Source organism: Salinivibrio sp. IB868, assembly GCF_001995655.1.
GTDB lineage: Bacteria > Pseudomonadota > Gammaproteobacteria > Enterobacterales > Vibrionaceae > Salinivibrio > Salinivibrio siamensis.
In genome coordinates this window covers 115,121-206,501 of the sequence record NZ_MUEW01000006.1, presented here as the reverse complement: position 1 = coordinate 206,501, position 91,381 = coordinate 115,121, and the positions used below count along the sequence as shown (strand labels likewise).

Sequence of the window (91,381 nt, the reverse complement as noted above, 5' to 3'; positions counted from 1 at the left end):
ATATTATTCATCAAAAAAACCACAATAAATACTTTTACATCAGTCATTTACAATAAAGACATGCTTCTATTGCTATGCATAAAGGATGCATATAAAAATTTGACCTTTGCAAGGTTTACCGTTAATTTGGAAGGTCGCTGAATAGCGCTTTGCCTGTGTATTCTCTGTCAATCCATCGATAAAACAGTGAGTTAGAGTGTAAATCACCGACTTTTCTCGTTAAAAAATCACAACATAACGAGCGCACAGTCACAAAGCGAATCTGTTCAGAGTGGTCAGGAGGATCACGACAATAAATGCAATCACTGCGCGTAACGCAGTAGCAAGGGAGAATTGCAATGTCGCTGTACAACCCAATGCTGGAAAAAGATAACTGTGGTTTTGGCCTTATCGCCCATCAAGAGGGGGAGCCCAGCCACAAACTGGTTCGTACTGCTATCGCTGCACTTGACCGCATGACCCACCGAGGTGGCATCAACTCTGACGGCAAGACAGGCGATGGTTGTGGGCTACTACTGCAAAAGCCCGACCGCTTTTTCCGCCTTATTGCTGAGCAAAACCAATGGAAGCTGAGCCGTCTATATGCGGTCGGCATGATTTTTCTCAGTGCCGATCCGGCAAAAGCCCAACAAGCCAAACAACGCTTCGAGCAAGAAATCAACGCTGAAACGCTATCAGTGGTGGGATGGCGGACCGTACCGACCAACCCAGATGTACTCGGGGATATCGCCAAACAGTCTCAACCGGTCATTGAACAAGTGTTTATCAATGGTCCAGCAGGCTGGCGCGCACGCGATTTAGAGCGACGCCTGTATATTGCGCGTCGCCGTGCAGAAAAAGCCTTGGCAGACGATGCTGACTTTTATGTCACCAGCCTATCCACACAAACCATTGTTTACAAAGGGTTGTGTATGCCAGCGGATCTGCCTCGTTTTTACACCGATCTCGCGGATCTGCGCCTAGAGTCATCTATCTGCTTGTTCCACCAGCGTTTCAGTACCAATACTCAACCACGCTGGCCGCTCGCACAGCCCTTTAGATACCTTGCCCACAACGGCGAAATCAACACCATTGAGGGGAACCGTCAGTGGGCACGCACACGTGCATACAAATTTAACTCCCCTTTGTTGCCTGACTTACATCAAGCCGCCCCGTTTGTGAATGAATCAGGGTCTGATTCCTCAAGCCTCGACAACATGATGGAAGTTTTTCTCGCCGGTGGGATGGACTTATTCCGGGCTATGCGCTTACTGGTGCCGCCCGCATGGCAAAATCACCCAGATATGGATGATGAACTGCGCGCATTTTATGACTTTAACTCCATGCATATGGAGCCATGGGACGGGCCAGCGGGCATCGTGATGTCAGACGGCCGCTATGCCGCCTGTAATCTTGACCGCAACGGCCTGCGTCCGGCGCGCTATGTGGTTACCAAAGATAAGTTTATTACCCTCGCCTCCGAGATTGGGATCTGGGATTACGCACCTGACGAAGTGTCAGAAAAAGGCCGCGTGGGCCCGGGTGAGCTTTTAGTGATCGATACCCGCGAAGGGAAGATTTGGCACTCAGGTGAAATCGATGATGAGCTAAAAAGCCGTCATCCGTATCGTGAGTGGCTGGACCAACATGTCCGTCGTCTCACACCGTTTGAAGACTTAGATCCTGACACCAGTGAAGGCAGCCGTAACCTTAAAGACGCCCAGCTTAAGACCTATCAAAAGCTGTTTGGGATGTCGAATGAGGAAGTGGATCAGGTCGTCAAAGTGCTGGGCGATATTGGCCAAGAAGCCACTGGCTCCATGGGTGATGATACGCCAATGGCCGTATTATCGTCGCGTCCACGCTGTGTGAGCGATTACTTCCGGCAAAAATTTGCCCAGGTGACTAACCCACCGATTGATCCGCTGCGCGAGAACCACGTGATGTCTCTGGCCACCTGTATTGGCCGTGAAATGAATGTGTTCTGTGAAACCGATGGGCACGCCGAGCGGGTCGCGTTTAAGTCTCCGGTTCTTTTGTTCTCGGATCTGGTGCAACTGCTTGAGCTGGACGATACCTATTATCGCAACAGCATTTTAGATATTAATTACGATCCGAACGAAAAAGATCTTCATCAAGCCATCCTCGATTTATGCGATCAGGCCGAGCGTTGTGTCCGTGATGGCACCGTTCTTGTGGTGCTCTCTGACCGCAGTATCAATAAAGATACGCTTCCGATTCCTGCGGCAATGGCGGTCGGTGCGGTGCAAAAACGCTTGGTTAACCAAAACCTACGCTGTGATGCCAACATCATTATCGAAACCGGCAGTGCTCGCGACCCCCATCAATTTGCGGTGTTACTCGGGTTTGGTGCCACGGCGGTTTATCCTTACTTAGCCTATGAAACACTGGCGAACTTGGTCGATATTGGCGCCGTCGATAAGCCGTATCGCGATGTGATGGTCAACTTCCGTAATGGCATTAATAAAGGCCTTTACAAGATCATGTCAAAAATGGGGATTTCGACCATTGCCTCTTACCGTTGCTCGCAGTTGTTCGAGGCGGTTGGCTTGCACCAAGATGTGATTGAGCTTTGCTTTAAAGGCGTGGCTAGCCGCATTCAAGGGGCCAATTTTGATGATTTCCAACAAGATTTGATCAACCTATCTCGCCGAGCATGGATCAAGCGTAAACCGCTTGAACATGGCGGTCTGCTTAAGTATGTCCACGATGGCGAGTACCACGCGTATAACCCAGATGTGGTGACCAACTTGCAAAGCGCGGTGCGATCTGGCGAGGCCATGGATTACAAAACCTACGCTAAAACCGTGAATGAGCGTCCTGTGGCAACCTTGCGCGATTTAATGCAACTGAAAAAAGCGGCCTCACCGGTTGCGCTCGAGCGTGTAGAGCCGGCAACGGAGCTGTTCAAACGGTTTGACTCGGCGGCGATGTCTATCGGTGCCTTGAGCCCGGAAGCGCACGAAGCGCTGGCTATTGCCATGAACCGTCTAGGTGGCCACTCAAACTCCGGCGAAGGAGGCGAAGACCCACGTCGTTTCAATAGCGAACGCAATTCACGCATCAAACAGATTGCATCTGGCCGTTTTGGCGTCACCCCGCACTATCTGACCAATGCGGATGTGCTGCAAATCAAGGTTGCCCAAGGCGCGAAGCCCGGAGAAGGTGGACAACTGCCTGGCCATAAGGTGACGGCAGAAATTGCTAAACTGCGTTTCTCCGTCCCCGGCGTGACCTTGATTTCGCCACCGCCGCATCATGATATTTACTCGATTGAGGATTTAGCCCAGCTGATCTTCGATCTCAAACAAGTTAATCCGCAGGCACTCGTGTCGGTTAAGCTGGTTTCAGAGCCGGGCGTAGGCACCATTGCCACCGGGGTGGCCAAAGCGTACGCCGACCTAATAACCATCTCAGGGTACGACGGTGGGACAGGTGCAAGCCCGCTCACCTCGGTAAAATATGCAGGTAGCCCGTGGGAATTGGGGCTCGCTGAAACTCAGCAAGCACTGGTTGAAAACGGCTTGCGCCATAAGATCCGTTTACAAGTCGACGGGGGCCTAAAAACCGGTTTAGACATTGTCAAAGCCGCTATCTTAGGCGCAGAAAGCTTTGGCTTTGGTACCGCCCCTATGGTCGCACTTGGCTGTAAATACCTTCGTATTTGCCACCTCAATAACTGTGCAACTGGCGTTGCTACTCAGGATGAAACCTTGCGTAGTGAGTACTTTAAAGGCCTGCCCGAGCAAGTGATGAACTTCTTCAAAGGCCTAGGGGAAGAAGTGCGCGAGCTGCTGGCCGAACTAGGGGTGGAAAAGCTTACCGATCTGATTGGTCGAACCGACCTCCTTGAGGCGGTTGATGGCTTTACCGCCAAGCAACTGAAGCTCGACCTAAGCCATATTCTCGATGCACCAACGCCGTGGCCAGGTAAGACCTTGTATTGCAGTGAGCCTAACACGCCATTTGACAAGGCTGAACTTAACCAAGCCCTGCTTAGTGAGCTGGGTGAAGCTATTGCGGCCAACCACAGTGCCAGTGTCTACAAGTCTGTTCGTAATACCGACCGTTCAGTCGGTGCCAGCTTGTCTGGTGCGATTGCCAAGCGTTACGGCAATACCGGAATGGCAGCTAACCCGCTGGATGTCCAGCTGCAAGGTACCGCTGGCCAATCGCTCGGGGTATGGAATGCCGCGGGAGTGAACATCACCCTTATTGGGGATGCTAACGACTACGTCGGAAAAGGCATGAGCGGCGGACAGATTGTGATCCGGCCCCCTATCGGCTCAGCATTTGCCAGCCATGAGTCCACCATCATGGGTAACACCTGCCTATACGGTGCCACTGGGGGCAAATTGTTTGCGGCCGGTAAAGCCGGTGAGCGTTTTGCCGTGCGTAACTCAGGCGTCCATGCCATTGTGGAAGGCGCGGGCGACAATGCGTGTGAATACATGACGGGAGGCATTGTGGCCATTCTCGGTCGCACCGGGGTCAACTTTGGCGCTGGGATGACCGGTGGCTTCGCATACGTGCTGGATGAAGAGGGTGATTTTAACGGTCGTATCAACCCTGAGTTGGTTGAAGCCCTGTCTTTGGAGGCTTTGGCTATCCATCAAGAGCACTTACGTGGCCTGATAGCCCAACACTTCGAGCTGACCGGCTCGGATCGTGCACAACAGCTGCTCGATGACTTTGACACTTGGGTACACCGTTTCTACCTCGTCAAACCGAAAGCCGCTGATGTGAATACCTTATTAGGCCACCAAAGTCGCAGCGCTGCTGAGCTGCGCGTTCAGGCGCAGTAAAAGGAGGGACCCATGAGCCAGAACATCTATCAGTTTATTGATGTGCAGCGCATTGACCCGCGCAAAAAAGCGATTGAAACGCGCAAAATTGAGTTCGTTGAAATCTATGAACCCTTCACTGAAAAAGAGGTGTCAGCACAAGCGGATCGTTGTCTTGACTGTGGCAACCCCTACTGTGAATGGAAGTGCCCAGTGCACAACTATATTCCGCAGTGGCTCAAGCTCGCCAACGAGGGTCGGATTATAGAAGCGGTTGAGCTGTCGCACCAAACCAATAGCCTGCCCGAGGTATGTGGTCGCGTGTGCCCACAAGACCGTCTCTGCGAGGGTGACTGCACCCTCAACGACGACTTTGGCGCCGTCACCATCGGCAATGTCGAAAAGTACATCACGGACAAAGCCTTTGAGATGGGCTGGAAGCCTGACATGTCACACGTTGAGTGGACAGATAAAAAAGTCGCCGTGATTGGTGCCGGCCCAGCAGGACTCGCCTGCGCCGATGTACTGGTCCGCAACGGGGTAAAACCCGTGGTCTTTGACCGCTACCCAGAAATTGGGGGCTTGCTCACCTTTGGCATTCCATCTTTTAAGCTGGAAAAAGATGTGATGCGGCATCGTCAGCGTGTCTTTACCGAGATGGGGGTTGAGTTTCGCCTCAACACCGAAGTAGGTAAAGATATCGACATGCAAACCTTGGTCGATGACTACGATGCGGTTTTCTTAGGGGTTGGCACCTACAAGTATATGCGTGCAGGCCTCGCCAATGAAGATGCGCCCGGCGTCTTTGATGCGCTGCCCTTCTTAGTCTCCAACACCTATAAGGTGATGGCACTGGACAATGCTCCACCGTTCATCGATATGGCGGGGAAACGTGTCGTGGTGCTTGGAGGGGGAGATACCGCGATGGACTGTGTCCGTACCTCGATTCGTCAACAAGCCGCCAGTGTCACTTGTGCCTATCGTCGTGATGAGGAAAACATGCCTGGCTCGCGCCGTGAGGTCAAAAATGCCCGCGAAGAAGGGGTGAACTTTATGTTCAACCTGCAACCGTTAGGGATTGAAGTCGACGGTAATGGCAATGTTAGCGGCGTCACTGTGGTGAAAACCCAGCTCGGAGAGCCTGATGCTGCGGGTCGCCGCCGCCCAAAGCCAATTGAGGGCAGTGAGCATGTGCTGGAAGCGGACGCGGTGATCATGGCCTTTGGTTTTCAGCCACACGCGATGGAGTGGCTAGAACCTTACGATGTCGCCCTTGATGAGCGCGGACGAATCCAAGCGCCCGCAAAAGGTGATATCTTGTACCAAACTACGAACCCCAAAATTTTTGCCGGGGGCGATGCGGTGCGCGGCTCCGATTTGGTGGTGACAGCCATTGATGAAGGTCGCAAAGCAGCAGAAGGCATCATGGACTACCTAGAAGTATAGCGCGGGCGACGCTCCAGCGGTATCGTCCGACATCGTTCACGTAGACATCGATGCTATCTATCCAGAAGTGCCTCAAAGGAGGCACTTTTTTATTGCCTCATGTACACTAACGGCATTTACACGAACAGGATTATCAGCATGAAAATCGGCATAATTGGCGCCATGGAGCAAGAAGTCACTCTACTGCGCGACAAGCTGGAAAACAGCGCCACTCACCAAGAAGGCGGCTGCACCTTTTATACTGGCACTTTGCAAGGCCATGATATCGTGTTACTTCAGTCTGGCATCGGTAAGGTTGCTGCTGCCGTTGGTACCAGCTTGCTGCTATCACAATTCAAGCCTGACTGGGTGATCAACACAGGGTCGGCTGGTGCGTTTGAGCCCTCACTCAATCTGGGTGATGTGGTAGTGTCTTCCAAAGTCTGCTATCACGATGCGGATGCCACTGCATTCGGCTATCAAATGGGACAAGTGCCGCAGCAACCGGCGGTCTTCGAGTCCGATGAAGCATTAATGCAACTCGCAGAAAAAGCAGTGGACAGCCAAACACATGTGGTGCGTGGCTTGATCTGTACCGCCGATACCTTTGTGCACACCGATGCCCACCGCCAACATATCTATACCCACTTCCCAGATGCGGTGGCCGCCGAAATGGAAGCGGCAGCGATCGCGCAAGTGTGTGCCCAGTTTGCCACGCCTTTTGTGGTAGTGCGCGCCATCTCCGATGTCGTGGCAGAAAAAGAGTCACCCATGACCTTTGAAGAGTTTCTGCCGTTAGCGGCCAAAAGCTCATCGGCCATGGTGGAAAACATGATCGCAATGATCGACGCCTGATCACTCGACCCCATGGATGATTTGCTCAATCCGCAACAATGGATGATCTACGCCGCCGACCAAGGCCGCTTATGGGCGCTGTGGTTGGCGGTATTAGTGCACTGGCTACTCCCATTGCCCAGTCAATACTCTCCGTTTCAATACTGGCGACAGTATGCCGACTTGCTCGCGAGCCAAGTCAACAAAGATACAGACCCTAAGCGCCAGCGTAAGCTTGCCGGTGCGCTCGCCTTAATGTTGATGGGTGGCACCCTCGCCATTTTTTTAATCGCCACCCGAGAGCTCGTTTGGTCGCGTCCCCTGTTCGATGCCATATTGCTCTGGCTCGCACTTGATTGGCGGCCAATCGATAAGTTTGGCCACACCATCGCCCATGCGATAGACCAACATGACAAGGGCGCAGCGCGCGCGTTGCTCGCCACACGCGTCAATCGTGAAACCGAGTCTCTGTCATTGATCGGAATAGGAAAAGCGGGCGCGGAAACACTGCTTCTTGGCACAGCGCGGCACTGTGTTTGCGTGATATTTTATTATCTGCTCGCAGGCGGTGTGGGTGCCTTGCTATACACCAGCTTGGTACACCTTCACCGCGTTTGGACCCCAAGCCGCTTAAGCTATTACCCGTTTGGACTCGCCAGCGCCCGCTTATTGAACCTGTTGGATATAGTGCCAATGGGGCTGTTTGCTGTGATCGTGGCAATGAGCCGTCAACCTTGGTCACACCTAAAAACCGGCTGGCAGCAGGGCAGACGCTGGCGAACGCCTGGTTCAGGTTGGCTACTCGCGTGTGCAGGTAGTCGCTTCCAGCTCTCTCTAGGCGGCCCGGCTGTTTATCAAGGTACTAAGACCTTGAGAACCAAAATTGGCTATGGGGTCACCCCTGCTTGTTATCACCTTTTATTGCTGCGCTTGAAGTTAACCCACAGTGTTTTAATCTGGCTCGGGTTATGCTCCTTGGTTTTAATCGTTTAAGGACACTGATTGATGCCACGTTTTCGTGCCCTTTGTACCCTTTTTCGCTTGCAAGCCTGTTGGCTTGTCTTGGCCTTAACATGGATGCCTTTTGCTCACGCCACTCCGTTGCGAGTGATTAGTCTCGCCCCCCACGCCACAGAGCTGGCTTATGCCGCTGGGCTTGGCCCCAATATGGTCGCTGCAAGTGCCTACAGTGATTATCCGCAGCCGGCTCAGTCGCTCGAACGCGTGGCCAACTATCGGGGAGTCAAACTCGAACGCATTATCGCCCTGCAACCGGATCTTATTTTAGCTTGGCGCGGCGGGAATCCGCCCAAACCTCTGGAAGCCTTGGCGGAATTAGGCTTTACCATCCGTTACCTCAACCCAGACACGCTCAGTGATATTGGTCAGTTTATTCGCGAGCTAGGTCATTATAGCGAGAGCCCAGACATCGCCACACGCAATGCTAACGCCTTTGATCAAAAGCTGGCGCAATTAAACGCCCAGTACCGCAGTGCAGAGCCCGTTCCCTACTTTTACTTACTCAGTGACACGCCACTGATGACCGCCAGTAACCGAGCCTGGCCGAGTCAGTTATTTCGTTTATGTGGAGGGAAAAATATCTTCGCCGACAGCCCCGCCGCCTATCCACAAGTCAATATGGAACAAGTCATCACACGTGCCCCCAAAGTGCTTTTCCACACAGGTGAGCAGCTACCAGACAGTTGGCATTCAATGGCTGAGTTGCTGCCTAAGGCGACGCGCCAGTTTACTTGGTCACTTAACCCGGATTGGCTCACTCGCGCGACCCCTCGTGCATTAAACGCCGCCGAGCAAATTTGTACCGCCCTCGATGAAGTCCGTCAGGCACAATAGGATTTAGCATGACTCAGACCATGATTTTGTATTTATTCGACTTATTCGGTACGGCCGTGTTCGCAATTTCCGGGGTGCTGGTGGCGGGCCGTCTGCGTATGGATCCCTTTGGCGTGGTCGTTCTCGCCTGTGCAACCGCCATTGGCGGCGGGACAGTGCGAGATATGGCGATGGGCGCCACACCTGCGTTTTGGATCACCGACACCACCTATATCTGGGTGATTTTAGCCACCTGTGTGGCCACTATGCTACTTATCCGTCACCCTCGCCGTCTCCCCTGGTACGTGCTGCCTTGTGCCGATGCCATTGGGTTGGCGGTCTTTGTGGGTATCGGTGTCGATAAAGCCCTGAGTTATGGCGCATCTCCCTTGGTAGCGGTGATCATGGGCGTGATCACCGCGTGTGGCGGCGGCATTATTCGTGATGTGCTCGCGCGCGAAGTACCTATGGTGCTGAGAACAGAAGTGTATGCCACTGCCTGTATTGCTGGCGGCATCGTTCATACCCTCGCCGTTCAAGTCAGCCCGGGCTCTGTGACTGCCTCTATTGTGGGTATGGTCACCACACTATTGATTCGCTTAGCGGCGATCCGCTGGCATTTGTCCTTGCCACCGTTCGCGCTAGACAGGTCTTAAAAGCCATTATTGGGACAGTATGCCGAGCCTGAATAGACAGTGGTTGAAATTTAGACAACACACCCTAAGGTCTGACGTACAGTCTCAGTAAAGGAGCCACTATGATCAGCATTGCCATTATTTATCATTCTGTCGACGATCATACTCATGCGCTAGCCACCACGATTGCGGAAGGCATTCATGCCGGCGATGCCGAACCTGTGGTTTACCGCATTGAGCCAGACATGATTGAAAACGGACGCTTTGTCGATGACAAGGTGTTTGAAAAGCTTAAAGACGTTGATGCGATTATCTTCGGTGCGCCAACCTACATGGGTGGACCGAGCGCCCAATTTAAGGCGTTTGCCGATGCCTCTAGCCCCACCTGGGAGCGCCAAGACTGGCGAGGAAAGTACGCGGCTGGCTTTACGGTGGGCACCTACCCAGGAGGTGACCAGCCACAGACACTGCAGTATTTCCAAACCTTAGCCAGCCAGCATGACATGCTGTGGTTAAGTCTAGGTCGCGCCAACATAGGGGTGGAAAAGATTAATCCAAGTGGTACAAGCCTTGGGGTGACTGCACACACGCCAGAAGATGATCAACCTAACGAAGCCTGCCTACAAACGGCGTTTTATCTTGGTCAACACATGGTACGTGCACTAAAAGGCGTTTGGCACACCTAGTGGCTAAGCGCCAGTCCCACTATCGGTGTTGAGTATTTGATATAAAAAACCCTCGCGTCATGCGAGGGTTTTGCACTCTCAGTGGCTGCTGAATACGCCAGCTAGGGTGCGGTTTAGCTGAGCGTCACCCGAGCAAACTTGCGTTTTCCCACTTGGTAAACGGCTTCACCCGCGGCAGGCACTAACTTGGTATCTTCGACTTTTTCGCCATCAATTTTCACCGCGCCTTGGCGAACCATACGCAGCGCATCGGAGGTGGAGTTAACCAACCCCGCCTCTTTTAATAGGTTAGCAATCGCCATACCTTGCTCGAAGGTGAAGCTTGGCATTTCATCCGGCATCGCGCCTTTTTGGAAGCGATTGACGAACGTTTGCTCAGCGGCATCGGCGTCGGCTTCGGAGTGGAAACGCGCGATGATTTCTTTGGCTAGCAGAATCTTAATATCACGTGGGTTTTTACCCGCTTGTACGTCCTGCTTAAATTGGACGATTTCCTCGAGGGGACGGAAAGACAGCAGCTCATAGTAATCCCACATCAGATCGTCAGAAATCGACATGATTTTACCGAACATATCATCCGGGCGTTCGCTCACACCAATGTAGTTGTGTGCTGACTTCGACATCTTTTTAACGCCATCTAACCCAACCAGCAGTGGCATGGTCATCACCACTTGCGGCTTCTGTCCTGCTTGCTTTTGTAGCTCACGCCCCATCAGCAAATTGAACTTTTGGTCAGTGCCGCCCAGCTCAACGTCAGCTTCCAGTGCCACCGAATCGTGCCCTTGAAGCAGTGGGTAGATAAACTCATGGATAGCAATGGCTTGGTTGCTGGTATAACGCTTTTTAAAGTCATCACGCTCAAGCATGCGAGCCACGGTCGAGCTTGCCGCCAAACGGATCATGCCATCTGTGCCCAGCTCCCCTAGCCATTTCGAGTTGAATTCGATACGCGTTTTCGCCGGATCCAGAATTTTGAACACCTGCTCTTTATAGGTCTCTGCATTTTGCAGCACCTGTTCACGTGTCAATGGTGGACGGGTAGTATTTTTACCACTTGGATCACCCACCATACCGGTATAATCACCAATCAAGAAGATCACTTCGTGGCCAAGCGCTTGAAAAGCTCGCAGCTTATTAAGGATCACTGTATGACCCAGGTGGATATCGGGTGCGGTGGGGTCCGCGCCAAGTTTGATGCGAAGAGGACGATCCTCTTTCAGCTTTGCCACCAGCTCGTCTTCCGGGATTACTTCATCTACGCCACGTTTTAGTTCTGCTAGCGCAGCTTCCAGGCTCGCCATAGTCTCTTGCTCCTACCCAATAGGCAAAAATGTGATAAACCGACATACTACTCGAATAGCGACAGTTTTTGAAACCAGTTAAACTGATAGAGTGTGTACAGGGTGCGCGCAGCGGCTGCCGTCAAAAGATGTTTGTGGTCTTTGTGTCAGCCGTGTCAAATCTACTTCAGGGCATCATCCCCAATAAAACCGATTGGGTGTCTGACTGTCATAACTTTATTCGTAGTGATTCAACATAGTCTTCATGCCGTTAAATAAACTCGCAGCCTTACCTAAGTTACATAAACTCGTTATCGGTGCATTGAGCGCATTCATTGTCTTATTAATCTTGGTACCAGACGGCGCCGATACGCCGCGCCCTAAACCTAATTTCGAACCGGGTAAACATTACCCGTTACCAGTTAAAGCTGTCTCATTACTGCCTCCCAAAGAAGAGATGCCCGCGCAGTTTAAGCGCAATATCAACTGGCAAACCTATGAAGTGCAGCCTGGCGAGAGCATGGCGCTACTGTTCAGCCGTGCGGGGTTAAGCCCAACGACCCTTTATCGCCTTGTGAATGCCGACGAAAGAACGCAAACCCTCGCTTACTTAAATCCAGGCGATGAAGTACGCCTAGGGGTAGACGATGACGGCGAACTGGTGCAGCTCATTCAGCCTCGAGGCAGTAATGAAACGCTGATCGTCAACAAAATTGATGATAGCTATCAATCACGTATTGAAACCAAGCACGTGGATACGCAGCTAAACTTTGCGCGCGCGACCATCAAGTCAAACTTCTGGCAAGCAGCCTCGGATGCTGGATTAAACCCAAATCAGATCATGCAATTGGCGGGGATCTTTGGTTGGGATGTGGATTTTGCCCTTGATATTCGCAATGGTGATAGCTTCTCCGTGTTGTATGAAGAAGAGTTTGTGGAAGGGGAGCATATTGGCAGTGGTAATATCCTCGCCGCGACCTTCACTAACCGAGGAGATACCTTTACGGCAGTACGCGCAAAAAATGGTAAGTACTACACGCCGAGTGGTAAAGCGATGAAAAAAGCGTTTTTACGCTCACCGGTTAACTTCCGCTATGTTAGCTCAAACTTCAACCCACGTCGTTTGCACCCGGTCACTGGTCGTGTAAAGCCTCACCGTGGTACCGACTATGTTGCGCCAGTGGGTACCCCCATTAAAGCAGCTGGGGACGGCGTGGTGATGAAAGCCTCGTATAACCGCTTCAACGGCAACTATGTGTTTATCCGCCACAGCTCGACCTATATCACCAAATATTTGCACCTGACCAAGCGTAAAGTGAAAACCGGCCAGCGAGTCAAACAAGGGGATATCATTGGTACGCTAGGCTCAACAGGGCGCGTGACGGGCGCACACTTGCACTATGAGTTTCTCGTCCATGGGGTACACAAAAACCCGCGGACGGTAAAGCTGCCTGAGGCGAAGTCGTTGCAAGGCGAACAGAAAAAGGCGTTTGTGCGACTGGCCGAATCGCGTATGGCTCAGCTAAGTAAGTTTAATCAGTTACTGGCCACCGTGGGCAGCTTGAATCATTACAACCGAGGTGGCTAATCGCCTTGGCGCATAAAAAACGGCGCTCAAAGGCGCCGTTTTTTTATCTCAAAAAGCTGAACGTCGCCATAAAAAGGTTAGACGCTAAACGATGCACCACAGCCACAGGTGGTCGTGGCATTGGGGTTATCAATGAAAAAGCGCGATCCTTCAAGGCCCTCGGTGTAGTCGACCTTACCGCCCATCAGGTACTGTAAGCTCATAGGATCAACCACCAGCATCACGCCGCTTTTTTCGATCTCCATATCCCCTTCATTGACGTTTTCATCGAAGGTAAAACCATATTGGAAGCCGCTACAGCCACCACCGGTGATATAGACGCGCAACTTCAGGTTGGGGTTTTCTTCTTCCTGAATCAGCGTCTTTACCTTGGTTGCCGCGGCCTCAGAAAACTCTAACGGCAAAGGTGCTTCGCTCATTGTTACCTCACATGCTCTTTGTGCTAAGTATGGGATTATCTAATACCTGAGTAAAGTGTTCAAGTATTGCGCGTTTGATCGCAACTGTGATCAGTACGTATTAATTGCCAATCTTGTCTTAACGAAATCATACTCTACCTCGCCAGTGTTCCGTATCTTTGGTTAAAATACGCCAACGCAATTTAGGCCAAGCCTTACCAAACAGGATATGTCATGACCAAATCAGCACAACTTTTTCAACAAGCTAGACGCACCATTCCCGGTGGCGTGAATTCTCCCGTGCGTGCTTTTGCCGGTGTCGGCGGCGACCCTGTCTTCATGGAGCGTGCCGACGGCGCTTACATTTTTGATGCCGACGGCAAAGCCTATATCGATTTTGTCGGCTCATGGGGCCCGATGATCTTAGGCCATAATCACAGTGCTATCCGCGAAGCCGTGGTGGATGCCGCACAGCGTGGCCTCAGCTTTGGTGCGCCAACCGAGAGTGAAACAACCTTGTCGGAGCTGGTTGCAGAACTAGTGCCTTCGATGGAAATGGTACGCATGGTGAACTCAGGCACTGAGGCGACCATGAGCGCTATTCGTCTTGCGCGCGGATTTACCAAACGCGATAAGTTCATTAAATTTGAGGGCAACTATCACGGCCATGGCGATTGCTTGCTGGTCAAAGCGGGCTCTGGTGCCCTCACCCTCGGTGAGCCCAACTCGCCAGGAGTGCCGGCCGACTTTGCCAAGCACACACTGACCTGCACCTATAACGATCTTGAGTCGGTACGCCACACATTCGAAACTTACCCTGAAGATGTTGCCTGTATCATTGTTGAGCCGGTATCGGGCAACATGAACTGTGTGCCGCCGCAACCGGGTTTCTTACAAGGCCTGCGCGAGCTGTGCGATGAGTTCGGTGCCTTACTGATTTTTGATGAAGTCATGACTGGCTTCCGCGTGGCATTAGGTGGCGCACAAGCTTACTACGACGTAAAACCTGACTTAACCACACTGGGTAAAATTGTCGGTGGTGGTATGCCGGTGGGTGCCTTTGGCGGACGTCGCGAAGTGATGGAATACTTGGCACCGACAGGTCCGGTATACCAAGCGGGAACACTGGCGGGGAACCCCGTCGCCATGGCGGCCGGGCACGCCTGTTTGTCTGAGCTACGTCAGCCAGGTAACCACGATTACTTGACCCATGTTACCCATCAGCTCGCAGAAGGGTTTAAGTCCTTGGCAGACAAACACGGTATTGCGCTGACCACCAACCAAGCAGGCGCGATGTTTGGCTTCTTCTTCACCGAGCAAGAGACCGTCACCTGCTTTAAAGATGTGCAACAGTGTGACACCGAGCGCTTCAAGCGTTTCTTCCACTTAATGCTCGAGCAAGGGGTCTACTTGGCACCTTCCGCGTTTGAGGCCTGCTTTACCTGCTTAGCTCACGGTCAAAAAGAAGTGGACGCTACGCTCGCCGCGGCCGATCACGCTTTCGCGACATTGGCGGCTGACGCGTAACCCCATTACGGCATCAGCGCGTATTTGCCCAGTAAAAAGGCCCCGCAGCGTGCTGCGAGGCCTTTATAGGTTAAAGCGGCGTGAATATTGCCCTTATGATCGGCACAACAATCGAGACACATTAGAATATCGAGCGACCAATTCTCGCCGACAATAGCTCCAACGCGGCCGTCCCTGCCAGTGAATTACCAGAAGGGTCTAGCTCCGGCGACCAGACGGCAATCGACATCTCGCCAGGTACAATGGCAATAATGCCACCGCCGACCCCAGATTTACCTGGCATACCCACTCGATATGCAAACTCGCCCGCACCATCATACAAGCCACAGGTCGCCAACAGCGCATTCATCTGTTTACTTTGTGTAGGACTTAAAATCGCGGTGCTGTCAGACAGCGGTGTCCCTTTATTGGCCAGATAAAAGAACGCCTTCGCTAAATCGACACAGCTCATCTCTAACGCGCAGTAATGAAAGTAGTTGGTTAATACCGGTACCACATCGTTATCAAAGTTACCAAACGCGCGCATCAGGTACGCAATCGCCGCGTTTCTGTCACTGTGCAGCATTTCTGAATCCGCCACCCCTTTGTCATAACACAGATGCGGGTTGTCAGCGAGATGGCGAACAAACTCTAGCATACGTTGGCGCGGCGCAGATTGGCGCGTGTGTAGCATATCGCTGACCACCAAGGCACCGGCGTTAATAAAGGGATTACGTGGGATCCCTTGCTCCATCTCAAGCTGAATTAACGAGTTAAACGCTTGTCCCGAGGGCTCTTTGCCCACACGCGTCCAGATCTCCTCGGCTTGATAGTTTTGCATCGCCAGTGTCAGGCTCAACACCTTGGAGATCGATTGAATAGAGAATGCCTCATCCGCATCACCGGCACGGATCACATCGCCATCGTTATAACACACAGCGATACCGAGCTTGTGATTAGCCACATCCGCTAATGCCGGAATATAGTCAGCCACCTTGCCTTGTCCAATTAATGGCCGAACATCAGCAAGAATTTGCTCGAGTAATTGCGCACTGGGTTTCACCGGCAGGATCCTTCTACAACATAGGACAAAAAAGCCAACGCTAGGTTGGCTTTAAGCGTGTCTGTGACACCGAATCACACGCGCGTTTTTATGCGGTGCGCGTATATTTGATATCCCAAACACCGTGGCCAAGACGCTGCCCACGCTGCTCAAATTTAGTGAGAGGACGATCGTCAGGGCGTGGTACATAAAGCCCCTCTTGCGCCACGTTCTGATAGTGAGGCGCGGCTTCCATCACGTCAATCATATGTTCGGCATAGTTTTCCCAGTCGGTCGCCATATGAAAAACGCCGCCCACTTTCAATTTGTCGCGTACCATTTCTGCAAATGGCAATTGGACAATGCGGCGCTTATGGTGACGTTTTTTATGCCAAGGGTCAGGGAAAAACAGCTGAACCGTGTCGAGGCTGTCTTTCGGCAACATTTGCTCAAACACCTCCACCGCATCATGACACATCACACGTAGATTGCTAACGCCCGCTTCGCGCGCGGCCATCAAACAAGCACCCACGCCTGGGGTGTGGACTTCAATACCCACAAAGTTTTTCTCAGGCGCATTTTTAGCCATCTCCACCAAGGATGCGCCCATACCAAAACCGATTTCCAGCACCACTGGGTTATCGTTGCCAAACACCTGCTGCCAATCCAGTTCGGTTGCCTCGAAGTCAATGCCCATGGTCGGCCAGGACTCGTTGAGCGCTTGCTCTTGGCCTTTGGTTAAACGGCCTTCGCGACGCACAAAGCTGCGTACTTTACGAATAACTTTGCCATCCTCGGTCAGTTCGGTTTTAGTGACTTCAGTCATGATTGAGTGCCTGTGATGCAGTGTTAGTGATGGTGGTGAAAAAGACCATCGATTGTTGGAAATCTAAACGGACTGCGCATTATGCAAAGTTTTCGCCATTGCGCAAGTTGGCAGCACGGATCCTATTAGTGCGCCCTCGGGTTAGTGTACCCTGTGACCTGCCTTTGTGCACGTGTGAGCAAAACAATAAGAGAGAGCACAGTGAGTCAATCTTTTTCCGACGCCATTTTAAACTGGTACGAGCAATATGGCCGTAAAACCCTGCCTTGGCAGCAAAACAAAACCCCGTATAAGGTCTGGCTCAGCGAGATCATGCTGCAGCAAACCCAAGTGAGCACGGTGATCCCATACTTTGAGCGCTTTATGACGCGCTTTCCAACAGTCACCGATTTAGCGAATGCCGAACAAGACGAAGTGTTGCACCTATGGACAGGACTTGGCTATTACGCCCGCGCGCGCAACCTACACAAAGCGGCACAAGTGATCGCACGCGAACACAACGGCGTGTTTCCTACCACGCTTGAGCAAGTCATGGCGCTACCTGGTGTCGGGCGCTCAACTGCCGGCGCGGTACTATCATTATCGCTTAATCAGCCCCACCCTATTTTGGATGGCAACGTCAAACGCACCTTGGCACGTTGCTATGCCATCGAGGGGTGGCCGGGAAAAAAGCCGGTAGAAAACAAGCTTTGGGACATCGCTGAGGCACTCACGCCCGCCACGGATACCGATAAATACAACCAAGCGATGATGGATATGGGTGCCATGGTCTGTACCCGCAGCAAGCCTAAGTGCGAACTTTGCCCAGTCGCAGAGCGCTGTGAAGCGCGCGCACAAGGTCGTCAGCTTGATTTTCCCGGTAAAAAGCCCAAAAAGACTCTGCCCGTAAAGCAAGTCAGCTTTTTACTCATTCAATACCAAGACGATATCTGGTTAGAGCAGCGTCCGCCCAGTGGGCTATGGGGCGGGCTATGGTGCTTACCGGAAGCATCAGAGCATACACTTGATATCGATATTGCCGACAAGCTGCAGGGGATCAAACCGACTCACACTGAGGTGCTCACCGCGTTTAGACACACGTTTAGCCACTTTCACCTCGATATTGTCCCCGTCAAGGTGCGTGTTAATGAACGGCCGCAAATCATCATGGAAGCGAACCAAGGGCTTTGGTATAACTTGTCGCAACCAGCAAAAGTTGGGTTAGCGGCACCAGTGAAAAAGCTGTTAACCTTAGTAGAACACGAGCGCCAACAACATCTCACAGGCGATGACAAGGAGCCTAGATTATGAGCCGTACCGTATTTTGCCAACGTCTACAAAAAGAAGCCGACGGGCTAGATTTCCAGCTTTATCCCGGCGAGCTCGGCAAACGCATTTATGACAACATTTCCAAAGAAGCCTGGGCTGAGTGGCAGAAAAAGCAGACCATGCTCATTAACGAGAAAAAACTCAACATGATGGATCCTGAGCACCGTAAGGTGATCGAAGAAGAAATGGTGAAGTTTCTATTCGAAGGCCAAGATGTGCATATCGACGGTTATGTGCCACCCGAGGCCTAATTAACGCGGCCCCGTCCACACTCGGGCATCGCCGAGGCTACAAAGCACCCGCATTGTGTTAATCTCAGTGCGGGTGTTTTTTATACTAATGCAATAACGATGACGCGAATACTTTGCTTGTTGGTGTGCTGTTTTAGCACCTTGCTGTCCGGTTGTAGCCGCGAAAGCGTAGAAAAATACGTAGGCGTGGATTATCAAACCACCAATCGGTTTGCTAAAAATCTAGCGCCTATCCCCGGCCAGTTCGAAAAAGACATCGACGCCCTGAATCAACTGATTAGCCAGTTCACCGGCAACATTGAGGTGCGCTGGGGCGAAAACCAAGTGTTCGTGTCAGGCAAACGGGATTACGTCAAATACACGGACAATTACAAAAGTCGGGCGCGCATTGATTTTGAACGCGGTGTTATCCGCGTGGAAACCGTCGCCACTGATGCACCGAAGTCTCACCTCAAACAAGCCATCGTCACCACCTTACTCACGCCCCGAGATCCGGCTTCCGTCGATCTGTATTCTGCAGCGAAAGTGCCACTCAATGGGCGCCCATTTCTCGAAGGACAAGTGGTGGATCATGAAGGAAAAACAATTACTTGGGAGTGGCGCGCCAATCGCTTTGCTAACTACCTAATTGACAAGCGGTTAAAAAAGAAAAAAGTGCGTTTTCAAAACATGTATTACGTCACCATTCCCATGGTGAACGATCATGTTGCCAAGCGCAGTTATCAATATGCCGATATCGTCCGCCGTGCATCCAAGCGTTACGGCATCTCTGAAAAACTGATTTATGCGATCATCAAAACCGAAAGCAGTTTTAATCCTTATGCAGTGAGTTGGGCCAATGCATATGGATTAATGCAGGTGGTTCCCAAAACGGCTGGCCGCGATGTATTCAAGCTGGTAAAGAAGCGTAGTGGTCAACCTACGCCTAAGTACCTTTTTGATCCTGAGCGAAATATTGATACAGGCACTGCCTATTTTTACATTCTTAAAAACCGCTATCTTAAAGCCGTGCGCGATCCACTGTCTCTGCACTACAGCATGATCTCCGCTTATAACGGCGGAACAGGGAATGTCCTGCGCACGTTTGACAGCAATAGACGCCGAGCCATGCAGGATTTAAACAAGCTGCGCCCGAATCAAGTCTATTGGGCATTGACTCACCGCCACCCCTCTTCGGAGTCTCGGCGCTACTTGCAAAAGGTCACACGCTATCAAAAAGCGTTTTCTAAACTCCCCCAATAAAGGGTGATGAGCGCCGATTTTTGCTTGTTTTTATCGCACTTCGCTGGGTTTTTATCCAAACAATGCGATATCAGCACTTTTTTCAAAAAAACAGTTGACGGTGACACGGAAAATCCGTTTAATAGCGCCCCGTTAGCCCGGATAGCTCAGTCGGTAGAGCAGGGGATTGAAAATCCCCGTGTCGGTGGTTCGATTCCGCCTCCGGGCACCATATAATGAAATAATGGTGTGACACACAGTATTTCGCGATTTGTGTGCCGGCTTAGCTCAGTTGGTAGAGCAACTGACTTGTAATCAGTAGGTCGCCAGTTCGACTCCGGCAGCCGGCACCATTGCCTCGATAGCTCAGTTGGTAGAGCAGGGGATTGAAAATCCCCGTGTCGGTGGTTCGATTCCGCCTCGAGGCACCATTATTCCCCCATAGTTCAGTTGGTAGAACGGCGGACTGTTAATCCGTATGTCACTGGTTCGAGTCCAGTTGGGGGAGCCACCTTTAAAGAAGCGCTAGCCGAAAGGTTAGCGTTTTTTTGTTTGGCTATCGCCAACTATGTCACTCATTCATCTGTAATTTGAATACCACATCGACTTGACGCCCTTCATCACTGTAAATGACCTCCTCACAGATTGATTGCACCAGAGTAATCCCTCGACCGGAAAGGCTATCTGCATCATGATTTTTATCATGTAAGTGCCACTGATAGTCGAACCCGTCTCCCGTGTGTGACAAACGCATGTTTAAGAAGCCTTCTACAGGCTGATAAACCAAATCAAGTTTAATGGCGTAATCCCCGCTCAACGCGTTAAGCTTGGCTTGCCGCTCGCTAAAGTAATGCAGTAGGCCATCCACATCGTCTTTACTCACCGACTGCATGCCTAAAATGCCATAGTCCAGCGCATTGGTGATAAGCTCTGACGCCACGGTACAAATCAAATCTAAGTCAGTACTCTCGCCGACCATCCCTTTTACACGGCCGCGCAAGTCCCTAACAATATCCGCTTCTTTTAGCAAAGCCGTATCAAACACGATGTGAGTTGTTGAAGGGACGACCGAATAAGTCGCGTCCTTTTCGGAAAGCGGCTCACGAGGAGGGGCTATCAGCGGGAAGGTCAGCTCGAGCATGGACACATCATCCGTGACACCATTATCACCGGCAAAGGCAGTTAAGGTACGCTTGGTTTGTGCTATCAAACTGCCTTGACAGCCACTTAAGGTCCGAATCAGCCCTACTTCGCCCAACTGCTTACCTGCGCTATTACGTGCTTCTGTTACGCCATCGGTAGCAAAAAACAAGCGTTGGCCCGGCTGAAGTGCTAATCGAGTGATAGTGGCATCAAACTGCCCTTTTGCTTGTGCGCCTAATGCCATATGCCGACCTTGGTATGAGGCGAGTACTTGCCCGTGTTTATCCAGACAATACGCATCGGGTAGCCCGCCACTCCAAACGTTAACCGTCAGACCATCTGGCATCACCTCCACCAACGCGCCGGCAAGTAAGGTGCCAACAGGCATAAAAGTACAGATATGCTCATTTATTTCAATGGCCATATCACCCACAGGCAACCCTCGTCTTGCCGTGGCGATAAAGGTTTTAACCGCAGGAATAGTACTGATAGCGGCGGGTAAGCCATGCCCAGTGGCATCCGCAATCATAATATAGAGTCCACCAAATGGTCGGCGGAGAACCATGGTCACATCACCATTAAAAAGGCTAAATGCGCCTGAGAACGTCTCGACACCCGGCACGCCATCAACATTGAACGACATCAAGCGTTCAAATATCTGGCTAGCCATGGCATGTTCGTAAACGGTGGTTTCTTGGAATTGCTTGAGTTGGTCGCGTTGGTGACTAACTTCTCGGAATAAGCGAACATGGCGCAAATGCGTGCGCACCTTGGCGATCAGCACGGCGGTGTCAACGGGTTTGCTGACAAAGTCATCCCCTGCTTTTAAGCAGTTAGCAAAGATATCAGGATCACTCACCCCGGTAAGGAACACAATCGGCAGCAATTTTTGCGGATAGCGATTCCTTATCTCTTGCGCCATGTCAAAGCCATTGAGCTTGGGCATATTCACATCTGAAATGATGAGATCAGGAAACATTCCAGGATCAATATTCTCGAGGAGCGATAACGCTTCTTGGCCATTCATCGCCATACTGATATTGTCTGTTTCGCTCTTTAATGCCGCGGCAATATAATGTACTAATGCCGGTTCATCATCCACTACCAAGACGTTCATAGGCGCTTACTCACTCAATGTGGAATTTCTTTTCAAACTTGGCAATCAATAGCACCCGTTTTATCGCATCAGAGCAATTGACCAGCTTGATCGCACCATTAGGCTTATCGAGATAATCTTGCATATTGAGCAATATCCCCAGTCCCGCACTGTCCATATAAGTCGCTTCCCGTAAATCGACGATCACGTCCTTCCCTTTAAGATCCACATAGGCGTTACGCACTTCCTGAACCAAAGCGAAGTTAAACTCGCCCTTTACATGCAAAACGGCTTGTTTTTCATCACTCGATATGTCGCGTTTGATATTCATGAAGCATCCTTAAAATAATTCAATGTCACCCTCGTCTAACGAGGCTTGTTTCGCTGGCGCTCGCGCCGCAGACCCCGCTTTTTCCTCTATCTCATTGACCTGTTGGTTGAGTTGCGGCCAGTCGATGGTATCGTCCGCCATGGTGTTAACAATGAGCTCGTTCAATTCTTCTAAGATGTGCAAGTTATCGAGTATGTGCCCACCTTGTTGCGATACAATGTCGGCAAACTGGAGGTTTTTGATACATGTGTTCACTTCACTTTGCACTTGCTCGCCCAGAGAGGAAACGCGTTCTATCTCTTTACCCACTTCATCATTGACCTCTTTAACCCCTTCAAGGAGCGAATCAATATAGTCTTTCGAGCGAATTGATTCGGTCATATCGAGCGAGGCGATCTCTCCCACTGTCGACTTTGTTTTATCGACGCTGTCTTGGGCCAAATCGATGTGCTTGTGTATCTCGGTATTAAGATCGGTCGCTTTAATCGCGAGAGAGCGAACTTCTTGCGCCACCACCGCAAAACTGCGCCCATTCTCCCCCGCACGCGCCGCCTCAATCGCTGCGTTAAGCGCCAATAAGTTGGTCTGCTCTGACATGGCCTGCACATCATCCAACAGCTGGAACACTTCATTGAGCTTGCCGGACATCTCTTCGATGATATAAATCGATGCCACGCTTTTATCACTGACCTTCACCATGATGTCGATATAGCCATCAATGGCTTTCTCAGTGGCTGGCAACACCTTGGTGAGACTGTATTCACTTTCATCATTATAGAGCAGCTCATTAGCCATTTTGGTGGCAGTGTTGACCTGTTCACGACAGGCACTTTGCATCGTGAAAAAGCTGTTGTTAAGGCTTTCTACCGAGTTATCAATCACCTCACGTTGGCGTGAGAGTTGCTCACGGATAGGGACGAGTTCAATAGACAGAATATGGTGGATACGACGCAAAATTTGCTGAGGCTCATCGCCCGTCTCAGTGCTGTCAGAGGCGCCATGCTGAGTGATAGATTGCGCTGTGTGGCGTAATGTCCACAGGTGCCAGCTCATGCTGGCGAGCACAAGCCCAGCAAGCGCCATGGTCTGCCAAGACATTGACCAAAGCGCTAACGCAACCACACTGACCATTGTCAGCGCAGGTGGCCAAATAAATGTGTAGCGATTAGCGTCCATACACGGCCTCCACTAAAAAATTTGCCACTTCGGTTAAACACAGCGTCTTTACCACGCCACCAAGTTCGATCGCGACTCTTGGCATTCCCCATACCACAGAACTCGCTTGGTCTTGCGCAGCAGTAAGTGCACCGGTTTGATACATTTGCAGCAAACCATTTGCGCCGTCTCTGCCCATCCCGGTTAATATCACACCAATAGATTTCCCTCCCACCGACTCTGCGATGGATGAGAACATCACATCAACCGATGGACGATGTCGCTCAACCGGGTCACTATTAGAGAGCTGACAATACAAATGCCCTTGTCGATTAACGACGGTAAGGTGTTGGTTTCCCGGCGCCACATAGACATGCCCTTGTACCAAAGGCACCCTTTCCGAAGTCACTTCTTCAACCTGCAAACGACACGCACGGTCTAACCGCTTGGCGAAAGGGCCACAAAACGCCGCTTTGATATGTTGCGTCACCACAATCGGTGGCATGTGGGCAGGCAGACGTTCGAGGACGCCACGCAGTGCCTCTGTTCCTCCCGTCGATGCCCCCAAACCAATGACTTGATAGCCCCGGCGGTTGTAATGCTGACGATCGATGGTGACATTCGGCTGTTTATGCCAACTCTTTGTTTGTCCGACATTGGCCTGGGCAGCCATTTTCACTTTGCTGACCAGCTCATCACGCTCGCGAGTGATCGCGGTCGCGCTGTCCGCTGAGGGCTTAGGCACATAATCCACCGCGCCGATTTCCAGTGCCGCCAAGGTGACATCTGCACCATGCTGAGTCAGGGTCGAGACCATGATCACGGGCATCGGCCGCAAACGCATCAGGTTTTTAAGAAACTGGATGCCATCCATTTTGGGCATTTCAACATCGAGCGTGATCACGTCGGGATTAAGCTTTTTAATCTTCTCGCGCGCCTCGTAGGGGTCTGCCGCTGCGCCAACCACTTCTAACTCAGCGTCACTTTCTAGGCATTCTCTTATCAAGGTGCGATAAAGCGGCGAGTCATCGACAACTAACACTTTGTAGCGATATTGGCTCATCAGAATAACTCCACATCTTGCTCGTCGGCGCCATCATTGTAAGACTCCTGCAGCAAGCGCTGGTTGTATTGCGTTTCTTCCGCCACCAGCTCTTTTTGGCTCAACGATTGAATCTTCTTTACCCACGCTTTACCCGTGCGCGGCTCGAAAAGTACCCGGCGTGGAAATGCCAACCCAAGGTCTTCAGATATCAAGGGGAGTTGCTCATTGATGACATATTGGCGAACAAAATCGATATTCTTACGGCCAATCGCGATGTTTTGCCCCATGATATTGCCACCACCAAACAGCTTTACCCGCAGCCGGTTTTTCACCGCACCTTGTTGCAACAAAGAGTTGATCAGAATTTCCATCGCGTAGTTGCCATAGCGCGCGGCACGCGACAAATGCTGTTCGGGGGTCCAGGTGGACTCCGCCTCTTCACGCTTGAGTGGCAACATAAAATGGTTCATGCCTCCGACTTGAGCCAAAGGGTCCCAAATACACGCGGCAATACATGAGCCCAAGCCTGTGGCAATCAGCTCATCATCAGAGCTAACATAAACATCGCCAGGCTGGAGCTTCACCATGTGCTTATCATGCTCAGGACTAAAAAAACGTTTTAGTGTTTTCTCATGCGCATGATGATGTAATTCCAACGCTTGGTGCATATCACTCCCGTTTGCGATACATGGTGTGGCCTAAGTTATCGAACCTCTCTGCCATCTTTCCGATCCCTTCCGAGTGGCCGATAAAAAGCACACCGCCGGGAACAAGCTGCTGCCAAAACCGCTCAATGAGTCGCTGCTGTGTATCGCGTTCAAAATAGATCATCACGTTGCGACAAAAGATCGCGTCCATTGCGTATTTGTGAGGCCACTCCCCTTTTAAATTCAGTTGTTTAAAACTGATCGCATCACGAAGCTGACGCTTGGCCTTAAACAAGTCTTGTTTGATGCCTTTTCCTTTTAAAAAGCCGTTTTGCAAATACGCTTTGGGGATGGTGTGCGCCACTTCCAAGCTGTAAGTGCCATTACTGGCGGTATTGAGCACCTGGGTATCTAAGTCAGTGGCAAGAATTTGTACATCTAATTGCCCCTCTAACATCCCATGACCCGCCAATACCGACGCGATGGTGTAAGGCTCTTCACCGGTCGAACAGCCCGCTGACCAAATCCGGATACGCTTTTGCTTCGCCGCTTGCCACTGCGGAATAAGCTGATGCGCTAAAAACTCAAAATGATGACGTTCACGAAAGAACTGGGTTTTATTGGTGGTTAGCGCGTTAATGAAGGCCACACGTTCATCTTTGCTCTGCTCCACCAGCGCAAAATAATCATCAAAAGTCGCCATCCCTGTTCTGCGTAAGCAGCGTGCCAGCCGGCCATACACCATGCTTTTCTTTTTATCCGCAAGAAAAATACCCGTTTCGCTTTCCATAAACGTCTGTACATAGTGGAAATGCCGTTGGCTAAAATCATAGGCGCCAGCCGACGAAGCATTCACTGGCGCTGACATGATTAAAACTCCTCCCACTCATCACTGACTTCATTGCTCGACGACTTTTGACTGTTCACTGCCTTGAGACGCGCTTTGGCGGCCTCACCATTGCGGTAACTGTCACTGCTCGCTCTAGGCGCTGTCTTAGTCGTGTGACTCGGGGTAACCTTGGGTTTCGAGCTCGGGGTTTGAATATCTACGAGCTTGTCGGCATCAATATCCACTTGGAAGAAGCCAATCAAGTTAATTAACTCCGCGCCCTCTTCTCTCATCGACTGACTAGACGCGGCCGCTTCTTCAACGAGCGCAGCATTTTGCTGTGTCATTTGGTCCATTCGTGCCACAGAGCGTGTGATCTCATCAATGCCCGTGGCTTGCTCTTGGCTCGCCGCATTAATTTTGTCAATCAACTGGGAGACTTCCGACACCGACGCGACAATTTCTTCTAGCATTTCGCCAGACTCGTCCACGAGCTTCGACCCTTGCGTGACTTTTTCCACACTGTCTTTGATCAAGTCCTTGATCTCTTTCGCCGCGCCGGCACTGCGTTGCGCCAAGTTACGAACCTCGCCAGCGACAACGGCAAAACCACGTCCTTGCTCACCCGCACGCGCAGCCTCTACCGCCGCATTCAAAGCCAGCAAATTGGTCTGGAATGCGATTTCATCAATCACCCCAATGATGTCAGCAATTTTCTTGCTGGCATCGTTAATTTCCGCCATCGCATCCACGGTCTCTTTGACCACTTCACCGCCTTTGCGCGCTTTTTCACTGGCTTTAGTGGAGAGAGTATTGGCCGATGACGCACTTTCCGCATTCTGCTTCACGGTCGCTGTCATCTGCTCCATACTGGCAGCCGTTTCCTGCAGGTTAGCCGCCTGCTCTTCAGTGCGCTCGCTCAGGTCGTTATTTCCCTCAGCAATTTCGGCTGACGCAGACGCCACCCGTGCCGACGAATGCGTGATCTTTTCGACCATGTTACGAACGTTATTAATCGATGCATTGACCGCTTGGCTGAGATCTTCAAACTCGCCTTTGTAGTCTTCCGGCATAGTCGTTTTGAGATCCCCTTTCGAGACCCCTCGCATCACGCGAATACACTCGTTAAGCGGATCGACAACACTATCCAGTAACTGGTTGATCCCCTCACCGAGTTTTGCCATCGCGCCACTATATTTACTGGTATTCATCCGATCGCTCAGATTACCATCCGCTGCTTTTGCGATAAGACGCTCAACTTGGCGCTGACTATCCATTTGCTCGGTAATGTCCTCCCATTGCAGCGCAGGGCCAATGTACTCATCGTCATCGTCGTAGAGGGCAATACAATTAAGCGCAAATTCGAGTTCCCCGACCGTAATCTCAGCTTTAAATGGCATACGGTCGGGGTTGGCAATCACAGACTGTTGGTGCGCTGGGTTTTTGTGGAATTGGTCAATACTAGTGCCTACGAGTTTATCCGTTGAGAAGCCGGGGAAAATCTCGCGCATTTCATCTTCACGGCTCTTGAACAGCTCCGTCACTGCCGGGTTAAGATAGCGAATGGTACCGTCTTTATCTGCTAGCATTACATTGGTGGTCATTCCCTCGACCACGGCCGCCAATAATGAACGTTCTGACTCTTTCTTACGCCTTTCAGTGACATCACGCCACTCAATCGTGGTGCCTACATGCTTACCGTGACGGTCGTAACTGGCAGTGGCATGAAACTCAAAGCGCGCATCTTTAAAGCGAATATCCCGATTGATAGGCATCTTATCGGGGGTATGAAAGGTTTCGCGCTGCAGCTGAGGAAAAAGATAATCAATATGTTTGCCAAGAATATCGTCACGGCTGGCAACAAAGGCACTGTTTTTCGCCCGAAAGGTTTTCTCATGCTGTTTACACAGTTTTACCGCTTGCTCATTCACATGGGTGATTTCGCCCTGTCTTCCCAATAAAACGAACGCACTGTGAGTGTTATCCAATGCGCCTTTAAGACGTTGGTGCTCCTCCGTTTGGTGGGCGCGTGCCGTCACATCACACAGCTCAACACTGTAGCCTTGCCCATCGGCGACTTTACTGGCAGACACACGCAACTTGCCCGCGCCTAACTCGACAGTTTGGACCGATGGTTTGTCGTCAATAAGCTGCTGCCACTGTTGGTAGTCCACCAAATCCGCCGCAAGTATGCTGCTCATCGGTTTACCAAACAGCACTTCACTTTGCGCGGTGAAATCGACATTGCCGTGCTCGCGAATCGCTGCCTGATAACATTGCAACAGTTGCAGCGCACGTCGATTAATCAAGGTGACTTGCTGCTGACTGTCGAGCATCACAAGTGCAGCAGGCGCGACATTAAGTGCCGCTAACAGCTGCACATTCTGTTTTGTCTGTTGGTTGTCTTGCTGTACTTCCCTTTTAAACCACGCCATATTCTAGTCCTCGTTTGCGCTTTCCGGTTGTGCGCTTTGTTGTAACTGATCAAAGTCGAACAACTGTTCCAAGTTAATCAACACCAGGTGCCTGTCATTCACTGACGCAATGCCTTCCATGTACCACTCATCGTGTTGATGCAGTCCAGGAGGGGCTTTAATTTGCTCTTTTTCCAAGTTGTGCACTTCAGCCACCGCATCCACGACGATACCGAGCGACACCCCTTGTTGGTTGCGAACAATAATGATGACGCTCATGGCGGTGAGCGTCGCTGGCGTCATACCAAAGCACTGGCGAATGTCCATAATGGGAATGTACTCCCCCCGTAACTCCAGCACCCCCAACATGTGAGGCAGGGTGTTAGGAATACGACGGACTTCCGACCACCCTCTCACCTCTTTCACATCGAGAATATGGACGCCGTATTCTTCATCCTCGAGTAAGAAACTTAAGTATTCTCGCGATTGCGCCATATCCCCACCTATATCCATCGCTCGATACGCAACAACTCATCCACATTCACCAACGACATCACCCGCTCGCCGACATTGAGTAAGCCACTGACATAAGCAATCACCTGAGAATCACCAAACGGAGGCATAATCTGCCCCTCCCCTTGGTCAACCACATCGGAAACGGCATCGACCACCACGCCCATCACCTTGTTATTGGCGACCTCACTGGCGCGCAAAATCAGCACCACGGTTTCTCGGTGATAATCGACCTGTTTAGCCTGAAAGCGAATACGTAAATCCATCACGGGCACTATCATTCCGCGTAGGTTGATCACGCCCAAAATAAAAGTGGGCGAGCGCGGGATCAGTGTCGGTGACTCCCACACCCGAATCTCCTCTACCGTTTGGATATCGACGCCATACAGTTCGCCATCTAGTTCGAAGCTCAGATAGTCACTGCCTTGCAGTTGCTCAACACGATCATCGATATCGAGCACATTGTCTGATTCCGTTACCGTCTGCATCGCCTCTCCTTATGCCGCCGCGATATGACCGCTGGCATCGCTGACACGTGCTAAAAACTGAGTGATTAAGCCTTGGATATCTAAAATGAGTGAGACAGAGCCATCTCCTAGAATGGTCGCGCCTGAAATACCAGGCACGCGGGCATAATTTGACTCCAAGCTTTTGATCACCACTTGCTGCTGCCCGAGCAGCTCATCAAGTAGCAGGCCGACCTTTTTATCCCCGGCTTCGACCAAACAAAGCAGCTGTTTATCAAGATCGTCGCCACTGCTGCCGAGCTCAAACTCTTCTTTTAAACGAAGAATGGGAATGTTTTCTTCTCGCAACCGATAAAGCTGAACACCAGATGCGGTTTTAATTTGGCGGCTATCAATCTGAAGCGACTCAATGATAGAGATCAGCGGCACCACATATACTTGGCCTTCTACTTTCACCAGTTGACCGTCTAAGATAGCCAATGTCAGTGGCAGGCTGATTTTAAAGGTACTGCCTTGCTCTGGTGCTGAGTGCACATCAATGTTGCCGCCCAGTTGCTCAATGTTGCGGCGCACCACATCCATGCCCACGCCACGCCCTGACACATCAGACACTTGCTCCGCCGTTGAAAAACCCGGCGCAAACAAAAGATTAAAAACATGCGCGTCGGTCAGTTCACTGAGCGGGAGGTCGTCTGAAATCAGCCCTTTATCCAGCGCTTTGCGCCAGATCCTTTCTTTGTGTAATCCAGCGCCATCGTCACTGACTTCAATCACAATCGAGCCGCCCTGATGGTAAGCATTCAGATGCACTTTCCCTGTTTCAGGCTTGCCTTTTTCCGCGCGGACTTCTGGGGTTTCTAAGCCATGATCCACCGCGTTGCGAACCAAATGCACCAGCGGATCGGCAATTCGTTCGAGCACGGTTTTATCTAGCTCGGTGCTCTCGCCTTCAATAACTAACTCTACCCGCTTTCCCAACTGGGAGGAGAGATCACGAATCAAACGAGGGAAACGGTTAAAGGCAAAACTGATCGGCAACATGCGGATATCGAGCACGCTTTCTTGCAACTCTTTGGTATTGAGCATCAGTTGCTCAAGGCCAGATTGCAATTGCTCAAGCCGCTCAGGGGAGAAGTCACTACTTAACTCTGCCAGCATCGACTGTGTAATCACTAGCTCGCCCACGAGGTTGATTAGGTTATCGACTTTGTCTATCTCCACCCGGATAGAAGACACACTGGCTTCGCTTTTCGCCGCAGGTTTGTTGGCTTTATTGGCAGCGGATTTGGGCTGAGAAGATGAGACGGGCTTTTCCGGTGATTGTGGCACAGTGGCAGACGGTTCCACCTCAACCGGTTCGGTATCCACATCACTGGCCACGCCACAATGGATAGGCGTAATCGTAAGATCGCACTCGTCTTCAACCCATTCAAAAATCGCTTCGATTTCATCACGTGGGACATGTCCATCAACCCGAATATCCCAACGTAAATACAGCTTTTCAGGGTCTAACTGCGCAAAACGTGGCAGTTGGGTCGGATCACAGCTAATTTCCGCCCCACCCGGCAATGCATGTACCTCACGCAAAATCCGGACAGGGTCATTGCCTGAAAACAACATATCCGGGTGAGGCACAAAGGTGATTAACCACTCTTCGATGTCTGCGGCCGCCGCCCCCTTCGCGTCAAGGTCACTCGATACCGGCTGCGTGGATAAAGCGCTTGAAGAGGAATCAGCCGCACCGTCACTGTCCATAATCGCATTGAGGGCGGCAGTCACCGCATCTCGCTCGCTTTCGTCGTACTCAGCCTCATTTTCATATGCTTCAAGCATCGCGAGGATACAATCGCCACCACGCAGTAATACATCGATCGTGTGGCTGTCGAGCTGTCGCTTTCCCTCCCGAGCCTCGTCAAGCAAGGTTTCCATCACATGAGTGAAGTGACTAATATCGTCAAGATTAAAGGTGGCAGCCCCCCCTTTAATCGAGTGCGCAGCACGGAAAATGGTATTAATGGATTCAAGATCTGTCGCCCCCGGGTCAAGCGCCAAGAGCTCTCTTTCCAGCACTTCGAGGTTCTCACGACATTCTTCATAAAAGATGCGTCGTAACTGGTCCATATCCATGGCCATATCACCCTCCGTTGATGCGCCTTACAGCACGCGCTTTAGTGTTTTCAGTAAGGTATCTGGGTTGAATGGTTTAACAATCCATCCTGTCGCGCCCGCCGCTTTACCCGCCGATTTTTTCTCAGCGGACGCTTCGGTAGTGAGCATCAATATCGGCGTGAATTTGTACTGCTGCACGCCTCGCACTTGTTTAACAAACTCAAAACCATCCATCACCGGCATGTTGACGTCGGAAATGATGAGATCAAACTTTTTAGACTTTGCTTTTCGCAGTGCATCTGCACCATCATTCGCTGTTTCAACCTGATAACCCGCCTCTTTTAGCGTGTGGCTCACCATTTGCCGAATCGACACCGAATCATCCGCTGCTAGTATATTGGCCATCCTTTTACTCCTACTCCGTGTATCAAGTATTTAGCTTTAATAAAGTCGTCATGCCGGCATGTTGTGCCGAAGTATGTAAGCAATCCGGTACGTTTTGCCACTGAAGATCATCACACGAAAGTACCAACCCCAGCAGTAATTGCAGGCCTGCACCATCCACTCTGCCCAGTTGGCTGGCGTCGATGACGTGTGTCTGATTGTCCGTCTTTTTCGCCTCCCATTCCGCTTTTACCTGCTGTACTTGAGAAATATCGAGAGACTCTCCGAGTGCTATTACCATGGCCGAATCGCCCTAAGCTGTTGTCAAAAAAAGGCATCTCATTTGCTTGTTGAATAAGTGTAGCAACAATCAATTGAACAGCTTATTTTAGTCCCTACTTTTAAAGATGGATTATCGACAGCAGGGTTATTTCTAAAAAAAGAAAACCTAAAATTATGATTAAAAAACAATACAATATGTGATGCACTGTTTATTAAATGTAAGAAAATCAACACCTTTGCATTTATTTCTGTTCATTCAAAAGAATGAATGAGATCACAAAAAGCAACGGTTAAAAAGGTGGGAATAATACTTATTTCAATGGAATGACGCCGTTAAATATGCTTTGACAAGAGACGGTTAATACTATTTAATGGTGCGCCTTAGCCCGGATAGCTCAGTCGGTAGAGCAGGGGATTGAAAATCCCCGTGTCGGTGGTTCGATTCCGCCTCCGGGCACCATACTTAAAAAAATCCCTGCTCACATGAGTGGGGATTTTTTTATGCCGACACCGTGTCGGTGACCTTGCAGGCCGCACCTTGCAGGCCGCACCGCTATAAACACGGTACGCAACGCTTTGCCACGACAGCAAATGCATCCCCCCTCTGGCACTTTTTGCTACTCTTTAAGTCGACTTCCGTTCAGTGCGATAGCGATTAGGCTTTTTACTCAACATCACCAATTTATGGTAATCTGTTGGGGGTTTATTCTTGTCTTTTACCTCATGGATCGAGTGTCATTAACGCATGTCAGCCAATAGCATCAAGCTCTCAACAGAGCGACTTCAAGCCGGTCTTTACATCAAACTGCCGCTAAAATGGCGCGATCATCCGTTTATGCTCAATCGTTTTCAAATAGAAAGTGAGGCACAAGCGAAGGTGATACGCTCGCTCCCGATAAGCTTTGTCTACTATTACCCGGATAAAAGTACGGCGGTGCCCTTACCCGCACTGACAGAAAAAAAAGAAAACCCGGATGAAGTCGACCCACATGCGGTCAGCCGAGAAAAAGAGGCAATGGAGCAGGAGAAACAACAGCGCATAGAGGAACAACGCCGCTTTCGTGCTCGCATTCAAAAAGTGCAGAAGCATTATCAACGTTCGATGGCACAGCTACGGGCCATCAATATGAAGGCAGCCAACCGTCCACAAGCGGCTAACGAGGATGTCCGCATGCTCGTCGATAGCATGATGGTCTTTGGTAGCGAGTCGAATGTCACCCTGCATCTAATGGACGATCCGAGCCTGGCAGAAGACATGTATGCGCACTCACTGAATGTGGCCGTCCTCGCGCTGATGTTGGCACGTAGTAACGGGTACGACAATGATCAGCTTCGCGCATTGATCACCGGCGCGGTGCTGCATGATATCGGTACAAAGAAGGTGCCGTCGGCCATCGTGCGAAAAAAGGAGCGACTGACGGAGCCGGAAATGAATTACTACCGTCAACATGTTAATTATGGGGCGGAACTGGTATCAGAAATGAAAGAGTGTACCCCTGAGGTAGAAACCATCATTGCCCAGCACCACGAGTTTGCTAACGGCAGTGGTTTCCCCAAAGGCCTATTAGGCGATGACATTGACGAAGCGGCGCAAATTGTCAGTATGGTGAACTTTTTTGACCGCTTATGTCGCCCTCAGTTTGGCGCACCAGCAAGGATGCCTTTTGCTGCCTTGTCTCATCTTTTTAAAGACAACAAAGCCAAGTTCAACCCACGTTTGTTGGCATTATTTGTCAAGATGATGGGCGTCTATCCACCGGGGACGGTGGTGAAATTGTCGAATGACGATGTCGGCATTATTATTTCGGTGAACAGCTCTGCCCTGCTTAAACCCAATGTGATGATTTATGATCCGGATATTCCTTCCGATCAAGCCACCATCATTGACATGCGCGACAGTGAGCTAGAGATAGACACGGCCGTGCCTATCTCCAAATTGCCAGAAGTGGTGAAAGAGTACCTGAAGCCACGCACTCGAATTGCCTATTTTATGGACGCTGACGGCTAAGCAACGACGCATTAGTCGCCACTGGGATCAGCTTTGTCCGCTTTATCGACGGCTCGATGCAATTCCACTGTTAGGTTATCAATAAGGCGTGTATTACCAAGATAAGCGGCGACCAAAATCACGGCTTGTCGGCTGTCTTCGTTCACGTACGCAAGAGAGGTGGCGTCACGAATATAAAATTCGTCAGGCTGTAATCCCGCTGCACGCAGTTGATCATGAGCATCTTCAATCAGATCGTCGAGATCACGACGCCCATTGCGCATTTGTGCACTCATCCAGCGCATGGTTTTTGCCAATACTGGTGCACGTTGGCGCTCATCGACGGTTAGGTTGTTATTACGAGAGCTCATCGCCAACCCATCGCTTTCACGCACGGTGGGTACACCAATAATCTCAATCGGCATGGCCATATCTGCCACCAATTTGCGGATCACCGCCAATTGCTGAAAGTCTTTTTCGCCAAAACAGGCCACCGCTGGCTGCACCAAATTAAAGAGTTTGCTCACCACGGTGGCAACACCACGAAAATGACCGGGGCGCGATGCCCCTTCTAACATGGTTGAGAGCCTTGGCACCTCGACCGTGGTGTGTGCATCGAGTCCGTGTGGATATAGCGTGTCGGCCGTTGGTGTAAACACCAGATCCACGCCCTCCTCACGCAACTTGGCCAGGTCATCATCCAATGTACGCGGGTAGTTGGCTAAATCGTCCGCGCGATCAAACTGCATCGGGTTAACAAAAATGCTAACCACGACAGCATCGCCTCGCTCGCGAGCTTTGCGCACCAAGGTTAAATGCCCTTGGTGGAGATTCCCCATGGTCGGCACAAAGGCGATGCGCTTATCCGCTTTTTGCCACTGGCTGATTTGATCGCGCAGTGGCGCCACCTCAGAAATTACCTGCATACTCGGTCTCTCTATTTAAACGTGTGGGCGGAACCGGGAAATTCGCCACTCGCCACTTCCTGCACATACTGAGCCACCGCCGCGCGCGCATCACCGGCCTCTGCCAAGTAGTTTTTCGAGAACTTGGGCATGTAGTTTGCCGATACGCCGAGCATATCATGCATGACCAAAATTTGACCATCAGTGTCACCGCCAGCACCAATGCCAATCACCGGCACCGACACCGTCTCGGTAATACGTTTAGCCAGTGACGCGGGAACGCATTCAAGTACGATAATCTGCGCACCGGCCTTCTCTAGCGCGACCGCATCGGCCACCATTTGTTCGGCTTTCTCTTCCTCACGGCCTTGTACTTTAAAGCCACCAAAGATATTCACCGATTGCGGGGTGAGGCCCAAATGCACACAAACCGGCACGGCGCGCTCAGTTAGCATTTTCACCGCGTCAACCAGCCATGATCCACCCTCGATTTTGACCATGTTGGCGCCTGCTTTGATCAACGCTGCGGCATTGGTACAGGCTTGCTCAGGGGTGGCACAGCTCATAAATGGCATATCGGCCATCAGCAAGCTGTTGGGACTGCCCGCTCGCACGCAACGGGTGTGATACGCTAGCTCGTCAACCGAGACTGACAAGGTATCGCTTTTTCCTTGCAACACCATGCCTAACGAATCGCCAACTAATAAAACAGGCACATCCTGCTGCTCAAATAATTGAGCAAAGCTCGCATCATAGGCAGTCAAGGACGCAAACTTCTGCCCTTGCTGCTTCCAAGTGATCAGATCGGTAATTGTGATTTTTTTCATTGTGTCTCCCAAAGCCTGAAACTGGGGCCCACCGATTAAGCGTGATCGCTAATACGGGTTAAACCATTGCGATCAACGCGCGTCAGGCACGCGGCGAGGGTGCTGCCATCAGGCAGGCACAAGTCGGGGGCGATGTCGGCAAGTGGATAAAGCACGAACTCACGCACTTTCATGCCGTAATGTGGCACCGTCAGTCGCGGCTCGTCGATGACGCGATTGCCATAGAGTAGAATATCGAGGTCCAACGTTCTCGGTCCCCAACGCTCTGCTTTGCGTTCCCTGCCATAATCAAGCTCAATGGCTTGTGTTGCATCCAATAGTGTCAGAGGGTCAAGCTGAGTGTCCAGCGCCGCGACGGCATTAACATAATCGGGCTGATCGGTCGGCCCCATGGGTTTGCTGGTATAAAGGGCTGATACTGCCACAAAACGACTCTGCGGCAGTGTCTTTAACGCAGCAATCGCCTGTTTGGCTTTTTCTACAGGCTCACCGAGATTGCTGCCAATGGCGATATATACCCGATTCATGCGTCTGAATTTGACTGCGGTTTACGCCGACGTGGCGGTCCCTTACGCCGACGAGACTTGGGTTTACGCGTATTATGAACTTTATTGATCGCACGCACCATTTTTTGGCGGCCACTTTGATCTGCACGCTGAAAGTCTCGCCACCACGCACACAGCGCTTCGGTCTCTTCACCTTCGACCGCACCGCGCATCTCGAGCAAATCAAATGCCGCGCGGAATTTTTTCTCGTCCAGTGTTTTAAACGCACGCGCACCAGTGCGACGAGTCATACGCATTTGCAATTGCCACACTTCACGTATCATGGCGGTGAAGCGCCGCGGAATGGCGATGGTCTTAACTTGCTCATCCACAATATCACTGGCGGCCACCATGAAGGCATCGTAGTAGCTCAAACCACTCTCAAATGCCATTTCTTCCGCCCGTGTCACCAAGGGGTACCACAGCATGGCAGCAAATAAGAAAGCCGGATTAATGCGCTGTTCGTTAACCACCCGCTTATCAGTTGAGCGTAATACCTGCTCTAACATCTGTTCCGTTTGGCTAGATTGCGCTTCGGTAAAGTGCGCGGCCACGGCAGGGAAAAGCTGCTGAAATAAATTATACTCGCGCAACATTTGATACGTCGCGAACCCTTGACCGGACTGTAACAGCTTCAAGCTTTCTTCAAACATTCGCGCGGCCGGGATGTCTTGCAATAACGGCGCAAGCTCGACAATCGGCGCCGCTGTCGCGCTATTAATCGTCATATCAAGCTTAACCGCAAAGCGCACGGCGCGTAGCATCCGTACCGGATCTTCACGGTAACGCGTTTCAGGATCACCGATCAGGCGGATAACGCGGTTATTGAGATCATCGAGCCCCCCCGCATAATCCCGAATAGAAAAGTCGGCGATATTGTAATACAGCCCGTTCACCGTAAAGTCACGGCGCTGCGCGTCTTCATCGATGGTGCCATATACATTGTCACGCAATAGCATCCCATCTTCCGAGCGAGCGGTTTGCTTATCTTTTTCGCCTTTACCGTGGTGGCCTCGGAACGTGGCGACCTCAATCACATCGCGGCCAAATAAGATATGGGCAAGACGAAAACGCCGCCCAATGAGCCGGCAGTTACGAAACAGCTTTTTGACCTCATCTGGCGTTGCGTCGGTCGCAATATCGAAGTCTTTGGGTTCACGCCCCAACAGTAAATCTCGCACACCGCCACCAACGAGGTACGCTTCAAAGCCCGCTTTGTGCAGGCGATAAAGCACTTTCAGCGCATTTTCGCTGATACCTTTGCGCGAAATGCCATGTGCTTTGCGGGGGATAACTTCCAACTTAAGATCCTCAATTGCGCGTGTTTTACTATCACGATTCAGAACCTTACGGCAAAAGCTGGTCACTCGATTAAAGATAGCTCACCTCGTATTTAATTGTTCGGGCCATGAAACAGCGGCATATAATATATCAGGGTGGGCCATTTTAGAATGCTGTCGTCACTTCCGTTTTTCTCGGTATCTGTGTCAACGACCAACGCTTAACCGCCAGGTCCAATAATTGGGTGGGACTTGCCACCTCTTGCTCAGCCACTGCATGCAAACCAAGAAACGTCATCGCTGCGCGTAAAGCTGGCAGCGGCGCTTGATTATCAATGGCAGGAGCCCGGTTTTGCTTAGAAAGCTTGTGTCCCTCTGCATTGACAGCCAGAGGAAGGTGTAAATAACGCGGCACGGGTTGGCCGAGTTGTTGGTACAACGCGATATGGCGTCCTGTCGGCATAATTAAATCCGCCCCACGCACGATATCGGTCACGCCTTGGTCGATATCATCCAATACCACCGCAAGGTTATACGCATACAAGCCATCGCGTCGTTTGATGATAAAGTCTTCATTGGCAAGATGCGCATCAAGACCAAGCGTACCATGCAACCTGTCCTGAAAAGTGAGCACCTCAACGGGACTTTTTAGTCTCACCGCCGCCGCTTGCGCCCCTTTACCTTTATCACGACACCAACCTGGGTAGACGCCGCCCGCCTCTTTAATCTGCCGACGCGTACAGGTGCAATAATACGCCTGTCCCGATGCAAGCCAAGCCTCTATTTGTGCTTGATAATCAGAAAGGTGCTGGCTTTGGTAACGCACCTCTCCGTCCCACTCAAAACCAAACGCCTCTAGCGTACGCAAAATGTCACTCGCGGCGCCCGGCTGCTCCCGAGGCGGATCGATATCTTCAATCCGAACCAGCCATTGCCCATGGTGTGCACGCGCATCTAAATACGAGCCAAGTGCCGCCACCAATGAGCCAAAGTGTAGCGGGCCCGACGGGGAAGGGGCAAAACGGCCAATATAAGCGGTCTGCAAAGTCATGATAAGCGCATAGACAGTAGGTGCAACGCCTGCAGCGAGTGTGGATAGCGCAAATTGTACGGGGATCTTGCGCTAACACAAGCACCCTAAAACACAAAAAGGGAGCCGAGGCTCCCTTTTATCTGTCTGATTTTCTCTCCGCTAACCACGGCTAGGCATCGATGTGTGCAAATATAACGCGCCAGCGTTAGCCAGCCATTTGCTTTTCTTTTAGCTCAGCCAGTGTTTTACAATCAATACACAGCTCTGCTGTTGGGCGAGCTTCTAAGCGGCGCACCCCAATTTCGATACCACACGAGTCGCAAAAGCCGAAGTCATCATCTTCGATACGCTGCAATGTCTTATCGATCTTCTTAATCAGCTTGCGCTCGCGATCGCGATTACGCAGCTCTAGGTTGAATTCCTCTTCCTGTGCTGCACGATCGACAGGATCGGGGAAATTGGCCGCCTCATCTTTCATATGATTCATGGTGCGGTCGACTTCTTCCCTGAGCTGATTACGCCACGCATTGAGGATTTTACGGAAATGCTCAAGCTGAGCCTCTCCCATATACTCCTCTCCAGGTTTCTCCTGGTATGGCTCTAATCCGGCAATGGCCAGGATGCCCAGCGATTTCTTTTCTTTGCTTTCTGGCATTCAGCTTCTCCTAAAAAACCTTGACATGACCCGTGTCTGTCAAATGAGGGCGCTATCTATAGCAGAAAGCCTTTAGGGTGGCAATCTTTGATTTACGCCGCGCAACGCCCAATGTGAACATGCTTACACTTTTGCGGTATGACTAACAAAAGGTACGGAATTAACCAGATTTAGCTCACTCGGCGACATCTGAGCCTGATAGCAGATCACTTCTACCCCTGACGCCAACGCCTGATTTAATAACTGGTTATAATCCGGGTCGATATGGGGGGCACCAGTGACTTTTTCAATCCCCGAGTGCAAAACAACGAACAATAAAACCGCACGATGTCCTTGCTCTGCCATCGCCATCAGCTCACGCAAGTGCTTTTGCCCACGCGTCGAGACGGCGTCCGGAAACGCGCCCCAGCCGTCTTCCTCCAATAATGTGACACTCTTTACTTCTATATAGCAGTCCGCTTTGTCATCGTCACGTAATAGTAGGTCTATGCGGCTGTTTTCACTGCCATAGCGTACTTCCGTCTGTAATTGTCGATACCCCACTAGTTCAGGAATACGATTCGCCTGCACCGCCTCAACCGCTAAGGTGTTGGCGCGCGCCGTGTTGACACAAATCCAGTGTCCCTGCTGGGTATGATTAAGCTCCCAACTGTGAGGGTATTTACGCTTGGTATTATCGGAGGTGGAATACCAAACGGTATCGCCTGGCGTCGCACAACCGGTCATCGCCCCCGTATTGGCACAATGCATGGTCAGCGACTCGCCATTAGCCAAGGTCACATCGGTTAAAAAACGTTTATAGCGGCGTACTAAGGTTGCCGACGCTAGCGGTGGAGAAAACTGCATCTGCCGTTCCTGCTGATGATTAACAAAGGCTGAATTGATGCAGGCATTGGTATAACGCCCGCCCCTCATTATCTCGAGGTATCGATTCATCCGACGCGGAGGAAGGCGAAGCATATAGTCCAAATCGATGACAGGCAAATGTCTGTGCTGGCAGAGGTGGAAGGTGTAACGCTTGTTGATGCTTGACGCCACGACGCAAGGTAATATGTGGGGTAAACGCATGACTGTCTGATTGGGCAGGCCACACTGACAACGCGCGTAAATTTTTGGCCAAATTAAATAATGCCTGCGGTGGTTGGTTGAACGTCACACACGCAATCTTCGGTTGCTCCCACACTTCAACACTTGAGGTCGTGAGATTAAACGCAGGCAGAGACAGGTTACTTGCCGCAGCTTGAAGCGCGGGGAGCTTGGTATCAGGAACCTCCCCCAAAAACGCCAAGGTGACATGTAAATTTTGATCGGGTACCGCGCGCCCTTCACCATAAAGATGATGGTTATAGCGAACAAGTTGCTCCCGCGCGGTTTGATTGGCTTTCTCGTCCAAACCTAATGCGAAAAATAGTCGCATGGGCTCTCCTTTTACGTTCAGTCCGTTAAAATAGTCACTTTGATTCTGACACAAAGGGCGAATTCTTGTCTCAGCTTCCCATTGATGCCGTCATACCCGATCTGATAGACGGGCTCGCGTCTTATCCGCAAATCCTCTTATCCGCACCACCGGGCGCGGGGAAGTCGACGCGCTTACCCCTTGCGTTACTCGAACAAGCGGTTGTACCGGGAAAAATTTTATTGCTGGAGCCCCGTCGACTCGCGGCTCGCAATATTGCCCACTTCCTCGCCCAACAGTTTAATGAGCCTATCGGCCAGACCATCGGCTTGAGAATGCGGGGAGAGACCAAAGTCAGTGCTCAAACACGGTTAGAGGTAGTCACCGAAGGGGTGTTGACACGCTTGTTGCAAACCGACCCGCTGCTAGATGGCGTAAGCCTAATATTGTTCGACGAATTTCACGAGCGCAGTCTGCATGCCGATCTTGCCCTTGCGCTCAGCCTGGATTGTCAAGCGGGATTACGGGACGATCTGCGCCTGGTGGTGATGTCAGCGACATTAGATAACCACGCCCTGCGTCAGTATTTGCCCGATGCATTCCCCCTCACCACTGAAGGGCGCAGCTTCCCGATTCATTATCACTACCACCCGCTAGCACGTCATGCACAATGGAGCAGCGCAGTGGCTAGCGCCAGCCTTGATTTTATTAATCACCATAGTGGTTCAGCACTGCTTTTTCTCCCTGGCATGGGTGCTATTCGCCAAGTTCATTCAGCGCTACAAGGGCGGTTACCTAGTGATATGGATTTACACCTTCTCCACGGCAGCCTTGACACCTCAGCGCAACACGCCGCGATCGCCCCCGCACCTAGGGGAAGGCGTAAGCTAGTACTCACCACTAATATTGCAGAGACCAGTTTAACCATTGAGGGTATCCGGTTAGTGATCGATGCGGGACTTGAGAGGATGGTTATCCATCAAGCACAAACGGGTATCGATAAGCTCGTAACACGGCAGATCACGCGCAGTGCCGCCATTCAACGAGCAGGCCGCGCCGGTCGCCTTGAGGAAGGACAGTGTCTGCGCCTATACAGCGAAGAGCAGTTTCAACGCTTACCTGCCGCTCCCGCAGCCCCGATTTTGCGAGAAGACTTAATCGATCTTGCGCTCAATGTGATCCAGTGGGGCTGTGACGTGAAGGATTTACATTGGCTTGACACGCCCCCTACCCAACACTGGCAAGCCGCGTGTCTGCGACTGACACAATTGGGTCTGATTGATACGCGCCACGCGTTAACGGCCCTAGGGCAACGGGCAAGTCAGTTAGCTGCCACTCCCCGCGCCGCCGCAATGCTAGCCCGTATTGAAACGTCGCAGGCTTCGGTGTTATCCACGGCGTGCTGGCTTGCCGCTTGGGCTGATAAACCGGTGACTTCAGGCCCGTCACTGGCGCTCACCGATCATTTGCGTGCGGCGATGGCGCATAAAGACTATCAAGACCGCGCCCAATCACTGGCACGCACGATGGGAGGCTGCTTGCAATACCAGATTGATGAAACCATGCTGCCGCTGCTGGCAGCCAATATCTGGCCTGACAGAGTGGCTTTCGCTCGGGGGCAGCCAGGACGCTTTATGATGGCCAATGGTCACGGCGTGACACTCGACAGCCAAGACCCCCTTAGTGATACTCGCGCTATCGTGGTGTGTGACCTTATCGCCACCGACCAAGGCGATAGCCGTGCTTACAGTGCTATTGCGCTGTCAATCACCGCGCTACAGACGGCGCGTCCTGACTTGTTCGGCCAACATGAAGTCGTTGCCTGGGATGATAAACGCGGCATGCTAAAAGCAGAAAAGCAGCAACGTTTTGGTGAGTTAGTGCTGAGCCGTGAGCCGCTCGACACACTCAGCGCCGAGCAGCAGGCGCAAGGGCTATTAGACGCCGTACGCCAAAAAGGCATTGATGCATTGAACTGGCAAAGCGGCAGTCAATCCTTGCTCACCCGCGCCCGCTGCGCGCAAGCCTGGGGCCTGGACATCACGCTGCCAGCACTTAGCGATGATGACTTGTTGGCATCACTCGATACTTGGCTCGCCCCGTTTATTCACGGCATGTCGCGCTGGCAAACGCTGCAGCAGCTGGATCTCAAGCCCGTGTTAGAGGCTTGGTTCGGCTTTGCAGTCACCCAACAATTGAACGCGGCGCTGCCCACACATATTACTGTCCCAACCGGCTCGCGTTATCCGCTGCGCTATAACCCGGAAAACGCGCCCGTTTTAGCGGTGAAAATGCAGGAGATGTACGGACAGGCTGATACACCCACCCTGGCTAACGGCAAAGTAGCCGTGCAAGTGGAGTTACTCTCCCCCGCCGGGCGTCCACTGCAAATCACCCAAGATCTGGCAGGGTTTTGGCAAGGGAGTTACAAAGAGGTGCAAAAAGAAATGAAAGGGCGCTACCCTAAGCACCTTTGGCCTGATGATCCGGCCAACCATGTGCCAACCCGAAAAACCAAGCGCCATTTTAATCAGAGTTAAGCTATTGTATGGCAGAGAAAAAAACACGCTCACGCCCGAGTAATAAAAAACGTTCATCACCCAAGCACCAGCCTAAGAAGACGCCGACTAAGCCAAGTTGGGGAAAGCGCCTGTTAGGCTTGGGGCTAAAGTGCAGCCTCGTCGGGATTGCCGCCGTGGTTATTTTAGGTATTTACCTGGATGGCAAAATCCAAGACAGGTTCAGCGGCCAGATTTGGCAGCTTCCTGGGGTCGTTTATGGCCGAGTCATCAATCTGTCTCCTGGCAGTGACTTTTCCCTCTCACAGTTACGCCAGCAACTGGATGCGCTTAATTATCAGAAGGTACGCACCCCAAAACGTCCTGGCGAATACTCGGCGTCAAGCACACGGCTTGAGATCATTCGTCGCCCATTTGATTTTGAAGATGGCCCCGCGCCAGCGCGTCATGCCATGCTAAGCTTTGCTGATGGCCAAGTGGGTAAAATCATCGAGGTAAGCCGCCAACAACCGCTGGGATTACTGCGTATCGAGCCCAAGCTATTGGGTATGATAGAATCCGGTATTCGTGAGCAACGCTTATTCTTGCCACGAGAGCGTTTCCCTGAGTTTTTAGTTGAAGCCTTGATTACCACCGAAGACAGAGACTTCTATCATCACGAAGGCGTTTCTCCTACCGGTATTTTGCGCGCCTTGGTTGCCAATATTCGCGCAGGGCGTACTGTGCAAGGTGGCTCGACGCTTACCCAACAGTTGGCTAAGAACTTGTTTCTCACCCGTGATCGCACCTTGTGGCGTAAGGTACAAGAAGCCTACATGGCTTTGATCCTCGATTTTCGCTACAGCAAAGACAAAATCCTTGAAGCCTACCTTAACGAGGTTTACCTCGGCCAAAACCGTGGTGAGCCCGTGCACGGCTTTCCTCTAGGGGCACGCTTGTATTTTGGCCGTCCTATCAGTGAGCTACGTGTCGATCAGCTCGCGTTGCTGGTTGGCATGGTAAAAGGGCCATCTTATTACAATCCCTTCCGCCACCCTGAACGCGCGAAAACACGACGCGACCTGGTGCTGCGCTTGATGCTCGAGCAAAATCTGCTCACCAGTGCCAATTATGATGCCGCCGCCAGTCGCCCACTCGATATTCAAGCCACCCCGACGCTCTCGCGTCCCCAGCCCGCCTACTTTGATCAACTCAAAGAGGAGATCCGCAATAATGTCGGCGAGAAATACGCCGCAGGCGAAGGGCTGCGTATATTTACCACGCTCGACCCTGTCTCACAGCAAGCGATTGAAGGCGCAGTGGTCGATAAGGTCAAAGCCCTTAAAGGCCGAGCAGGTAACAAGCTTGAAGCGGCAGCGGTGATTGCCGACCGCCGCAGCGGTGAAGTCCGTGCCATGGTCGGCGGCGCACGCCCAGGCTTTGCAGGCTTTAACCGGGCATTAAACGCCAAACGCCCTATCGGCTCGCTCTCAAAACCGGCGGTATATTTAACTGCGTTGAGCCAACCCGAACATTTCCAGCTGACCAGCAAGATTGACGATAAACCTATTCGTTTGGAAGGCAGCCAAGGCAGTAGCTGGCAACCGCGTAACTACGATCGTCAATATCGTGGCCGTGTTTCCCTACTCACCGCCCTTGCTAAGTCCTATAACGTGCCGACGGTGAATCTTGGCATGCAGCTGGGGTTAGATGAAGTGATCAATACCTTCGGAAAACTGGGCGCCAATACCGATACCATTCCTGAAGTACCGTCATTGCTCCTCGGCGCGTTTAGTATGAGCCCGTTCGAGGTCACTCAGGTCTATCAAACCCTAGGCAGCGGAGGGCAACGTGCCCCTTTAACCGCCTTACGTGCGGTCACCACCAAAGAGGGGCAAAGCCTCTATCAAAACTGGCCCAAAGCAGAGCGTGTCGTGCCTCAGCAAGCAGGCTGGCTGACGTTATACGCGATGAAACAGGTGGTTCAGCAGGGCACGGGGCGCTACTTGACGCGTCGCCATGGCAATGTGGCGCTCGCGGGTAAAACCGGTACCACAGACGATAACCGCGATAGTTGGTTTGTCGGTATCGATGATAAAGAAGTGACCACTGTGTGGCTTGGCCGCGACGATAACCAATCGACCGGCCTCACCGGCGCTTCAGGCGCATTGCGTGTCTATGATGATTATCTCAGTCGTCGAGGCGCCAGTGCGCTGACGTTATCTTGGCCAGCTAACGTCACCACAGTCGCCGTAACCCAGCAAGGCAGTCAGTATCAATTAAGTTGTCGTGGTGAGACATCGCTGCCAGTTTGGGATATTAATGGGCAGTTTGCCAAGCGCTGTGGTCAGTCAGACCCAATCGGGTGGCTAAAAGGTTTATTTAATTAACCGTCAACACACCATCAGGCATCACCGTTCAAGCTCGCAATAAAAAGCCCCGGCTATCACAGCCGGGGCTTTTTATCCGATATTAATCCGAATCACAGATACGGTGAGGTCGTTAACTACGCAAGCCCGTTCCTTTGGAAATCAAGCCCCACGCCAGCGCATACAAGCCGATAATAAACAGCATCAGCACCCCAAACGATGTCATGATGCCGACATCTGACACGCCAAGAAAGCCGTACCGGAACGCGTTCACCATGTACACAATCGGGTTGAGCTTGGATACCCCCTGCCAAAAATCGGGCAACAGTGAGAGTGAGTAAAACACCCCGCCTAAGTAGGTTAGAGGCGTCAGCACAAAGGTGGGGATAAGGCTAATATCGTCAAAGGTTTTGGCGAAGATAGCGTTAATCAGCCCACCCAGTGCAAACACCGCTGAGGTCAACACCACAGTGGTAATCACAATCAACGGATGCGCTATCTGCAAATCAACGAAGAACAGGGAGGTCATGGTCACCAAGGCGCCGACCGCTAACCCACGGCACATACCGCCACCGATATAACCGGCAATGATCACATAGTTGGGGATCGGCGCTACCAAAAGCTCTTCAATATTATGTTGAAACTTGGCACTAAAAAACGAAGAGGCCACGTTCGAGTAAGAGTTGGTGATCACCGACATCATGATAAGCCCCGGCACGATATACTCCATGTAGGAGAAACCTTCCATCTGGCCAATCCGCGAGCCAATCAGATTACCGAAAATGATAAAATATAGGCTCATGGTAATCGCTGGCGGGACCAGGGTTTGCACCCAAATACGGGTAAAACGCGCCACTTCTTTATGAATCAGGGTGCGAAAGGCCACCCAATACAAAGCATTCATGCACGCTCCTCCCCATTTTGCTGAATTAAGGTGACAAATAGCTCCTCAAGGCGGTTTGCCTTATTGCGCATCGACAGCACCTGCACCCCTTGTTGCGACAACTGATCAAAGACAGGGGTCAGCCCGACTGACTTATTCACCTCCACTTCCAGGGTATTGGTATCAGTTTTCTGCCAGTTAACTCCTTCTAAGGTGCTCAGTTTATGCCCTGGCTGTAAATCAAGGATAAACGTCTCTGCGTCCAATTTCGCCAGCAAGGCCTTCATGGAGGTGTCTTCTACCAGCTCTCCTCGATTGATGATACCGATGTTGCGACACAAGGTTTCCGCTTCTTCAAGGTAATGAGTAGTGAGAATAATGGTGATCCCTTGCCGGTTTATCTCAGTGAGAAAGTCCCACATTGAACGTCGCAGCTCAATATCGACACCAGCGGTTGGCTCGTCCAAAATCAACAGACGAGGCTCATGCATCAACGCACGGGCGATCATTAAGCGCCGCTTCATGCCTCCCGACAAATTACGAGCAGGCTCATGGCGCTTATCCCACAAATCGAGCTGCGAGAGGTACTTTTTCGCGCGTAATTTCGCTTGGTCGCGGGGCACACCATAGTAACCCGCTTGGTTCACCACAATCTGCTCCACTTTCTCAAACTGGTTAAAGTTAAACTCTTGTGGCACCAGCCCGATTTGTTTTTTGGCTTCTACCTTTTGGGTATCGAGATCGTAGCCAAAAATACTCACTTGCCCCTGGGTTTTATTCACCAGTGAGCTCAAAATGCCAATGGTGGTGGATTTACCCGCCCCATTTGGCCCCAATAGCGCATAAAAATCGCCCTCTTCCACGGAGAGCGATACCCCTTTTAGCGCCTTAACACTGGTCCCATAGGTTTTGACCAGGTTAGTGATTTCGATGGCTTTCATAAGCTCCCGTTCTTTTAAGGCATGACCTCGGTCACTCGGTGCGCAGCACGAAGTGCGTCATAACGGCTATCAAAAGTATGATCGTCAGTGAGCCAATTTTTAACATGCAAGCGCTCAAGCTGATCCCGTGTTTTTTGATGGGGGCAGAGCAGAAATACTTGGCAATTGGCGTCCACCGCATCTTTGATCGCATTCTCCAGCGCCAGGCCAACGGTCATATCAATCATGGGCACGTCACTGAGATCTAAGATCATGACATCAAATTCCTCGATTTTACTGTGCTGACGTGCAATCGCTTTCGAGACACTGAATATCATTGGGCCTGAGAGATAGAAAAACAACACTTTTCCGTTGGCTCTGTCTAATAAAGCCCTTTCCATTTCGTTCAGAGGGACGTCATCTTCATCCGCATCACTGATGGCTTTGACCTGCTTTTCTTGCTCACGGCTTAAGTGCTCGATGGCAATAATATTGGCAATAAACACACCAACACCGACTGCCACGATTAAGTCCACCAGTACGGTCAATACCATCACCCCATACATGATCACGGTTTGATGTAAGCTGACTTTGTGGGCACGTTGGATAAAGGTGCGATCAAGAATACTAAACCCCACATAGATGGCGATACCCGCTAGCACCGCCATGGGAATGGGCTCAGTCAAAAAGCCTGCGACCAAGATCACCGCCGCTAGAATAAGGGCGCGCACAATGGCCGCAAAGGGTGAACGCCCTCCCACTTGCACATTGACAACCGTGCCCATGGTGCCACCCGCGCCCGGCAAAGCGCCAAATAAGCCAGCCACCATATTGGCCAACCCCTGCCCGCGCAGTTCTTTATCCGAGTCATGCTCTTCGCGCGTCAACGAGTCAGCGATTACCGCAGAGAGCAAGGTATCAATACACCCCAGGGTACCCAACACTAATGCATCCACCACCATGGTGGTCAGTACGTCACTGTCAATGTGTGGCAGCATCAAGGTCGGCAAGCCGGTTGGAATCACACCAATACGGCGAATCGCCTCGAGATCAAACCACCACATTGACAACAAAGTCACCACCACCAAGGCAACGAGTTGCACCGGCATATAACGGCGATATTTTTGTGGGAAAGAAAAAAGAATGCCAAGGGTCAGCAGCCCCAATAACAGCTCACTGTGCTGGGTATGCGCGATAAGCTCTGGCAGCGCTTGCAAGGTCCCGAGCACGCCACCGTCAGGGGTGCCTTGCCCAAGCAGAGGCGGAAGCTGCAAAATGATCAAGATAACGCCAATGCCGGACATAAACCCAGATATCACGCTATACGGCATTAACGTAACGTACTTTCCAAGCTTCAAGGTCCCTAAAATCACTTGGAATAAGCCGGCCATCATCACCACGGTAAAGCCCATTGCCATGCCCCCTTCGGGGTAACGTGACACCATGGTGGTCAGCACCGCAGTCATGATCACTGTCATCGGGCCGGTCGGCTCAGAAATCAGAGTGGAAGACCCACCAAACAGGGCCGCAAACAGGCCCACTAAAATAGCACCCCACATCCCGGCTTCCGCGCCTGCACCAGACGCTACCCCGAACGCCAGCGAGAGGGGCAAAGAAATAACCGCCGTGGTGACGCCCCCAAACAGGTCCCCTTTAAGGGTCCAGTTCTTGAATCGTTCGAATTTCAAAACAGCTGATCCTTTCAAGTCGTATGCAGTATCACGGCCATGACGGCTTTACTCACTGGCACGGGGGTCCCCAGTGCGCGCGCCAGTATATAGGAATGTGCACAAGATCAAATCAGGAGGGGAAACGCATGGTTAGTTTTCAACCAAAAAGAATGAAATGATGAGAAATGTGGCAAAGATTCACTAAAAACCTTGTACTTAAGTGATCTTGATGATGTGTTTTTTTCTAACCGGGTAACGCGCGGATCCCCCGAAAAGGCCATGACAGCACACAAACCCGCTGATGACGCCAGTTAGCGAGTTTGCGTGCATTGACGTGTAACATACGTTGAACAGCCCGTTAGGGCATCACTTCTACCAAGCGGTTCGCTGCCTCGAGCGCTGGTTTGCGTGTGGTAAAAATATGCGCGTCTCTGACCCAATCACCGATGTGCAGGCGCTGCAGCTGCTCACGTGTCTCATCGTGCGGGCACAGTAAAAATACCGTGCACTCGGCTTCACGCGCATCTTTAATCGCGTTCTCCAACGCCAAGCCAACCGTCATGTCTAACATAGGCACATCGCTTAAATCTAAGATCATCACACGAAACTCGTTGATGTGGGCATGCTGGCGTGCAATTGCTTTCGAGACACTAAAGATCATTGGCCCTGAGAGATAGAAAAACAACACTTGGCCATTGCTCGCATCAAGCAGCGCACGCTCTTCGTCATCAAGCGGCACTTCATCATCTTCGGCATCACTGATGGCCCGTACTTGCTTGGCTTGCTCTCGGCTTAGACGCTCAATGACCAGCAAGTTCGCAATGAATACCCCTAGGCCGACGGCAACAATCAAGTCGACAAACACCGTCAGCGCCATCACGCCATACATGATACCGGTTTGTTGTAAACTGATTTTATGTGCGCGGTGAAGAAAGCTCCAATCGAGGATATTAAACCCGACATATACCGCAATACCCGCGAGTACCGCCATCGGGATCGGCGCGGTAAGCGCACCAGCCACCAATACCACAGCGGCTAACATCGCCGCCCGCAAAATCCCTGACAAAGGAGAACGCGCGCCCACTTGCACATTCACCACCGTGCCCATGGTGGCCCCCGCGCCAGGGAGCGCACCAAATAACCCGGCAATCATATTGGCAATGCCCTGCCCACGCAGCTCGCGATCGGAGTTGTGCTCTTGCCGAGTCAGTGAGTCAGCAATCACCGCGGTTAACAAGGTATCAATACACCCTAAGGTGCCCAACACGAGGGCATCAATTACCATCGCGGTAAAATGTTCTGTCGTGATATGCGGGATCACCAGCGAGGGTAAGCCTGTCGGTATTTCCCCAATACGGCGAATGCTGTCGGTATCAAACAGCAAAATAGAGACCAAGGTGATACTCACGAGTGCGACAAGCTGTGCGGGAATAAAACGACGATACTTGGCAGGGAAATAAAACAAGATGCCAAGCGTCAAAACACCGAGAAATACCTCTTTCATGTCGGCTTGACTGATTAAATCAGGCAATGCTTTGAGTGTGCCAAGCGCCCCGCCTGTCGGGGCCGCTTGCCCCAGCAAGGGTGCCAGCTGGAGCAAAATCAAAATCACCCCAATCCCTGACATAAATCCCGACACCACGCTGTATGGCATTAAGGTGACGTATTTACCCAGCCTTAAGCTACCAATCAGTATTTGGAACGCGCCTGCCATCATCACCACAGTGAACGCCATCGCTACGCCTCCTTCCGGGTAGCGAGACATCATCGCGGTTAGCACCGTGGTCATGATCACTGTCATCGGGCCGGTCGGTTCAGAGATCAGTGTAGACGAACCACCAAATAGCGAGGCAAACAACCCGACTAAAATCGCGCCCCATAGCCCCGCTTCCGCGCCAGCCCCAGAGGCCACACCAAATGCAAGTGCCAATGGTAAAGAGATGATCGCGGTGGTCACCCCACCAAACAAATCCCCTTTTAATGTCAGCTGCGCAAATCGTCCCTTATCAAACACTCACTACCCTCTACTGCATTGATGGTGGAAGAGACAGTATACGAATTTTCTTGGATTAACCTATCCGAGCAGTGGCTTTGAAGGTAAACAGCGTGATCTATTGGGCGCGCAAGATGTAAAAGAATGTGAAATTTGATCTCAGTATATTTCAAACCTCATCATTGCGGTATAGTGGCAATTGATAACCTTGCCAAAAGACTGAGTGGATATGGCCCAAATCAAAGCGTTGTTCGCCAACAATAAAGCCTGGTCAAAAGACATTCGTGATACCAACCCACAGTTTTTTGCCGACTTGGCGAAGGAGCAACATCCAGAATACTTATGGATTGGCTGTGCGGATAGTCGAGTTCCTGCAGAGCGCCTGACTGGCCTAGACTCGGGCGAGCTTTTTGTCCATCGTAATGTCGCCAATCAAGTCATTCATACCGATTTAAACTGCCTGTCGGTCGTGCAGTACGCCGTTGATGTGCTGCAAATCAAGCACATTATTGTCTGTGGCCACTATGGTTGTGGCGGGGTGCATGCTGCAATTGAAAACCCTGAGCTGGGTTTAATTAACAATTGGTTACTGCATATTCGTGATCTCTACCTCAAGCACAAAAGCTATCTTAGCCACCTGCCTGCACAAGCACGCGGTAATCGGCTATGTGAGATCAATGTCGCCGAGCAGGTGTACCACCTTGGTAATTCCACTATTTTGCGGGCGGCCTGGGAGCGCGGCCAAGATGTGAAGGTCCATGGCTGGTTTTACGATACGACCGATGGGATCTTGCGGGATCTGGGGATGACTGCCAATAGCCGGGAATCACTGGAAATCAACTATCAAGCGGCAATGTGTGAACTCGTGTCTGACAAGGTCGAGTGTTAGTCTTTCCACACCTCCCTGACAAAGCAGATTGGCACTCACCTGTTCATAGATCAAAAAAACCGAGCATCGGCTCGGCTTTCTCCTTTCGCATTCCTTGAACCCTTTAGTCCAACGGAATCACTTTACCGACGTACGGCAGATGGCGGTATTTTTGCGCATAATCAATGCCCACACCAACCACAAATTCATCTGGAATCGTAAAGCCCAACCAATCAACCTTAACGTCAACTTCTCGGCGCTCTGGCTTGTCTAACAATGTACAAATGCGTACTGAATTTGGCTCGCGCAAAGACAGGATTTCACACACCTTGCTCAGCGTATTGCCAGTATCGATGATGTCTTCGACTAAGAGTACGTCTTTGCCTTTAATATCATCATCCAAGTCTTTCAAAATACGCACATCACGCGTACTTTCCATGCTGTTGCCGTAACTTGATGCGGTCATAAAGTCGACCGCATGCGGCATATCAATCGCACGGCATAAATCCGCCATGAAAACGAACGAGCCACGCAGCAGCCCCACTAATACCAACTCAGATGAGTCTTTATAGTGCTCGCTGATCTCAGCGCCCAAGGCTTTCACTCGCGCCTGTACGTCCTGCTCTGAAATCATCACTTCAACGGTGTGTTTCATATCTGCCCCGATGGTTGTCTCTCCACAAAAGGGAGGTCACTAACAAAGGTGGCATAGTCTAGCACTAAATCGATTGCGGATCCCAGCGAGCGCGTTTCATCGCTTATGCACCCGCACACTAGTTGGGTATCACACTGATTGATAAGAAAAAATAATCCGTGCCTTTGTTTTTTGTAATGAATGACTTTTTTTGCAGACAAAATTACGTTTTTACGGCCTAGATCAGGCTTCTAGCCGTTGTCAGGCCATAAATGGCTGGTATAAACTCAATCCCGCTAATAATAAAATCATTAGCACAAACAATAATTAATTTGTACAAACCAAAAATAAGTTGGCAGGTTTTAGGATGGCTCAATCAAATGAGAGAACAAGGACGCGGCTATCGCCCGAGCGCCGCAAAGAGCAGTTATTAGGGTGTGGCTTAGATGTGTTTGCCAAACGCGGGATTGGTCGTGCGGGGCACGCCGATATTGCCGAAATGGCAGACGTCTCCGTCGCAACGGTATTTAACTACTTCCCAACCCGTGAAGACTTGGTGGAAGAGATCTTGGCCCAGACCGAGAAACACTTCATTAAACTGATTAATGAGTGCACCGGGCAAGATCAATCAATGCGGGCATCGCTAAACTGCATTACCTCGCAAATTATTGACACGGCTCTGGCAGACAAAGCGTGGATGAAAGTCTGGTTTGAGTGGAGTACCTCTATTCGCGAGGATATTTGGCCACGCTTTGTCAAAGGCAGTCGAGACGCGATGGATCAGTTCGAGCAAGTGTTCGAGCACGGGATGGCAAAAGGTGAGATGGTCGACCGTCACCAACCGCGTGAGCTTGCCAGTATGTTGGCAGGGGTATGCTATGTGCTCTTTTTACAGGCGCATCAGCAACCAGACAAAACGGCTTTAAACGCCATGGCTCAACACTATATTGACGTATTGTGCCAACAAAGCTAGCCGCGTTGTCAACGCCGTAAAAAGCCAACCCCTCGGTTGGCTTTTTTGGTTCTGGTGCCTTAATCGTCAATAAAACTCGGCCCATCATTGAACAGGACTGGCTCGTGAGGGCGAATATGTAAGCTGACTTTATCTCCTACCAATAGCGGCTCACGCGCGTGCACCGACAGTTTTTGACCATGGATATCGATGGTATAACGGCTACTGTCACCCATAAACTGTTGGGATAACACCTGTCCTTCCCCCTCAGCATCCGCGCGAATGCTTAGAAATTGAGGGCGCAGTAACCACCAATGCGGGCCGGGGTGACAATGCACCGGACGTGGCCACGGACCGAGCGGTGTCTGCATTTGTTCTTGCGACGAGACCGTTACGGGCACATAAGAGCCCTGGCCAAGAAAATCAGCGACGAAACGGCTCGCAGGTTGGTAATACACGTCTGTGGTATCACCATACTGTTCAATGAGCCCCTGATTCATTACCGCTAGCTTATCGGCAAACGCGAATGCTTCCTCCCGACTGTGCGTCACAAGGATCGCCGTGACGCCTTGGGATTTAAAAATGCGTCGGATTTCTTCAATTAAATCATGACGAACCTGGGTATCAATATTTGAAAAGGGCTCATCAAGCAATAACAGATCCGGTTCATAAGCCAGCGCTCTCGCTATCGCCACGCGCTGTTGTTGGCCGCCCGAGAGCTGGTGAGGATAGCGGTCACCCAGCTCCGCCAGACGCACCAGCTTGAGCATCTCAGCCACTTTTTCACTTCGCGCTGCCGCGCTGAATCCAGACAGACCAAACCCCACATTGTCTGCCACCGTAAGGTGTGGGAACAGCGCATAGTCTTGAAAAATCATCCCAATATTACGTTGCTCTGGCGGGATTGAATGCTGATTATCGTCCATGAGTTTGCACCCAATCGATAGTTTTCCTGACGATAATGGCATTAATCCTGCCATCGCTTTTAGCAACGTCGTCTTCCCGCAGCCACTGGCGCCGAGCAAGCACACAATTTCTCCCGGCGCGACTTGCAGCGACAAATCTTTTAAAACAGGGGTGCCGTTATAACTGCAGGTCAAATTCTCTATCGCGAGCGCACACTTCATTGATATTTTTGCTCCAATGACCGATTAATCAGGATAAGGGGGACCAAGCCAACCACGACCAACAAAATGGCAGGTAAGGCGGCATACTCTAGGTGCTCATCCGAGGTAAAGTTGTACACATAAGTGGCCAGTGTTTCGAAATTAAAAGGGCGTAATAGAATCGCAGCATTAAGCTCTTTCATCGACTCAATAAACACCAACAGCATCGCAATGAGCGTCCCCCGCCGAATTAAGGGTAAATGCACACGACGAATCACCCCTGTGGTGGTGCACCCCATGGTTCGCGCCGCCATATCCAATGAAGGAGGAATTTTGGCCATGCTTGATTCAATGCTGCCAATGGCGACGGCACTGAACCGCTCGACAAAGGCCACCAATAAGGCCACCATGGTGCCAGATAATAGGAGGCCAGGCCGTCCCCAGCCGTAATGCGTGGCGATATCGTTAATGAAGTGATCGCCGCGCGTCAGCACTAACATCACGCCAATCGCAAGCACCGTGCCCGGCACCGCATACCCCATAGACGCCAATCGCATGGGCGCCACACTGACCCCATGCCCACGCAGGCGGCGATACACATTCACTGTCCACGCAATGCCGACGGCAATGAGCGCCGCTAAACTTGAGGTATAAAAGCTGTTATAGCTAAAAGTGGCAAACTCGCTGACCGCATTTTTTTCGTAGTAGTGCCATGCATAAACTAAAAGCTGGAGCAGAGGTAAAATAAACGCCAGTGACAGCAGACTCCAACACCAGGCTAACACCCCCACTTTACGCCAGCCTGTTAAGGGCATTTTCTCAATCGCATCACTGCTCGAGCTTGGACTAAATTGTGCTTGTTTACGTCGCCCATAACGTTCAGCACTGATCAAAAGGAAGATAGCAACCAGCATGATCGCAGAGATTTTGGCGGCAGCGGTTAAGCTCGAGTAGCTCAACCAAGTATCATAGACTGCGGTTGTAAGGGTGCTGACCGCAAAGTAATTGACCGTTCCAAAATCGCCCAGCGCCTCCATCGCCACCAAAGAGGCCCCCACAGCAATCGCCGGCCGTGCCAACGGTAAAGAAATGCGACGAAAGCTTTGCATCGGCGAGCAACCGAGCAAACGCGCAGAGTGGGTCAAGGTGACACTTTGCTCCATAAACGCGGCACGGGTGAGCAGGTAGATATAAGGGTATAAGACTAACGCCAGCACAAAACACGCACCCGGCAAGGTACGCATATCGGGAAACCAGTAATCATTGACCGTTTGCCATTCAAACAATGCCCGCAAGCCACGTTGTAGCGGACCGGCATAATCAAACCAATCGGTATAGATATAGCCAATAATATAGCCCGGCATCGCAAGCGGAAGCACCATCGCCCACTGCAGTTGCCGGCTGCCCGGTACCTGATACATGGCCAGCATCCACGCGGTGGGCACCCCGAGGATAATCGCAATCGCCACCACGCCAGCCACTAACAAGCTGGTGTTCAAGGTATAAGTCGGCAGTACGGTCTCGAATAAATGGGGGAAAATATCCCCAGTGTCGCCCACCGCGGTATAAAAGATCGCTAAGATCGGCAAAACCAGCAATAGGGCTAAGCCCCAACTGCTGGTTTTTATCATGGGTAATCTATCTCGCATGGCCTACTACATTAAGGCGTCAGAGAAAGACAACAGGGGCGACATCCGCCCCTATGCAATGGCTTACAGGTCGAACTGAACTTCATCCAGCAGTTTCACTGACTGGCTGTAGTTATCCGCAATCGCCTCAAGCGGCATTGGGTCATGCTTGTAGTCGCCCCAAGACGCCACGAGCTCAGACTGCTCAACACCCGGCTTCACAGGCTCTTCGAAGTTCACCTCAGCATACATATGCTGTGCTTTGTCTGACGTTAAAAATTCCATTAGTTTTAGCGCGTTTTCTTCGTTCGGTGCGTACTTCGCCATCGCCATGCCACTCACGTTCACGTGCGTACCGTGCGCGTTTTGGCCAGGATAGTTCAAGTAAACCGCTTCCGCCCACGCTGTTTGTTCTTCGTCGTTCAGCATTTTGCCTAGGTAATAGCTATTACCCAGTGAGACGTCACACAGGCCTTCTTTGATCGCTTTCACTTGTGCACGATCATTGCCTTGTGGTTTACGTGCGAGGTTGTCTTTTACGCCCTCAAGCCACTCTTTGGCTTTCGCTTCACCGTGGTTTTCGATGATAGCTGACACTAAAGAGACATTGTATGGGTGTTTACCTGAACGGGTGCAAATCTTGCCTTTCCATTCTGGTTTTGCCAAGTCGAGATAATCAAAATCGTCACCCAATTTGCCGACACGCTCGCGTGAAGAGTATACCGCACGAGCTCGTGTTGTCAGCGCGACCCACTTATCTTCACTATCTCGGAACTGCTCAGGCACGTTTTGATCGATAACATCACTTTGCACGGGCTGTACCACGTCTTGGTTTACCAGCTCTTTAAGGCGTGAAATATCAACGGTTAGCAGTACGTCAGCCGGGCTGTACTCACCTTCTTGCTTGACCTTTTCCGCCATGCCTTTTTTAGCGAATTTAACATTCACAGCAATGCCGGTCTCTTCGGTAAACGCATCGAACATGGGTTCAATCAAGAAAGGTTGGCGATACGAGTAAACATTGACTTCTTCGGACGCAACCGCGGCGCTGGTTCCTAATAGGCTTGCGGTGATAGCCGAGGCAATCAGTAGTTTTTTCATCGTGGCAGTCCTTAAATATGATGATAAATGATAACGAATCTCAGTTTCGTTAGTATACAACTAATGACTCAGGGCTCAATATGATCAGACGCAAAAAGAAAGAAACCTTACATCCAAAAATGTAAGGTTTCGTTTCAGAGTTTACTCGAGTTACGTGTAACTGACTATTTTACGCTAACAAATTCGGGATACGCATCAATACCACAGTCGTGAAGATCCATCCCTGACATCTCCTCTTCTTCGGTGACACGAATGCCCATGGTATTTTTCAGCACCAGCCACACGAGGAAACTTGCCGCAAATACCCAAGCAAAAATCACTGCCGCCCCCAGAAGCTGCGCACCAAAGGTCGCCCCTGTGTTGCTTAATGGCACAACCATCAGGCCAAAGAAGCCACATACACCGTGCACGGAGATAGCACCGACAGGATCATCCACTTTGACCTTATCCAGACCAACAATACTGAATACGACAATCACACCCGATACCGCACCGATGATCAGCGCTGCCACGGGTGAAGGCGATAACGGATCCGCCGTGATGGCCACTAAGCCGGCTAAGGCACCGTTGAGCACCATGGTCAGGTCGGCTTTCCCCCACAGGGTTTTACACACCAGCAATGCTGCTATCGCACCAGCCGCCGCCGCCGCATTGGTATTCAAGAAGATTTGTCCGACAGCCGTGGCATTTTCAAAATCTGACACCATCAGTTGTGAGCCGCCGTTAAAACCGAACCAGCCGAACCACAAGATGAAGGTACCCAGTGTTGCCAGAGGCAGGTTTGAGCCAGGAATGGGGTTAATTTTACCATTTTTGCCGTATTTACCTTTACGCGCCCCCAAAAGTAGCACACCTGCGAGGGCTGCCGCCGCGCCCGCCATATGAACAATCCCAGAGCCGGCGAAGTCACTGAAACCAGCCTCTGAGAGGAAGCCTCCGCCCCATGTCCAGTAACCTTCAACCGGATAAATCACCGCAGTCAAGATGACAGAGAACACGAGGAACGCCCACAGTTTCATGCGCTCGGCAACCGCCCCTGACACCACAGACATCGCGGTGGCAACAAACACCACTTGGAAGAAGAAGTCAGATTCGAGCGAATGATCCGCATCGGCGCCTTGGGTGCCAATCAAGGCCCCAAAAGAAGGGACAAAACCGCCGCCACTGTTGTCCACGTACATAATGTTGTAGCCCACCAACAGGTACATGGTACAAGCGATAGCATAGAGGCAGATATTTTTGGTCAGTATCTCAGTGGTGTTTTTCGAGCGCACCAAGCCTGCCTCTAACATGGCAAAGCCAGCCGCCATCCACATCACTAACGCACCAGATAAAAGAAAGAAAAAGGTGTCGAGCGCGTAGCGCAATTCAGTCACCGTGTTTACCAGTTCCATTGTCTTTACTCCCTGTTTTTAAATTGCTTCCAGATCCATCTCACCAGTACGGATCCGCACCGCTTGCTGAAGATCAAAGACGAAGATTTTACCGTCGCCGATCTTGCCCGTTTGTGCGGCCTTAGAGATCGCCTCCACAACACTGTCGACATGTTCGCTCTGCACAGCGATTTCTAATTTTACTTTGGGTAAAAAATCGACCTGATACTCAGCACCACGATATAACTCTGTGTGCCCTTTTTGGCGGCCGAAACCTTTCACCTCTGAGACAGTCATGCCGTCAATGCCAGCATCCGCCAACGCTTCACGTACGTCATCAAGCTTGAACGGCTTGATAATGGCGCTAATCAGTTTCATATCCTTCTCCTGAGTCCTTGTGTTTGCATCATCGTCTAACTATCAAGAGCCGTGCCAATATTCAAATTATTTAAAATCAATAACTTAAATAAGTTCGGGATAGAAAGGATTTTATTTGCACCATATAAGTGCGAATTATTCACCAACACAGCGCATGCCAGGGAGAGCAGCATGCGATTGCACCAAGGGGAAACATCGAAACGAGAATCAGGAGAAAAAGCGAGGGGGAGGTTCAGCCATTCGAAGCACGCAGACGGTGATACGTGCTCAGCCATGAAGAGTTGACTCAGAGAACCCGCTTAACGTCGACCGTAACGGGCAATGAAGTCTTGGTAGGCGTCCAGCATCACCACAAAGTCTTGGTAACCACACGCCGCGTAACTTTCTTCATCGTAAAAGGTCAGCGCTTGCTCATTGAGCGTGGTTTGCGCCTCGTCCGAGGCAGGTTGCAGCATGGCATTCGCCACCACCACGACCTCATCACGATTGGCGGTAAGCGTGAACGTATGCCCGCGCCACTGCTGCTCTGACTCAAGTTGCTGCAGGGTATGTAGACAGGATGTCACTTGAGTCAGCTCAGTGCCGAGTTCATCCAATAGCCAACGTCCTATGGCTTCATGTCCCATCGAAAAAACAATCCGGTAGCTGTCATCAAAACTGTTGCGAGAAAATTCGTAATCCACACTGACCTCCAAAATTGGCCGGCTATTGTCCTGCTTTTTGTCAGAATTGCCAAGCCAGTGCTGTCATCAAAATGTCACTTCAACCATACTTAAATGGAATAACAGTAAGCAGTAAAGGATAGGCTTATGCATATCGTGATCGCGCCTGATTCATTTAAAGAGAGCCTGAATGCTCGCCATGTTGCACAGGCGATCGAGGCAGGCATGGCGCCTATTTTGCCTCACGCTCGCTTTTCACAACTGCCAATGGCGGATGGGGGCGAAGGTTATGCGCAAAGTTTTCTCGACCAAATCGGCGGTGAGCGTTATCACTGTGAGGTGACTGGACCCGACTTTCGCCCGGTGACCGCCGAATTTGTTATCAATCGCGAACATCGTCTGGCCGTTATCGATGTTGCCAGTGCTTCAGGCCTTCCCTTAGTCCCACAAGACGCACGCAACCCTCGTCATACCACCAGCTTAGGCACTGGCGAGCTTATTCGCGCCGCACTTGACCATGATATTGACGAAATCATTATCGGGTTGGGCGGCAGTGCGACCAATGATGCCGGTGCGGGGATCTTGACCGCCCTCGGTGCCAAGCTCCTTGATGGCGCAGGCCACCCCATCACGCCCACCGGGGAAGGACTCGGCGCCTTGATGACAATTGATCTTGATACGCTTGATTCACGGCTTAAGGCCGTGACACTGACCGCCGCCTGCGATGTGGATAATCCATTATGTGGACCGCACGGCGCCACCACTATCTTTGGGCCACAAAAAGGCGGGCAAGAAGAGGATATTCGTGTCTTAGAGCAATACCTGCACCGCTTTGCCAGTATCTGTCACTTGCAACTGGGACAGTCGGTTTGCCACTTTTCTGGCGCCGGCGCAGCAGGAGGTATAGGTGCTGCCTTAGGAGGGCTACTCGGGGCAAGACTCGAACCCGGAGTCGACTTATTACTCTCACGCACCCAGGCTCATTCATTATTGGCCAATGCCGATTGGGTGATCACAGGCGAGGGGCGTGTCGATGGGCAAACGCAGCACGGCAAAGTGCCGGCTGCTATCGCCAGCATTGCACAAGCTTATCAGATCCCAGTCGTGGTGCTCGCAGGCAGTGTGGGCGACGATTGCGAGGCGCTTTACCAGCAAGGCGTCACGGCCATCTTCCCCATTCAAGCCGGCCCTTGTGCTCTAAGCGACGCGCTGATAGATAGCAAGAAAAACCTCATGCGCACCGGTGAAAACCTGGCACGTATGATTCGATTCGCAGGTCACCCTTAAGAGATATCTAGCGTTGAACAAAAAAAGCGCCCCTAACAGAGGGGCGCTTTCAGTAAGTATGCAAGTAAAAGGCGGTTATACCGCGGCTTTAATAATCACATCATCCGCTTTTTTGGTGTAGGCATCCATTTGATGGAAGTTGAGGTAGCGATAGGTATCGCTGGCGGTCGCATTAATTTGCTCCGCGTACTCAAGGTACTCCTCTTTGGTCGGAATACGACCAAGGATCGCACCGACAGCAGACAATTCCGCTGACGCGAGATAGACATTCGCGCCCGTGCCCAGCCGGTTGGGGAAATTACGCGTCGACGTTGACAGGACAGTGGATTTTTCTGCCACTCGCGCTTGGTTACCCATACACAATGAGCACCCTGGCGTTTCGATACGCACCCCTGCCCGACCATAAATGCCGTAATAGCCTTCGGCAGTGAGCTGATCTCTGTCCATCTTCGTCGGTGGTGCTACCCACATACGGGTTGATAAACTCCCTCCAAACTTGTCCAGCAGTTTACCCGCCGCGCGGAAGTGACCAATGTTGGTCATACAGCTGCCGATAAAGACTTCATCAACACTGTCGCCTGCCACATCTGACAAACTCCGTGCATCATCTGGGTCATTCGGCGCGCACAGAATCGGCTCTTTAATATCAGCCAGATCGATTTCAAGCACATGCGCATACTCGGCATCTTTATCTGCTTCCATCAAGCTTGGGTTTTCCAACCACTGTTGCATCGCTTGGATGCGGCGCTCAATAGTACGACGATCGCCATAGCCCTCAGAGATCATCCATTTCAGCATCACAATGTTCGACTCTAAATACTCAGCCACAGAGTCTTGCGATAACTTAACGGTACAACCAGCCGCAGAGCGCTCCGCCGATGCATCTGACAGCTCAAATGCCTGCTCAACCGTGAGGTGTTCAACCCCTTCGATTTCCAAAATGCGACCGGAGAATTCGTTAATTTTGCCCGACTTCTCTACCGTCAGCAGTCCTTTTTGAATGCCAAAGTAAGGGATTGCATGCACCAGGTCGCGCAATGTGACGCCAGGTTGCATCTCACCTTTAAAGCGTACCAGCACTGACTCGGGCATATCTAAAGGCATCACCCCAGTTGCTGCTGCAAACGCCACTAGGCCCGAGCCTGCCGGGAAAGAAATCCCCAGCGGGAAGCGGGTATGTGAATCACCACCAGTTCCCACGGTATCAGGCAGCAGCATACGGTTGAGCCATGAGTGAATCACGCCGTCACCGGGACGCAGCGCCACACCACCACGGTTCATAATAAAGTCTGGCAGCGTATGGTGGGTTTCCACATCCACCGGCTTTGGATAAGCCGAGGTGTGACAGAACGACTGCATAGTTAAATCAGCGGTAAAGCCAAGGCAGGCCAAGTCTTTCAGCTCATCGCGTGTCATGGGCCCGGTAGTGTCTTGCGAGCCTACGGTGGTCATTTTGGGCTCACAATAAGTATTCGGGCGCACACCCTCAACGCCACATGCTTTACCCACCATTTTTTGCGCCAAGGTAAAGCCTTTATTGGAATCAGCCACCGGACGTGGGCGACGGAAAACCTCAGACGGCTCAAGCCCCAAGCTTTCGCGGGCTTTGTCGGTCAGGCCTCGGCCAATGATTAATGGGATACGTCCGCCAGCACGCACTTCATCGTACAAGATGTCCGTTTTCAGTTGGAAGGTAGACAGAATCTCATCGGTACCATGCTTACACACTTTGCCGTCGGCCGGATACAAGTCAATCACATCGCCCATGTTGAGCTTGCTTACATCAAGCTCAATCGGCAGAGCGCCCGCATCTTCCATGGTATTAAAGAAAATCGGCGCGATTTTTCCACCTAAACAGAAACCACCTGAGCGCTTGTTAGGAACATTCGGAATATCGTGTCCCATAAACCACAACACCGAGTTGGTTGCCGACTTACGAGATGAGCCGGTGCCAACCACATCACCGACATAAACCAGTGGATGGCCTTTCTCTTCCAGCTTTTTCATTTGCTCGATTGGGCCAATCTCACCCGGTTTGTCCGGATGGATACCTTCACGCTCGTTTTTCAGCATGGCCAGCGCGTGCAAGGGGATATCAGGGCGTGACCACGCATCAGGCGCGGGTGACAAGTCATCGGTGTTGGTTTCACCCGAGACTTTGAACACCGTCAGAGTCACTTTTTCAGGGATTTGTGGTTTTTCCAAATACCACTCAGCATTCGCCCACGACTCCATCACTTGCTTGGCGTAGGCATTGCCTGCTTTCATTTTGTCTTCAACGTCGTAAAACGCATCGAACATCAATAAGGTATGAGACAGCACTTTCGCCGCAATCGGCGCAAGCTTGTCATCATCGAGTAAGGTGATCAGCGGCTCAATGTTGTAGCCACCTTGCATGGTGCCAAGTAATTCAGTGGCACGCTCAGGGCTAATCAACGGAGACTGCGCTTCACCTTTTGCCAGTGCGGCAAGAAAGCCCGCTTTCACATAAGCGGCTTCATCCACACCGGGTGGGATTCGGTTTTCCAGTAAATAAACGAGGGTTTCTTCTTCGCCAGCGGGCGGGTTTTTCAGCAGTTCTATCAAACTGGCGGTTTGCTCAGCGTTAAGCGGTTTAGGCACAATACCCTGAGCGGCACGTTCTTCGACGTGTTTACGGTAGGCTTCAAGCACGACTATTTCCTCTTTTCTCGGTCAGACCGTGTGATCCAACATCCTTGGAAAGTGTTAGTACTCGTATCACGCTTATCCGGCGAAGTTTATTAAAATTTTCCAGCAAGACGAGGGTTCGAGCACGTAACCGCTGCGTGAGGATAGCATTTTTAACCTAAAATTAAAATCTACTCGTTTTATGAAACATAATACTTAGGTCTTAGTGGCGCTGTACGCTATTCCACACCTCTGGGTACTCTTTACCCAAAGCACACTGCGGTTGTGGTTGATTCTACACCGCTTTTTCCCTTCACGCAGTGATCCGACTACCATTGCTTTATTCCACGATGAGGCACAGAGACAGGCCAACTTATACCGCATTATGTTGAAATCGCGAGGAGAGTGTCATTTTTATCAATAACTCTGAGCAAAGGCTTCAATTTTATTGTTTCATGGTCGATATAAAACTAATCATTCACACATATCTGCTAACTTAGATGTTAGTGCCATAAACATCATCACATTTTTGTCACGCTAACCTATCGTCTGTTAATAGACCAAATAGAGAGAAGGGCATGAAGCTAAAGCAACTCACGATCAAACAAAAACTCGTGTTGGCATTTGTCTCAGCGGTGATCGCCTCCACCGCCATCATCAGTTATATGAGCTTAAGCCAAGCACGCGACATCATGGAAAAGCGCCTGTTAGAAAATGAGCTTCCTACCACCCTCACCCAGTTTAGAGATACCATTGATAGTGAGGTAAACCAGCTACAATCGGCCGCACGCCAGCTTGCTTCTAACCCGGTGATGCTGGATATCATCAACCAGGATATCTCGGCGGCCGAAGAGGCTCGAGTGGTCAAGCAACTAAACGTACTGCGTGAGCAATATGACCTTAATGATGCGTCTATCGCCAACCGCAATACCGGGCAGTACTGGAACCAAAACGGTTTTTTACGGGTGTTAACGCGTGAAAAAGACAGTTGGTTTTACAACTTCCTCGACAGTGGCAATGCCACCATGGCCCAGGTTTTCCAAGAAGAAAACGGCGAACTCAAGCTATTTGTCAACTTCCAACAGCTTAACGGTAAAGGATTGGCCGGTTTCTCACGCTCGCTGGAGGACATGACCCGCTTTTTGAATCAGTTTAAAATTGAACAGTCTGGTTTTGTCTTCTTGGTCAACGCTGACGGTCTAGTGCAGCTGCACCGCGACACCAATCTGATGGGCGAGCAAACCTTAAGCGATATTTATGGTGGGCAAGCGCGCAGCTTGCTACAAAAAGGCGATTTTAACCTGCTCGACACCAGCATTAATGGTGAAGAAGTACTGCTGGCATCCAGTTATGTGCCCTCCATGGATTGGTTTGTTATTGCAGATGTCCCTGCCGAAGAAGTCTATGCCCCCCTCAATGAAACACGTAATCAAATCTTGATGGTATCGGTCGTCGTAGGCCTGATTTTTGTGGTGGTTGCCGTCTGGCTCGCTGCGACTATTACCAAGCCGATCCAATACGTGGCCAATGTGTTCCGTGAGATTGGTGAAGGTGAAGGGGATTTACGCCAGCGCGTGGATATCAACAGCCAAGACGAAATTGGCCAGTTGGCGTCGGGCTTTAATAGCTTTGTTGAGAAAATCCACCGCTTGGTGTCAGACGTTGCCCGTACCGGTGGCGAGCTACGTAGTGCAGCCGAACAAGTGTCATCACAAGCTAGCGCCACCCAATCGCAAAGCGAGTATCAGCGGGATCGCACCGTGCAAGTGGTGACCGCCATCAATGAAATGGGGGCGACCGTCAATGAGATTGCTGGGAATGCCGCCAGCGCTGCCAGTGCCGCCAACCAAGCCTCTGATGATGCAGCAAGCGGCCAAGGCGTGGTGACCCAAGCCCGGGATACCATCGCTCGACTGGCTGACGATATGGAAAATATGTCGAAAGTGATCAGCGCCTTGGCTGAAAACACCGATTCGATTGGCGGTATTTTGGATGTGATTCGTGGCATCTCTGAGCAAACCAACTTGCTGGCGCTAAACGCGGCGATTGAAGCGGCTCGAGCTGGCGAGCAAGGACGCGGTTTTGCGGTTGTTGCCGATGAGGTACGCAGTTTGGCCAGTCGTACCTCTGATTCCACCGACGAAATCCAGACCATGATCGACCGTCTTCAGCAAGAAGCGCGCAACGCCGTGGATGCGATGGAGCAAAGCCGCACCATGACCGCTGAAGGGGTCAATGCTTCCGATGAGGCGTCACAATCGCTCAATGCAATCAACGAGCAAATTGTGCAAATCTCGGACATGAACACCCAGGTGGCGWCCGCGACTGAAGAGCAGTCAACCGTGGTCAACGATATTAACCAAAATATCGAGGAGATTAACCACAGCTCACAGCAAACTGCTGATACCGCCAACACCATGGCAGAAGCCAGCGAGTCACTGCGCGATCTTTCCAAACGTCTTGATACTTTGGTAGGGAGCTTTAAGCTTTAAACCATTGCGACTCTACCTACTGACGCACGAAGCGGGCTTTGGCCCGCTTTTTTATTGTTCACGATCTACTCGGGTTCACAGATACAAAAAAGCCCCGCATGGCGGGGCTTAATCAGAAAACGATAAACGCGTGGTTTATTTCTTTTTCTTCGCTTTCGGGTTCGGCATATCTGTGATTGAGCCTTCAAACACTTCTGCAGCCAAACCAACCGATTCGTGCAAGGTTGGGTGAGCGTGAACGGTTAGCGCGACATCTTCGGCGTCACAACCCATTTCGATCGCAAGACCGATTTCACCCAGTAGTTCGCCGCCGTTGGTACCAACGACTGCACCACCGATGACACGGTGCGTGTCTTTATCGAAGATCATCTTAGTCATGCCGTCTGAACAGTCAGATGCAATCGCACGACCTGAAGCCGCCCATGGGAAGGTCGCCACTTCGTAGTTAATGCCTTCTTCTTTACACTCTTTCTCGGTTTTACCGACCCACGCCACTTCTGGCTCAGTGTACGCAATCGATGGGATAACTTTTGGATCGAAGTAATGCTTCTTACCTGAGATAACCTCTGCTGCCACATGGCCTTCGTGTACACCTTTGTGCGCCAGCATAGGCTGACCCACGATGTCACCGATCGCATAGATGTGCGGCACGTTGGTGCGCATTTGCTTATCAACATTGATAAAGCCACGATCGTCAACTTCAACGCCAGCTTGACCTGCATCGATCAGCTTGCCATTCGGGCTACGGCCGATGGCAACCAAGACAGCGTCATAGCGAACAGGTTCTGATGGCGCTTTTTTGCCTTCCATGGTGACGTAGATGCCGTCTTCTTTGGCTTCTACTGCGGTCACCTTGGTTTCCAGCATGAGGTTCATCTTTTTGCTAATGCGCTTAGTAAAGACTTTGATCACGTCTTTATCTGCTGCAGGGATCACCTGATCACACATTTCGACCACATCAACCTGTGAGCCGAGTGCGTGATATACGGTTCCCATTTCTAGGCCGATGATACCGCCACCCATTAATAGCATTTTCTCGGGTACTTCTTTGAGCTCAAGCGCGTCGGTAGAGTCCCAAATGCGTGGGTCATCATGCGGGATAAATGGCAGCTCGATAGGACGAGAGCCGGCCGCGATGATGGCGTTATCAAAATTGATGGTGGTGCTTTCTTCCCCTTCGACTAACAGGGTGTTAGCGCCAGTGAAACGGCCTGTACCATTGACCACTGTCACTTTACGCTGCTTAGCCATACCGCCTAAGCCGCCAGTCAGTTGGCCAATGACCTTATCTTTCCAAGAGCGGATCTTGTCGATATCGGTTTGTGGCTCACCAAATACCACGCCATGCTCGGCCATGGCTTTGGCTTCTTCAATCACTTTGGCAACGTGAAGTAGGGCTTTAGATGGAATACAGCCGACGTTTAGACACACACCGCCAAGGTTGTTATAGCGTTCAACCAATACGGTTTCCAAACCTAGGTCGGCACAGCGGAAAGCGGCGGAGTATCCAGCAGGACCAGCGCCAAGGACGACGACTTGCGCTTTGATTTCTTTACTCATTCTGACCTCGTTATAGTCTTATTCCCTGACAGGCTAAGAGCGGTAATTTTTTATTGTTGTGGGTATCTTTGCGCCACAGTTTACAGCCATGTTAATGGGCTGAAAAATAAAAACCCATAGCCTGTGAGCTGCACAACAATTCCCGACTGACCTTTAACCGGCCAGTCGGGTTGTTGGTATTGCGATTAGAGTACCAAACGGCGAATATCAGACAGTAGGCCGTTGAGGTAGCTAATAAAGCGCGCACCCTCGGCACCGTCAATCACACGGTGGTCGTAAGACAATGACAGCGGCAGCATCAGGCGAGGTTCAAAGTCCTTACCGTTCCATACTGGCTTCATTTCTGACTTAGACACACCCAAGATAGACACTTCTGGTGCATTAACGATTGGCGTAAATGCCGTACCGCCGAGGCCACCTAGGCTAGAGATAGTAAAGCAACCACCTTGCATATCAGAGGCAGTCAGCTTACCGGCACGGGCTTTCTTCGATACCACCATCAGCTCTTCAGACAGCTCGTGAATGCCTTTCTTGTTGACGTCTTTAAAGACAGGCACGACCAGACCATTTGGTGTGTCAACCGCGATACCGATGTTGACATACTTCTTCATGATCAGGCTTTCACCGTCTTCAGACAGTGACGCGTTGAATGAAGGGAAAGCTTCCAGCGCTTTAGCAGCCGCTTTCATGATGAACACCAATGGGGTGATCTTCATGCCTGACTCTTTCTTCTTCTCGATCGCGTTTTGCTCTTTACGGAACGCTTCAACTTCAGTGATATCGGCGTTATCCCACTGGGTCACGTGCGGGATCATCACCCAGTTACGTGCCAGGTTCGCACCCGAGATCTTCTTGATGCGAGACAGTGGTTTCACTTCGGTTTCACCGAATTTGCTGAAGTCCACTTTCGGCCAAGGGAGCAGGCCAAGTGCACTGCCGTCGCCTGAGCCAGACGCCGCGCCAGATTCGAGACGCTTAAGTGCCTCTTTCACATAGCCTTGCACGTCTTCTTTCAGTACACGTCCTTTACGACCGGTACCTTTGACTTTCGCCAAGTTAACACCGAACTCACGCGCAAGACGACGAACAACAGGTGACGCATGGGCGTACTCTTTGTTTTCGACAAACTCGTCGTTACCGGCGTCAGCTTTAGCCGCTGCTGGAGCTTCCGCCTTTGGTGCTGGCGCAGATTTTTCCTCTGCAGCAGGCGCAGCGGGCGCTGGTGCGGCCGGTGCGCTACCCGCCACCTCGAACACCATGATGAGCGAGCCAGTAGACACTTTATCGCCTGCGGCGATTTTGATTTCTTTGACCGTACCTGCAAACGGTGCAGGGACTTCCATTGACGCTTTGTCGCCTTCAACGGTGATCAGTGACTGCTCTTCTTCAACCGTATCGCCCACAGCGACCATGATGTCCGTCACTTCGACTTCATCACCGCCAATGTCAGGAACGTTTACGTCTTTGTTTTCCGACGCGGCTGGAGCGGCAGGTGCAGCTTGTGCCGGCGCCTCAGCAGGTGCACTGCTGCCGACTTCAAACATCATGATAAGTGAGCCGGTTGATACCTTGTCACCTGAAGCAATTTTGATCTCTTTAACGGTACCCGCAAACGGCGCTGGCACTTCCATTGAGGCTTTGTCGCCTTCAACGGTGATCAATGATTGCTCTTCGTCGACGCTGTCGCCTACCGCCACCATGATGTCGGTGACTTCAACCTCATCGCCACCGATATCCGGCACGTGCACTTCTTTAACTTCTGATGCGGCTGCAGGGGCAGCCGCTGGTGCCGCCTCTTGCGCTGGCGCGCTTTGTGCGGCGCCTTCCTCTTCAAAGATCATCATCAAAGAGCCGGTGGTGACTTTGTCACCCTCGGCAATTTTAATTTCCTTGACCACACCCGCTTGTGATGCAGGGACTTCCATGGATGCTTTATCACCTTCAACGGTGATTAACGACTGCTCTTCTTCAACCTTGTCACCCACGCTGACAAGGATCTCAGTCACTTCTACTTCATCCGCACCGATGTCAGGTACATTAATCTCGATTGACATTATTTCAGCCTCTTACGCGAACAGCGGGTTTACTTTATTGGTATCGATGTCGAATTTCTTAATCGCTTCTGCGACCAGTTTCTTATCAACATCGCCACGCTTAGCCAGCTCATTAAGTGCTGCGACAACCACATAGCCTGCGTTCACTTCGAAGTGACGACGTAGGTTTTCGCGGCTATCAGAGCGGCCAAAGCCGTCAGTGCCCAGTACTTTGTAAGATTCAGCTGGGACAAACGCACGAACTTGGTCAGCGTAGTTCTTCATGTAGTCAGTGGCAGCAATCGCTGGCTCTGTGCCCATTACCGTTTGAATGTAAGGAACTTGTGCCTCTGCATCTGGGTTTAGCATGTTGAAGCGATCTGCGTCTTGGCCGTCACGTGCCAGCTCGTTGAACGAAGTCACGCTATAGACGTCAGACGCCACACCGTACTCATCGCTGAGCAGTTTCGCCGCTTTGCGCACTTCCGTCATGATGGTGCCAGAGCCCATTAGCTGAACTTTCGCTTTGTCGCCCGTGTAGGTTTCTAGCTTGTAGATACCTTTACGGATACCTTCTTCCGCACCCTCAGGCATAGCTGGCTGATGATAGTTTTCGTTCATCAGCGTCAGGTAATAGTAGATGTTTTCTTGGTCAGGACCGTACATGCGACGGATACCGTCTTGCATGATCACCGCCACCTCGTACGCGAAGGTTGGGTCGTAAGAAACACAGTTAGGTACAGTGCTCGCCAGAATATGGCTGTGACCGTCTTCGTGCTGCAGACCTTCACCGTTAAGCGTTGTACGACCGGCAGTCGCTCCCAATAGGAAACCACGTGCTTGTTGGTCACCTGCCATCCACGCCATGTCGCCAACACGTTGGAAGCCGAACATTGAGTAGTAGATGTAGAATGGGATCATTGGCAGATCGTTGGTGCTGTAAGAGGTCGCCGCCGCTACCCACGATGACATCGCGCCTAGCTCGTTGATCCCTTCTTGCAGTACTTGACCGCCTTGGTCTTCTTTGTAGTACGACACCACGCCACGGTCTTCAGGGGTGTAAGTCTGACCATGTGGGTTGTAGATACCTACTTGACGGAACAGGCCTTCCATACCGAACGTACGCGCTTCGTCGGCAATGATAGGCACAATGTTTTTGCCGATATTTTTGTCTTTCAGCAATACATTCAAAGAGCGTACAAAGGCCATAGTGGTAGAGATATCACGCTTCTGCTCAGACAGCAGGGCTGAGAAATCGTCCAGTTTTGGCAGCGTCAGCTCTTTAGTAAAGTTAGGCAGACGTTGTGGGGTGTAACCGTGCAGCGCTTTACGGCGCGCGTGCAGGTATTCGTACTCTGTCGACCCTTCTTCTAATTTCAAGTAAGGTAGGTTTTGCACGTCATCATCCGACACCAAGTCCTGTAGGCCAAGGCGGTCGCGCATCGCGTGAACATGAGTCATGTCCATTTTCTTCACTTGGTGCGCGATGTTTTTGCCTTCTGCCGCTTCACCCATGCCGTAACCTTTAACGGTTTTTGCCAGGATCACAGTTGGACGGTCATTGCACTCTTGTGCCGCTTTGAACGCAGCAAACAGTTTTGATGGCTCATGACCACCACGCTTAAGCGCAAAGATCTCTTCGTCGGTCATGTCAGCAACCAAGGCAGCTGTTTCTGGGTACTTGCCGAAGAAGTGCTCACGCACGTAGGCGCCATCTTTTGATTTGAACGTCTGGTAATCGCCGTCGATGGTTTCATTCATCAACTGCAGCAATTTCCCTGAGGTGTCTTTGGCCAGCAGCTTGTCCCAACCAGAGCCCCAAACCACTTTGATCACGTTCCAGCCAGCACCTTTAAATAGGCCTTCCAACTCTTGAACGATTTTACCGTTACCCATTACAGGGCCATCAAGACGCTGCAGGTTACAGTTAATCAAAAAGCAGAGGTTATCCAGTTTTTCACGGGCCGCGAACGACAGCGCACCACGTGACTCTGGCTCATCCATCTCACCGTCGCCAAGGAACGCGTATACGCGTTGCTCAGAGGTATCTTTCAGGCCACGGCCATTAAGGTATTTGAGGAAACGCGCTTGATAAATAGACGCAATCGGCCCCAGACCCATAGAAACGGTTGGGAACTGCCAGAATTCAGGCATCAGTTTCGGGTGCGGGTAAGACGATACACCTTTACCATCCACTTCCTGACGGAAGTTGTCGAGCTGCTCTTCGCTCAAGCGGCCTTCAACAAAGGCACGCGCATAGATACCTGGAGAAATATGACCTTGATAATACACCAGGTCGCCACCGTCTTTCTCGTTAGGCGCACGGAAGAAGTGGTTAAAGCAGGTCTCATAAAATGCCGCCGAAGACTGGAATGATGCCATGTGGCCACCCAGCTCTAAATCTTTCTTGGACGCACGCAACACGATCATGATTGCGTTCCAACGAATGATAGAACGGATACGGCGTTCCAGATTCACATCACCTGGGTAAGCAGGCTCTTGATCAGCAGGAATGGTATTTACATAGTTGGTGGTCACGCCCGTTGGCATGTCAACACCGTCTAAACGTGCTTGCTCTAATACTTGCTCCAGAAGGAACTGGGCACGTTCTACACCTTCTTCACGAACGACTGACTCAAGAGCTTGCAACCACTCTTGTGTTTCAAGTGCGTCCACGTCATGTTTCATGACTTCAGACATGGCGATCTATCCTTTCGTTGATTGACTCGTACAAAACAAACGTTGTCGCAGCTGCAGTGCCCTTCGCGTTATCGGTGCGAATAAGGCTACTCCAACTCGTCCTTGCGTTGTTGAATTCGACGTAGAGACCGTTCGCGACGGCTTTCTTCTCGGCCAAGATCCAACAGAGTTTCCTCAATGTAAGCTAAGTGCGCATGCGACGCTTGTCGGGCTTTTTCTGGCTCGCCAGCGGTTATCGCATCCACTATCTCAGCTCGGTGTCGGCTGACGTTTTCCACCGTCTCTTGACGGCGATAAAGTAGCTCAAAATTTTGCAAAATATTCTGTTCCAGTAACGGCGCGAGACTGCGCATAATATGAAGTAACACCACATTATGCGCTGCTTCCGTTACGGCAACGAGATACTGCATCACAGCCGAAGCCTCTGCCTCTAAATCGCCATTTTTTTGTGCTTGGCGAATAGCGTCGTGACAGTCCTCAATGCGAGAAAAATCCTCTTCTGTGCCCCGTAGTGCAGCAAAATAAGAAGAAATCCCCTCCAAGGCATGTCGTGACTCCAGTAAGTCAAGCTGGGTTTCTGGATGATCCGCCAATAACTCTAGCAGTGGCTCAGAGAAGCGTTGCCAAAGGCGTTCACTGACAAAGGTGCCGCCACCTTGCTTGCGCGTCAGTAGCTTTTTGACTTCAAGCCGTTGAATCGCTTCGCGCACTGACGGGCGAGACACGTCAAATTGCGTCGCTAACTCTCGCTCAGGCGGTAACTTCTGGCCTGGCGACAAGGTCCCTTCCAGAATTAAGCCTTCGAGCTCTTTTTCAATTACATCTGAGAGTTTAGGTTGACGAATTCGCTGATATGCCATTGTTTTTATTGACCATCCGCACCCCAAGCTTGGCGCTCAGCTGCAGAAACTGACTGATTGTAAATTGGTAAGACCAATTACTTTATTGATCCCTAAAGTTACCAGACAGCGGATATTCTGTCCACCTGAACTTTGATTGACATCATGGAAACCTGTGTATTCTTAGGCTGACAACCGCGAATATTCTGCCTCTCAAAATTGGTCAGACCATTTTATGGGTAAAATCAATAGGCATTTAAATCAGTGTGTGTAATTTTTCCCAGTCAAACGCCACACCCGGATCCGTTTTTCGTCCCGGGGCAATATGTTGGTGTCCTGTGATTCGATCACGGGTAATGGCTGGATAGTACTGCATCAGCGTCTGCGTGATCGCCGCTAACGATTGGTACTGCTGATCGGTGTATGGAAGTGTGTCTGTGCCCTCTAGCTCAATACCGATAGAAAAATCGTTACATTGCTGCCGACCGTCAAAACACGAAACGCCAGCATGCCATGCGCGCTCGTTGAATGGTACAAACTGGATCACACTTCCATCTCGTCGGATCAGTAGATGAGCAGAGACGCGAAGATCGGCGATCTCGGCAAAATAAGGGTGTGCGGCCGGGTCAAGGTGCCCCTGAAAAAACTGCTCAATATAGGGGCCATCGAACTGGCCGGGGGGGAGGCTGATATTGTGGATCACCAGCAAGGAAATATCCTCGCCATCTGGGCGCTGATTGTAATGAGAAGACAGGCAAGCACGCGCACCTACCAACCAATGGTTGTCAATATGAGTAAAAGACATGCCACATCCAATCGAGAAATATCGTTACTCTATCTGGTCTACTGGGAGATTGGAATACAAGCAACAGCTGGCTTCTGGGTGGTTTTTAGCGTAATACATGGCGGCATCGGCTTGATTCATCATCTGCTGTAGCTCGAGTCCATCGGTTGGGAAGCAACTTACCCCAATACTGATCGCTAAGGAAAGCGAGGTATCTGCTGCCTGTATCGGCGCATGCATTTCATCTTGAATACGTGTAATTACTTCATTCAACGCCGATTTATCCGCTAATAAATCCAACCAGACAATGAACTCATCACCGCCCAAGCGGCCAACCAAGTCAGAGCGGCGCACGGACTGTTTTAGGCGCTGACTGACCACCTTGAGCAACTCATCACCCACGCCATGCCCATAAGTGTCATTCACTTGCTTAAAGTTGTTCAAGTCAATGAACAGTAATGCGGCATTAGTTTGCGCGCGGTTGGCGCGCATCAACGCCACATCGACATGCGATTCGAACGCGCGCCGGTTGAACAAACCAGTCAACTCGTCGTGTTCGGCAAGGAACTTAAGTTGATGCTGCTGTTCACGAAGCTGTTGGGTTTGACGTGCGACTTCTTCACTCAACTGTTTTTTGTCGACCATGGTATGGCTCAACGCACGCTTCATCTCATTGACATGATCAGCCAATTCAGTCAGCTCATCTTTATCAGTCAAAGTTAACTCAGTGGTTAAATCACCTTGCTTTATTTGTGTAATCGTCGAATGCAATGCTTTTAGACGGTGCGTTAACCGCCGCCGCAAGCTGGTCACAAACATAGTTACCAACAAGGCTAACACCACCAGTACGCCGCCATGTACCACCAGCAGGGTTTTCTGTTGCTGCCCCGACTGGTGCATGACTTGCTGGCGCACCGAAAAAGCGGTTTCACTCATCGCCTGCAGCAACACATTAAAACGTGAAAACAGCATCAACCGGCCTTCATCGACAGGACTGTCGGTATCCAACTGCTTGGCAGTGACCCACAAAAGACGATCGATGCTGTTCGCGGCTTGTCGAATTGACTGCACAGCCTGTGTCGGAATCGCTTCTTTGTCGCTACTTAGCTGCGCTCGTAGGGCATTCGTTGATTGGTTCACATCCTGTCGCGTTTGCACGCTGGGGTATTGGCGATATAGCCATAGACGGCCCCGCAAGCTATCAATTTGTGAGTGTACTGCCACAATGCTGTCTAGGCGATTTTGTATCTGGTTTTGCTTATAAAAAAGCTCGACAGTGATCAGCAAGGTCACCAATGTGAGTGCCGTACACGCCCAAACCACAATGTTTAGCTGCTGACCGATCTTCATTCTAATAAACTCACTTTTTGCGTGGCCTCAACCAAGGGGCCTGGGTTGAGTATATGGCGGAATGACGGTGTGTTCCCTTCAACTAAACCGGCCTCTTGTGCCCATCGTGCTTGATTTTTTAACCGCAACAATAATGAGTCATTCAGCGAGAGACGAAATAAATAGTCTTGCCACAACCAACTGAGTTTAGCGTCTGACATGTCAAGGTGTGCTGACACTTGTGTCTTAGCCCGCTCAGGATGTTGATGAATAAAGCTGACCGCGTCTTCTAGGGCGCTGATCACGCGCTGCATATCTTGGTGTTGCTTGTTGACTAACAAACGGCCGCTAACCAATAGAAAAGACAGGCTGTGCAAGCCCTTACTGTCAAGCGATTGCACTTGCTGGCTCGACTGCTTTAACAGTTGATACCCATAGGGTTCCCAAATGGCAATAACATCCACTTCCTCATTCAGCAGTGCGTTTGGCAATGCCTCTGGCGGGTAATACACTTTTTCCACCTGATCTCTGGAAATGTCATGCAACTGCAATAACGAGTCAAAGTAATACTCACTGGCACTAGAAGCGACCACACCCACGCGTGCCTTATCCAAAGCCTTTACCAGGTCGCCGCCAATATTGCGGTGAATCGACCACAATTTGACATCATTGTCTGACTCCACAAAGCTGGTTAGCACATTAAAATCATCACGTTCAAAGCGATTAAACATCACCACGGTTTCTGAGGTAGTCGCTAAATCCGCTTCTCCCGCTGCCAATGTTTGAAAACTCTTCACCCCGCCGTGAACAGGCTTAAGCGTCATATCGATACCATGCTTTTTAAATAATCCCTGTTCTTTGGCCACAATAATCGGGGCCGATAAAGGGGTGAGTGATACCGCAATCGTCAGGGGAGATAATGGCGCAGACGCCGGAAGCCGTAATTGCTGCCAGGCGCGATACCCCACCAGCGCAATCACCACCATTGCCAACAGAGCCAATCCTCGCTTCATGGCACCACCTCTCTCACTCTCTCTGGTTAAAGTGTAGACAACTTTGACTACAAATCATGGATAAAAAACTAGACGGGAAAGGGAAACAGGAGAGAAAAGCTGCATTTCGTCATCACCAGCGTTATCATTCGACCACTTTTTTGATGACCGCGGTAAGCCATGATGACATCGACCCCTTTTCATGCTGTCCATGACAGCGAGAGCCGCCTGGCGTATCTGACCTCTCACCTCAATGCCGACGTGACCCGCGCGGTGGCCGACGCACTGCGAGAAGATTTGGGTGGCGACATCGACGCCAGCAAAGACATCACCGCTAGCCTGATCCCGGCAGACTCGGTGTCCACAGCGACACTGATCACCCGTGAAGATGGCATTTTTTGCGGCCGAGCCTTTGCGGATGAAGTGTTTCGTCAGCTCGGTGGCGACGTCACCTTGACGTGGCATGTCGCCGATGGTGATACCATCACTGCCAACCAATCGCTTTGTACCTTACAGGGGCCCTCGCGTGTTTTGTTGACTGGCGAGCGCAATGCGATGAATTTTATTCAAACCCTCTCCGGCTGTGCCAGTAAGGTAGCGACCTATGTGGCTGCGCTCCAAGGTACCCACACTAAATTGCTCGATACGCGTAAGACCATTCCGGGGCTGCGTAGTGCGCTGAAGTACGCCGTTGCCTGCGGTGGCGGTCATAATCATCGTATTGGTGTGTTTGATGCGTATTTGATCAAAGAAAACCATATTCTTGCCTGTGGCGGGATTGAGAACGCAATCAAAGAAGCACGCCGGCTCAACCCAGATAAACCGGTAGAGGTAGAAACCGAGACCTTGGATGAGCTCAAACAAGCCATCGACGCTGGGGCCGATATTGTGATGTTGGATAACTTTAGTGTGCCGATGATGCGTGAAGCGGTAGCCTTAAACCAAAATAAAGTGGCGTTGGAAGTCTCAGGAAACGTCACGCTTGAAACGTTGGCAGAATACGCCGCCACCGGTGTAGATTATATTTCTGTCGGCGCACTGACCAAGCATGTAAACGCCCTTGACCTGTCGATGCGCTTTCAATAATTATCGCTCCACATTGCCATTAGGCCGCTTTGATTGAGCGGCCTTTTTCGCTCTACTGGATGACAAAGTTTGTGGTCACTCGAGCGTTCGACTAAATACGCCGCCTTCTTGCACATTGCTTTATTCCCTCACTCTAAATCTCAGCCATTTTCACTTCTTCACCTCGCACGACCCCACGTAGGCTGGCCGCACTGACTGCCTGTGACAAGCAGCACACGACTAAAGAGGAGAGGTGACATGCACAAACAGCAAGGGTTTAGCCTGATTGAACTACTGATTGTGGTCGGTATTATCGCGGCACTATCCGCCATCGCCGTTCCCGCCTATGTGAACAAACAGAAGATTGCCGAATTCAACGCCGGATTGGCCTCAGGGCGAGCCTTATTGACCCGGCTCGACCTGTATCTTGATGAAGAGGATGGCACGGTGAAAGACTTCATTGATCAATTAAAAGCTGATGACAAGAAAGCCATGCTAGGTGAATTAGCCACCGTCTCTGCTCTAGCGGATTCTAGCGACAACGACAACCAGGCAGGCATTAAGGTAACCTTCACAGACAATAGCGCGATTAAAGGCACAACAATAACGTTTACCAAAGAGAAATACGTTTGGCAATGTCACTACCATATCGGTAGCAAGGTTGCGTTTGAGAAAAGCGATATTAAAGGCTGCGTTGCCAGCCAAGCAGCTGGTAGCTGATAGCAGGCCGCAACAATGTTAGCAGTCGATCAACTTGTACGCGATGGCTTACTTTCCGCTGATCAACGCCAATGTCTAACACACAATGACGACAGCCCGCTGGGGGTTGCGCAGCTAATCGATGCCGGCGTCGACCCGCACGCATTGGCCGAAGTGGTAGCGGCCAATTACCAAGTGCCGTTTGTCGAAAGCCATCACTACCCTTTTAAAGCCACCAGTGACGCGCTAGATAGGCGTGATCTTATCCAGCGCCACCGTGTGTTACCGCTGACGCTGGAGGAGCATGTGCTTTTACTGGGTGTCAGCGACCCGAGCCACCATGAAGCCATCAGTGACTTTGGTTTTTCCACTGGACGAAAGGTTCGCGTGGCAGTATTAAGCCAACCCGATTTAGACGCCGGACTTCGCCATTTGTACGGCAGCAATATTGACAGCATCCAAGCGAGCGACACCATCAGTGATCACACCCTGGCCACGCTGGCCGTCAGCGATAACCGGCAAGAGGACAATACTGAACTGCAAAGTGATCAGGCTCCGATCAGCCGGTATATCCAGCAAACCCTGGTCGATGCCGTCCGTAAAAGAGCGTCAGATATTCATTTTGAGCCTTTTGAAAGTCATTACCAAATTCGTTTCCGTCAAGATGGTTTGCTTCACACCTATGCCCAGCCTCCTGTAGGTGTGTCACGTCGTTTATCCACGCGTTTGAAAATCTTAGCGTCACTTAATATTGCAGAACGGCGTTTACCGCAAGATGGCCGCATTCAATTATCAATCAATGCTGAGCAAAGCGTGGATATGCGGGTGTCGACACTGCCCACGGTTTGGGGCGAAAAAGTGGTGGTGCGTCTGCTCAATAACGAACAACAATCCTTGCAAATTGACGATCTCGGCCTGACCGGCTGGCAACGTCAGCACTATCAAGCGGCGCTAGATAGGCCGCAAGGCATGATCTTATTTACCGGCCCCACCGGCAGTGGCAAAACTGTATCCTTGTACAGCGGCTTACGTCACCTTAATCAACCTGAACGCAATATTGCCACCGTGGAAGACCCGGTGGAAATCCAACTCAATGGTATCAACCAAGTGAATGTCAATACCGAGATAGGGCTGAACTTTGCCACCGCACTGCGCGCCTTTTTGCGCCAAGACCCAGATGTGGTGATGGTTGGGGAAATTCGCGATATCGACACGGCTGAAATCAGTATCAAAGCGGCGCAAACGGGCCATTTGGTCCTCTCTACCCTACACACCAACTCCGCAGCTGAAAGCATCACCCGCTTGACCCATATGGGGATTGCCACCTACAACCTTGCCAGTTCATTAGCCCTCGTCGTGGCGCAACGGCTGGTGCGTAAACTGTGCCCTATCTGTAAACAGCCTCACCCGCAAGATGACCCAAGCTTAAAGCAGCTGGTCAATTTGTATCCGCAATGCCGCCCTGATCAGATCTATCAAGCCAACCAAAGCGGCTGCTACCGATGCTATCAAGGCTATCAGGGGCGCACAGGCGTTTACGAAGTGCTACCTATCGATGAGGTCATTGCCAATGCGATTTATCGCCATACCAGTGCTAGCGAGATCACTGAACTGGCCTGTCAACACGGCATGTGGCGATTGGCCGAGTCAGGCATCGCCAAATTGAATCAAGGCGTGACCAGTGTGCAAGAGCTGACCCGTGTGATCCCCCTGGCTTAAGGAGAAAACATGAAAAAGCAGACGCTATTCGTGTTTCACTGGCGCCAAGTGCTGCCGGTGGGTACGGATAAAAAAGGCCAAGTGTTTGCCTACTCCGAGCATGATGCGCGTCAGCAATTAACCCAACGGGCTATCTGGCCCTCTCGGTTGATACGTCGACGACTGTCCAGTTGGCAGCAACGCCGCCACCTTGCCAAACCTGCCGACATCACCCAACTCTCCCGTGAGCTCGCGACCCTGCTAGATGCTGGCATACCAATAGTCCAAGCATTGCACCTGATTGTTGAAAACCAAAACAAAGCCGAAATGCAGCTCGTGGTTCGCCACCTTCGTCAACGTCTTGAAGCCGGCACCAGTTTGACCCAAGCCTTGGCGCAAACGAGCCCGTTGTTCGGCCGCTTTTACTGCGACTTGGTCGCAACCGGTGAGCAGACCGGCCAACTCGCCCATGCTTTTACTCGCCTCGCGTTTTACCGCGAGCAACAAGCTCAGTTACGCAACAAAGTGATGAAAGCCATGATCTATCCCACCATGGTGGTGAGTGTGGCGCTAGGAGTGAGCACCTACTTGCTTCTTTTTGTTATTCCCAAGTTTAAACAGATATTTGCTTCGTTTGATGCTCAGCTTCCTTGGTTAACACGGCAAGTGCTTGCGCTGTCTCATTGGGTACACAGCCATGCACTATTCATCATCGCAGGCCTGACTGTATTCGCCTTGACTCACCGATGGCTTGCCCATCGACAACCAGAGTATCGATACCACTACCACCGAGGGCTACTTAAGCTACCGATTATCGGCGATGTACTCACTAAAGCCTGTATCGCTAAGTTTGCGCGTACATTGGCCACCACCTTCGGCGCCGGCATCCCACTTATTTCTGGCTTACAGTCGGCCACCAAAACCATGACAAATAGCTACTATGCACACCAGCTTAACGACGCATCTCACCTTACCGCTACTGGGATCCCCCTTTACCAAGCGCTGAAACAGGCACAATGTTTTCCCAACCTGGTGACGCAGATGATCATGATTGGTGAAGAGTCTGGTACCCTAGACAAAATGCTTAACCAAGTCGCGCAGATCTATGAGCAAGACGTCGATAATATCGTCGATAACCTTGGTAAAATCATCGAGCCGATACTGATCGTCGTCATGGGCACTCTGGTTGGCGGTTTGGTGATCGCAATGTATTTGCCAATTTTCGATCTGATGTCGGTGCTCGGCTAAGCCAAGATAGAGTCTCAGTTCACAAGACGCTATGATGCGCACTCGATAACAAATAGGCAGGTAAGCCCTTGGTATTCTCTTCTCCGTTTTTTATTGTCTTTGCAGGCCTCGCGGGGCTGATCATCGGCAGTTTTTTAAATGTGGTCATTGCTCGCTTGCCAATCATGATGGAACGCCGTTGGCGCCAAGAGTGCTTGGCCACGTTTCCCGATGCCCATATTGACGCACCGGATAACACCCAATTTGACCTATGTTTACCGGCCTCACACTGCCCAGAGTGTCGGCACCCGATTGCTTGGTATGACAACATTCCAGTGATCAGCTGGCTCGTATTAAAAGGCCACTGCCGCCAGTGCCACACTACGATTAGTCCGCGCTACCCATTGGTCGAGATCACCAGTGCTATCGTGTGCATGTTGCCCGCATGGCTTATCCCCTCTCCGCTGTGGGCCATCGCAGTGATGGGCGCCAGCCTCACTTTGCTAGCACTGACCCTCATTGATTGGGAAACCTTGCTGCTCCCCGATCAGCTCACTCTGTCATTGCTTTGGGGTGGGATCGCACTGGCGCTGACCGATGTCAGCCCGGTTTCATTAACAGACAGTGTAATGGGTGCCATGGCTGGCTACCTGAGCTTGTGGAGTCTGTTCTGGCTTTTTAAGCTAATAACAGGCAAAGAGGGCATGGGCTATGGCGACTTTAAACTGTTTGCGGCACTGGGCGCTTGGGTCGGGTGGCAAGTTTTACCCTTGCTGATCCTACTGGCCTCTCTAAGCGGCGTGGTCGTTGGTGCATTCATACTTCGCCAACAACAAAAAAATCTGCAACATGCATTTGCTTTCGGGCCCTTTATTGCCATCGCAGGCTGGTTGAGCCTACTGTGGGGCGATAGCCTGTTAAGCTGGTACCTTTCACAGATTCTAGGAGTGCGTTAATGGCATTTGTAGTCGGACTTACCGGTGGCATCGGCAGTGGCAAAACCACGGTCGCTAACCGTTTTGCCGCCAAAGGGGTTGATATTATCGATGCCGATGTCATCGCACGAGAAGTGGTCGCCCCTGATAGTGACGGGTTGGCCACGATTGTCGCGCGTTTTGGTTCGCCGGTATTAAAGCCAGATGGCAACCTAGATCGTGCCTGGCTTCGTGAGCGGGTGTTTAGTCACCCAGACGACAAGCAATGGCTCGATAACCTGCTTCACCCGATGATTCGCCAGCGTATGATTCAAGGCTGTATGCAAGCGCACTCAGCGTATTGTTTGCTTGTGGTGCCCTTGTTAGTAGAGAATAATCTGATGTCATTGGCGCAGCGGGTATTGGTTGTTGATGTAGACGAGCAAACACAGATCACTCGAACCCTCGCGCGTGATCACGTCAGCGAACAACAAGTACACGCGATCTTGGCCGCACAAGCCAATCGCGCACAACGCCTCGCTGTCGCCGATGATGTGATTGATAATACACAAACCGAGGCGGAACTTGATCGACAAGTTGATGCCTTACATCACACGTATTTAACCTTGGCAACCCAGGCAAACGCCGACCCTTAGTCGGACAGGACAGCTAAACGCTTATGACCAGCCTCACTTTGTATGAACACCCACTCAATGAACAAGTTCGAATTTACTTGCGCCTGGAGTACCTGCTCGATCAACTGGACGAAGTGAGCGGGCTTTCCGCACCCTGCCACCATATCCAATTTTTCCGCAGCTTATTCGATTTGCTAGAAATCCTGGAGCAGGTGCAAGTGAAAGCCGATCTCGCCAAGGATTTGGACAAACTCAAGAAAAAACTCAAAGCATGGGCTGACGTGCCCCAAGTTGATCAAGCACAGCTCAATCAGCTACTCGACCAACTTGGCGAGCATCAGCGCGCAGTGTTACAAGCCAAACGCTTTGGCCAAGCACTGAGAGAGGATCGCTTTCTAACCAGTATTAAGCAGCGCTTTGCCATTCCTGGTGGTAGTTGCAGTTTCGATCTTCCCAATTTTCACTACTGGCTGCATCAACCGCTGGCCGCACGGCAAAGTGCGATTCAGGCCTGGATGGAAACCCTGGCACCATTACGCCACGCCTTGGCGTTCTGGCTACAACTCACGCGTGAAAGCGCCCACGGCGGCACAGCGACGGTTCAACAAGGTTTCTACCAACAAGAAGCGGACGGGGCTTGCTTGATACGACTTAAAATTTCCCCCGACCTTGGGGTCTACCCGTTAGTGTCTGGACACAAAAACCGCTTCGCGATCCGCTTTATGCCATTTGACGACGATCATGAGGTCGCCGACAATATGGCTGTTCATATCAGTGTTTGTTAAGGAGATCCACGTGAGTGATGCCCCTACCGTTGTCCAATGTCCAACATGCCAGCAGCCTGTGGTTTGGGGAGAGATTAGCCCACATCGTCCATTTTGCAGCAAACGCTGTCAGTTGATTGATTTGGGTGAATGGGCCAGTGAGGAAAAGGCCATCCCCGGCGCCCCTGACGTGTCGGATGATGACCTCTGGTCAGAAGATCAGCACAACTGAACGCGCTGCCCTTCGCGATGTTCTCGCGCTCAGAACCGAGCGCGAATCTTCTCTAATACCGCATCGTTGGCCTCGGGAAACGGATAGTTATCCAAGTCAGCAATTGGGGCCCACATACCCTCTTGCCCCTCACAACCTGACGGCTCTCCCTCAAAGTCACAGACCAAGAAAAAATCCAAACTTAATGCTTTATCGGGAAAGTCAAAGTCCAGCGATATAAAAGGGCTCACTGCCTTGGCCTGGATCCCCACTTCTTCGTTTAATTCTCGCAGCAATGCGCGTTGCGGCGTTTCGTTACCCTCAATCTTTCCGCCCGGAAATTCCCACTTTCCCCCTTGATGGGCATGAGCATGTCGGCGGGTGATAAAGACTTTATCTTGTGCCGGATTAACAATAATGCCTGCAGCAATACTTACCCGTTTCATCGTTTCTCCTGATAATAAAAAAGGCCGATAAACGGCCTTTTTTGATAACGCATGGTCAGGGTTTAGATTCTACCGTGACACTGCTTAAATTTCTTCCCTGACCCACAAGGGCAAGGCTCATTACGACCGACTTTGCGTCCATCACGCACCACGGTTTCGTTGCCGCTACCACCCTGTTCGGCGCTGTCGCTATCATCAAACTGGTTATCAGCTTGCGCATGGTTAACTTGTTGCTTTTGCGCGGCTTGCTCTGCGCGTGCTTTGCGCTCGGCTTCCATACGCTCAACGTCATCCGGCTGCTGCACACGCACACGACTGAGGGTTGTCACCACATCGGTTTTCAGCGCTTCTAGCATACCCTCAAACAGCTCAAACGATTCGCGCTTGTACTCTTGTTTCGGGTTCTTTTGTGCGTAGCCACGTAAGTGAATACCTTGACGGAGGTGATCCATCGCCGCGAGGTGCTCTTTCCAAAGCGTATCCAAGGTTTGCAGCATCACCGCTTTTTCAAAGTTACGCAGGGTTTCTGCCCCTACAGCCTCTTCTTTGCCTTTATACACCTCAATCAGGGCCGTCAGAATGCGCTCGCGCAGTAACTCTTCGTAGAGTTTGTCGTCTTCATCCAACCATTGCTGAATCGGCAATTCGAGATCAAAATCCGCTTTAAGGCGTTTTTCTAGCCCTGGTACATCCCACATTTCTTCTAGCGATTGTGGCGGAATGTACTGGTTCACAATGTTATTGACCACATCCTCGCGGTTGTGCTCGATCATCTCGCTGATATCTTCTGACACCAGGAGCGCATCACGTAGCTCATACACCACTTTACGCTGATCGTTGGCGACATCATCAAATTCGAGCAGTTGCTTACGAATATCAAAGTTACGCCCTTCCACTTTGCGCTGCGCGTTTTCAATGGCTTTATTGACCCATGGGTGCTCAATGGCTTCGCCTTCGGCCATCCCTAATCGTTTCATCATGTTAGAGACTTTTTCTGAGGCGAAGATCCGCATCAAGGAATCTTCCATCGACAAATAGAAACGGGTTGAACCTGGGTCACCTTGACGACCGGCACGGCCACGTAGCTGGTTATCGATACGACGTGATTCATGGCGTTCAGTACCAATGATATGCAGACCACCGGCTTCAACGACCTGGTCATGCAGCTGCTGCCACTTTTCTTTCGCTGCCTCTACTTGCGCGTCGGTCGGGTTTTCAACATCACCCAGCACTTGCTTCCAGCTGCCACCCAGCACGATATCGGTACCACGACCGGCCATGTTGGTAGCGATTGTCACCGCGCCCGGGTAACCGGCTTGCTCAACAATATCCGCTTCATGGGCGTGGAATTTAGCGTTAAGCACCTGGTGCTTGATGCCGTCTTTTTTCAGCGCATTGGACAGTAATTCAGATTTTTCAATCGACACTGTCCCGACCAAGACAGGCTGGCCAGCTTTGGCACGCGTTTTGATGTCTTCCGCAATAGCGGCAAACTTTTCTTTTTCGGTCATGTAGACCTGATCAGCATGATCTTTACGCACCATCGGGCGGTTTGTCGGGATAACTACCGTGTCTAGGCCATAGATAGATTGGAACTCAAACGCCTCGGTGTCCGCGGTCCCTGTCATGCCTGAGAGTTTGTCATACAAACGGAAGAAGTTTTGGAAGGTGATCGAGGCCAAGGTCTGGTTCTCGTTTTGAATTTTCACCCCTTCTTTGGCTTCCACCGCCTGGTGTAAGCCTTCCGACCAACGGCGTCCCGGCATGGTGCGCCCAGTGTGCTCATCAACAATGATCACTTCATCGTCTTTAACGATGTAATCAACGTCGCGCTCAAACAACACATGTGCACGCAACGCGGCATTAATATGATGAATCAGGCTGATATTAGCCGGTGAATAAAGGGTATCATCCTCTCCCATCAAACCGTTTTTCTTGAGCAAGTCTTCGACAAATTCTTGACCGTTTTCGGTCATGTACACTTGCTTGGCTTTTTCATCAACCGTGAAGTGACCATCACCTTGATAGTCTTCGGTATCTTCTTGCTCTTGCTGTTTCAAACTAGGGATCAAGGCATTGATACGCTGGTACATCTCCGAGCTGTCTTCTGCTGGCCCAGAAATAATCAGAGGCGTACGCGCCTCATCAATGAGGATAGAGTCAACCTCATCGACAATCGAGAAATAGCGATCGCGTTGCACACGGTCTTCTGCGCGAAACGCCATGTTGTCACGCAAATAATCAAAACCGAATTCATTATTGGTACCGTAAAGTACATCACATGCGTAAGCCGCTTTCTTCGCTTCTGGTGGCATGTTGGGGACATTGACGCCCACCGTCATTCCTAAAAACTCAAACAACGGACGGTTGGTTTCGGCATCGCGCTCAGCCAGGTAATCATTCACCGTCACAATGTGAACCGATTTACCTGTCAGTGCGTTCAAATAAGAAGGCAGCGTCGCAGTCAGGGTTTTACCTTCACCGGTGCGCATTTCTGCAATTTGGCCATTGTGAAGCACGATACCGCCGACCATTTGCACGTCAAAGTGGCGTAGGCCAAATACACGCTTAGAGGCTTCTCGTACAGTGGCAAAGGCTTCAGGAAGGAGGTCATCAAGCTCGGCACCTTGGTCTAGGCGCTCGCGGAATTCAACGGTTTTTGCTTTTAACGCATCGTCATTCAATGCTTCAAATTGGGGTTCGAGTTTGTTGATTTCATCAACAACTTTTCGCAGCCGACGCAAGGTGCGGTCATTACGGCTTCCGATAACTTTAGTCAGGACTTTCGATAACATGGCGTTGCCGGTACTCTTTTTAATGGTTTTCCCACATGGGCGGCCGCTACACTGCCTCTATGCTGGCGTGTTTCAGTTCAAACGCGGGTTGGCTTAAGCTCATCGATTCAACACTAGATGCCAAAACGCATCTACCTTAAGTGGAGCCAAATCGGACAGAATTCAAGGGCGATAACGCCACTTCACAACGATTTCCACGTGACTGAATGTAAATGTGGTAGATGGCACGGAAAAAAATACGCCGCCATCGCCTAACCCATGCGACACTTACCTGTGAATGGTTTGTTCACTCTCTGGTGCTCACCTCAGGACATACCGATATATCAACCCGGTAGGCTACATGCCGAGGTGGAGCATGTATGATAAGGTAAATTACTTTCACATCCTATGACAAATCCCATACTCAAGGGTTCAATTAGTGAAAATTAGACGCTGTGCGCCCGTTCAGGCACCGGATTGATGACAAAAAAGGCAGTTATCGCGCGATGAGAGACCACCGCCCCCGCTCTACCCTTCACCTGCTGGAGAGCGACCCCAACAATATTGCTCAGCGAGCCGTTGAGCTTGCCAAGCTAAACAAGCTGATCTTGGCGTTATTACCCGGTGAAACGTCTAAAGCCTGCCGCGTCGCCAATTATCGTGATGGCGTATTGGTGGTAGAGGCCGGGAGCGCCGCCTGGGCGATGCGACTTAACTATGAACGGCAGCATTTGTTATCGGTATTGCGTAACAAAGGCTTGGCAAGCCTGACAACCATTGAAGTGAAGATTAACCCGGCACTCGCTGCCGCCGACCGAGAAGACAAAGAGACAGCGCCGCCCTGCCACCTTAGCCAAGCCTCTGGTGAGTTACTGCGTGCGCTGGGTGACAGCGCCTCGCCCAAGTTAAAAGCACGGTTCGACGCCTTAGCCAAACTCGCCGAAGATCAAAAAAAGCCAGAGTGAGCTCTGGCTTTCTATATTATCAATTGTTTGGTGTTCGCCGTTTACTTTGCCTCAGCATGGTGCACTGCGCTTTTACCGTGCACACACTGAACAAACTCGGGCTTAGGCCAAAACCATCCCCGGCTCGGCAAATGCCACTGGAGAAGTCTCTGTTTCTTCAAACGTGACCCACTCCCACGCTTCTTGGTCCGCTAATACCGCGCGCAGCAGTTTATTGTTCAATGCATGGCCCGATTTATACGCACGCATTTCACCAAGAATGCTGTGACCACACATGTAGAGATCACCGATGGCATCCAGCACCTTGTGCTTGACCAATTCGTTGTCAAAACGCAGACCTTCCTCATTCAAGATGCGGTAATCATCCAGTACGATGGCACAGTCGAAGCTGCCGCCTAGACACAGATTCTGTGACTGCAAATACTCGATATCACGCATAAAGCCGAAGGTACGAGCACGACTTAAGTCTTTAATAAAAGACTGGCTAGAGAAGTCCAGCACCAAATTTTGTTGCTCTGATTCAATCGCGGGGTGGTCGAATTCGATAGCAAAATCAAGACGGAAGCCGTTGTAAGGCAGCAACTCCGCCCATTTGTCATCGTCTTCAATGCGAACAGGCTTTTTAATGCGAATGAACCGTTTTGGTGCGTTTTGGACGTCGATACCCGCAGACTGCAGCAAAAAGATGAACGGGCTTGAACTGCCATCCATAATCGGAATTTCTGGCGCGTCCACTTCGATAATAATGTTATCGATCCCCATGCCTGCAATCGCAGCACTGAGATGCTCAACGGTTGAGATGCGAACCCCCGCGTCATTGACTAAGGCGGTGCACAACATGGTGTCGCGCACATCCTCGGGGTTAGCCGGAAAATCTACCGGCGGCTCCATGTCTGTGCGACGGTAAATCACACCGGTATTAGCAGGAGCCGGACGCAGAGTAAGCGTAACCTTACGCCCAGAGTGGAGACCCACACCAGTCGTTTGGACCATACTTTTCAATGTTCGCTGTCTAATCATCGGCTTATCTCAACTTTTTCTCAAAAAAGTGTGCTCTGCGTCACTCATTACCCTGTCACCTTAGACAAGGGGAGCGTGATGGTAGCACATCACTGGCTACAAACCAAGCAATAGCGACTAGTCAGCTTGTTTGCGCAAAAACGCAGGAATATCGAGATAATCATGCTCGGTCTGCGATTTTGGTGCTGCATTCGATGACGATGCAGCTGGCTGCTCTTTCGCCGCTGGGTTTGCACTTGCCGCCTGAGGTTTCTCTTGCAAAGGCTGTGCCTTTTTCGGCTCTGCCTGTGCTTGCCCAGACTGTGAGTTGGTGACCAAGGTGATATCTGGCTTACGCTCATTACCAATCCCGGTAGCCACTACAGTCACACGCAGCTCATCGCTCATTTCAGGATCCATCGATGTACCGATCACCACAGTTGCATTATCTGATGCAAACGCTTTGACGGTGTTACCTACGGTCTCAAACTCGTCAAGACGCATATCAAAGCCTGCGGTAATGTTCACCAACACACCACGCGCCCCAGCAAGATCGATATCTTCCAGAAGCGGGCTAGAAATGGCCATTTCTGCTGCTTCCTCGGCACGGTCTTCACCGGTTGCCACGCCGCTACCCATCATTGCGTGTCCCATTTCTGACATCACAGTGCGCACGTCAGCAAAGTCGACGTTGATGTGGCCTGGGCGAGTGATCAACTCAGCGATCCCTTGCACGGCATTACGTAGTACATCGTTGGCCTTTGCAAAGGCATCGAGCAAGGTGATACCGCGACCTAATACCTTGAGCAGTTTTTCATTCGGGATCGTGATCAGCGAGTCAACATTTTTTGACAGCTCTTCGATACCCTGCTCTGCAAAGGCTAATCGCTTCTTGCCTTCAAAGCTGAATGGTTTGGTCACTACAGCAACAGTCAGAATGCCCATCTCTTTCGCGATTTCCGCGATGACCGGCGCGCCGCCTGTCCCTGTACCACCGCCCATTCCGGCTGCGATAAATACCATATCGGCACCTTCGAGCTCAGCTTTAATCGCATCGCGATCTTCAAGGGCAGAATCTCGACCTACTTGTGGGTTTGCCCCCGCACCTAGGCCTTTAGTGATGTCACCACCAATTTGAATGACCGTGCCTACGCTACTTTTACGTAGTGCTTGGGCATCCGTGTTAATGCTAATAAAGTCAACCCCTTCGATTGACTCACGCACCATATGCTCAACGGCGTTACCACCGCCACCGCCAATGCCGACGACCTTAATTACCGCATCGTCAGACATTTCCATCATCGGTTCAAACATGAGTTCTCTCCGTCCTTCCTGTTCGCATCAGGGTTAAAATTCTTTCTTAAACCAGCTACTCAGCTTATTGATCCAGCTAGCCACAGCCCGCTTTTGTTCTGGTTCACTCGTTTCTGTCAGCAAGCTTTCTTTGCCGTAGTGTAAAAGCCCAACTGCGGTTGCATAGCAGGGCGCTTGCACATAGTCGGTCAGTCCCGTGACATTCACCGGTTGTCCCACCCTTACCTGGTTTTGGAATACGCGCTCCGCGCATTCGACCAGGCCATGCATCTGTGATGCGCCTCCTGTTAGGACAATCCCAGCAGCCATTTGGTGTTTGACACCATCACTACGCAGTTTTTCTTGGATGGCGACCAGCTTTTGGTTCACCAGCCCCAAAAGTTCTGAACATCGTGGCTCAATAACTTCTGACAAAGTTTGTCTCTGCAATGTCCTTGATGGGCGTCCTCCCACACTTGGGACATTGACTTTGGCGTCCTTGTTTACCAGCTCGCTCAATGCACAGCCATATTTCACTTTAATGTCTTCTGCATCAGCCAGCGGTGTGCCAAAGGCATAGGCAATATCACTGGTGATCACATTGCCCGCGTAAGGGATCACTTCAGCATGTCGAAGCGCCCCCCCCGTCCATACGGCCAAATCCATGGTGCCGCCACCGATATCCACCACACAGACACCCAACTCTCGCTCGTCCGGTGTGATCACGGCATGGCTCGCTGAAAGCCCGGAGAAAATCAGTTGATCAACGCTAAGACCACAACGTTCGACTGCTTTCTCAATATTTTTTGCGGTGTCATTGTGACATGTGATGAGGTGCACACTCGCTTCCATCCTCACCCCGGATAACCCGAGCGGGTTTTTGATCCCTTCTTGATAATCAATTTTGTATTCTTGCGGGATCACGTGCAAAACACGCTGCTCATCACTGATTTTCACCGACTTCGCAGTGTGAATGACATTATCTATGTCATCTTGGGTGACATCTTCATCCGATATCGTCCCCATCCCTCTTTCAGTTTGGCAGTGAATATGCTTACCTGACAAAGAAAGATAGACAGAGCTGATTTGGCAATCTGCCATCATCTCGGCTTCGTTCACCGCACGTTGAACAGATTTAACCACAGACTCTAAGTCGTTCACGCCACCTTTATCCATACCGCGCGACGGGCTGCTGCCCACACCCAGCACATTGATGGTGCCATCTGGCAGCACTTCACTGACCAAGGTAGACACTTTGGACGTACCGATATCGAGCCCAACTATCAGTGACTTGTCTGTCGTTTTATTCATTCAACCATCTCTTAATTTTG

General features: G+C 51.1%; 77 protein-coding genes and 5 tRNA genes (1 of these 82 only partly in view). 33 read left to right on the top strand and 49 right to left on the bottom strand.

What is annotated here, in order from left to right; genetic code table 11:
* Positions 1-338: 338 nt before the first annotated feature.
* The 7 genes from gltB (at position 339) to BZG20_RS08785 (ending at position 10,197) form a co-directional block, all read left to right on the top strand.
* Positions 339-4,805, top strand: a complete 4,467-nt coding sequence (gene gltB / locus BZG20_RS08815; protein WP_077578763.1) for a glutamate synthase large subunit — start codon at positions 339-341, stop codon at positions 4,803-4,805.
* A gap of 12 nt (positions 4,806-4,817) precedes the next feature.
* Positions 4,818-6,230 carry an FAD-dependent oxidoreductase gene (locus BZG20_RS08810; protein ID WP_077578762.1) on the top strand — a complete coding sequence of 471 codons (1,413 nt, stop codon included), beginning with the start codon at positions 4,818-4,820 and terminating at the stop codon, positions 6,228-6,230.
* 138 nt (positions 6,231-6,368) lie between these two features.
* A complete protein-coding gene (gene mtnN, locus BZG20_RS08805) occupies positions 6,369-7,064 on the top strand; it encodes a 5'-methylthioadenosine/S-adenosylhomocysteine nucleosidase (RefSeq protein WP_046074047.1) in 696 nt (231 codons plus the stop codon).
* 12 nt (positions 7,065-7,076) lie between these two features.
* The gene (locus BZG20_RS08800) at positions 7,077-8,036 is read left to right on the top strand and encodes a cobalamin biosynthesis protein (protein ID WP_046074046.1); all 960 of its coding nucleotides are present in this window, start codon (positions 7,077-7,079) and stop codon (positions 8,034-8,036) included.
* A gap of 12 nt (positions 8,037-8,048) precedes the next feature.
* Positions 8,049-8,897, top strand: coding sequence for a vitamin B12 ABC transporter substrate-binding protein BtuF (gene btuF / locus BZG20_RS08795; RefSeq protein WP_101494444.1), 849 nt, complete (start codon positions 8,049-8,051; stop codon positions 8,895-8,897).
* 20 nt (positions 8,898-8,917) lie between these two features.
* Positions 8,918-9,532 carry a TRIC cation channel family protein gene (locus BZG20_RS08790; RefSeq protein WP_046074211.1) on the top strand — a complete coding sequence of 205 codons (615 nt, stop codon included), beginning with the start codon at positions 8,918-8,920 and terminating at the stop codon, positions 9,530-9,532.
* A gap of 101 nt (positions 9,533-9,633) precedes the next feature.
* The gene (locus BZG20_RS08785; protein ID WP_077578761.1) at positions 9,634-10,197 is read left to right on the top strand and encodes a flavodoxin family protein; all 564 of its coding nucleotides are present in this window, start codon (positions 9,634-9,636) and stop codon (positions 10,195-10,197) included.
* Between the two features lie 113 nt (positions 10,198-10,310).
* Here BZG20_RS08785 and tyrS read toward each other — a convergent pair whose 3' ends face one another.
* Positions 10,311-11,498, bottom strand: a complete 1,188-nt coding sequence (gene tyrS / locus BZG20_RS08780; RefSeq protein WP_077578760.1) for a tyrosine--tRNA ligase — start codon at positions 11,496-11,498, stop codon at positions 10,311-10,313.
* A gap of 244 nt (positions 11,499-11,742) precedes the next feature.
* Here tyrS and BZG20_RS08775 point away from each other — a divergent pair, with 244 nt between their 5' ends.
* On the top strand, positions 11,743-13,065 hold the full coding sequence (locus BZG20_RS08775; RefSeq protein WP_077578759.1) for a peptidoglycan DD-metalloendopeptidase family protein: 1,323 nt from the start codon (positions 11,743-11,745) through the stop codon (positions 13,063-13,065).
* A 77-nt stretch (positions 13,066-13,142) separates the two neighbouring features.
* On the opposite strand, the gene erpA is transcribed toward BZG20_RS08775, so the two are convergent.
* A complete protein-coding gene (erpA, locus tag BZG20_RS08770; protein ID WP_021022145.1) occupies positions 13,143-13,484 on the bottom strand; it encodes an iron-sulfur cluster insertion protein ErpA in 342 nt (113 codons plus the stop codon).
* A gap of 213 nt (positions 13,485-13,697) precedes the next feature.
* Here erpA and hemL point away from each other — a divergent pair, with 213 nt between their 5' ends.
* Positions 13,698-14,990: a glutamate-1-semialdehyde 2,1-aminomutase gene (gene hemL / locus BZG20_RS08765; protein WP_077578758.1), complete on the top strand. Its 1,293-nt coding sequence runs from the start codon at positions 13,698-13,700 to the stop codon at positions 14,988-14,990.
* A gap of 121 nt (positions 14,991-15,111) precedes the next feature.
* Here hemL and glsB read toward each other — a convergent pair whose 3' ends face one another.
* Positions 15,112-16,032, bottom strand: a complete 921-nt coding sequence (glsB, locus tag BZG20_RS08760) for a glutaminase B (RefSeq protein WP_077578757.1) — start codon at positions 16,030-16,032, stop codon at positions 15,112-15,114.
* An 88-nt stretch (positions 16,033-16,120) separates the two neighbouring features.
* Positions 16,121-16,837 carry a tRNA (guanosine(46)-N7)-methyltransferase TrmB gene (trmB, locus tag BZG20_RS08755; RefSeq protein WP_046074032.1) on the bottom strand — a complete coding sequence of 239 codons (717 nt, stop codon included), beginning with the start codon at positions 16,835-16,837 and terminating at the stop codon, positions 16,121-16,123.
* Positions 16,838-17,038: 201 nt separating this feature from the next.
* Here trmB and mutY point away from each other — a divergent pair, with 201 nt between their 5' ends.
* The 7 genes from mutY to BZG20_RS08720 all read left to right on the top strand — a co-directional run bounded on the left by mutY (position 17,039) and on the right by BZG20_RS08720 (position 20,128).
* Positions 17,039-18,127 carry an A/G-specific adenine glycosylase gene (gene mutY / locus BZG20_RS08750; RefSeq protein WP_077578756.1) on the top strand — a complete coding sequence of 363 codons (1,089 nt, stop codon included), beginning with the start codon at positions 17,039-17,041 and terminating at the stop codon, positions 18,125-18,127.
* Entirely contained in the window at positions 18,124-18,396 is a 273-nt protein-coding gene (locus BZG20_RS08745; RefSeq protein ID WP_046074030.1) for an oxidative damage protection protein, read from the top strand. The genes mutY and BZG20_RS08745 overlap by 4 nt, the downstream gene beginning before the upstream one ends.
* Before the next feature lie 99 nt (positions 18,397-18,495).
* Positions 18,496-19,638: a membrane-bound lytic murein transglycosylase MltC gene (mltC, locus tag BZG20_RS08740; protein WP_108743034.1), complete on the top strand. Its 1,143-nt coding sequence runs from the start codon at positions 18,496-18,498 to the stop codon at positions 19,636-19,638.
* A 135-nt stretch (positions 19,639-19,773) separates the two neighbouring features.
* Positions 19,774-19,849: transfer RNA gene (locus BZG20_RS08735), tRNA-Phe, on the top strand.
* A gap of 45 nt (positions 19,850-19,894) precedes the next feature.
* Positions 19,895-19,970: transfer RNA gene (locus tag BZG20_RS08730), tRNA-Thr, on the top strand.
* A 2-nt stretch (positions 19,971-19,972) separates the two neighbouring features.
* A tRNA-Phe gene (locus tag BZG20_RS08725) sits at positions 19,973-20,048 on the top strand.
* A gap of 4 nt (positions 20,049-20,052) precedes the next feature.
* Positions 20,053-20,128: transfer RNA gene (locus tag BZG20_RS08720), tRNA-Asn, on the top strand.
* 60 nt (positions 20,129-20,188) lie between these two features.
* On the opposite strand, the gene BZG20_RS08715 is transcribed toward BZG20_RS08720, so the two are convergent.
* From BZG20_RS08715 to BZG20_RS08660, 12 genes are read right to left on the bottom strand one after another with little or no spacing between them, the layout of a single operon-like run.
* On the bottom strand, positions 20,189-21,877 hold the full coding sequence (locus BZG20_RS08715; RefSeq protein ID WP_077578755.1) for a SpoIIE family protein phosphatase: 1,689 nt from the start codon (positions 21,875-21,877) through the stop codon (positions 20,189-20,191).
* 10 nt (positions 21,878-21,887) lie between these two features.
* Positions 21,888-22,187, bottom strand: coding sequence for an STAS domain-containing protein (locus tag BZG20_RS08710; RefSeq protein WP_046074027.1), 300 nt, complete (start codon positions 22,185-22,187; stop codon positions 21,888-21,890).
* A gap of 9 nt (positions 22,188-22,196) precedes the next feature.
* Complete coding sequence (locus BZG20_RS08705; protein WP_077578754.1) at positions 22,197-23,363, bottom strand: methyl-accepting chemotaxis protein; 1,167 nt, start codon at positions 23,361-23,363, stop codon at positions 22,197-22,199.
* Positions 23,353-24,405, bottom strand: coding sequence for a chemotaxis response regulator protein-glutamate methylesterase (locus BZG20_RS08700; RefSeq protein ID WP_077578753.1), 1,053 nt, complete (start codon positions 24,403-24,405; stop codon positions 23,353-23,355). Before BZG20_RS08700 ends, BZG20_RS08705 begins: the two co-directional genes overlap by 11 nt.
* Positions 24,405-25,055 carry a chemotaxis protein CheD gene (locus tag BZG20_RS08695; RefSeq protein WP_046074024.1) on the bottom strand — a complete coding sequence of 217 codons (651 nt, stop codon included), beginning with the start codon at positions 25,053-25,055 and terminating at the stop codon, positions 24,405-24,407. The genes BZG20_RS08700 and BZG20_RS08695 overlap by 1 nt, the downstream gene beginning before the upstream one ends.
* A 1-nt stretch (position 25,056) precedes the next feature.
* The gene (locus tag BZG20_RS08690) at positions 25,057-25,902 is read right to left on the bottom strand and encodes a protein-glutamate O-methyltransferase CheR (protein ID WP_077578752.1); all 846 of its coding nucleotides are present in this window, start codon (positions 25,900-25,902) and stop codon (positions 25,057-25,059) included.
* A 2-nt stretch (positions 25,903-25,904) separates the two neighbouring features.
* Positions 25,905-28,298 (bottom strand): methyl-accepting chemotaxis protein, encoded by a 2,394-nt coding sequence (locus BZG20_RS16245; RefSeq protein ID WP_077578751.1) that lies wholly within the window; start codon positions 28,296-28,298, stop codon positions 25,905-25,907.
* 3 nt (positions 28,299-28,301) lie between these two features.
* Complete coding sequence (locus BZG20_RS08680; protein ID WP_046074021.1) at positions 28,302-28,772, bottom strand: chemotaxis protein CheW; 471 nt, start codon at positions 28,770-28,772, stop codon at positions 28,302-28,304.
* 8 nt (positions 28,773-28,780) lie between these two features.
* Positions 28,781-29,278 carry a chemotaxis protein CheW gene (locus BZG20_RS08675; protein WP_046074020.1) on the bottom strand — a complete coding sequence of 166 codons (498 nt, stop codon included), beginning with the start codon at positions 29,276-29,278 and terminating at the stop codon, positions 28,781-28,783.
* 9 nt (positions 29,279-29,287) lie between these two features.
* The gene (locus BZG20_RS08670) at positions 29,288-31,390 is read right to left on the bottom strand and encodes a chemotaxis protein CheA (protein WP_077578750.1); all 2,103 of its coding nucleotides are present in this window, start codon (positions 31,388-31,390) and stop codon (positions 29,288-29,290) included.
* Positions 31,391-31,411: 21 nt separating this feature from the next.
* Complete coding sequence (locus tag BZG20_RS08665; protein WP_046074018.1) at positions 31,412-31,771, bottom strand: response regulator; 360 nt, start codon at positions 31,769-31,771, stop codon at positions 31,412-31,414.
* A 22-nt stretch (positions 31,772-31,793) separates the two neighbouring features.
* Positions 31,794-32,051 (bottom strand): STAS domain-containing protein, encoded by a 258-nt coding sequence (locus BZG20_RS08660; protein ID WP_077578749.1) that lies wholly within the window; start codon positions 32,049-32,051, stop codon positions 31,794-31,796.
* A gap of 365 nt (positions 32,052-32,416) precedes the next feature.
* Here BZG20_RS08660 and BZG20_RS08655 point away from each other — a divergent pair.
* A tRNA-Phe gene (locus BZG20_RS08655) sits at positions 32,417-32,492 on the top strand.
* 285 nt (positions 32,493-32,777) lie between these two features.
* A complete protein-coding gene (locus BZG20_RS08650; protein ID WP_077578748.1) occupies positions 32,778-34,040 on the top strand; it encodes an HD domain-containing phosphohydrolase in 1,263 nt (420 codons plus the stop codon).
* Between the two features lie 11 nt (positions 34,041-34,051).
* Here BZG20_RS08650 and panC read toward each other — a convergent pair whose 3' ends face one another.
* The 8 genes from panC to thpR all read right to left on the bottom strand — a co-directional run bounded on the left by panC (position 34,052) and on the right by thpR (position 40,681).
* Positions 34,052-34,945, bottom strand: coding sequence for a pantoate--beta-alanine ligase (gene panC, locus BZG20_RS08645; RefSeq protein WP_077578747.1), 894 nt, complete (start codon positions 34,943-34,945; stop codon positions 34,052-34,054).
* A gap of 11 nt (positions 34,946-34,956) precedes the next feature.
* Positions 34,957-35,751 (bottom strand): 3-methyl-2-oxobutanoate hydroxymethyltransferase, encoded by a 795-nt coding sequence (gene panB, locus BZG20_RS08640; RefSeq protein ID WP_077578746.1) that lies wholly within the window; start codon positions 35,749-35,751, stop codon positions 34,957-34,959.
* Positions 35,752-35,786: 35 nt separating this feature from the next.
* Positions 35,787-36,278 carry a 2-amino-4-hydroxy-6-hydroxymethyldihydropteridine diphosphokinase gene (gene folK, locus BZG20_RS08635; RefSeq protein WP_077578745.1) on the bottom strand — a complete coding sequence of 164 codons (492 nt, stop codon included), beginning with the start codon at positions 36,276-36,278 and terminating at the stop codon, positions 35,787-35,789.
* Entirely contained in the window at positions 36,275-37,639 is a 1,365-nt protein-coding gene (pcnB, locus tag BZG20_RS08630; RefSeq protein ID WP_046074209.1) for a polynucleotide adenylyltransferase PcnB, read from the bottom strand. The genes folK and pcnB overlap by 4 nt, the downstream gene beginning before the upstream one ends.
* A gap of 103 nt (positions 37,640-37,742) precedes the next feature.
* Complete coding sequence (gene gluQRS / locus BZG20_RS08625; protein ID WP_077578743.1) at positions 37,743-38,627, bottom strand: tRNA glutamyl-Q(34) synthetase GluQRS; 885 nt, start codon at positions 38,625-38,627, stop codon at positions 37,743-37,745.
* A 187-nt stretch (positions 38,628-38,814) separates the two neighbouring features.
* Positions 38,815-39,264 carry an RNA polymerase-binding protein DksA gene (dksA, locus tag BZG20_RS08620; RefSeq protein WP_046074011.1) on the bottom strand — a complete coding sequence of 150 codons (450 nt, stop codon included), beginning with the start codon at positions 39,262-39,264 and terminating at the stop codon, positions 38,815-38,817.
* A 123-nt stretch (positions 39,265-39,387) separates the two neighbouring features.
* Complete coding sequence (sfsA, locus tag BZG20_RS08615; protein ID WP_077578742.1) at positions 39,388-40,110, bottom strand: DNA/RNA nuclease SfsA; 723 nt, start codon at positions 40,108-40,110, stop codon at positions 39,388-39,390.
* 19 nt (positions 40,111-40,129) lie between these two features.
* Positions 40,130-40,681, bottom strand: coding sequence for an RNA 2',3'-cyclic phosphodiesterase (gene thpR, locus BZG20_RS08610; protein WP_077578741.1), 552 nt, complete (start codon positions 40,679-40,681; stop codon positions 40,130-40,132).
* A 65-nt stretch (positions 40,682-40,746) separates the two neighbouring features.
* Here thpR and hrpB point away from each other — a divergent pair, with 65 nt between their 5' ends.
* The gene (hrpB, locus tag BZG20_RS08605) at positions 40,747-43,200 is read left to right on the top strand and encodes an ATP-dependent helicase HrpB (RefSeq protein ID WP_077578740.1); all 2,454 of its coding nucleotides are present in this window, start codon (positions 40,747-40,749) and stop codon (positions 43,198-43,200) included.
* An 8-nt stretch (positions 43,201-43,208) separates the two neighbouring features.
* A complete protein-coding gene (mrcB, locus tag BZG20_RS08600; RefSeq protein ID WP_077578739.1) occupies positions 43,209-45,548 on the top strand; it encodes a penicillin-binding protein 1B in 2,340 nt (779 codons plus the stop codon).
* Positions 45,549-45,660: 112 nt separating this feature from the next.
* Here mrcB and BZG20_RS08595 read toward each other — a convergent pair whose 3' ends face one another.
* The 4 genes from BZG20_RS08595 to BZG20_RS08580 form a co-directional block, all read right to left on the bottom strand.
* Positions 45,661-46,431 carry an ABC transporter permease gene (locus BZG20_RS08595; RefSeq protein WP_077578738.1) on the bottom strand — a complete coding sequence of 257 codons (771 nt, stop codon included), beginning with the start codon at positions 46,429-46,431 and terminating at the stop codon, positions 45,661-45,663.
* On the bottom strand, positions 46,428-47,351 hold the full coding sequence (locus BZG20_RS08590) for an ABC transporter ATP-binding protein (RefSeq protein WP_077578737.1): 924 nt from the start codon (positions 47,349-47,351) through the stop codon (positions 46,428-46,430). The genes BZG20_RS08595 and BZG20_RS08590 overlap by 4 nt, the downstream gene beginning before the upstream one ends.
* Before the next feature lie 14 nt (positions 47,352-47,365).
* Positions 47,366-49,018: a SulP family inorganic anion transporter gene (locus BZG20_RS08585; protein ID WP_077578736.1), complete on the bottom strand. Its 1,653-nt coding sequence runs from the start codon at positions 49,016-49,018 to the stop codon at positions 47,366-47,368.
* Positions 49,019-49,358: 340 nt separating this feature from the next.
* Positions 49,359-51,014, bottom strand: coding sequence for a SulP family inorganic anion transporter (locus BZG20_RS08580; protein ID WP_077578735.1), 1,656 nt, complete (start codon positions 51,012-51,014; stop codon positions 49,359-49,361).
* A gap of 208 nt (positions 51,015-51,222) precedes the next feature.
* Here BZG20_RS08580 and can point away from each other — a divergent pair, with 208 nt between their 5' ends.
* Positions 51,223-51,882: a carbonate dehydratase gene (gene can / locus BZG20_RS08575; RefSeq protein WP_046074002.1), complete on the top strand. Its 660-nt coding sequence runs from the start codon at positions 51,223-51,225 to the stop codon at positions 51,880-51,882.
* A 103-nt stretch (positions 51,883-51,985) separates the two neighbouring features.
* Here the strand turns inward: can and hpt are convergent, their stop codons facing one another.
* Positions 51,986-52,516 carry a hypoxanthine phosphoribosyltransferase gene (gene hpt, locus BZG20_RS08570; protein ID WP_046074001.1) on the bottom strand — a complete coding sequence of 177 codons (531 nt, stop codon included), beginning with the start codon at positions 52,514-52,516 and terminating at the stop codon, positions 51,986-51,988.
* 346 nt (positions 52,517-52,862) lie between these two features.
* Here hpt and BZG20_RS08565 point away from each other — a divergent pair, with 346 nt between their 5' ends.
* On the top strand, positions 52,863-53,468 hold the full coding sequence (locus BZG20_RS08565; RefSeq protein ID WP_077578734.1) for a TetR/AcrR family transcriptional regulator: 606 nt from the start codon (positions 52,863-52,865) through the stop codon (positions 53,466-53,468).
* A gap of 59 nt (positions 53,469-53,527) precedes the next feature.
* Here the strand turns inward: BZG20_RS08565 and BZG20_RS08560 are convergent, their stop codons facing one another.
* The 6 genes from BZG20_RS08560 to BZG20_RS08535 form a co-directional block, all read right to left on the bottom strand.
* Positions 53,528-54,574 carry an ABC transporter ATP-binding protein gene (locus BZG20_RS08560; RefSeq protein ID WP_077578733.1) on the bottom strand — a complete coding sequence of 349 codons (1,047 nt, stop codon included), beginning with the start codon at positions 54,572-54,574 and terminating at the stop codon, positions 53,528-53,530.
* Positions 54,571-56,202 carry an iron ABC transporter permease gene (locus BZG20_RS08555; protein ID WP_077578732.1) on the bottom strand — a complete coding sequence of 544 codons (1,632 nt, stop codon included), beginning with the start codon at positions 56,200-56,202 and terminating at the stop codon, positions 54,571-54,573. The genes BZG20_RS08560 and BZG20_RS08555 overlap by 4 nt, the downstream gene beginning before the upstream one ends.
* A 63-nt stretch (positions 56,203-56,265) precedes the next feature.
* On the bottom strand, positions 56,266-57,282 hold the full coding sequence (locus BZG20_RS08550) for a Fe(3+) ABC transporter substrate-binding protein (RefSeq protein ID WP_046073997.1): 1,017 nt from the start codon (positions 57,280-57,282) through the stop codon (positions 56,266-56,268).
* Between the two features lie 164 nt (positions 57,283-57,446).
* A complete protein-coding gene (locus BZG20_RS08545; protein ID WP_046073996.1) occupies positions 57,447-58,676 on the bottom strand; it encodes an ammonium transporter in 1,230 nt (409 codons plus the stop codon).
* 18 nt (positions 58,677-58,694) lie between these two features.
* Positions 58,695-59,033, bottom strand: a complete 339-nt coding sequence (glnK, locus tag BZG20_RS08540) for a P-II family nitrogen regulator (RefSeq protein ID WP_046073995.1) — start codon at positions 59,031-59,033, stop codon at positions 58,695-58,697.
* Between the two features lie 299 nt (positions 59,034-59,332).
* A complete protein-coding gene (locus tag BZG20_RS08535; protein WP_046073994.1) occupies positions 59,333-59,716 on the bottom strand; it encodes a YacL family protein in 384 nt (127 codons plus the stop codon).
* A gap of 126 nt (positions 59,717-59,842) precedes the next feature.
* Here BZG20_RS08535 and BZG20_RS08530 point away from each other — a divergent pair, with 126 nt between their 5' ends.
* Positions 59,843-60,982 carry a glycerate kinase gene (locus tag BZG20_RS08530; RefSeq protein WP_077578730.1) on the top strand — a complete coding sequence of 380 codons (1,140 nt, stop codon included), beginning with the start codon at positions 59,843-59,845 and terminating at the stop codon, positions 60,980-60,982.
* 75 nt (positions 60,983-61,057) lie between these two features.
* Here the strand turns inward: BZG20_RS08530 and acnB are convergent, their stop codons facing one another.
* On the bottom strand, positions 61,058-63,655 hold the full coding sequence (acnB, locus tag BZG20_RS08525; protein WP_077578729.1) for a bifunctional aconitate hydratase 2/2-methylisocitrate dehydratase: 2,598 nt from the start codon (positions 63,653-63,655) through the stop codon (positions 61,058-61,060).
* Positions 63,656-64,209: 554 nt separating this feature from the next.
* On the opposite strand from acnB, the gene BZG20_RS08520 reads away from it, so the two are divergent.
* Positions 64,210-66,123: a methyl-accepting chemotaxis protein gene (locus tag BZG20_RS08520; RefSeq protein ID WP_077578728.1), complete on the top strand. Its 1,914-nt coding sequence runs from the start codon at positions 64,210-64,212 to the stop codon at positions 66,121-66,123.
* Positions 66,124-66,258: 135 nt separating this feature from the next.
* Here the strand turns inward: BZG20_RS08520 and lpdA are convergent, their stop codons facing one another.
* The 7 genes from lpdA to BZG20_RS08485 all read right to left on the bottom strand — a co-directional run bounded on the left by lpdA (position 66,259) and on the right by BZG20_RS08485 (position 76,381).
* Positions 66,259-67,683, bottom strand: coding sequence for a dihydrolipoyl dehydrogenase (gene lpdA, locus BZG20_RS08515; protein ID WP_077578727.1), 1,425 nt, complete (start codon positions 67,681-67,683; stop codon positions 66,259-66,261).
* A 185-nt stretch (positions 67,684-67,868) separates the two neighbouring features.
* Positions 67,869-69,737, bottom strand: coding sequence for a pyruvate dehydrogenase complex dihydrolipoyllysine-residue acetyltransferase (gene aceF / locus BZG20_RS08510; RefSeq protein WP_077578726.1), 1,869 nt, complete (start codon positions 69,735-69,737; stop codon positions 67,869-67,871).
* A gap of 12 nt (positions 69,738-69,749) precedes the next feature.
* On the bottom strand, positions 69,750-72,416 hold the full coding sequence (gene aceE / locus BZG20_RS08505; RefSeq protein WP_077578725.1) for a pyruvate dehydrogenase (acetyl-transferring), homodimeric type: 2,667 nt from the start codon (positions 72,414-72,416) through the stop codon (positions 69,750-69,752).
* An 86-nt stretch (positions 72,417-72,502) separates the two neighbouring features.
* Entirely contained in the window at positions 72,503-73,276 is a 774-nt protein-coding gene (pdhR, locus tag BZG20_RS08500; protein WP_077578724.1) for a pyruvate dehydrogenase complex transcriptional repressor PdhR, read from the bottom strand.
* 235 nt (positions 73,277-73,511) lie between these two features.
* Positions 73,512-74,060 carry a 1,6-anhydro-N-acetylmuramyl-L-alanine amidase AmpD gene (gene ampD / locus BZG20_RS08495; RefSeq protein WP_077578723.1) on the bottom strand — a complete coding sequence of 183 codons (549 nt, stop codon included), beginning with the start codon at positions 74,058-74,060 and terminating at the stop codon, positions 73,512-73,514.
* Between the two features lie 24 nt (positions 74,061-74,084).
* Complete coding sequence (locus BZG20_RS08490; RefSeq protein ID WP_077578722.1) at positions 74,085-75,389, bottom strand: diguanylate cyclase; 1,305 nt, start codon at positions 75,387-75,389, stop codon at positions 74,085-74,087.
* A complete protein-coding gene (locus BZG20_RS08485) occupies positions 75,386-76,381 on the bottom strand; it encodes an ABC transporter substrate-binding protein (RefSeq protein ID WP_077578721.1) in 996 nt (331 codons plus the stop codon). Before BZG20_RS08485 ends, BZG20_RS08490 begins: the two co-directional genes overlap by 4 nt.
* Before the next feature lie 162 nt (positions 76,382-76,543).
* On the opposite strand from BZG20_RS08485, the gene nadC reads away from it, so the two are divergent.
* The 8 genes from nadC (at position 76,544) to yacG (ending at position 83,594) form a co-directional block, all read left to right on the top strand.
* The gene (gene nadC / locus BZG20_RS08480; protein WP_077578766.1) at positions 76,544-77,446 is read left to right on the top strand and encodes a carboxylating nicotinate-nucleotide diphosphorylase; all 903 of its coding nucleotides are present in this window, start codon (positions 76,544-76,546) and stop codon (positions 77,444-77,446) included.
* 237 nt (positions 77,447-77,683) lie between these two features.
* On the top strand, positions 77,684-78,145 hold the full coding sequence (locus tag BZG20_RS16240; protein WP_077578720.1) for a prepilin-type N-terminal cleavage/methylation domain-containing protein: 462 nt from the start codon (positions 77,684-77,686) through the stop codon (positions 78,143-78,145).
* A 15-nt stretch (positions 78,146-78,160) separates the two neighbouring features.
* The gene (locus BZG20_RS08470; RefSeq protein WP_077578719.1) at positions 78,161-79,843 is read left to right on the top strand and encodes an ATPase, T2SS/T4P/T4SS family; all 1,683 of its coding nucleotides are present in this window, start codon (positions 78,161-78,163) and stop codon (positions 79,841-79,843) included.
* Positions 79,844-79,852: 9 nt separating this feature from the next.
* On the top strand, positions 79,853-81,070 hold the full coding sequence (locus tag BZG20_RS08465) for a type II secretion system F family protein (protein ID WP_077578718.1): 1,218 nt from the start codon (positions 79,853-79,855) through the stop codon (positions 81,068-81,070).
* A 68-nt stretch (positions 81,071-81,138) separates the two neighbouring features.
* Positions 81,139-82,005, top strand: coding sequence for an A24 family peptidase (locus BZG20_RS08460; RefSeq protein ID WP_077578717.1), 867 nt, complete (start codon positions 81,139-81,141; stop codon positions 82,003-82,005).
* Positions 82,005-82,619: a dephospho-CoA kinase gene (gene coaE / locus BZG20_RS08455; protein WP_077578716.1), complete on the top strand. Its 615-nt coding sequence runs from the start codon at positions 82,005-82,007 to the stop codon at positions 82,617-82,619. Before BZG20_RS08460 ends, coaE begins: the two co-directional genes overlap by 1 nt.
* A 23-nt stretch (positions 82,620-82,642) precedes the next feature.
* Complete coding sequence (gene zapD / locus BZG20_RS08450) at positions 82,643-83,383, top strand: cell division protein ZapD (protein ID WP_077578715.1); 741 nt, start codon at positions 82,643-82,645, stop codon at positions 83,381-83,383.
* Positions 83,340-83,594, top strand: a complete 255-nt coding sequence (gene yacG / locus BZG20_RS08445) for a DNA gyrase inhibitor YacG (RefSeq protein ID WP_077578714.1) — start codon at positions 83,340-83,342, stop codon at positions 83,592-83,594. Before zapD ends, yacG begins: the two co-directional genes overlap by 44 nt.
* 29 nt (positions 83,595-83,623) lie before the next feature.
* On the opposite strand, the gene mutT is transcribed toward yacG, so the two are convergent.
* Both mutT and secA read right to left on the bottom strand, forming a co-directional pair.
* Positions 83,624-84,019: an 8-oxo-dGTP diphosphatase MutT gene (gene mutT, locus BZG20_RS08440; protein ID WP_077578713.1), complete on the bottom strand. Its 396-nt coding sequence runs from the start codon at positions 84,017-84,019 to the stop codon at positions 83,624-83,626.
* A 62-nt stretch (positions 84,020-84,081) separates the two neighbouring features.
* A complete protein-coding gene (gene secA / locus BZG20_RS08435; protein WP_077578712.1) occupies positions 84,082-86,814 on the bottom strand; it encodes a preprotein translocase subunit SecA in 2,733 nt (910 codons plus the stop codon).
* 485 nt (positions 86,815-87,299) lie between these two features.
* Between secA and BZG20_RS08430 the strand changes: the two genes are divergently transcribed.
* A complete protein-coding gene (locus BZG20_RS08430; RefSeq protein ID WP_077578711.1) occupies positions 87,300-87,758 on the top strand; it encodes a DciA family protein in 459 nt (152 codons plus the stop codon).
* Between the two features lie 102 nt (positions 87,759-87,860).
* On the opposite strand, the gene lpxC is transcribed toward BZG20_RS08430, so the two are convergent.
* From lpxC to BZG20_RS08410, 4 genes are all read right to left on the bottom strand, one after another.
* Positions 87,861-88,778: a UDP-3-O-acyl-N-acetylglucosamine deacetylase gene (gene lpxC, locus BZG20_RS08425; protein ID WP_077578710.1), complete on the bottom strand. Its 918-nt coding sequence runs from the start codon at positions 88,776-88,778 to the stop codon at positions 87,861-87,863.
* Positions 88,779-88,895: 117 nt separating this feature from the next.
* Positions 88,896-90,071, bottom strand: coding sequence for a cell division protein FtsZ (gene ftsZ, locus BZG20_RS08420; RefSeq protein WP_077578709.1), 1,176 nt, complete (start codon positions 90,069-90,071; stop codon positions 88,896-88,898).
* A gap of 33 nt (positions 90,072-90,104) precedes the next feature.
* Positions 90,105-91,361, bottom strand: coding sequence for a cell division protein FtsA (gene ftsA, locus BZG20_RS08415; protein WP_046073971.1), 1,257 nt, complete (start codon positions 91,359-91,361; stop codon positions 90,105-90,107).
* Positions 91,362-91,372: 11 nt separating this feature from the next.
* Positions 91,373-91,381, bottom strand: partial view of a cell division protein FtsQ/DivIB gene (locus BZG20_RS08410; protein WP_077578708.1) — the 3' portion only. Its footprint extends 768 nt past the window's final position; the window shows 9 of its 777 coding nt (coding positions 769-777); its start codon lies off the right edge, out of view; the stop codon is at positions 91,373-91,375.

Excerpts from the sequence above, each read along its gene's own strand:
- gltB (WP_077578763.1), top strand. The coding sequence starts at position 339 with ATGTCGCTGTACAACCCAATGCTGGAAAAAGATAACTGTGGTTTTGGC.
- BZG20_RS08810 (WP_077578762.1), top strand. The coding sequence starts at position 4,818 with ATGAGCCAGAACATCTATCAGTTTATTGATGTGCAGCGCATTGACCCG.
- mtnN (WP_046074047.1), top strand. The coding sequence starts at position 6,369 with ATGAAAATCGGCATAATTGGCGCCATGGAGCAAGAAGTCACTCTACTG.
- BZG20_RS08800 (WP_046074046.1), top strand. The coding sequence starts at position 7,077 with ATGGATGATTTGCTCAATCCGCAACAATGGATGATCTACGCCGCCGAC.
- btuF (WP_101494444.1), top strand. The coding sequence starts at position 8,049 with ATGCCACGTTTTCGTGCCCTTTGTACCCTTTTTCGCTTGCAAGCCTGT.
- BZG20_RS08790 (WP_046074211.1), top strand. The coding sequence starts at position 8,918 with ATGATTTTGTATTTATTCGACTTATTCGGTACGGCCGTGTTCGCAATT.
- BZG20_RS08785 (WP_077578761.1), top strand. The coding sequence starts at position 9,634 with ATGATCAGCATTGCCATTATTTATCATTCTGTCGACGATCATACTCAT.
- tyrS (WP_077578760.1), bottom strand. The coding sequence starts at position 11,498 with ATGGCGAGCCTGGAAGCTGCGCTAGCAGAACTAAAACGTGGCGTAGAT.
- BZG20_RS08775 (WP_077578759.1), top strand. The coding sequence starts at position 11,743 with ATGCCGTTAAATAAACTCGCAGCCTTACCTAAGTTACATAAACTCGTT.
- erpA (WP_021022145.1), bottom strand. The coding sequence starts at position 13,484 with ATGAGCGAAGCACCTTTGCCGTTAGAGTTTTCTGAGGCCGCGGCAACC.
- hemL (WP_077578758.1), top strand. The coding sequence starts at position 13,698 with ATGACCAAATCAGCACAACTTTTTCAACAAGCTAGACGCACCATTCCC.
- trmB (WP_046074032.1), bottom strand. The coding sequence starts at position 16,837 with ATGACTGAAGTCACTAAAACCGAACTGACCGAGGATGGCAAAGTTATT.
- BZG20_RS08745 (WP_046074030.1), top strand. The coding sequence starts at position 18,124 with ATGAGCCGTACCGTATTTTGCCAACGTCTACAAAAAGAAGCCGACGGG.
- mltC (WP_108743034.1), top strand. The coding sequence starts at position 18,496 with ATGACGCGAATACTTTGCTTGTTGGTGTGCTGTTTTAGCACCTTGCTG.
- BZG20_RS08715 (WP_077578755.1), bottom strand. The coding sequence starts at position 21,877 with ATGAACGTCTTGGTAGTGGATGATGAACCGGCATTAGTACATTATATT.
- BZG20_RS08710 (WP_046074027.1), bottom strand. The coding sequence starts at position 22,187 with ATGAATATCAAACGCGACATATCGAGTGATGAAAAACAAGCCGTTTTG.
- BZG20_RS08705 (WP_077578754.1), bottom strand. The coding sequence starts at position 23,363 with ATGGACGCTAATCGCTACACATTTATTTGGCCACCTGCGCTGACAATG.
- BZG20_RS08700 (WP_077578753.1), bottom strand. The coding sequence starts at position 24,405 with ATGAGCCAATATCGCTACAAAGTGTTAGTTGTCGATGACTCGCCGCTT.
- BZG20_RS08695 (WP_046074024.1), bottom strand. The coding sequence starts at position 25,055 with ATGCACCAAGCGTTGGAATTACATCATCATGCGCATGAGAAAACACTA.
- BZG20_RS08690 (WP_077578752.1), bottom strand. The coding sequence starts at position 25,902 with ATGTCAGCGCCAGTGAATGCTTCGTCGGCTGGCGCCTATGATTTTAGC.
- BZG20_RS16245 (WP_077578751.1), bottom strand. The coding sequence starts at position 28,298 with ATGGCGTGGTTTAAAAGGGAAGTACAGCAAGACAACCAACAGACAAAA.
- BZG20_RS08680 (WP_046074021.1), bottom strand. The coding sequence starts at position 28,772 with ATGGCGCAATCGCGAGAATACTTAAGTTTCTTACTCGAGGATGAAGAA.
- BZG20_RS08675 (WP_046074020.1), bottom strand. The coding sequence starts at position 29,278 with ATGCAGACGGTAACGGAATCAGACAATGTGCTCGATATCGATGATCGT.
- BZG20_RS08670 (WP_077578750.1), bottom strand. The coding sequence starts at position 31,390 with ATGGCCATGGATATGGACCAGTTACGACGCATCTTTTATGAAGAATGT.
- BZG20_RS08665 (WP_046074018.1), bottom strand. The coding sequence starts at position 31,771 with ATGGCCAATATACTAGCAGCGGATGATTCGGTGTCGATTCGGCAAATG.
- BZG20_RS08660 (WP_077578749.1), bottom strand. The coding sequence starts at position 32,051 with ATGGTAATAGCACTCGGAGAGTCTCTCGATATTTCTCAAGTACAGCAG.
- BZG20_RS08650 (WP_077578748.1), top strand. The coding sequence starts at position 32,778 with ATGTCAGCCAATAGCATCAAGCTCTCAACAGAGCGACTTCAAGCCGGT.
- panC (WP_077578747.1), bottom strand. The coding sequence starts at position 34,945 with ATGCAGGTAATTTCTGAGGTGGCGCCACTGCGCGATCAAATCAGCCAG.
- panB (WP_077578746.1), bottom strand. The coding sequence starts at position 35,751 with ATGAAAAAAATCACAATTACCGATCTGATCACTTGGAAGCAGCAAGGG.
- folK (WP_077578745.1), bottom strand. The coding sequence starts at position 36,278 with ATGAATCGGGTATATATCGCCATTGGCAGCAATCTCGGTGAGCCTGTA.
- gluQRS (WP_077578743.1), bottom strand. The coding sequence starts at position 38,627 with ATGACTTTGCAGACCGCTTATATTGGCCGTTTTGCCCCTTCCCCGTCG.
- dksA (WP_046074011.1), bottom strand. The coding sequence starts at position 39,264 with ATGCCAGAAAGCAAAGAAAAGAAATCGCTGGGCATCCTGGCCATTGCC.
- sfsA (WP_077578742.1), bottom strand. The coding sequence starts at position 40,110 with ATGCAGTTTTCTCCACCGCTAGCGTCGGCAACCTTAGTACGCCGCTAT.
- thpR (WP_077578741.1), bottom strand. The coding sequence starts at position 40,681 with ATGCGACTATTTTTCGCATTAGGTTTGGACGAGAAAGCCAATCAAACC.
- mrcB (WP_077578739.1), top strand. The coding sequence starts at position 43,209 with ATGGCAGAGAAAAAAACACGCTCACGCCCGAGTAATAAAAAACGTTCA.
- BZG20_RS08595 (WP_077578738.1), bottom strand. The coding sequence starts at position 46,431 with ATGAATGCTTTGTATTGGGTGGCCTTTCGCACCCTGATTCATAAAGAA.
- BZG20_RS08590 (WP_077578737.1), bottom strand. The coding sequence starts at position 47,351 with ATGAAAGCCATCGAAATCACTAACCTGGTCAAAACCTATGGGACCAGT.
- can (WP_046074002.1), top strand. The coding sequence starts at position 51,223 with ATGGCCCAAATCAAAGCGTTGTTCGCCAACAATAAAGCCTGGTCAAAA.
- hpt (WP_046074001.1), bottom strand. The coding sequence starts at position 52,516 with ATGAAACACACCGTTGAAGTGATGATTTCAGAGCAGGACGTACAGGCG.
- BZG20_RS08565 (WP_077578734.1), top strand. The coding sequence starts at position 52,863 with ATGGCTCAATCAAATGAGAGAACAAGGACGCGGCTATCGCCCGAGCGC.
- BZG20_RS08560 (WP_077578733.1), bottom strand. The coding sequence starts at position 54,574 with ATGAAGTGTGCGCTCGCGATAGAGAATTTGACCTGCAGTTATAACGGC.
- BZG20_RS08555 (WP_077578732.1), bottom strand. The coding sequence starts at position 56,202 with ATGCGAGATAGATTACCCATGATAAAAACCAGCAGTTGGGGCTTAGCC.
- BZG20_RS08550 (WP_046073997.1), bottom strand. The coding sequence starts at position 57,282 with ATGAAAAAACTACTGATTGCCTCGGCTATCACCGCAAGCCTATTAGGA.
- BZG20_RS08545 (WP_046073996.1), bottom strand. The coding sequence starts at position 58,676 with ATGGAACTGGTAAACACGGTGACTGAATTGCGCTACGCGCTCGACACC.
- glnK (WP_046073995.1), bottom strand. The coding sequence starts at position 59,033 with ATGAAACTGATTAGCGCCATTATCAAGCCGTTCAAGCTTGATGACGTA.
- BZG20_RS08530 (WP_077578730.1), top strand. The coding sequence starts at position 59,843 with ATGCATATCGTGATCGCGCCTGATTCATTTAAAGAGAGCCTGAATGCT.
- lpdA (WP_077578727.1), bottom strand. The coding sequence starts at position 67,683 with ATGAGTAAAGAAATCAAAGCGCAAGTCGTCGTCCTTGGCGCTGGTCCT.
- aceF (WP_077578726.1), bottom strand. The coding sequence starts at position 69,737 with ATGTCAATCGAGATTAATGTACCTGACATCGGTGCGGATGAAGTAGAA.
- aceE (WP_077578725.1), bottom strand. The coding sequence starts at position 72,416 with ATGTCTGAAGTCATGAAACATGACGTGGACGCACTTGAAACACAAGAG.
- pdhR (WP_077578724.1), bottom strand. The coding sequence starts at position 73,276 with ATGGCATATCAGCGAATTCGTCAACCTAAACTCTCAGATGTAATTGAA.
- ampD (WP_077578723.1), bottom strand. The coding sequence starts at position 74,060 with ATGTCTTTTACTCATATTGACAACCATTGGTTGGTAGGTGCGCGTGCT.
- BZG20_RS08490 (WP_077578722.1), bottom strand. The coding sequence starts at position 75,389 with ATGAAGATCGGTCAGCAGCTAAACATTGTGGTTTGGGCGTGTACGGCA.
- BZG20_RS08485 (WP_077578721.1), bottom strand. The coding sequence starts at position 76,381 with ATGAAGCGAGGATTGGCTCTGTTGGCAATGGTGGTGATTGCGCTGGTG.
- nadC (WP_077578766.1), top strand. The coding sequence starts at position 76,544 with ATGACATCGACCCCTTTTCATGCTGTCCATGACAGCGAGAGCCGCCTG.
- BZG20_RS16240 (WP_077578720.1), top strand. The coding sequence starts at position 77,684 with ATGCACAAACAGCAAGGGTTTAGCCTGATTGAACTACTGATTGTGGTC.
- BZG20_RS08470 (WP_077578719.1), top strand. The coding sequence starts at position 78,161 with ATGTTAGCAGTCGATCAACTTGTACGCGATGGCTTACTTTCCGCTGAT.
- BZG20_RS08465 (WP_077578718.1), top strand. The coding sequence starts at position 79,853 with ATGAAAAAGCAGACGCTATTCGTGTTTCACTGGCGCCAAGTGCTGCCG.
- coaE (WP_077578716.1), top strand. The coding sequence starts at position 82,005 with ATGGCATTTGTAGTCGGACTTACCGGTGGCATCGGCAGTGGCAAAACC.
- zapD (WP_077578715.1), top strand. The coding sequence starts at position 82,643 with ATGACCAGCCTCACTTTGTATGAACACCCACTCAATGAACAAGTTCGA.
- yacG (WP_077578714.1), top strand. The coding sequence starts at position 83,340 with ATGAGGTCGCCGACAATATGGCTGTTCATATCAGTGTTTGTTAAGGAG.
- mutT (WP_077578713.1), bottom strand. The coding sequence starts at position 84,019 with ATGAAACGGGTAAGTATTGCTGCAGGCATTATTGTTAATCCGGCACAA.
- secA (WP_077578712.1), bottom strand. The coding sequence starts at position 86,814 with ATGTTATCGAAAGTCCTGACTAAAGTTATCGGAAGCCGTAATGACCGC.
- BZG20_RS08430 (WP_077578711.1), top strand. The coding sequence starts at position 87,300 with ATGAGAGACCACCGCCCCCGCTCTACCCTTCACCTGCTGGAGAGCGAC.
- lpxC (WP_077578710.1), bottom strand. The coding sequence starts at position 88,778 with ATGATTAGACAGCGAACATTGAAAAGTATGGTCCAAACGACTGGTGTG.
- ftsZ (WP_077578709.1), bottom strand. The coding sequence starts at position 90,071 with ATGTTTGAACCGATGATGGAAATGTCTGACGATGCGGTAATTAAGGTC.
- ftsA (WP_046073971.1), bottom strand. The coding sequence starts at position 91,361 with ATGAATAAAACGACAGACAAGTCACTGATAGTTGGGCTCGATATCGGT.